Raw genomic sequence first — 113,882 nt, forward strand, 5'->3', positions numbered from 1 at the left:
TCGATCGTCGTCTTGAAGGTCTTGCCCGGCCCGATGTTCTCGAACTTCTTCAGCCCCTGCGCCACGTCGAGCGCCTCGGCCATCTTGGCCCCGAAGCGGTTGCCCTCCAGGAAGATGCCGCCGCGCACCAGCTTGCCAAGCCCCGGGCCATCCATGCCATTCGCGTACTTGTCGAGATCCTGCTTCGCGATCGGAATGGTGAAGGTCCGCGTGATGTTGCGGGCTTCAGGTTCCAGGTTCGACGCGAAGTTGGTGCGGCCATGCTGGACGATGGCGAAGTGCTGCTTGATCTTGGCGTCGGTAAACCCCTCGTTGCGCAGATAACCGATCGCCTCCGCCGGCACGTGCGCTCCACCACCGGCGCTGTAGACCACGACCTCCTTCGGATTGTTGCCGCCGCCCTTGCCGATCGCCGAGATGATGTCCGAGACAAGCTCGCGCGAGGCATGGGAAAGGCCGGAGCGCTGCTGCGCGTTGTAGTTCCACGAACTCGTGACTTCGCCCTGCACCGAGTCGATCACCGCCCAGCCCGGCGCCATCTTCTCCAGCGCAGGCTTGGCGTACTGCTTGAAGAAAAGGTAGTTCCCGGCCGCGATCTTGTTCTTCGCCAGCTCGTCGAAGCGCGGATCGCCATCCATGTTGCTCGGCGTATTCTTGATCGGGTGCACCATGTGGAACTGGCCGCCATCGGTCGTATCGCCGAAGATCAGCCCGGCGATCGAGATGTCGGGGTCCGACTTTGCGGTCTGACGGGCCTTGGCGGCGCCAACGAGCATCGCGAGGTTGTCATCGGGGTCACGGTAACCGTCATGGCTCAGCCAGACACGAACTTTGGTCATCGGGGAGGTCTCCGTCTTGAACGCAGGCACGAGGGCTCAGGGCGTGAGCCTGAGGCCATATCCTCTCTGGGGGTTGGTCTTTATACGATAGGCGGGCGGAGCCCGATCACCTAGCAGGAATCGCCCTGCGAGCCGAATTTAGGCACATCCTATGGTCCCGGTTCCCAAACGGGAACCCCACCCCTAGCGCCAGGCCTGTAGGACCAGCACGGCGTTCAGCCCGCCAAAAGCGAACGCATTGGTCATCACCGCGTCCACCCGCGCCTCCCGGGCAACGTTCGGCACCACGTCGAGATCGCAGTCCGGGTCCGGCAACTCGTAGCCGATCGTCGGCGCGATGACGCCTTCCTCCAGCGCCATCAGGCAGGCGATGAGCTCCACCGCGCCGGTGCCGCCGATCAGATGCCCGTGCATCGACTTGGTGGACGAGATCATCAGCCGGTCGGCATGCGCCCCGAACACCTCGCGCACCGCGGCGCACTCGGTCTTGTCGTTCACCGTGGTGCCGGTTCCATGGGCGTTGATGTAGCCGACAGCCTCGCCCGCGAGGCCCGCGTCGGCAAGCGCGCCGCGCATCGCCCGCACCGCGCCCTCACGGTTCGGCGTCACGATGTCGGACGCGTCCGACGTCATGGCAAATCCGGTGACCTCGGCGATGATGTTCGCCCCGCGCGCCAGAGCGTGCTCCAGCGCCTCGAAGACGAAGACCGCCGCCCCCTCGCCCTGCACCATGCCGTTGCGGTTGAGCGAGAACGGCCGGCAGCCGTCGCGCGACATGACCCGCAGGCCCTCCCACGCCTTGATGCCGCCGAAGCAGAGCATCGCCTCCGCGCCGCCGGTCAGCACCACGTCGGCCATGCCGGAGCGGATCAGCTGGAACGCCTGCCCCATGGCGTGGTTCGACGACGCGCACGCCGTGGCGACGGTATAGGTCGGGCCCTCGATCTTCATGTCCATGGAGATCTGGCTTGCCGCGGCATTGTTCATCAGCCGCGGCACGACCAGCGGGTGAACCCGGTTCTTCGCCTCCTGATAGACCAGCCGGTAGTTCTCGTCCTGGGTCTGCAAGCCGCCGCCCGAGGTGCCGAGCACCACGCCCGCGCGCCCGGGGTCGGCGAACGTCACCCCTGACGCCGCCACCGCCTCGCGCGCCGCGAGCAGCGCGAACTGGGTGAACGGGTCGAAAAGCGTCAGCTCCTGCCGGCTGAAATGCGCCTCCGGGTCATAGCCCCGGATCTGGCCGCCGATCTGGATAGACAGGCGATCCACGTCCTGAAACGCGAGCGGGCCAATGCCGAGGCGCCCCTCGCGCATGGCAGCGCGGGTCTCGGGCGCGCTGCGGCCCAGGGCATTGATCGTGCCCTGTCCGGTGACAACGACACGCCGGCCGCCGCGGGGATGCTGGGGAGATCGTGGCATCAACGCCTTGGCTCAGGTCCGGGCAGCGACGAGGGTCTCCACTGCGCGGACGATGCTCGCCACGGTCGAGATGTCGAAATCGGACTTTTCCGGCTCGTTGGCGTTGAAGGGCACTTCGATGTCGAAGGTTTCCTCAATGCTGAAGATCGTCTCCACGAGGGCGAGCGAGTCAATGCCGAGATCACCGAGGCTCGCCTCCATGGAGACGGCGGTCGGCTCGAGCGCGGCCTGTTCGGCGAGGATGGCGACGACCTTGTCCCGGACCGTCTCCCTCACAGCGTCGGACATGATCCCTCCCTCGGATGAGCTGTTACCCAAAGGTCTAGTCTTTCAGGGGTGGATTGGAAATGCCTTTCTGCACTGCATCAAGTCGTGACATGAAGCGCGGAAGCCGCCGGAGCGCCTTGTAGATCTCGACGTTCTGATCCATCCGCACCGCGGGATACCCCATCATGATCCGGTTCGGCGGCACGTTCGAGGCGACGCCGGAGTTGCCGGTGATGACCGAGTTCTGGCCGATCGTCAGGTGATCGGCCACGGCGGCCTTGCCGCCCAGCACCACCCGGTCGCCGATGATCGTCGAGCCGCCCACCGCCACATGGCCGCAGATCAGACACGTCCGGCCCACCTTCACGTTGTGGCCGAGCTGCACGAGGTTGTCGATCTTGGTGCCGTCGCCGATCGTGGTGTCGGCCACGGTGCCGCGGTCGATGCAGGAGTTCGCGCCCACCTCGACATCGTCGCCGATCCGCACCGAGCCGATCGAGTTGATGCGCACATAGGAGCCCTGTTCCTCGGCCGCGATGACACCGGTCTCGCGCGCCTCCTCGACGATGCCGCGCGTCGGCGTCACGAACGAGAAGCCGTCGGCGCCGAGCACGGCGCCGGGCTGGGCGATGAAGCGGTCGCCGATCGTCACCCGCGCGCCGATCCGGGCGCCCGAGAGGATCAATGCGTCGCGGCCGATCACCGCATCCTCGGAAATCGACACATGGCTGAAGATCCGCGCGCCGGCCCCGAGCTTTACGCGCGGGCCGATCAGCACGAACGGACCGATCCGCGCGTCGTCCGGCACCTCGGCGGTCGGATCGATCACGGCGGAGGGGTGGACGCCCTCGGGCAGTTCCGGCGGCCGGTCGAAGACGCGGTTGACGCCGGCCAGCAGATACCGCGCGCGGGGCGCGAGGATTGCGGCCTTGAGCCCCAGCGCCTGCCAGTCCGCACCGGGCCAGAGGATCGCCGCGCGCGCCCGGCCCTTGCCCAGATCCTCGGCGAAGGCCGGCTGCATGGCCAGCGCCACGTCATCCTCGCCGGCAGTGGCGGGCTCCGCCGCGCCGGTCACGACAATTGCCCCGTCGCCCACCGCCTCGGCACCGAGGGCACGGGCAAGCTCTTCAATAGTGGTCACTGTCGTCTCCCCCGGGATGCCCGCACCCGCCGCGCTCAGCCCTGCGCCGCCGGAAGCGTCACGCCGGCCTTCTGCATCATGGAAAACACCGTCGCGTCCCGGCCGTAGACGTCGGGGCGGAACCGCACCACGCCCGCGTCGTCGAAGAACACCGTGCGATAGACGATGTGCACCGGGATCGTGTGCTCCAGCGCGACACCCTTCTCCTTCGCCGCCGCCCGCCAGCTGTCATAGGCGGCGCGCACATCGGGAACCTGCGACTGCAACAGCGCCTCGGCCAGTTCCACCGGCTTCTGCAGCCGGATGCAGCCGTTCGAGAACGCGCGCACGTCGCGGGCGAAAAGCTCGCGGTGCGGCGTGTCGTGCATGTAGACCGAGAAGTGGTTCGGGAAGAGGAATTTCACCTGCCCGAGCGCGTTGTCGTCCGACGGCCGCTGCTTGATGCGGAAGGGGAAGTTCTCCGGCGTATACTGGGTGAAGTCGACGAGCTTCGGGTTGATGACCGTGCCACCACGGGTCATCAGGTCGATGCCCTGGTTCTTCAGCACCATCGGGTTCTTCTGCAGCTTCGGCAGATAGTCGCGGATCGCGATCGAGTCCGGGATGTGCCAGGTCGGGTTGACCACGACGGTGCGCATCAGCCCGTCGAACTCCGGCGTCTCGGTAACTCCGGTCTTGCCGACGACGACGCGGGAGGACCACGTCTCGCGCCCGTCCTCGTTCAGATGCGCGGTGAAGTCGGGAATGTTCACCCAGAGATAGCGCGCGCCGAGATCCTTCGGCATCCAGCGCATCCGCTCCAGATTGACCGCCACCTGCGCGAGGCGCGTCTCGGCCGGGGCGTTGACCGCATCGAGGGTGAGCGAGCCGACGACGCCGTCATCGTTCAGGCCATAGTCGCGCTGGAACGTCTCCACCGCGGCGACGAGCGCGTCGTCAAAGACCGGGCTCGCCACCTCGCCGGTCGGCTCGACATAGCCGAGCCGCGCCAGCCGCCCGCGAAGCTCAGCGACACGGGGATCGCTTTCGCCCGGGTGCAGCGTCTCGCCGTCCGTGACTTCCGGGCCCCAGCTCTCGGTGCCGGCGAGGGCTTCGAGCCGCGCCTTCTCCGCCTTCAGGCGGCCATAGTCCGGCGACTTCGGCTCCAGCGAGCGCAGGATCCCCGCGACCGGCTCGGCGGCAAGGCGCGCCATCAGCGCCGATGGCTCCGGGCGGACCGGCTTGCGGTCGACATATTCCGGCGACACGGCGTTGGGGCGCACGATGCCGCCCGAGACGTCATGGGCAAACGCGAGGTATGCCCGTGACGCCGCCACCTCCAGCGCCGCGGGCGCGGCGGTGCGCGTCTCGAAGAGCGCCGCGAGCCCGTCCGGATCGTAGCGGTCGACCGGCAGCGCCTGTGCGCCGGCGCCGGCCAGCGCCGCGACCAGCTCCGGTTCGCGACGGGTGCCGGAATCGGTCCAGAACGGCTGGTACAGACGGGCCGCGTAAAAGCCGTCAATCGCCGCCCGGTCGTCGGCGTCAAGCGGCGCAAGCTCGGTCTGGAGCGCCGCCTTGAACGCCGTTGCCTCCGCCGAAAGGCTCGGCCCCTCGGGCAACGCCGCCGTGGCGGGCGCCTCCGGCGGCAGCGTCACCCCCGGCTCCTCGGCCATCGCCGGCAAAGCGAGACCCGCCGCCAGGACGACAGGAAAAAAACGGACGCTCAGGTTCATTCGCATTGCCTGCCTCTGGTTGACGTGCTTCGTGCTGCTCGGGATTATTTTTCTGAAACGTACCGCGCTCGGGGCAGCGCGGCAAGCCGCGCGCCTATTAACAAGGAATTCACCAATTCAAGAGAAAGGGCATCGCGACACATCAATAGGCAAAAAACCGCCGATCTGGCACCTTCGGTCACGGCAAGCTTGGAAGGACAGCCCTGCTGTGTCATCACAACCACAGGGGCGAAAAAACCAAGACCCCAACAGGCAGTAGATCGAGGCAGTGATCCAATGGACAACGAATTTCGGCCGTCGCGCCGGGCGGTGCTGGGTGGAGTGTTTGCGGGCCTCTGCGCCGTGGCCGCGGCACCGGTCTACGCCCGGGCACCGGGCTTCCTTCGCGGCGCGGGCGACATCCGCCGCATCCGCATGTACAGCCAGCGGACGGGCGAATCGATCGACACGATCTATTTCGCCGACGGCAAATATGTGCCGGAATCCGTTACCGAAATCAGCTACTTCATGCGCGACTGGCGTCGGAACCAGGTCATGAACTATGACCCGCGCAACATCGACAATCTCGCCGCGACGCTCGGTCTCATGGAGACCTCGGAGCCCTACCTGATGATCTCCGGCTATCGCACGCCGCAGACCAACCGGATGCTGAAGGGCGCGGCCAGCCACTCCTACCACATGCGGGCCATGGCCGCCGACGTCCGGCTGAAGAGCCGCTCGGTCAGCCAGATCTCCAAGGCCGCGTTCGCCTGCGACGGCGGCGGCGTCGGTGTCTATCACCGCTCGAATTTCGTGCACATGGACTGCGGCCCGATCCGCACCTGGCGCGGCTGACGTAAAAAAGCACGCTGACATCAAGAACAGCGGGACAGTGAGGGGCGGTCTGCGCGAGCAGGCCGCCCTTTCCGCTTTCGCGCCGGGGCCAGGCCCCCCCTTACGTCGCCAGCAGCCACTGTAGCTTCTGCAGGTCGGTCTTGCCCGACGCCATCACCGGGATCGTGTCGAGCACGCGCACCTCGGACGGCACGAGGATTTCCGCGATCCCAGCCGCCCGGAGATGCTCGCGCAGCGCCTCAAGCGTCGCGCCGGGATCGGCGATCGCCAGCACCACCCGTTCGCCCTTTACCGGAGAGGGCAGCGCCACGGCGCCGAGCGGCTCGCCCGGCCAGACTTCCGAGGCCAGCGCCTCGACGAGCGCCAGCGACACCATCTCGCCGCCGATCTTGGCAAAGCGCTTTGCTCGCCCCACGATGGTCACATGCCCCTCCGGCCCGATCCGCACGATGTCGCCCGTGTCGTACCAGCCGTCGGGCGGTGGCTCGAAGTCGCTCCCGCCAAGCAGATACCCCGCCATGACGTTCGGGCCGCGCACGGAAAGCCGGCTGCCGTCGATCCCCGGCACCGGCTCGAGGCGCGCCTCGATACCGGGCAGGAACCGCCCTACGGTGCCCGGCCGCGGATCGTCGAGATCGTTCAGCGCCATCACCGGGCTCGTCTCGGTCGCACCATAGCCTTCGAGGATCGTCGCGCCGAACTGATCGGCCCAGATCGCCCGCGTCGTCGCCTTGACCGGCTCGGCCCCCGCGACCACCGCGCGCAGATGCGCGAAATGCTCCCGCGTCGCCCGACGGCCCCAGCCGGCAAGAAAGGTGTCGGTGCCGAACAGGATCGTCGCGTCGAGCTTCTTCGCCAGTTCCGGGATCACCCGGTAGTGCAGCGGCGAGGGGTGCAGCCCGGTGCGGATGCCGGTGACGGCCATCAGCACGATGCCGGCGGTCAGCCCGAAGCTGTGAAACAGCGGCAGCGCCGACACCGCCCGGTCGTCCGGGCCGATCGGTGCCCGCGCGCCGATCTGCGCCACGTTGGCCAGCAGGTTGCCATGGGTCAGCACGACCCCCTTCGGCTTGCCCTCCGTCCCGGAGGTGAAGAGGACCGCCGCCTCGCTGGCGCGACCGAGGCCGCGCGGCACCCGGCGACTGGCGACGAAACCGGCAACCTTGTCGAAAAGCGTTGGCGCGGCGCGCAGCTCCTCGGTCAGGACGACCGCGAACCCGTCCTCGCGCAACCGCGCCACCAGATCGCCGAAGCCGCCCTTCTCGATGAACGCCTCGCTGGTGATGACGCTGCTGCACCCCGCGCAGCGCAGCGCGGCGATGACCAGACCGGAGCCAACCGTTGGATTGAGAAGCGCCGGCACCGCCCCCGAGCGCCAGAACGCGAGCAGCACCGCGACGGCACCGGGAACGGCGGGAAGCAGCAGCCCGACCCGCTCGCCGGCGGCGAAGCGCGCGCGAAGCCCGCGCTCCAGCACCGCACTCGCGAGGGCGAGTTGGCCATAGGTCAGCGCGGTGCCCTCGATATCCTCGAAGGCCACCCGGCCAGACCCGAAGGCGCGTCGGGCAGCGAGGATCGCCTCGGGAAGCGAGGCAAACCGGTTCAGTGCCTCGAAGCGCGCGAGCTCGTCTGCCCGTGCCAAGCTTGCCCCCAGTGTGCGGGGCCGGCCTCGTGCGTCAGGCGCCGAGCGCCTTGTCGAGTTCGGCCTTGAACTGATCGAACGGCAGGGCGCCGTCGACCTTCGTGCCGTTGATGATGAAGGTCGGCGTCGAGTCGATGCCGTCCGCACCCGCGTTCTTCTGGTACGACGTGACCAGCGCCTCGGCGAAGGCGCGGTCGTTCATGCACTTGTCCATCTCGGCGTCGGAAAGCCCGGCCTGCCGGCCGATCCGGTAGAGCGCCTCGACCATCGAGGCGTCGTCGCGCACGGTGCCGTCGGGATTCATCATCCACGCTGCCTGCGTCGAGAAGATGAGATCGGCGATGCCGAAGTAGCGGTCCTGCGGGGCGCAGCGGGCGATCATCGCCGCCCAGAGCCCGGGCTTGTTGAAGAACACCTCGCGGAAGGTCCAGAAGACCTTGCCGGTGTCGATGTATTCCTTCTGCACCTGCGGGAAGGTCTGAGCCTGGAAGTCGGCGCAGTGCGGGCAGCTGAACATCGCATACTCGACCACCTTCACCGGCGCGTTCGGATCACCGAGCGTCAGTTCGGGCACGACCGGTGCCTCGGCGGTGTCCTGCGCAGCGCTGTCCTGCGCGGCGGCAAAGCGGGGCATGCCGAACGCAAGCAGCGGCGCGAGAGCGACGGCAGCAGCGAGGATCTGGCGGCGGGTGAGGGGCGAGTGCATCAGCGATCCAGTCAGTTCTTCGGGTTCCGTACCCGCAATATCACATTCCGCGCCAGTGTCTCCAATGCGGATTTGAGCTCGCCATCACCAATGCTTGAGAGACTTTCCCCCGCCTCGCCGATGTCGGGCGGCGGTCCGTCCGGCGCCGGGCGAAAGCGCGGCGCCGGCTCCGCGAATCCGATCTGGCCATGGGTGAGCTGGATCCGCCCCACCGTGCCCGGGCCCAGCGCCGCGTTCACCCGGTCGCGCAGCAGCGGGATCAGCATCTGGATCTGCGGCGCGTGTGCCCCTTCGACCGCGAGCGTCAGCAGCCCTCCGGCCGGCCCACGGGCACGGGTAAGCTTCACCGGCGCCGAGATCCCGGCAAACTCCGGCCCGGCAATATCGGGCCAGAGCGCACGCAGCCGGGCTTGCGCGAAACCGCGCTGGCCGGATGCCCGGGACATCTGCGCCTCGATCAGCCCGCCCGCGCGGACGAACCCACGGGCGCGCCGGCCCTTGCCGGTGGCGGTCTTGTCGTTCATGGACACCATGGTTAACCGCTGGCGCGAGGCTTGTCAGGGAGAACGGATGGAGGCCGCAGCAGAGACTTCTCGCCCCGGAATGCCGGGCGAGCTCCTCGACTGGTACGACCGCTTCGCCCGCACCCTGCCGTGGCGCGCGCCGCCCGGCACACCGCCGCCGCCGGCCTATGCGGTCTGGCTCTCCGAGGTGATGCTGCAACAGACCACCGTCGCGGCCGCCGGCAGCTATTTCGTGAAGTTCCTCTCCCGCTGGCCAACGGTACACGACCTCGCGGCGGCCGAGGATGCCGAGGTGATGGCCGCATGGGCTGGCCTCGGCTACTACGCACGTGCCCGCAACCTCCTCGCCTGCGCCCGTGTGGTGTCCCGCGATCTTGACGGCCGTTTCCCCGACAGCGAGGCCGGGCTCATGGCGCTGCCGGGCGTCGGCCCCTACACCGCCGCCGCCATCGCCGCGATCGCATTCGATCGCCGGGCGGTGGTCGTCGACGGCAACGTCGAGCGGGTGATGGCCCGCATCGGGCTGATCGAAGTGCCTCTCCCGGAGGCAAAGCCGCTGATACGCGCCCTCGCCGACCGCCTGACTCCGAATGAGCGCCCGGGCGACTACGCGCAGGCGGTGATGGACCTCGGCGCGACGATCTGCACGCCCCGCGCCCCCGCCTGCGGCATCTGCCCGTGGCGCGACCCCTGCGCCGCGCGGGCGGGGGGCGAGCCCGAGAGCCTGCCGCGCAAGGCAGAGAAGGCGCCGAAGCCGGTGCGCCACGGCATCGCATGGCTCGCGCTCCGCGATGATGGCGCGGTCCTCGCCGAAACCCGTCCCGCGCGCGGCCTCCTCGGCGGCATGCTCGCCCTCCCCTCGGCCGGCTGGGACGGCACGGAAAAGGCCGGCGCGCATGGCGCACCGCCCTTCCCCGCCGACTGGCGCGACCTCGGCATCGAGGCGCGCCACACCTTCACCCACTTCCACCTGATCCTGCGCATCCACGGCGCGCGCGTCCCCGAGGGCAGCGCGGGCGACTTCCGCCCCGCCCCCGCCCTCGACGCCGCCCTCCCCACGGTGATGCGCAAGGCCCTCCGCCTCGGGCTTCCCGCGCTTCAGTCGGCGAGCGCATAGACCCGGAGGCGATGCCCGTCGGGATCGCTCACGACGAAGCTCCGGCCGAAGTCGAAGTCACCGGGCGGCATCAGGATCGGCAGGCCATCCGCCGCCCAACCGGCATGGATCGCATCGACCTCGGCGGCGCTCCCGACCTGGATCGCGGTCTCAGCCGCTCCGGGAGCGCCCCCCGCGGCAGGGAGCACACCGTCGCGAGCCCAGAGGCCGAACTTCACCCCCGACCCGAACACGAAGAGCACGAATGTCGGGGACTCTTCGACCGGGTCACAGCCGAACAGCCGGCCGTAGAACCGCGCGCTCGCCGCCGGGCTCGCCACGTAGAGGATGCTCATTCCGGGCTCGTGTGCCATCGTTCTGTGGTCCTTTCGTTGCTTGCGATGGACCAGACCTAGCGAGTGGCACTGTCAGTTTCTGGCAGCAGTGTTTCCCGGCCGAAGCGTCGCCCTCCACTCGCGCAGCAACGCAGGCCGCCGCCGGGGGTATCGCCCGTCGAGCAGCGTCACCGAGGCGATCCGGTCGGCCCGGAAATGGCGGAAGTCCTCGCGAAGCTCGCACCAGCCGACGACCACCCGCGCCCGGTCGAAATGCGTCAGCGCGATCGGCCAGATCGTCCGGGAGGACCGCGCCTCCGCCAGATCGCGGTAGCCGATCTCGACCTTGCGCTCGAGCCGGATCGCCCGGCGGACCACCGTCATGTCCGCACCGTCCCCGCCCCCCGGCCAGACCAGAAGGCCGCGCGCCTCAAGCTCCTCCCGCCGCGCCGCCGGCAGCACCGCCTCGACCTTCGCAAGAATATCGGCCGCCGCCGCCGCCAGCGGCGGATCGCCCCGCCCCGCCGACGATATCGGCTCCCTGCCCCTGCAACGTGGCGATGTCGCGGTAGAGCGTCCTGAGGCTCACCCCGAGTTCCTCCGCCAACGCCTGCCCCGTCACCGGCGTCCGGTGCCGGCGCAGCGTCTGGATGAGGTCGAGAAGGCGTTCGGCACGCGACATGCCGTCATCCTGACACCCCTGCCACAGGGATGCATCCCTGTCGCAGGGGGTTGCCAATCTGCGGAGTGTGGCATCGACTGTCCTGACCCTTTAGCCCCGGAGAACCACGCCATGAGCGAGGACGAACGGTCGAAATGGACGGCAGACGCGCTGCGCAAGGCCATGGCAGCGCGCGAAGAGGCCGCGACGCAGACCGACAGCCACCTGAGCGAGGCCGAACACGACCGGCTTGCCGCCTTCACCCAGGACTTCCTGACCCACCACATCGGCCCGGAGGAGCTGAAGGAGGTGCGCAAGCGCGTCGAGGCCGCGGCGAAACGCGGCGAGTTCGAGGCGCTGATCTACACCTTCCCCTCGTCGCTCTGCACCGACGACGGCCGGGCGATCAACAGCGCCGAACCCGACTGGCCGACGACGCTGCGCGGCAAGGCGAAGGAGATGTACGAGACATGGGAGCGCCACGCCCGTTCCATGGGCTACCGCCTGAAGGCCGAGATCGTCACATTCCCCGGCGGCATCCCGGGCGACGTCGGCTTCTTCCTGAACTGGTCGCGCCCCGAGAAGTGACGCCCCCCGGGTGAGCGCCCTCAGAGCCCGATCCGCGCCCGCATCTCCGGCTGCCGGAGCGAGATCTCCTGACCGGCGAACTCGGCCGCATCGTCGGTCAGAAGCCACACCAGCGCCTTCGCCGGTTCCCCGACCGGCGCGTGCTGGGCAAAGTCCATCTGGCTGACTGCGTTGATGCCGCTCGCCTTGATCTTGCGCTGCATCTCGGTCGCCACCGTCCCCGGCGACAGCGAGAAGACCCGGATCCCCCGGCCGCGGTTCTCGAGATGCGCGCAGCGCGTCAGCATCGCCGTCCCGGCCTTCGCGGCGCAGTAGTGGCTCCAGCCCTCAAGCGGATTGTGCGCGGCGGCGGAGCCGACGTTGACGATCACTCCGGTCCCCTGCGCCCGCATCTGCGGCAACACCGCGCGCATCCCGTTGAAGACGCCCTTGAAATTGATGTCCGCCGCATGGGACCACGCCTTCGGATCGGCTGTCGCGAGCGGTCCGATCGGCTCGATCACCCCGGCGTTGTTGATGATCGCATCGACCCGGCCGAACGCCTCGTGCGCCCGGCCGATCGCCGCACTCACCTGGGTGAATTCCGAGACGTCACAGGTCATCGCCTCCGCGACGTGCCCCGACTTCCTCAGCCGCGAGGCGAGCGCGGTAATCCCCTCTGCCGAACGGGCGAGAAGCAGGACCGACGCGCCTTCCACCGCCATCGCCTCCGCGGCAGCGGCTCCGATGCCGCGGCTCGCGCCGGTGATGACCACCGCCTTCCCCGAAAGCTTGCCCATTGCCGCCACTCCCCCCAAGGATACAAACGCGCTTTTCCGGCATGAAATGCGCTCACGCGGCGAAAGACAAGCGCGACGTGCAGCGCCCGCGACAAGCCGTTGATTTCAGGCTGCCGTTCGTCACCACGCGCTCGGTTTCACGCCTCAGGTTGTACGACAGCACGAAACCGCCTACGTAGCTCCGCGGAGCATCGGGAGACGCGGCATGGCACACGATCTGGCAGGCCTGACGGAACGGCTGCTCGCTGCGGCGAAAACTGCCGGCGCCGAGACCGCCGACGCCCTCGCCGTGGCGGGCGAAAGCCTCGGGATCGAGGTCAGGAACGGCGCCCTCGAACACGCCGAACGCGCTGAAGGCATCGACATCGGGCTGCGCGTGCTGATCGGAAAGCGACAGGCATGCGTCTCGTCGAGCGACACCCGCGACGCGACCCTCGCCGCCATGGCCGAGCGCGCGGTCGCCATGGCGCGGGAAGCCCCCGAGGATCCGTGGTGCGGGCTCGCCGACCCCGACCAGCTCGCGAAGGGTTGGGACGCCGCGACGCTCGACCTCGAGGATCACTCGCCCCTGCCCTCGCCTGCCGAGCTCGAAGCCACCGCCCGCGAAGCCGAGGCCGCGGCGATGGCCGTACCCGGTGTCAGCCTGATGGAGGCCGCCGGCGCGAGCTGGTCGCGCACGAAGGTGCATCTCGCCGCCAGCAACGGCTTCTCCGGCGGCTACGGGCGCTCGTCGCACGCGGTGCAGGCGGTGGCGATCACCGGTGAAGGCACGGACATGGAGCGTGATTACGCCTTCGAGAGCCGCACCCATCGCGACGACCTGCCAGCGCCCGAGACCGTCGGCCGGCTCGCCGGCGAGCGCACCGCCGCCCGCGCCGGCGCCTCGAAGCCGCCGACCGGCGCCTTTCCGGTGATCTACCACGAGCGCGTCTCGTCCGGGCTGATCGGCCACCTCGTCTCGGCGATCAACGGCACGGCCGTTGCCCGCGGCGCGAGCTGGCTCGAGAACGCCATGGGCGAGGCGGTGCTGCCCGCCGGCCTCGATCTCGTGGAGGATCCGCTTCGCCGCCGGATCGGCGGCTCGCGGCCGTTCGACGGCGAGGGCCTGCCCGTCACCCGCCGCTACCTCGTGGAGAACGGCATCCTGAAAAGCTGGACCCTCGATCTCGCCACCGCGCGCCAGCTCGGCCTGAAGAGCACCGGCAACGCGGTGCGCGGGGCCTCCTCGCCGCCCTCTCCCGCCGCCGGCAATCTCGAACTGACGCAAGGCACGACCGGCTTTGACGCGCTCCTCGCCGAGGCCGGCACCGGGCTGCTCGTCACCTCGATGCTGGGCGCCTCGATCAACCCGACCACCGGCGACTACTCGCGCGGGGCGAGCGGCTTCTGGTTCGAGAACGGTACAATCGTCCGGCCAGTCAACGAATGCACCATCGCCGGCAACCTCCGCGACATGCTGATGACGATCCGCCCGGCCAACGACGCGCGGCCGTGGCTCGGCCGCGTGGTCCCGAGCCTGCTGGTCGAAGGGCTGGTCATCGCCGGTGACTGACGCGAGCCTCCTCACGGAAATCGTGCTCGAGGCCGGGGCGCTCGCCCTCGCCCGGGCCGATGCGCCCGGCGCCGTGCGCGACAAGCCCGGCGGCGGCGGTCCGGTGAGCGAGGCCGACATCGAAGTCGACCGCCTGATGCGCGCCCGACTGCTGGCGGCACGGCCGGACTATGGCTGGCTCTCGGAGGAAACCGAGGACGGCCCGGAGCGTCTGTCGGCGTCGCGGGTCTTCGTCGTCGATCCGATCGACGGCACCCGCGCCTTTCTCGCCGGCAAGCCCACATGGGCGATCTCGGCGGCGATCGTCGAGGCGGGCGAGCCGACGGTGGGGATCGTTCACATGCCGGCACTTTCCAAGACCTACATCGCCGAGCGCGGACGCGGCGCGACCCGCAACGGCCGGCCGATCGCCCCGAGCACCCGGCGCGAGCTCGACGGCGCCGAGATCCTCGCCAACGCCAACCAGTTCGAGCCGGACTTCTGGCCCGGCGGCGTGCCGGCGATCGAGCGGCAGTTCCGCCCGTCGATCGCCTATCGCCTCTGCCTCGTCGCCGAGGGCCGGTTTGACGCGATGCTCACCTTCCGCCCGAGCTGGGAATGGGACATCGCCGCGGGCGCGCTCATCGCCCGTGAAGCGGGCGCGCTCGTCACCGACGAACACGGGGCGCCCCTCGCGTTCAACCGCGCCGACCCCCGCGTCGCCGGCATCGTCACCGCGCCACCGCCACTCCACGCCGCGCTGTTGGCGCGCCATCTGGCGGATGCGGCCCACTAGGCACTCCTGCCCGCGGCTCGCCGCGCCTGCCCGGCGTGGGAAGGTGGCGGGGTTGCCGTGCGGACATGGCCCTCAACCGTCAATCCGGCTTGCCATCCGGCGGGCCGACCCGTGATTGTCCCGCAGCTCCAAAATCCAGAACTGCCTGCACAACTTGCGCGCCCCGGCCTCCTCAGACGTTCAAGAGCAGATGCGCCCGCTCCCAGGGGCTGATCACCCGCAGGAAGGTCTCTACCTCGTCGCGCTTGATCGCCTTGTAGAGGTTGCAGAACTCGACCCCGAGAACGTCGGTGATCTCCGGGTCGCCCTCGAAGAGGTCGATCGCCGCCAGCAGGTCGCGCGGCAACGCCCTCGGCCGGTGGTAGGCCTCGCCCGCCACCGCCTCGCGCGGCCTGAGGCTCGCCTTCATCCCGAGATAGCCGCTGGCCAGCGACGCCGCGAGCGCGAGATAGGGGTTGCAGTCCATCCCCACCACCCGGTTCTCGATCCGCCGCGCGTGCGGCTCGGCGATCGGCACCCGCAGGCCCGTGGTACGGTTGTCCGGCCCCCACTCCAGATTGATCGGCGCCGCCCCGCCCGGCACGAAGCGCCGATAGCTGTTCACGTAAGGCGCCAGCATGCAGACCACCGTCGGCAAGTGCGTCTGCTGCCCGGCGAGGAAGCCATAGAACGCATCCGTCGGCGCCCCCCTCTCGTCCGAGAAGATGTTGCGCCCGGTCGCCGCATCCACCACCGACTGATGGATATGCATCGCCGACCCCGGCTCGTCCTGCATCGGCTTTGCCATGAACGTGGCAAAGCAGTTGTTCCGAAGCGCCGCCTCGCGGATGGTCCGCTTGAAGAAGAACACCTGATCAGCCAGCTTTATCGGATCGCCGTGCAGCAGGTTGATCTCCACCTGCCCGGCACCGCCCTCCTGGATGATCGTGTCGATCTCGAAACCCTGCGCCTCGGCAAAGTCATAGATGTCGTCGATCACCTTGCCGTACTCGTCGACAGCCGACATGGAATAGGCCTGCCGGCTCACCATCTGCCGACCCGTGCGGCCCACCGGCGGCTCTATCGGCTCGTTGGCGTTCAGGTTCGGCTTGATGAGGTAGAATTCCATCTCCGGCGCCACCACCGGCTGCCAGCCCTCCGCCTCATAGAGCGCCATCACCCGCTTCAGCACGTTCCGCGGCGCCACCTCGATCGGCCGCCCGGAGAGATCCTCGACGTTGTGGATCACCTGCAGCGTCACATCATCCGCCCACGGGCTCGCCGTCGCCGCCTCGTAGTCCGGCTTCAGAACCATGTCCGACTCGGTCCACTGGTTCGCGATGTCCATGTCGACGTAGTCGCCGGCGATCGTCTGGTGAAACACCGAGGTCGGCAGGAACATGCGGTCCTCCCGCATGAACTTCGCGAACGGCATCGCCTTGCCGCGCGAGATGCCGGCGATGTCAGCGATGACGCATTCTACCTCCTCGATCCGCCGCCCCGCGAGCCACTCGCGGAAGGTATCGGGCAGGCGATCGACGAATTCGGCGGGCGTGGGGGGCACGGATCAGTTCCTTGGAAGTTTGGCCCGGAGCATCGGTCTGGACCGCGGACCGGGCAAGGAAAAATGACGCGGCGAGAGGGTCCCTTTACAGCCCCGTGCCGCTGGGCCACTCATCCCCCGATGGGATGAGAGGGAACAAATGTCTTTCGGAGAAGAAGACGGCATCGACAAGACGGAACTGATGCCAGGGCGCGTGATGCTCGACCAGTTCTCGTGGGGCAGGATCAGCCCGGATGGGGACATCGACTACTACCGCGTCACCCTCGATTCGGGACGGTACTTCGTTTACGCCGGCGCCAGCGACTTTCTCGGTGGTGGCAGTGCTGTCGGCGTCCGCGGCACGATCTACGATGCACTCGGGACCTCGGTGGGGGTAACGGGCAAATCTCTGACCGTGACCAACACCCAAATCTACACCATCGCGGTCGGCGCGCAGTTCGGTGGCGGGTACGCCCTGAGTGTCAACTTCAGCGACGATGTCGGTGGTGACCGCTACGTCGGCGCACTCACCGCGACGATGGGGACGGAATATGCCCTGAAGCTCGATGCCGCGAGCGACATCGACTCGGTCAGGCTCGGTCTGACCCAGGGCCAGCGCTACTTCTGGGCCGTCACTTCCGAGGCGGTTTCGGACCTGAGGGTCACGCTCGAAACGAGGGCATACAATCCATATGCCACCCTCGACCTCGGGAGTGGCGGCACCGGCATCCTGCAGAGCACGTCCGGGCGCGACTCCACCGTCTGGCTGACCGTCTCCTCGGGCGGCTATCGCCAGACCGGCGCCTACGATCTCCTCGTGTCGACGACGATGACCGACGACCTGCCGGTTCTCGCCGGCGGTCGCGGCGATGATGCGCTTTCGGCGCAGGCGAGTTCGGAGATCTGGGGACTTTCCGGCGCTGACACGCTTCTCGGATCGGCCGGTGCCGACTTTCTGAACGGCGGCGACGGTGCCGACTCGCTCGAAGGCGGCGACGGCGATGATCGTCTTTTCGGCGGGGCGCAGGCCGACACGCTGTCCGGTGGCGCGGGCAACGATACGCTTCAGGGGCAGTTCGGCTCCGACCTGCTCCTTGGCGGCGCCGGAGACGACACTTTCATTCTCGACGACACCCCTGACACCGTGATCGAGGCCGAGACCGAAGGCACCGACTCCGTGTTCGTCCTGGCCGACTACGTTCTTCCCGACCACGTGGAAAACCTGCAACTCGGAGGCAGCGCGGACCTCGCCGGCACCGGCAATGATCTCTCCAACCTCCTGATCGGCAACGAGGGCACGAATGCCCTTTCGGGGAATGGTGGCAACGATACGCTCGACGGCGGCGCGGGGGACGACCGGATGGCCGGCGGCGTGGGCGACGACAGCTATGTGGTCGACTCCGCCGGGGATGTGGTGGAGGAGGCCCCATCCGCCGGGTTCGATACCGTGACGAGCACGATCGACTACGTCCTTTCAGCCAACATCGAGGCCCTGTCGCTTTCGGGAAACGCAACCCGGGCGACCGGCAACGCGCTCGACAACAGCCTCTGGGGCAATGCTGGCGCGAACGTCCTCGATGGCCGCGCTGGCAGCGACCGGATGGACGGCGGCGCGGGTGACGACACCTACTTCGTCGACTCGGCCGGCGACCGGATCATCGAACGGGTTGGCGGCGGCAACGACACGATCCGAAGCAACGTGAGCCACCGCATGGAGGATAACGTCGAGACCCTGATGCTGACCGGCGCCGGAAACCTCCGCGCGGTCGGAACCGACGCCCGGGACGTGATCTTCGGCAACGCGGGCAACAATGCCATCAACGGACTGGCGGGCGCCGATCGCATGCGGGGCGGAGCGGGGAATGACACCTACGTGGTGGACAACACCCGCGACGTGGTGATCGAAACGCCGACCGGCGGCAGCGATGCGATCCGGAGCACGGTCTCCTACCGGCTCGGTGCCAATGTCGAGACGCTGGTGCTGCTCGGGACGGCGATCTCCGCGCGCGGCAACGGCGGGGACAATCTTCTCCGCGGCAACGCGTCCGACAACAGCCTCGAAGGGGGCGGAGGGCGTGACGTTCTCGTCGGCGGCGGCGGTGCCGACTCGTTCGTGTTCCGCGAGGACGCGGCCGGTGTCCGGGACGTGATCCGCGACTTCACGCCGGGGCTCGACAAGATCGTCCTCGGGCCGATCGATGCCGATGTCTGGAGCCCGGGCAACCAGGCTTTCACCTTCATCGGGACTGCCGGCTTCTCCGGTGTCGCGGGAGAGCTCCGCGCCACGCACCGCGGGCTGCTCGGCGACGTGGATGGCGACAGAGTCGCCGACTATGACATCGCCTTCTCGGCGCCGTTGTCGATCACCGAGACCGATCTGGTGCTCTAAAGCCGCCCCACGGGCGCTTGCACGGCGCCCGCCTCTGCGGCGAGGACGCAGAGCCAGTCGTGGGCGAGGTGGGCGGCCGCGAGGGCGGTGATCTCGGCGTGGTCGAAGGGCGGCGAGACCTCGACGAGGTCCATGCCGACGAGGTTGAGCCCCGCGAGCCCACGCACGAGCTCCAGCGCCTGCCACGAGGCGAGGCCGCCGGGCACCGGGGTGCCGGTCCCCGGCGCGAAGGCCGGGTCAAGCCCGTCGATGTCGAACGACAGGTAGAGCGGCGCGTCCCCGGCACGGGCGCGGATGACCTCGATCGCCGCGGCGATACCGTTGCGATGAATCCAGGGCGCCGTCAGGATCTCGAGGCCCATCGGGTCGTCGTGATAGGTGCGGATGCCGACCTGCGTCGAGCGGGACGGATCGACGATCCCCTCGCGGATCGCCCGGCCCATCATCGTGCCGTGGTCGATCCGGCCGGGATCGTCCGGCCAGAGATCGCCGTGAGCGTCGACCTGCACGAGCGCAAGCGGCCCGTGGACCGCCGCGTGTGCCCGCAGCAGCGGCCAGGCGATGAAATGGTCGCCGCCGAGCGACAGGAGCTTCGTGCCGGAGCGTATCACCGCCGTCGCCGCGGCCTCGATCGCCGGCGCCACGCTCTCCGGGTGGTGCGGGTCGAGAAGCGCATCCCCGCGGTCGACGATCGCGAGGGACTCGAGCAGGTCGAACCCCCACGGGAAGGCCCGGAGCTCCGCGAGTTGCACCGACGCCGCCCGGATCGCCCGTGGCCCGAGGCGGCAGCCCGGGCGATAGGTGACCGAGGCGTCGTAGGGAAAGCCCATGACCGCGACGTCGACACCGTCGAGCTCCCGGGAGTAGCGCCGGCGCAGGAACGAGAGCGCACCGCCGTAGGTCATCTCGGTCCAGTGCTCGCGCGCGCCCGTCGCTCGGAAGGCGCCGTCACCGTCCATCGGCTGGTCCGACTGGTCAGGCACGGGTGGGCTTCCTTCGCAACAGGACCGAGGCGACGAAGACCCCGAGGGCGACAATGCCGATGATGATCGTCGCGAGCGCGTTGATGTCCGGGCTGACCCCGAGGCGGACCTTGGAGAAGATCACCATCGGCAGGGTCGAGGCGCCTGGGCCGGTGACAAAGCTCGCGACCACGAGATCGTCGAGCGAGAGCGTGAAGGCGAGGAGCCACCCCGCGACCAGCGCCGGCGCGATCACCGGGATCGTCACGTCGAAGAACACCCGCGCCGGACGGGCGCCGAGGTCCATCGCCGCTTCCTCCAGGCTCTCGTCCATGTCGGACAGGCGGCTCTGCACCACGACGGTGACATAGGCCATGCAGAAGGTGGTGTGGGCGATGATGATCGTCGTCATGCCGCGCCCGGCGGGCCAGCCGATCGCCTGCTCCATGGCGACGAAGAGCAGGAGCAGCGACAGGCCGGTGATGACGTCCGGCATCACGAGCGGTGCCGCCGACATGCCGGTCAGCAGCGAGCGGGTGCGAAACCGGCCGAAGCGCACCAGCACGTAGGCGGCGAGCGTGCCGAGGATCGAGGCGAGCGTCGCCGAGACCACCGCGACCTTGAGGCTGATCCAGGCCGCGCCGAGGATCTGCGCGTTCTGGAAGAGCGCCACGTACCACTGGGTCGAGAAGCCGCTCCAGACGGTGGCGAGCTTGTTCTCGTTGAAGCTGAAGACGATCAGCGAGACGATCGGGGCGTAGAGGAAGATGAAGCCCGCGATGCAGAAGACGAGCAGCAGCGTCGAGGCGCGCATCAGCCGGCCCTCCTGACCACGTCGGGGCGAGCGACGACCTCGGGGGGGCGGGACGCCCCCCGCTCGGCCGCCGCTTGACGCTTCGCCGCCTTTGCGGCTTCGCTCCGGCGGAACGGGCTTCGCCCGTGAGTCAAGTGTTCTCCCCGCCTGTGGGCGGGGCCCCGGGACTGCCCGATAGGGTTTCTGCCCATATGAAAACCCGGGGCGTCGGGACCGTGCGGAGTCGGTGTCACAGTGCTTCCTCCTTCGCCTGGGCGCGGCGGAAGATCATGATCGGGATGACGAGGATCACCAGCATGGCGATGGCGACGGCCGACGCGACCGGCCAGTCGCGGTTCGAGAAGAACTCGTTCCAGAGCACCCGGCCGATCATCAGCGTGTCGGGGCCGCCGAGGAGTTCCGGGACGACGAACTCGCCGATCGCGGGGACGAAGACCAGCATGAACCCCGCAATGACGCCCGGCATCGAGAGCGGCAGGGTCACGTGGAAGAAGGTGGAGAGCGGCCGTGCGCCCAGATCGGCGGAGGCTTCGAGCAGGCTATCGTCGAGCTTCACGAGGTTCGCGTAGAGCGGCAGGATCATGAACGGCAGGTAGGTGTAGACGATGCCGAGATAGACCGCGAAATTCGTCTGCAGCATGACGAGCGGCTGGTCGATGATCCCGGTCCAGAGCAGGAAGTTGTTGATGACGCCGTTCGAGCGCAGGAACCCCTGCCAAGCGTAGACCCTGAGCAGGAACGAGGTCCAGAACGGCAGGATGACGAGCATGAGCAGCACGTTGCGACGCCCCTCCGGGCTCCGCGCGATGTAGTATGCGATCGGGTAGCCGATGACGAGCGCTGCCGCCGCCGAGATGAAGGCGATCTTCAGCGACGAGAGGTAGGCGTTGATGTAGAGCGGGTCGTCGAGAAGGAAGGTGAAGTTGCCGAAGTTAAGCGTGATGATCGCCATGCCTTCGTCCCATTCGACGAGCGGCAGGTAGGGCGGCAGCGCGATCGCCGACTGGCTGAGCGAGAGTTTCGCCACCACGAGAAACGGGACCAGAAAGAAGACCAGGAGCCAGACGACCGGCACGGCGATGACGAGCGCGCGGCCCGAGAAGCCGAGGCGGCGGAGAAGCCGGCCGGTGCGGCCACGGGCAATCCCGGTGGCCGCACTCATTGGGTCAGTACCACGCCGGCGGTGTCGTCCCACGACACCCAGGCGTGTTCGCCCCAGCTGATCGTGTCCTCCTCGTAGCGCGAGAGATTCGCCTTGCTGGCAAGCAGATAGCGTCCGCCCGGCAGCTTCAGGCGGTAGACCGAGAGGTTGCCCATGTAGGCCACGTCCTCGACCCAGACCGGATAGGAATTCGGTGCATCGGAGGCGTGGCGGCTCAGGCGCATCTTCTCCGGGCGCACCGCGTACCAGAGCGGCTGGTCGATGGTGCAGGAAACGCCGTGGCCGACGTAGATCTGGCCGGCACCGCCGGCGCTCGCGGCGCCCGACCCCTCGCCGGTCACCGGCAGGTCCTGCACAGCGAGGCGGATGAAGTCCGGCTCGTCCTCGATCACCCGGCCCTCGAAGAGGTTCACCGTGCCGACGAAGTCGGCGACAAAGCGCGAGTTCGGGTACTCGTAGACCTGCGGCGGCTCGCCCACCTGGATGATGCGGCCGGCGTTCATCACCCCGATGCGGGTGGAGAGCGTCATCGCCTCCTCCTGATCGTGGGTGACGACGATGAAGGTAACGCCGAGCGTCTCCTGGATTTTCACCAGCTCGAACTGGGTCTCCTCGCGGAGCTTCTTGTCGAGGGCGCCGAGCGGTTCGTCGAGGAGCAGGAGCTTCGGCTGCTTCACGAGGCTGCGGGCGAGCGCCACGCGCTGGCGCTGGCCGCCGGAGAGCTGGTGCGGCTTTCTGCCCGCGAGCGTGTGAAGCTGAACCATCTTCAGCATCTCCGCCACGCGGTCGCGCACCACGGACTTGTGGACGCCGTCGCGCAGCAGGCCGTAGGCCACGTTCTTCTCCACCGTCATGTGCGGAAAGAGCGCGTAGGACTGGAACATCATGTTGGTCGGCCGGTCGTAGGGCGGGATCCCGGCCATGTCCTGGCCGTCGATCTCGATCTTGCCGGAGGTCGGCGTCTCGAAACCCGCGAGCATCCGCAGGAGCGTCGACTTCCCGCATCCCGAGCCGCCGAGCAGGCAGAAGAGCTCGCCCTTGAAGATGTCGAGGCTCACCTGATCGACGGCGGTGAAGTCGCCGAACTTCTTGGTGATGCGGTCGATGCGGACGAACGGCCGCTCCGTCCCGGTGGTCCAGGGCCTCGCAGCGGCGGCGAGGGCCGCAGCGCCGGTCACAGTCATGGTATCAGTCATGCGTGCTCCACGGCAGACTCCCCCGATCCGCCCCGAGCTTACGGGCGTGCCCGCGCGCCTGTCCAGCCGCCTCGCACCTCGGTCAGTCCTTCGTGCCCGCGGCCGCACAAAGCGCGAGCGCTGCGCCGCCGATCTCGGCAAGGGGCAGTTGCCGCGCCACCGCCCCGACGTCGAAGGCCGCGCCCGGCATGCCGTAGACGAGGCTCGTGGCCGCGTCCTGTCCGAGGGTGTGCCCGCCGGCGGCACGCAGCTTCAGGAGCCCCGCCGCGCCGTCGCGGCCCATGCCGGTCAGGATGACGCCGACCGCGGCCGGCCCGAGACGGGCGAGCGAGGCGAACATGACATCGCAGGATGGCCGGTGCCCCGAGACCGCCGGTCCCTCGTTCAGGCGGCAGACGAGGTGGACCCGCCCGGTGACCTCGAGGTGCGCATGGCCCGGTGCCAGGTAGACCCGCCCCGGGAGCAGTGGTGCGCCAGCCGTCGCCTCGCGGATCTCCGCGGCGCAGTGACCGTTTAGGCGTCGGGCAAAGCCGCCGATGAAGCCCTCGGGCATGTGCTGGGTCACGACGGTGGGCGGGCAGTTCTCCGGGAACGCCGACAGGATCCGCAGCAAGGCATCGACCCCGCCGGTCGAGGCGCCGATCGCGAGAACCGGGCCGCTGGTCCGCTGCGCCGGACGAGGCGCGGACACAGGCGGACGCGCGACGAGCGAGCCCGCCGGAACAAGGGCTGCGGCACGGACCCGGGCCGCGAGATCGGGAAACGGACGGTCATGCGCGTCGGCAATCATGGGCTTTCGCACGCAGTCGACGGCGCCGATCTGGCGGGCCGCGAGCGACAGGGCCGAACCCTCCGCAACCTCGCTCGATACCATGATCACCGGAGTGGGCCTCAGCCGCATCACCCGTTCGAGGAAGGCGAGGCCGTCCATCTTCGGCATGTTGACATCGAGCAGGATCACGTCGGGCGCCATCGCCCTCACCGCCTCGCGCGCCTCATACGGATCGCCCGCCTCGCCGACGACACGCACACCCGGATCCCGCTCGAGGCAGCTCCGGATGAGCGCGCGCATGGCGCGCGAGTCGTCAACGACGAGGACGCGCACTGGCGGCATGCTGGCGCTTTCCCGCCGGATCAGAGCTCGGTCCAATCCTCATTGGCCGACACGGCGGCCGCGGAGCGGGCGGCAGCCCTCGAGGCCGCCAGGCGAAGCGGCGCGGCGCGACGGGACGCCACGGGCGGGGCGGCGGGCTCGGGCGCCGGGTTCCGCCGGGCCTGGAACTGAGCGACCAGATTCGTAAGAGCCTCGGCTTCGGCGCGCATGCTGTGGCTCGCGGCGGAGGACTCCTCGACCATGGCGGCGTTCTGCTGCGTCACCTGATCGAGCTGTCCGACGGCGGCGTTGATCTCAGAGAGACCGACCGACTGCTCGCGCGAGGAGTTGGCGATCTCGGCGACGAGGCCGGTGATGCCGGTCACCGCATCGACAATCGTCTCGAGCGATCGGCCGGTCTCGCGGACCAGTTCGACGCCACGTCCCACGTGCTGGGAGCTGGTGGAGATCAGCGCCTTGATTTCCTTCGCCGCGTCCGAGGACCGCTGAGCGAGCGCGCGGACTTCCGATGCGACGACGGCGAAGCCCCGACCCGCCTCCCCGGCGCGCGCCGCCTCGACACCGGCGTTGAGCGCGAGGAGGTTGGTCTGGAAGGCGATATCGTCGATCACACCGATGATCTGGGCAATGTGCTCGGCGGACTTCTCGATCTCACCCATGGCACCGATCGCGTCGCGCACCACCCGGCCACTGGTCTCGGCATTGCGGCGGGCCGCATCGACGTCGACGTTCGCGCGCTCGGCATTCTTGGCGGCCGCCTTGACGCTCGCGGTCAGTTCCTCGAGCGAAGCGGCGGTTTCCTCGAGCGCCGACGCCTGGTTCTCGGTGCGCTGTGACAGGTCGTCGGCCGACTTGGTGAACTGGACCGACTCCTTGCCGATGTTCTCCGCCGACGTCACCACCCACGAGAGGGCGTCCTCGAGCTTGCCGATCGCATCATTGTAGTTGGCACGCAGGGCTTCGTACTCGCCCGCGAAGGGCGTATCGATGCGGCCCGTCAGATCGCCATCGGCGAGGGCCGCGAGCGCGCGGCTCAGCTCCGCCACCACCCGGTTCTGCTCGGCCTCCATCGCCGTGCGCCGCTCGATCGCCTCCAGCCGCTCCACCTCCGCCGCGGTGACGTCGGACGCGACCTTCACCACCCGCACGACCTTTCCACCGCGATCCCGGACCGGGGAATAGACGCCCTGGATGTAGACGACCCGCCCGCCCTTCGCGATGCGCTTGAAGGTGCCCCGGAGCGGCACGCCCTCACGCAGCTGCGGCCACATGCGCAGGTATTCCGCCGACTCGGCGAAAACCGGATCGACGAACGTTGCGTGCGCGCGCCCCACCACCTCGGACGCGGCATATCCCATCGTGTCGAGAAAGGTCTGGTTCGCGTGCAGCACCCGGCCCTTGGGATCGAACTCGATCATTCCCTGCAAGCCGCCGCTCAGCGCCTCGGTCAGCGCCGCCTGATCCTCCGAGCGGGCTTCGAGGGTGCGGCGCGCGGTCTCCGGCCCCGTCACGTCGGAACACACCTTGATCACCCGCACGACTGCGCCGGAGGCATCGTGTACCGGGCTGTAGGCGCCCTGCACGTAAACCCGCCGGCCGCCCTTCGCGACGCGCGCGAAGGTACCCGCGACCGCAGCGCCCCGTCCAAGGGAGTCCCACATCCGGCGGTAGTCGGGCGAGGCGGCGAAGTCGTCGTCGACGAACATCGCGTGCTCACGACCGACCACCTCGCCCTCGGCGTAGCCGAGGACATCGAGCAGCGTCTGGTTCACGCTGAGAACCCTGCCTCGCGGCGTGAACTCGATCACGCATTGCGAGCTCTTGATCGCGGTGATGATCGCCGCCCGGTCGGCGACGGCGGCTTCCCGCTCTTTCAGATTGTCGCGCAGCGAAGCCACCGCCGCCGCGATGGCGCCGATCTCGTCCCCGCGCGTCGTTCCGGGGATCCTTGAGTCGAAATCGTGCTTTGCCACCAGGGTGACGGCGTCGCCGAGCCGAAGCAACGGCCCGGTGATCAGACGCGCCATCACCAGCCCGGCGAACGAGAGAAACAGCGCGGCCCCGATGAGCGGCAATCCGACGCTGGCCCCGAAGCCGGCCGCGGCGTCGCCTGGCGTGCCAGCCGCCCGGTGGAAGACCACAAAGCTCGCGGCAAGCGTGGTGATCGTCCCAAGCGCAACGACGATCGTCGGGAATTTGTAGAGGAGGGAGACGTCCCGGATGGACTTCATCATGCAACTTTCGGGTTGTGCGCGAGAGCGCCGGGATGGCACGTGGCTTGGAGCGTTGTCTGGTGACCAGAAGATCGTGATGACTTCTGCATCGATCCTTTCCGAGCTCCTCGTTTGCGACGGCGCTTTCGCTGCCCGTAAGCCGCCGACATCTAGCCGATACGGGAGTGAAGCCCCGGTTAATTTGCCCGGGGTTCGACGTGTTGTTGGCGGTCAGAGCAGGAAGTCGTCCGTGAACGCTGCGGGAGGGCCCGGCGGCTCCCCCTCCCGGCCGGTGAGCCGGACGGCGAGAGTCCGCAGGCGCAGGCCGCGTGCGGCGGCGGCCGCGTCAATCGTCCAGCCGTCGGGCGCAGCCCGGGCAATCTCATCGAGAAAACTCGACAGGTCGTCGAGTATCTGGGTCAGCCGATCGAGGTTCTGGAGACGGAAGAGCGTATCCGGGGACAAGCTCTCCGACGCCGCCGCACCGGCGGTGGCACGGCCGATCAGCCCGGACGTGGCCTCCTGCAGGTCGAGAGCCATGTCCCGCGCCCCGGCGAGCTCGCGCGAGACCGCGTGAAGCGTCGGTTCCGGGCCGCGATCACGACCCCCGCCTGCGGCGCCCTGCCCCATCTCGTTCCTCCCGCTCTCGAATGCCTGTTGGTGAAAAACCTCAGACCTTGCGATAGGCCGTCACGCCATCGCCCCGGAACATCGGCAGGTCCGCCGTATTTATTCGCTCGGAATGGCCAATGAACAGTATGGATCCCGGCAACATGCGATCGGAAATGCGCATCCACACATCTCTTTCCGTCGCCGCGTCGAAGTAAATGACGACATTTCGACAGAAGACCACGTCGAAGCGGTCCATGATCGGCCAGGGCCGGATGAGGTTGAGCTGCCGGAACCTGACAAGCACCCGTGGCGCCGGACCGACGGAGTACCCCGCTTCCTCACCGCGGACCACCTGCCGGAAGTATCTCGCGAGGAGCAGCGGCGGCACCTGCTGCGCCACCCGGCCCGGGTAGATCCCCGAGCGGCCGATCGCCAGCACCCGCCGATCGAGATCGGTGGCAAGGACCTGCACGTCCAGCGTGGCAGCCTCGGGCATCGCCTCGAGCAGGAGCATCGCGAGAGTATACGCCTCCTCGCCGGTCGAGCAGCCCGCTGACCAGAACCGCACGCGCCCGCCTGCCCGCGCCCGCGCCACGAGCCCCGGCAGCACCCGCTGGCAGAGCGCATCGAAGTGGTGCGGCTCGCGGAAGAACCGTGTGACGTTGGTGGTCAGCGCATAGAGCATTTCCTCGCGCTCGCGTCTTGCCGCCGTGCCTTGGCCGGACACGAGATCGACGTAGTCCGCGAATGAGGTGAGGCCGAGCGCGCGGACCCGACGGGCGAGGCGCGCCCGCACGAGGGGAGCCTTCGACGCGGGCAGGCTCAGGCCGCCCTCCGCCTGCACCAGCCGCGCAAGCCGGGCGAAGTCCTCGGGAGTGATGGACGAAACCCGGGAGCTTCCCGCCCCCGCCGCGATGATCACGCGCGCTCACCCTGCTCCGGCGGCAGGACGGCACCGAGGTTCAGGATGCGGATCATCCGCTCGCCCACGGTGGCGATCCCCCTGATGAGCCCCGCGTCGCCTGCGTGCGCCACCGCCGGCACCGGCCGCATCGCCCGGTTCGGCACGGTGAGGATGTCGGAAACCGCATCGACGACCAGTCCGAAGACCCGGTCGCCCAGCATCGCGACAATCACCACGTTCCGCCCCGGCGGCTCGGCCGCGACGATCCCCAGCCGCCGGGCGAGGTCGACGACCGGCAGCACCGCACCCCGGAGGTTGATGAGGCCGAGCACGTGTTCAGGCGTGTGCGGCAGCGCGGTTGGCGGCGTCCAGCGGCGGATCTCTCGCACGTTCATGATGTCGACGCAGAAATCCTGCTCGCCGAGACGGAACGACACCATCTCGCTCGGCGGCAGGTCACTCGCGCGCCGGCTTCCGCGCCGGTCGCTCTGGCCCGTTGCCTCCACTTCCGTCCTCCTCAGCCTGCAAGCGCGAGCGCGCCGGGCGCCGCCCCATCCACCAGCGCGTCCGTGTCGAGCACGAGCGCAACTCTGCCGTTGCCGAGGATCGTCGCCGCGGCGACTCCCGCGGCCGAACCCCAGTGCGAGCCCCAGTCCGGGCCGAGGCCCTTCATCACCACCTGCCGCTGCTCCTCGATCGCATCGACGACGAGCGCCCGCCGCTCGCCGTCGCTCGTCTCGATCACCAGCACGACCCCCCCGGTCTCGGGAGACCGGCGAAAGCCGAGCCGCTCGCCCACGTCGATGACCGGCAGGTATTCGCCCCGGACCTGCACCACGAGGCCACGCCCGGCGATCCGGTGCAGTTGCCCCGGTCCGGGCTTCAGCATTTCGAGAATGGCCGCGAGCGGCACCACCACCGTCTCGCCGCCGGCGCGCACCACCATGCCGTCGAGGATCGCCAGCGTGAGGGGCAGGCTGATCGAGAAGGTCGTGCCCTGCCCCGGCTTCGAGGCGATCGCGATCCGCCCGCCGAGGGCCGCGATCGAGCGCTTGACCACGTCCATGCCGACGCCACGCCCCGAGAGGTCGGACACCTGGCGCGCGGTCGAGAAGCCCGGCACGAACAGCAGCCCGTCAGTCTCCGTGTCGCTGAGGCTCGCGTCAGCCGCGATCAGGCCGCGCTCGACTGCGATCGCGCGCACCCGCGCCCGGTCGATGCCGGCGCCATTGTCTGCGATCTCGATCAGCACCCGCCCGGAGCGATGCTCCGCCGAGAGGCGAACCGTGCCCGTCTCGCACTTGCCCGCCGCCCGCCGCGTCTCGGGCTGTTCGAGCCCATGATCGACGGCATTGCGCAGCATGTGGGTGAGCGGATCGGCGAGCCGTTCGATCACCGTCTTGTCCACCTCGGTCAACTCGCCGGAGGTGACGAGTTCCACCCGCTTGCCCGTCGATGCCGACGCATCGCGCACCACGCGCGCCATGCGCTGGAACAGCGGCTTCACCGGCTGGGCGCGGATCGCAAGCACGCTCTCCTGGATCTCGCGCGTCAGTGCGCGCAGCGCGTCGAGCCCCGCGGCCGCGCCGCCGTCGTCCCCCAGGACCGACTGCGACAGCACCGACTGGCTGATGACGAGCTCGCCCACGAGATTGATCAGGCGGTCGACCCGGGCCAGATCCACCCGAACCGTCGATGTCGGCGCCGCCGAGGTCGCCAGCGCGGGAGCCGGAGCCGAAACGGCCGGCGGCACTTCCGCCGCAGCCTCCGCCATCGCCTCGACCGGAGCCCCGGCCCGCACCGGATCGGAAGCCGGCACCGCAGCCGCGACCGGCTCCGCCACCGACGACGCGATCGGCTCGATCGCAAGCTCGCAATCACCCTCGGCGAACTCGAAGACCTCGCACACCGCCGCCTCGCCACCGGCCGCATCGATCTCGACCGTCCAGGCGAGATAGACGCTCTCGGCGTCGAGATCGTCGAGCCCAGGCACCAGACGCGGGTTGCAGCTCACCTGCATCGGCCCGAGCAGGCCAAGCGCCCGCAGCAGGACCGCCGGCTCGTGGCCACGCTCGTAGAGCGTCGGAAACGGTCGGAAGCGAACGCGCAACCGCACGGATCCCGCCGACGGCGCGGGCGCGGCCCCTGTCTCCACCGCCACGCCCGGCTCGGACAGAGCGGGCCCCGTGTCGGCAGGCTGGACCTTCGCTGCCTCCGGCCCGCCCCCCGGCGCCGCCGCTCCCGTGCGCGCCGCTGCGATCAGGTCGCCGAGGCGATCAGCGGACCGGACAAGCTCCGCAAGGCCGTCAGGCGTCAGCACCGACCGGCCGCAGCGCAGATCGTCGAGACCGGACTCGAAGCCATGGGCAAAGGCGACGAGATCGGCGAGGCCGAACGCCGCCGCGCCGCCCTTGATCGAATGCACCGCACGGAACACCGTGGCGATGGTCTCCGCGTCGGTGGGGCTTGCCCGCAAGGCGGCGAGCCCTTCGTGCAGCGCCTCCATGTGCTCGTCGCACTCGATCAGGAAGAGCGCGCGGATCTCCTCGAGGACGTCCATGGCGTCAGCCCATGACCCGGCGCACCGCCGCCACCAGCGCATCCGCCTCGAACGGCTTCACGATCCAGCCCGTCGCCCCGGCGGCGCGGGCGCGCGCCTTGAGCTCGGGCGCGCTCTCGGTGGTGATCACGAGCACCGGCGTCGCGCGATGCGCGTCCGAGCGCCGCACCGCCGCGATGACCCCGAAGCCGTCGAGGCGTGGCATGTTGATGTCGGTCAGGATGATGTCCGGCGTGATCGTCTCGAGCGCCGCGACCCCGTCCTCGCCATCTTGCGCCACATGCACGTCGTAGCCAGCCGGCACGAGGGATGCGGCGATCAGTTCGCGCATCGTCCGGGAATCGTCGATCGCGAGCACCATTCGGGTCATGTCATGCCTCGGGCGATTGAAGGGCGGCGGGATCGACGGCGAGATGGGCGAGCACCGCCAGCATTTCCGCCGATGGCGCGGCGAGCCCGAGGCGCACACCGTCCTCGCGCCAGCTTCGTGCGGCGGAGAGCAACACCTGCACGCAAGGCGTCGCGATCTGGACGACACCGCTCGCGTCGAGCTCCACGGGGCGCCCTCGCAGCCCGAGCAGGCTCGCCTGCAACGCGGCCGCGTCCTGCGGCAGCAGGCGCGACGGCAACGGATGGCGGAGCGCCTCACTCACGGGACCAGGGCCGGTCAGCTGAGCGCGCCGAGGTGCGCCTCGAGCGCCTCGCGCAACTCGCCGACGACGAAGGGCTTGGCGACGAAACGGTCGATCGCCGCTCCCGCCTGATCGCGATAGGCGTTCGAGGTCGCGAGGAACACCGGCACCCGGCAAAGCTCGGGATGCGCCTTGATCCGCACCGCAAGCTCCGCACCGCTGGTGCCGGGCATGTTGAGATCGGAGATCACCACGTCGAACCGTCGCCCGAGCATCTGCTCGAAGGCCGCGTCGGCGCTCGCGGCCACTGCCACGTCGATGACGCCGATCTCCTTCAGGACGAGGCGCGCCATCGCCCGCATGGAGTGCTGGTCATCGACCACCAGCGCGGCAACGGTTCTGGCTGCGGGCATCTCGGTTCGTCTCCTCGGATCGGCGCCTGCCACCATGGCGAGCGATCCTTAAGAAGAGACGAACCGATCAGTTGGTTTCAAACCGGATCGCAAACCGGCCCGAAGGCATCAGGCGTTGGTGGAGAGCTTCATCAGCACCAGCCCCGACACGATCAGCACCGCGGCAAGCACCCGCATCGGGCTGACGACTTCACCGAGGACGACGATGCCGACGAGGAACGCACCGACGGCACCGATCCCCGTCCAGATCGTGTAGGCGGTACCGAGCGGCAGCGTGCGCATGGCGACCGAGAGCAGGCCGAAGCTGCCGATCATCGTGACGATCGTGATGACGGTCGGCCAAATGCGCGTGAAGCCGTGCGACTGCTTCATCCAGTAAGCCCAGATGATTTCCAGAATCCCGGCGACGATGAGATAGAACCAAGCCATGACGAACTCCTGTCTGGTCGGGTCGTCCCGATATGCAACCCGATTGGGGGAGGCCGTCCTCGCGGGACGAGGATATCAGTCCTGAGGTGGCTTTGGCAAGGCAAGTCCTTGACGTATCCGCAAGATAATCCCCGACGCCGATGGAAAGCCCGTCCTCCGAACCTGGCCGGGTTTTACATCAGTTAACACTTGCAATACTTCTCAAAATCCGATCCACCGTCGCTGAATTGCAAAAAACGGACGGGGGTATTTACGGTATGGCGACGATTTTCGGAACGAACGGCGCGGACGCGTTGCGTGGCACGAGAGGGGCCGACGAGATCCACGGTCTCTGGGGCGACGACACCATCGAGGGCGTCGAAGGCCGCGACTTCCTCTACGGCGGCATGGGCAACGACACTCTCGACGGAGGCGCCGGACAGGACTTCATGGACGGCGAAGGCGGCTACGACATGGTGCTCTACTCGTCGAACACCACGCCGGTCTGGGCGGACCTGCGCACCGGCGTCGTCACCTTCCCCGGCCAGAGCTGGCCCGCCGAGACCCTGCTCAACATCGAGGCAATCGACGGCGGCACGGGCTCCGACCGCTTCATCGGCAGCGGGGCCGGCAACCACTTCTGGGGCAGCACCGGCAACGACACGCTGATCGGCAACTACGGCGCCGACACGCTTCTGGGCGGTGGCGGGGCCGACAGCCTCGAAGGCGGCAACGGCCTCGACAGCCTCGAGGGCGGCTTCGGCGACGACACCATGCGCGGCGATCTCCACAACGACCTCTTCCGCATCCGCGCGATCGGCCGGCAGGGCGACGACGGCGAACTCGCGCTGGTGGATTTCGGCCGGGACCTGATCGACGGCGGAGCCGGGACGGATACGCTGGTGATCGACGGGCCGGCCGTGACGGAGTGGGAGTTGAGCGCGTTGGTGGGCTCGCCGCCGGTGCGGGCAAATCTCGGCGCGGGAACTCTGCGCCTCGGTGACAGCAGCAACCGTTCGACGCTGATCTCGATCGAGAACATCGAGACCGGCACCGGGGACGACTCCATCAACGGCAGCTCCGGCGACAACCTGATCCAGCCCGGAGGTGGCGAGAATGTCGTCTACGCCGGCGCTGGCAATGACACGATCGTGGGAGGCTCCGAGACTTACGCCGGCAGCAGTTCAGACAGGCCGGTCGAGATCCTCAACGGCGGGGGCGGCAACGACGCGATCTACGGCATGGGCTCGACCGTGATCGTGGAGTTCCAGGGCGAGCACACCACCTTTCCCGGAATGGACTTCCTTTCCGGCGGCGCCGGTAACGACACGCTCTACGGCGGCGCTGCCTTCCAGACCATGACGGGCGGCAGCGGTCGGGATGTCTTCGTCCTGAGCCTCGATCCCGCCCGCGACTACGACTCCATCTACCCGAACCACGGCCTCGAGGGGTTCTACCCGACGACCACCATCACCGACTTCGAGCGCGGCCGGGACCTGATCCGCTTCGCTGAGCCTGGCATCGAGTTCGTCGGAGCGGTGGAAGCGCCCGACCTCGGCACCGGCGAACTCGGCTACCATCGCAGCGGCGCCGACACGATCCTCGAGGTTCGCATGTACGAACTGTACGACAGTGCCGATTCCATCCTTACGATCACGCTGTCGGACTACACTGGTCCGGTCTCCGCGAGCGACTTCGACCTCGGGTAGGCGCCTGCCGCCGCCGCAAGCGGGCGGTTCGGAGCGTATGCCGCGCTCCGAACCGAAGCCGCTGCCTTCTTCGGGTCGACACAGGCGGCTGACGCCAATTGCTGCGACCTTCGCTCCAGCGGCACCGCGTCGCGCTCGCCTGTCGATCTTGGTCGCAGTAAGGTAAACTATTGCACAAAGACCTGAGCCGGCCCATTCCATACTGACAGGATTGGGAGGGCTTGGCATGGCGACGATTTTCGGAACGAACGGCGCGGACGCGCTGCTTGGCACGGCGCGGGCCGACGAGATCCACGGTCTCTGGGGCGACGACACCATCGAGGGGGTAGACGGCCGTGACTTCCTCTACGGCGGCATGGGCAACGACACCCTCGACGGCGGCGCCGGGCCGGACTTCATCGACGGCGAAGGCGGCTACGACATGGTGCTCTACTCGTCGAACACCACGCCGGTCTGGGCGGATCTGCGCACCGGCGTCGTCACCTTCCCCGGCCAGAGCTGGCCCGCCGAGACCCTGCTCAACATCGAGGCGATCGACGGTGGCACCGGCTCCGACCGCTTCATCGGCAGCGGGGCCGGCAACCACTTCTGGGGCAGCACCGGCAACGACACGCTCGTCGGCAACTACGGCGCCGACACGCTTCTGGGCGGCGGCGGTGCGGACAGCCTCGAAGGCGGCAACGGCCTCGACAGCCTCGAAGGCGGCTTCGGCGACGACACCATGCGGGGCGATCTCCACAACGACCTCTTCCGCATCGGCGCGATCGGCCGGCAGGGAGACGACGGCGAACTCGCGCTGGTGGATTTCGGCCGTGACCTGATCGACGGCGGAGCCGGGACGGACACGCTGGTGATCGACGGGCCGCCCGTCGATGTGGACGAGTTCCTTGTTTACGTCAGGGAAGCGCCGGCCGTGCGTGCAAACCTCGGGACAGGGACGCTGCGGCTCGGCGACAGCCCGAACCGCTCGACCCTGATCTCCATCGAGAACATCGAAACCGGCTCGGGTGCGGACTCCATCAACGGCAGTTCCGGCGACAACCTCATCTCGGCCGGGGATGGCGCGAACGTCGTCTACGCAGGAGCCGGAAATGACACCATCATCGGCGGCGACTCAAGATTCTACTATGACGGCAACACGGGTGACCCCAGTCCCGTCGAGTTGCTGAACGGTGGCGACGGGGATGATGTGATCTACGGCATGGGGTCAACTGTCAATTCCGCAAGCGGCGACACGGGCGCCGAGTACCCGGGCACCGACATCCTCGCGGGCGGGAACGGCAATGACACGATCTACGGCGGCGCGGCGATCCAGTTCATGTCCGGCGGAACCGGCAATGATCTCTTCGTCCTGTCGGACGAGCTCTCTTACACCCACCTTACCCCGTCGATGGAGATCACGACGATCACCGACTTCGAGCGCGGAAAGGACAAGATCGGCTTCGACTTCGTCGACTTCACCGGCACGGTCACCTTTCGCGGCGCGATGGCTCCCGAAGACATGGAAGTGGGTGACCTCGCCTACTTCCGCGACGGCGCCGAAACGATCGTTCGGCTTCAGACTTATGAGGACGGCGAAATGAATGGCTTCGATAGCGTGGTCATCGTCCTGACCGGCTACATCGGACAGCTCTCCGCGAGCGACTTCGACCTCGGGTAGGCGCCTGCCGCCGCCGCAAGCGGGCGGTTCGGAGTGTACGCCGCGCTCCGAACCGAAGCCGCTGCCTTCGGGTCGACACAGGCGGCTGACGCCATTGCTGCGACCTTCGCTCCAGCGGCACCGCGTCGCGCTCGCCTGTCGATCTTGGTCGCAGTTAAGATAAACGATTGCACAAAGACCTGAGCCGGCCCATTCAATACTGACAGGTTGGGAGGGGCTTGGCATGGCGACGATTTTCGGAACGAACGGCGCGGACGCGCTGCTTGGCACGGCGCGGGCCGACGCGATCCACGGTCTCTGGGGCGACGACACCATCGAGGGTGTCGACGGCCGCGACTTCCTCTACGGCGGCATGGGCAACGACACCCTCGACGGCGGCGCCGGGCCGGACTTCATCGACGGCGAAGGCGGCTACGACATGGTGCTCTACTCGTCGAACACCACGCCGGTCTGGGCGGACCTGCGCACCGGCGTCGTCACCTTCCCCGGCCAGAACTGGCCCGCCGAGACCCTGCTCAACATCGAGGCGATCGACGGTGGCTCGGGCTCGGACCGCTTCATCGGCAACGGTGCCGGCAACCACTTCTGGGGCAGCACCGGCAACGACACGCTCGTCGGCAACTACGGCGCCGACACGCTTCTGGGCGGCGGCGGGGCGGACAGCCTCGAAGGCGGCAACGGCCTCGACAGCCTCGAAGGCGGCTTCGGCGACGACACCATGCGCGGTGACCTGCACAACGACCTCTTCCGCATCGGCGCGATCGTCAGGCAGGTCGATGACTACACCCTGGCATTCGTCGATTTCGGGCGCGACATCATCGACGGCGGCGCTGGGGTCGACACTCTCGTAGTCGATGGGCCAACCTTTCTGGTGGAGGAACCCTACTCCGGCTACGTCCATGATACGGCTGCGCCTGCGGTCCGCGCCAACCTCGGGACTGGCACTCTACGGATCGGCGACAGCGACAACCGCTCGACGCTGATCTCCATCGAGAACGTCGAGACCGGAAGCGGCCATGACTCGATCAACGGCAGCACGGCGGACAACTTCATTCGCGCCGGCGATGGCGCAAACGTCGTCTACGCGGGCGCGGGGGATGATACCATCGTCGGCGGATCCGAGATCTACTCGGCCTCGGGGCGCCTCTACGCCGAGATCCTGGATGGTGGAGATGGCAATGATGCCATCTACGGCATGGGATCGCACCAGATTTCCTTCGGGGAGATCTACTTTCCCAGTCAGGACATCTTCGTGGGCGGCGCCGGCAACGATACTCTCTACGGCGCTGGCGCCATCCAGTCCATGACTGGCGGGACTGGCGACGACGTGTTCGTGCTGACCGACGACGTGGCCTACTCCGGCTATGAAGACGCCGCCATCCCCGAGTTTGCGACCACGACCATTACCGATTTCGAGCGTCGCGATACGATCCAGTTCGAAACTGAAATCGCCTTGCGCTTCGTGGGCGCCGTAGACATGGCCGACCTGGAAATAGGCGATGTTGCCTACTACCGGAGCGGTGGCGATACGATCGTGGAAGTCAAATTCGGTGACGAGAATAGCAGCGCATCCATTCTCGAAATCATCCTCGCCAACTACACCGGCCCCCTCTCCGCCAACGACTTCGACCTCGGCTGAGCCCGGCAGCGCGCAGGCCCTGCCTGCGCGCCCCCTTTGCCTCACACCCGCAGGTCTTCCAGACGCGGCTCCCGGTCGAGGATCTCCGGACCGATGGTGCGAATGTCGCGGCGGCCGCAGAGCGCCATGGTGATGTCGAGCTCGCGCTTCAGGATCTCGAGCGCGCGCGTCACGCCGTCGCGGCCGCCCGCGCCGAGGCCGTAGAGGAACGGCCGGCCGATGTAGACGCCCTTGGCACCGAGCGCGATCGCCTTCAGCACGTCCTGTCCCGAGCGGATGCCGCCGTCCATGTGGACCTCGATCTCGTCGCCCACCGCCTGCTTGACCAGCGGCAGTGCCGCGATCGACGAGCGCGCGCCGTCAAGCTGCCGGCCGCCGTGGTTCGAGACGATGATCGCGTCCGCCCCCGAGCCCACCGCCATCTTCGCGTCCTCGGGGTCGAGAATGCCCTTCAGGATCAGCTTGCCGCCCCAGAGCTCCCTGATCCACTTCACGTCCTCCCACGACAGCCGCGGGTCGAACTGCTCCGCCGTCCATGAGGAGAGCGACGAAAGATCGCCGACGTTCTGCGCGTGGCCGACGATGTTGCCGAAGGTCCGCCGCTTGGTGCGCGCCATGTCGAGGCACCAGAACGGCCGGGTCGCCATCTGCCAGACGTGCTTGGGCGTGAACTTCGGCGGCGCCGAGAGGCCGTTCCGCAGGTCCTTGTGGCGCTGCCCGAGGATCTGCAGGTCGAGCGTCAGCACCAGCGCCGAGCAGCCTGCGGCCCTGGCCCGGCCGATCAGGCTCTCGATGAACGCCCGGTCGCGCATGACGTAGAGCTGGAACCAGAACGGCTTGGTGGTGTTGGCCGCGATGTCCTCGATCGAGCAGATCGACATGGTGGAGAGCGTGAACGGTATCCCGAACGCCTCCGCCGCCTGCGCGCCGAGGATCTCGCCGTCCGCGTGCTGCATCCCGGTCAGGCCGGTCGGCGCGATCGCCACCGGCATCGAGACCGGCTCGCCGATCATCTCGCTCGCAAGCGTGCGGTCGGTCATGTCCACGAGCACCCGCTGGCGCAGCAGGATCTTCGCGAAGTCCTCCTCGTTGGCGCGGTATGTGCCCTCGGTCCAGGCGCCGGAATCCGCATAGTCGAAGAACATCTTCGGCACGCGGCGGCGCGCCCTCGCCTTCAGGTCGGCGATCGTCAAGGCGTTTTGCAGCATATCCCCCTCGGTGTCCTCTCTAGTGCCAGTGGGCGCGCTTCGACGTCTGGCCAATGCCAGGGTTCAGCGCGTTCGTCGGATCGAGCGACCTGTAGAATTCCGCAAGCGCGGGCTTCGCCTCATAGAGGTGGCCAACGTTGTGCTCGGCCGGATACTCCGCCCCCCGCGCGTCGAGAAGCCGCCACATGGCATGTTCGAGCGCAAGACAATCCGTGCCCTTCTTCGCCACGTAGTCCTGATGGAACACGTGGCAGAAGAAGTGCCCATAGTAGAGCTTGCGCTCGATCTGCCCCTCGATCTCCGGGGGCAGCCGCTCGAACCAGTCCTCGTCATTGCGTCTGAGCGCGATGTCGAGCGCGACGATGTCCTCCACGGTCTCGGGATGGACCTCGCGGTACCGAACCGCCGCCCCGGCAACGGCGAAGCGGTGCAGGAAGGCCGCACTCCCCTCCTCGGGCGTGCACTCGAAGAAGTCTCCCGACGCGCTCGGGAAGATCGAGGCGAGGTAGGTGCGCGCCTCCTCGATCCCGTCGGCGCCCATGCGGATCAGCAGGTGATGCTCATACCGGTCCCGCCAGTCGTTCATCCGCTTCGGCAGATGCGCCGGGAAGAACCGGCTCGCGGTCTGGGCAATCCGGTCGCTGAGCCCCGGGCGGAAGCCCACCCGCTCCGCCATGGCGTCGAAGCGCGCCTTGGTGGCGAAGATCTGCGGCATCCGGTCGGTGCCGAGCCGGCGGATGGTCAGGAACGTGTCCTTGCCGTAGACGGCGGCCACGTCATAGGCGTCGCGGTGGATGTATTCGCCCGCGATCGGCAGGCTGCGGAACTGGCCCAGCATGTGCCGGCGGATCGCCGTCAGCTCGGCGGTGTCGTTGGTGCCAACGTAGAACACCCGGCTCGTCTTCTCGGCCTCGAAGGTATCGAGCCGGACCGCGAAGACCGCGAGCTTGCCGGCGCAGCCGGACGCCTCCTTCAGGCGTCGCGGATCGGCGTTGAAGCGCGCCGGCGTCGTGGCATCGACGTCGCGCACGTGCTGGCCATAGTCCGGGTCGGACGCCGCCAGGCCGGTGTCCCATGCGATGTCGCCCTCGCCGAAGCCCCCCGCCTCGACCTTCGCGAGGATCTCCTCCGGGTCATTGCCGAGCGCGATGCCGAGATGGTTCACGAGGCCGACCGAGCCGTCTTCGCCCACCTGCGCATAGAGCGCCATCTCGGTGAAGGCCGGGCCACGGCGCACCAACGCGCCGCCGGAATTGTTGCAGATGCCGCCCAGCACCGACGCGCCGATGCACGACGAGCCGATCACCGAATGCGGCTCCCGTCCCAGGGGGCGCAGCGCCTTCTCCAGCAGGTCCAGGGTGGCGCCGGGCAGGCAGAGCACCTGCCGCCCGCCTCCGAGCAGATGGATCCGCCGGAGGCGCCGGAGGCTCACCACCACCACCTCGCGGTCGTACTCGCCCCAGGGCGTCGAGCCGCCGGTCAGCCCGGTGTTCGCCGCCTGAAAGATCACCACCCGCCCCGAGGCGACCGCGGCACGCAACACCCGCCATTGCTCGACGAGGCTGCCGGGGCGGACCACGGCGACCACCTTGCCCTCGCCGTAGCGGAAGCCCTTGCGATAGGGCCGGGTGTCGCGGTCGCTGGTCAGGACATGCGCCTTGCCCACGATCGCCGCGAGTTCGTCGAGAAACTGCGTCATCAGGAGGAACTCCCCGGCCGATCGTCATCCCTGACGCTGACGTAAGCTGGATTTGGCGCGTGACAAATCCAGCCGCGCACGCCTCTCCCGGGGAGGGGCGCGAGCACCCGCCGGGGGCGCGCATGGCTGGATGGCGCTGACCGGGGAAATGTCGATCCCCGCGGGCCTGAAGCCCCGCTTCGCTCGAAACGCCGTCGCATTGCTTCCCCCTCGCACACCCGGGGGGCGGCGCGCCGCCCCCCGGCCCTCGCTTGCCGTTGCTTACGGCGTCGTGGTGATGACCTCGGTCGGCACCATCGCGGTGAACGGATCGACGTAGGCCTGTGCCATGACCAGAATGCCGACGAGACAGGCAAGCGCGATCGAGTGGAAGAAGACATAGCGAAGGATCGCCTTCTCCTGCCCGTACCACTTGGTCGCGGTCGAGGCGACGACGATCGACTGCGCGTCGATCATCTTGCCCATCACACCGCCCGAGGAGTTCGCCGCCGCCATCAGGATCGGGCTGAGCCCGAGCTGTTGCGCGGTGATCTTCTGCAACCCGCCGAAGAGCACGTTCGACGCGGTATCCGACCCGGTCAGCGCCACGCCCATCCACCCGAGCATCGTCCCGAAGAACGGGTAGATCCACCCGGTCTGAGCAAAGGCGAGACCAAGTGTCGCGTCGGTGCCCGAATAGCGGGTGACGTAGCCGAGTGCGAGCATCGCGGCGATGGTGAGCAGCGAGAAGCGCACCACATACGCGGTCTGGAAGTACTCGCGCACCAGCTTCACCGGATTGAACCCGAGCACCAGCCCCGAGACGATCGACGCGCAGAGGATCGCCGTGCCGGTCATCGACATGATGTTGAAGGAATAGATCGCAGCCTCCGCGTGCACCTCGGCGACGACGGGCGGCACCTTCTGCACCAGCTGGTCGAGGCCCGGAACCGGCAGCTTCCAGATGAAGATCTGGTCAAGCAGGGCCTTGAACTGCGGCGTGCCCCACGCGAACACGAAGACCGACAGGATGATCCACGGCAGCCAGGCCCGGAACACCGTGCCGTTCGAGTGGGTGTGCTTCGGCTCGACCGGCGGCGCCTCGGAGTCGTCGAGACCGGTCTTGGTCCAGATCCGCTTGGGACGCCAGATCTTGAGGAAGCCCGCGAGCGACGCCATCGAGACGAGCGCCGCGATCACATCGACGAGCCAGGGCCCGTGGAAGTTCGAGACGAGATACTGCGGGATGGCGAAGGTGACGCCCGCGACGAGCAGCGCCGGCCAGATCTCCATCATGCCCTTGCGTCCGGCGAACGCCCAGACCAGCCAGAACGGCACGATGACCGAAAAGAACGGCAGCTGCCGCCCGATCATGCCCGAAAGCTGCAGGAGATCGAGCCCCGTCACCGCCGAAAGCGCGATCACCGGCGAGCCGAGCGCGCCATAGGCGACCGGCGCGGTATTCGCGATCAGCGACAGACCCGCGGCCGCAAGCGGCGCGAAGCCGAGACCGATCAGCATCGCCGCGGTCACCGCGACCGGCGTGCCGAAGCCCGCCGCGCCCTCGAAGAACGCGCCGAAGCAGAAGGCGATGAAGAGCAGCTGCAACCGCCGGTCCGGGGTCAGCCCCGCGATCGAGTCGCGCAGGATGTCGAACTGCCCGGTCTGCTCGGTGAGCCGGTAGAGAAAGATCACGTTGAGGATGATCCAGCCGATCGGCAGCAGACCGAACGCCGCGCCATAGGCGGCCGACGCGCCCGCCATCTTCACTGGCATGCCGAAGCCCACGACGGCGACGAGGAGCGCCACCGCAAGGCCGAGCAGCGCCGCCGTGTGCGCCTTCATGCCGACGATGCCGATGCCCCCGAGCAGCGCGATGATCGGCAGGGCCGCGAGAAGCGTCGACAACCACATGTTGCCGAGCGGATCGTAAACTTGAGACCAGGTCATGTTGCGTCTGTCCCTCCACTATCGAGAACGACTCCCGGTGCCTTCTCCGGGCCCCCCAGGAGCGAATGCTACCTCTGTTTCAAGGAACATCGCGCACGATATTCACCTGACCGCGCCATCGGCGCGACCCGGCTGACGCGAGCTTCCCTGCTGGAATTCTCCGGTCAACCGCCAGAGCCGGAGTGATCGCGATGGTAATACATTCTTACCATAGTCGCGCAACAGGAAATTCACCTTCCCATGCCGTCCCGATCTGCTAGCTTTCCCCCGGCCACCGGGGGGAGGAACAGCAGTGACCGAGATCAAGGGCGCCAGCGCGGCGGAGCAGGTGGCGCGGCACGTGGAGGATCTCATCCGCGAGGGCTCGCTCCGCCCCGGCGCACAACTGCTCGCCGAACGCGAACTGGCGGCGCGCCTGAAGGTCTCCCGCCCCACCCTGCGCCAGGGGATCAAGCTGCTGGAAGCGAAAGGCCTCCTCGCCAGCGAGACCGGCGGCGCCACCGTCGTCGCCCCCCTCGGCACCTCGATCACCGACCCGCTCGTGGCGCTCCTGACCGAGCAGCCGCTTGAGACCATCGACGACTATCTCGAATTCCGCGCCACCATGGAGCGCATGGCCGCGACCCTCGCCGCCGTCCGCGCGAACGACATCGACCGCGCCGCCCTCACCGCCTGCATGGAGCGCATGGACCGCGCCCACGGCCCCGCCGACGCGGGAGCCGAAGCCGCCGCCGACGTCGACCTCCACGTCACGATCTACGAGTCGAGCCACAACCTCGTGCTGCTGCAGATCATGCGGGCGCTCGCCGGCATGCTGAGGACCGGGGTGTTCTACAACCGCGACAAGCTCTACTCCCGGACGGAGGTGCGCGACGTGCTGCGCGACCAGCACCGCGCGATCTTCGAGGCGATCATTGCCCGCGACCCGGCCCGGGCCGGCGACGCCTCGGAGGCGCACATGCTCTACATCCGCGACGCCCTCCGCGCGATTCACGCCTCCGAGGCAAGACTGGAAATTTCCCTCCGCCGCATCGACGGCGGCAACCTCACCAGCCCGCGGCGCTAGCCCTGCACGGGTTGCCGCGCGAGCGGCACCCACTGTCGGGTTGATCCGGGCGAGCACTCTGGGCAGAAATAACGACCTCACCAGTATTTCAGGATAATCCCAGGAACATTCCGCAAGCGTTAGGTACCGACGGATACATCCGCGCAAGTTCTTCAAGCCTGAAACAATCTACGATCAACTCACCTGTTCTCTCGATTTATTCGCTGATTTTCGGACATTTTCGATGGAAGCTTCCGACTCCACGATGGTACGCTTGACGGGAGGGAGGATGTCATCATGGACCAATCCAGCATCGGGGAAGCCCACGGCCCTGACGCCGAGCCGGCAACGGCCGACTCCGGACGGCGCAGCTTCCTGAGAACCAGCGGGCTCACGGCGCTCGGCGCCATGCTCGGCATGGCGATCCCGTTCGAGCGCCACCTGCCCGCGGGCCTCCTGCCGGTCGCCTTCGCGCAGGACGCCGGGACCGATTTCATGAAGGACAAGGACGGGCTCACCGTCCTCGGCGACCGCCCGCTGAACGCGGAGACCCCCGCCCACCTGCTCGACGACGACATCACGCCCTACAAGCACCTCTTCGTGCGGATGAACGGCCTCGTGCCGCAGACCGCCCTCGACGCCAATGCCGAAGGCTGGACGCTGACCATCGACGGCGAAGTCGACACCCCCCTGAAGCTCACCATCGACGAGCTGAAATCCCGCTTCGAGAATGTGTCGAGCCGCCTCGTCATCGAGTGCGGCGGCAACGGACGCGCCTTCTTCCAGCCGGGCACCTCCGGCAACCAGTGGACCATGGGCGCCGTCGGCTGCCCGGAATGGACCGGCGTCCGCCTCGCCGACGTCCTGAAAGAGGCCGGCGTCAAGCAGACCGCCGTCTATACCGGCCACTACGGCAACGACGTGCATCTCTCCGGTGACACGGAAAAGGTCGTCATCTCGCGCGGCGTGCCCATCGAGAAGGCGCTCGAGGAAGATGCGATCATCGCATGGGCGCTGAACGGCGAGCCGCTGCCGGCGCTGCACGGCTTCCCGCTGCGCCTGATCGTGCCGGGCTATCCGGCGTCGGTGTCGCAGAAGTACCTCAACCGCATCTGGGTCCGGGACAAAGTGCATGACGGCGCGAAGATGACCGGCGACTCCTACCGCCTGCCGGCCTACCCGGTCGCGCCCGGCACCGAGGTTCCCGAGGAGGACATGGTCATCCTCACCGAGATGCCGGTGAAGTCCGTCGTCACCTTCCCCGAGACCGGCGCCAGCGTGAAAGCCAACACCGCCACCGAAGTGCGCGGGCAGGCATGGTGCGGCAAGGGCGATGTCGCGGCGGTCCACATCTCGACCGATTTCGGCCAGACGTGGCAGGAGGCAAGGCTCGACCCCGCCCCCAACCGCTTCGCCTGGCAGCGCTGGCGCGCCGACGTGACCCTGCCCCAGCACGGCTACTACGAGGTCTGGGCGCGTGCGACCGACGGCGACGGCATCAGCCAGCCGCCGCTCTCGCCCGGCTGGAACCCGCGCGGCTACGCCAACAACATACAGCACCGCATCGCGCTGATCGCCGAAGCCTGAGCTTCACGGCCACCCCCGCGACCGGTCGCGGGGGCGCATGATCCCGAACGCGAGGAAGGTCAGAACATGTCCCGTCTCTTTTCACGCGCCATCCTCGGCGCCGCCCTGCTCGCCCTCTGCTCGGGAATGGCTGTTGCCAGGGACGACCCCATGCGCATGCTGAGCGGGCGCCCCGCCGGCAGCAACGTCATGGACCCGATGACAAGCCTCGTCGCCCCGGCGAAGACCGAGGGCGAGGCCGCCGGCAACGTCGAACTCGGCGGCCTGCCCGATGGTCCGGGCGCGGAAGAAACCTACTACCAGTGCGTCGCCTGCCACTCGACCGAGATCATCAAGCAACAGCGCCTCACCGACGCGCGCTGGGACGAGCTCTGGAACTGGATGCGCGACACGCAAGGCATGGTCGAACCCGACGCCGACTCCCGGGCCACGATCCTCGCCTACCTGAAGCAGAACTTCTCCTCCGAGCGACAGGCCAGCCAGTGACGCTGACGGCCGTCGAAAAGGCTGCTCCAACCGTGACGAGACCAAGACCATCAGCCTAGCAAACTCCCGATTGCGGGCCGAATACCCGAACAGTAGAAGTAACCAACGAGCAGAGCCTCGCCGGCCGCGCTGTTGACCACGAAGGCGGTGCAATTATCACACCTTCGTGAATAGGCGGAAATCAGCGCACACTCCCTTGCGCATCTTCAGCTTGCCGCTACAACATAAAGCGCCCCGGGACTGAGGGCCCGGCTGACCAGTGTTAAGGCCCGCAAGCGCCACCCGCGCCCAAGGCTGCAGGGTCGGCGTGATTCCGGTCATGTCGCATCCTTCCATGCACAACGTGGTAACAGCATACCACGCCAGGTACTCTCGTACCGGAGGGCGCTCGACGCGCCTTCTTGGGAGTGAGGTCAAATGGCCCGGGCATTAGACGAACGGAGTCAATATGCCCGGGTTTTACTTACCATCCGAGAATGAGTTCGATCCATCCACCGACGATTTTGTCGCACCTTTCATCTGCAAGGAACGGAGATACCGTCACTTTGACCTGCCGCTTCGCGATATAGAGCGAAATATTTCGATTGATTTCTCGCGTGAAGTTAGACCGCACCGATTTCTTCCACTACTCGGTTTCACTGAAGAGAAGAGGCGGATTAAGAAGATAGGCAGGAAAGCCGCTTTGCAGAGCATCAAGAAGCGCGCAATCCGATACGCAAGCCACAATGACGCAGCCTATCTACAGGCATATTCAGCATACTTGAGTACATACTACGAGCATGCCCTCAAAAATGACGGTTTGTCTGAATGCATTCTTGCCTACCGCAAGGATGGAGGCACAAACATTCACCATGCAAAGGCACTATTTGATGAGATCCGGTCGCGAAGAGATTGCTTCGTGGTTGCGCTGGATATTTCGGGATTCTTTGATTCATTGGAGCACAGTCGCCTTCGCGACGAGATTGCACGATTACTGGATGTCGGGCGTCTCACGGGGCATGATGCAACTGTATGGAAGAACGTGACCCGCTACTCGTGGGTCGAGACGACGGATCTCGATTTGATACTCGGTAGGAGGAGAAATCGCGGAGGACGAATATGTTCTCCTTCCGATTTCGCTGATCACGTACGAGGCCGGAAGAGCGGACTTATACGGACACACGACCTGCCTTATGGAATCCCTCAAGGGACTCCCATTTCAGGGCTCTACGCTAACATTTTTCTGAGGTCCTTTGACCAGAAACTGAAGTCCCTCTGCGACCGACACTACGGCTCTTATCGGCGGTACTCGGACGACATAGCTATCATTCTACCGCTTGATGCAACGGTCCGATACGAGGTTGCTGAAGTAGTCGAAAAGATGCTGGCTGATGTCGGCCTCGCCTTGTCCATTGATAAATCCGAGTCCGCTGAATTTAGAGACGGTCGACTGGCATCAGAAAAGCCGATCCAATACCTCGGGTTTACCTTTGATGGAAAAGAAACCCTCATCAGACAATCCTCATTGGATGCATACAGAGGAAAAATGAGACGTGGGATACATGCGAAGCTGATTGCCGCAAGCCGAAAACGAATCCCGTCGCCTGAGGTGTTCAAGCGCCAAAGTCTCAGTCGATACACTCATCTTGGCAAGAGGCGAAACTTCCTGAGGTACGCCTATCGTGCCGCCGACATCATAGGCAGTGACGGCATCCGACAACAAGTAAAACGACACCCCACTTGGTTCAAGCGCGCGTGGGAGAGAGGAGTGGTAAGGGTATACGGCGACGTCGTCATATCCCCTTCAGTCGGGCAAAGCTGAGCTTCTTCGCCTCAACCCGCCGGCACCAGCCGTTCCAGCACTGCCGGCAGTTCGTCGAAATGCCCGATGATCGCTTCCGGCCCGAGGGTTTCCACCTCGCCCGGGCCGAAGCCGACCAGCACGCACGGGATCCCCGCCGCGCGGGCGGCTTCGCGGTCGGTCACCGTGTCGCCGACCAGCACCGCGAGTTCCCGCACCCCGCCCGACTGGCTGACCGCTTCCAGCAGGTGGCGCGGATCGGGCTTCTTCCACGCCAGCGTGTCGGCGCCGAGCAGCACCGGAAAGCGATCGAGCACGCCCAGCGCGCCAAGCAGCGCGCGCGCCAGTCCCTCGGGCTTGTTGGTGCAGATCGCGAGCCGCCAGCCCGCCGCCTCGATCGCATCGAGCGCCGCCTCCGCGCCGTCATAAAGCCGCGTCTCCACCGCGATCGCCTGCGCATAGGCGTCGAGCAGCACCGGATAGAGCCGTTCCACCTCGTCCTCATGCCCCGGCCCGAGGCCGGCGCGGAGCATGGCGCGGCCGCCTGCGAACGCGGTTGCCCGGTGCCGCTCGGGATCGAGCAGTGGCGCCCCGAGCGCGGCATTCGCCGCCGCGATCAGGTCCGCCCCGGTATCGGCAAGCGTCCCGTCCAGATCGAAAACTGCCACGCGCATCGCCGTTCTCCCCAGCCCGTCCCGCACGCTCATGGCCGACCGGGGCTGCCTTGGCAACGCGCCAGCGAGCCCCATGGGACGACTCCGGGCGCAACCGCATCCGCCCGCGCGGCGTGCGAAAGACGGGAAAGCCGCCGGCCCCGAGCTGCAATCCTTGCGGACCGGTTAACGATATCTTGAATGTCGAGCCATATCAGACCCTTGACCAGCCCAGGCAACTTGCGCACCCCGACGCGCCGCAAGACATTGAAACCAAATCTGATCCCCCGCGGCCTTCCGCCCGGAATCCGCCCCTGATAGAACCGGCCCCGACCGAGTTCCAACCCCCGGGAGACCCCATGCCCGTCGCCGTCATCGTTCTTGCTGCCGGTCAGGGCACGCGGATGAATTCCGAGCTGCCGAAGGTGCTGCACCCGCTCGCCTCCGCGCCGCTCCTCGCCCATGCGCTGGCCGCCGCGCGTGGTCTCGACCCCGAGCGCACCATCCTCGTCACCGGACATGGCGGCGAGGCCGTGGCCGCCGCCGCCCGCCATATCGACCCCGATATCCGCATCGTCCGGCAGGAAGAACAGCTCGGCACCGCCCACGCCGTCCGCCAGGCCGAGCCGGAACTCGCGGGCTTCGACGGCGACGTGATCGTCCTCTACGCCGACACGCCGCTCGTGCGGCCCGAGACCCTGCAGGCCATGCTCGACGCCCGCGCAACCGGTGCGGCGGTCGTCGTCCTCGGCTTCGAGGCCGCCGACCCCGGCGGCTACGGCCGCCTCGTCACCCGCGACGGCGCGCTCGAAGCCATAGTCGAGGCGAAGGAGGCGACACCGGACGAGCTCGCCATCCGCTTCTGCAACTCCGGCCTGATGGCCGCCGACGCCGCCACCCTTGTCTCGCTCCTCGCCGAGGTCGGCAACGACAACGCGAAGGGCGAGTTCTACCTCACCGACATCGTGGCACTGGCCCGCGCCCGCGGCCTCGCCGCCGCCGCGATCGCCTGCCCCGAGGCCGAGACCCTCGGAGTCAACTCCCGCGCCGACCTCGCCGCCGCCGAAGCCGCCTTCCAGTCCCGCGCCCGGGCCGAGGCGCTGGAGAACGGCACCACCCTCACCGACCCCTCGACCGTCTGGTTCGCCCTCGACACCCACGTGGGCCGCGACGTGACGATCGGCCAGAACGTCGTCTTCGGCCCGGAAGTCACCGTCGAGTCCGGCGTCACCATCCACGCCTTCTGCCACCTCGAAGGCTGCCACGTGAGCCATGGCGCGAAGATCGGCCCGTTCGCCCGGCTGCGCCCGGGCGCCGAGATCGCCGAGGACGTCCACATCGGCAACTTCGTCGAGATCAAGAACGCCATCGTCGAGGAAGGCGCCAAGGCGAACCACCTCACCTACATCGGCGACGCCCGCATCGGCGCGGGCGCCAACATCGGCGCCGGCACCATCACCTGCAACTACGACGGCGTCTTCAAGCACCAGACCGACATCGGCGCCCGCGCCTTCATCGGCTCGAACTCGGCCCTCGTCGCCCCGGTCAGGATCGGCGCCGGCGCCCTCGTCGCCGCAGGCTCCGTCATCACCCAGGACGTGCCGGCCGACGCCCTTGCCGTCGCGCGCGGCAAGCAGGAGACCAGGCCCGGCCTTGCAAAGCGGCTGATGGAGAACCTCCGCGCCCTCAAGAAGAAGGCGACCAACTGATGTGCGGCATCGTCGCGATCCTCGGCCAGCACGAGGTCGCCCCGCTCATCCTCGAGTCCCTGAAGCGGCTCGAATACCGCGGCTACGACAGTGCCGGCATCGCCACCGTCGATGACGGCCGCCTCGGCCGGCGCCGGGCCGTCGGCAAGCTCATCGCGCTCTCCGATCTGCTCGTCCACGACCCGATCCGCGGCCACGCCGGCATTGGCCACACCCGCTGGGCGACCCACGGCGGCCCGTCCGAGCGCAACGCCCACCCGCACATGGCCGGCGGCGTCGCGGTGGTCCACAACGGCATCATCGAGAACTTCCGGGCACTGCGCACCGAGTTCGAGGCCGACGGCATCGTCTTCGAGACCGAGACCGACACCGAGGCCGTGGCCCAGCTCTGCGCCCGCGAGCTCGCCCGTGGCCTGCCGCCCGTCGAGGCCGCCCGCGCGACGCTGCGCCGCCTCGAAGGCGCGTTCGCGCTCTGCTTCCTCTTCGAGGGTGAGGACAACCTCCTCGTCGCCGCCCGCCGCGGCTCGCCGCTCGCGGTCGGCTACGGCGACGGCGAGACCTTCGTCGGCTCCGACGCGCTGGCGCTGGCGCCGCTCACCAACCGCATCGCCTACCTCGAGGAAGGCGACCACGCGGTCCTGACCCGCGAGCAGATCGAGATCTTCGACGCGGACGGCGCCCCCGTCACCCGGACGCTGCACACGGTCGCGCTCGAGAACTTCCAGGCGGAGAAGGGCCTCTACAAGCACTTCATGGCCAAGGAGATCCACGAGCAGCCGGGCGTTCTCGCCGACGCGCTTGCCCGCTATCTCACGCCCGACCGCGCCGCCGTGCGCCTGCCCGTCCCGGTCGACTTCACCAGCGCCTCGCGCATCGTCCTCGTCGCCTGCGGCACGGCGCACTATGCCTGCCACGTGGCGAAGTACTGGTTCGAGCGGTTCGCGCGCCTGCCGGTGGAGATCGAGGTGGCGTCGGAATTCCGCTACCGCGAGCCGCCGCTCGATGCCGGCACCCTCGGGATCTTCGTGAGCCAGTCCGGCGAGACCGCCGACACCCTCGCGGCGCTGCGCTACGTGAAGGCGACGGGCGGCCGGACGGTCGCGGTGGTCAACGTCGAGACATCGACGATCGCCCGCGAGAGCGAGGTCGCCCTGCCGATCCTCGCCGGGCCGGAGATCGGCGTCGCCTCCACCAAGGCCTTCACCTGCCAGCTCGCCGTCCTCGCCGCCCTCGCGATCACCGCCGGGCGCCAGCGCGGAACCCTCGATGCCGCCGAGGAAACGCGCCTCTCGACGGCGCTCGCGACGGCACCGGGCCTGCTCTCCCGCGCGCTCGCGCTGGAGCCCGAGATCGCCGAGATCGCGCGCGATCTCTCGCGCGCCTCGGACGTGCTCTTCCTCGGGCGGGGCAGCATGTATCCGCTGGCCCTCGAAGGCGCGCTGAAGCTGAAGGAGATCAGCTATATCCATGCGGAGGGCTACGCGGCGGGCGAGCTGAAGCATGGGCCGATCGCGCTCGTCGACGATGCGGTGCCGGTGATCGTCCTCGCCCCGACCGACCCGCTCTTCGACAAGACGGTGTCGAACATGCAGGAGGTGATGGCGCGCGACGGCAAGGTACTGCTGCTCTCGGACGCCGCCGGGATCTCTTGGGCTGGCGAGGGCACGTGGCGGACCCTCGCGCTGCCGACGCTCGATCCGTTCGTGGCGCCGATCGTCTATGCGGCGCCCGCCCAGCTCATCGCCTATCACACGGCGATCCTGAAGGGCACGGACGTGGATCAGCCGCGCAACCTCGCGAAGTCCGTCACCGTCGAATAGCGCGCTCAGCCCCTCAGCACTCGGGGAGATTGACGGCGAGGCCGCCGGTCGAGGTCTCCTTGTACTTCACGCTCATGTCGTGGCCGGTCTGGCGCATGGTCTCGATGCAGACGTCGAGCGGGACGACGTGGATGCCGTCGCCGCGCAGCGCGAGGCTCGCGGCGGCCACCGCCTTGATGGCGCCGAGGCCGTTCCGCTCGATGCAGGGCACCTGCACGAGGCCCTTCACCGGATCGCAGGTCATGCCGAGGTGGTGCTCGAGCGCGATCTCGGCGGCGTTCTCCACCTGCTGGGGCGTGCCGCCGAGGGCGGCGCAGAGGCCGGCGGCGGCCATGGCCGAGGCCGAGCCCACCTCGCCCTGACAGCCGACCTCGGCGCCAGAGATCGAGGCGTTGGTCTTGATGATGCCCCCGACGGCGGCGGCCGTGAGGATGAAGTCGCGGATGCCCTTGTGGGTCGCGCCGACACAGTGGTCGCGGTAGTAGCGGATCACCGCCGGTACGACGCCGGCCGCGCCGTTGGTGGGCGCGGTGACGACCTGGCCACCGGCGGCGTTCTCCTCGTTCACCGCCATGGCGTAGACCGAGAGCCAGTCGTTCACCGTGTGCGGCTGGGCGAGGTTGTTGCCGCGCTCGGCCTGAAGGGCTTCGTGGATCGCCTTGGCGCGGCGGCGCACCTTGAGGCCGCCGGGCAGGATGCCGTCGGTGACGAGGCCGCGGTCGATGCAGGCGTCCATCACCGACCAGAGCCGGTCAAGGCCCGCGTCGAGGGTCGTATGGCCGCCCGCGGTCTCGTTCGCGCGCTTCATCGCGGCGATCGAGAGGCCGGAGGTTTCGCTCATGGCGAGCATCTCGACGGCGTTGGCGAAGGGCCAGGGCCGGGAGACCTTGGCGTCGTCGCCCTTGATGTCGGCGGTCCTGAGCTCGCGCTCGGTCAGCACGAAGCCACCGCCGATCGAGTAATAGGTCTCGGTCAGGTGCAGGTTGCCGGCCGCGTCGAAGGCGCGCAGCACCATGCCGTTGGCATGGCCGGGCAGCGGCGGGCCGTAGTCGAAGACGACGCCCTTCTCCGGGTCGAAGGCGAGCGGGCCGATGCCGGGGACGTCGATCGTGCCGGTCTCGGTGAGGGCCGCGAGGCGGCGCTCGGCCTCCTCAGGGTCGAGGGTGTCGGGAACGAAGCCGAGAAGCCCGAGGATCACCGCCCGGTCGGTGGCATGGCCCTTGCCGGTGAAGGCGAGGCTGCCGTGGAGCGTGGCCTCGATCCGGGTGGCGGCGCCGGAGCCCGGGACATGGTCGGCCCCGTCACGCAGCGCGTCGAGAAAACGCGCGGCGGCGAGCATCGGGCCCATGGTGTGCGACGACGACGGGCCGACGCCGACCTTGAAGATGTCGAAGACGCTGAGGAACATGGCCGCCTCCGTGAGTTTGGGCGCATGCCCGCGCAGGTTGCGCAGGCATGTCATCTCATTGATACGCAACACCTTTCAGCACGGATTGACCGTGACGAAAGGAAGATGACCGGCTCAGCCGGTGTAGACCGGGTGTGCGTCGGTGAGGCGGCGCACCTCGGCCAGAACCTCGGCCTCGACCGCAGCATCGCCTTCCGCGCCGCTGGCGGCAAGGGCGTCGACGACGCGGAGCACCAGCTCGCCGACGCGGGCGAATTCCGCCTCGCCGAAGCCGCGGGTGGTGCCGGCGGAGGTGCCGAGGCGAACGCCCGACGTCACGAACGGCTTTTCCGGGTCGAACGGGATCGCGTTCTTGTTGCAGGTGAGCCCGGCGCGCTCCAGCGCCCGCTCGGCATCGCGGCCCGTCACGCCCTTCGGGCGCAGGTCAACGAGGACCATGTGGGAGTCCGTGCCGCCCGAGACGATGTCGAGACCGCCCTTCTGCAGGGTCGCCGCGAGGACGCGGGCATTGGCGATGACGCTCGCCGCGTAGTCCTTGAACTCGGGCCGCAGCGCCTCGCCGAAGGCGACGGCCTTGGCGGCGATGACGTGCATCAGCGGCCCGCCCTGATTGCCCGGGAACACGGCCGAGTTCAGCTTCTTCGCCAGCGCCTCGTCGTTCGTCAGGATGATGCCGCCGCGCGGACCGCGGAGCGTCTTGTGGGTGGTCGAGGTGGTGACGTGGGCGTGCGGCACCGGGTTCGGGTAGAGCCCGGCGGCGATCAGGCCGGCGTAGTGCGCCATGTCGACCATCAGGTAAGCCCCGACCTCGTCGGCGATCTTGCGGAAGCCCTCGAAGTCGATCTCGCGCGGGTAGGCGGAGGCGCCGGCGACGATGAGCTTCGGCTTCGTCTCGAGCGCCTTGGCGCGGACGGCTTCCATGTCGATGAGCTGGTTGTCCTCGCGGACCTCATAGCTCACCACGTCGAACCACTTGCCCGACATGGTGACGGGCGAGCCGTGGGTCAGGTGGCCGCCGTGGGCGAGGTTCAGGCCCATGATGCGGTCGCCGGGCTGGAGGAGCGCGAGGAACACCGCCTGGTTCGCCTGCGCGCCGGAGTGCGGCTGCACGTTGGCGAAGGCCGCGCCGAAGAGCTCCTTCACCCGGTCGATGGCGATGGTCTCGACCTCGTCGACGAACTCGCACCCGCCGTAGTAGCGCTTGCCGGGATAACCCTCGGCGTACTTGTTGGTCAGAACCGACCCCTGGGCGATCAGCACGTCGCGCGAGACGATGTTCTCCGAGGCGATCAGCTCGATCTGGTGCTGCTGCCGGCCGAGCTCGCGGCCGATGGCGGCGGCGATGGCATCGTCGGTGAGGCGGGAGGAGCTGGTGGTGTCAAGCATGGCGATTTCCCTTCAGAGACCTGCGGCGAGCTCGCGGGTGGCGAGATCGAGGATGGCCCGGACGTGGGGGGCGAACGAGCGCCAGATGGTGAGGTGGAAGCGGTCTTCGGCCTCACGGGTCACGACGACCTGAGCGGAGTCAAAGACCGTGCGCGCGCCGGAGCCTGTCGGCATCCGCGCCAGATCGCGCGGGCAGCCGGAGGCGAGGAGCGTCAGGACCGCCGGGCCTTCCAGCTCCAGCGTGATCTCGCGATCGGAGACCTCGACGGCGCTGTGCGGCACGCTGATCGCGCCAAGCGCGGCGAAGAGGGCATCACGGCCCGCTTCCGGCGCCTCGATCAGCCATTCGTCGGGGCCGAGGCAGAGGACGGTGCGGCCGCCCTCGGCGCTGCGCTCGCCGACCTTGACCGGCAGCGCGAGGCCGGGCGCGGTCGAGATGTCCGCGAGGCGCAGCGCGATCCGGACGGTGGGCGCCAGCTCGGTGATCGTCACGCCGGCGGCGAGTGGGGACATGGCATTCATGGCTCTCTCCTGCTCAGGCGCTGAGGCGCGTGTTCTCGGGATCGTAGAAGACGGTGTTCTTGACGACCTTCGCCGTCAGGATGTGGTGCGGCATCGGGATGTAGAGCGTCTCGCCCTCCCGGGCATGGCCGTCGGTGATCACCGCCATGGCGATGGAGCGGCCGACCGCGTCACTCCAGTAGGACGAGGTGACGTGGCCGAGCATCTTCATCGGCTTCGGCTGGTTCGGATCGGCGACGATCTGCGCGCCCTCCTGCAGCACGACGGTCGGATCGTCGGTCAGGAGGCCGACGAGCTGCTTGCGGCCCGGCGCCACCATGTCCGGGCGGCTGAGCGAGCGCTTGCCGACGAAGTCGGGCTTCTTCTTGCCGATCGCCCAGGTGAGGCCGGCGTCCGCTGGCGTCAGCGTGCCGTCGGTATCCTGGCCGACCACGATGTAGCCCTTCTCGGCGCGCAGCACGTGCATCGTCTCGGTGCCGTAGGCGCAGACGTCGTACTGCTGGCCCGCTTCCCACAGCTTTTCCCAGAGGGCGAGGCCATGGCGCGCGGGGACGTTCACCTCGAAGCCGAGCTCGCCGGTGAAGGAGACGCGGAACAGGCGCGCGGGGAAGCCCGCGACGGTGCATTCCGCGGCCGCCATGTGCGGGAAGGCCTCGGCCGTGATGTCGAGACCCTCGACGAAGGGCTCGAGGAGCTTGCGGGCGTTCGGGCCCTGCAGCGCGACCGTCGCCCACTGCTCGGTGGTCGAGGTGAGCCAGACCTGAAGGTCGGGCCACTCGGTCTGAAGGTAGTCCTCCATCATGTTGAGGACGCGCGCCGCGCCGCCGGTGGTGGTGGTGACGTGGAAGAGGTCCGGCCCGAGGCGGCCGATGACGCCGTCGTCCCGGATGAAGCCGTCTTCGCCAAGGAGAAGGCCATAGCGGCTGCGGCCGACCCCGAGCTTCGCCCATGGGTTCGTGTACATCCGTTCCATGAAGGTGACGGCGTCGGGGCCCGCGACCTCGATCTTGCCGAGGGTCGAGGCGTCGAACATGCCGACGCTGGCGCGGGTCGCCTGGCACTCGCGCCGGACGGCGGCGTGCATGTCCTCGCCCGGCTTCGGGAAGTACCACGCCCGGCGCCAGAGCGCGACCGGCTCGAAGGCGGCGCCATGCGCCTCGGCCCACGGGTCGATCGGGGTCTTGCGGGTCAGCTCGAAGGTCGCGTCCTTGTGGTAGCCCGCGAAGGTGCCGAACGTCGTCGGCGTGTAGGGCGGGCGGAACGTGGTGAGGCCGACCTGCGGCGGCGCCTTTCCGAGCGCGTCGGAGGCGATCATCAGGCCGTTGATGTTCGACATCTTGCCCTGATCGGTTGCCATGCCGTTGGTGGTGTAGCGCTTCACGTGCTCGATCGAGCGCATCCCCTCGCGGACGGCGAGACGGATGTCCTTGGCGGTGACGTCGTTCTGGAAGTCGATGAACGCCTTCGCCTTGCCCGGGTCGCGGTCGGTCGGCAGCTCCTTCACGGTGATGCCGGTTCCGGGGCGGTCGGCCTCGACGGTGTGGGCGTGCTCGGTGGCGTCGCGCCCGGCGTCAAGCGCCGCCTGCGTGCCGGCGGCGGCGCCGTCGGCGAGGACGCTCGCGATGCCCCAGAGGCCGCGGCCGGCGCCGGCGATGTGCACGGCCTCGGTCCGGTGGCCGGGCAGGAACGCCTTCAGCTCGTCGTCCCACGCAAGGCTGCCCTTGGTGTGGGAGAAGAGATGCAGGCAGGGCGTCCAGCCGCCGCACATCAGCACGGTGTCGCAGGCGATGTCGCGCGGCGTCGTCGCCTTGCCGTTCTCCACGCGGTTCACCCGGATCGAGCTGACGCGCAGCCGTCCGGAGGTGCCGGTGACGGTGCGGCCGATCAGGGTCTCGATGCCGTGCTCACGGGCACGGTCGGTGAGCGCGCCCGCGACGTCCGTGCGGACATCGACGATGGCGACGGGCTTCGCGCCCGCCTCGGCAAGATCGAAGGCGGTGTACCATGCGGAGTCGTGCGACGTGACGATCACCGGGCGATCGCCGACCTTCACGCCGTAGCGGTTCAGGTAGGTCTGCGCGGCGCCGGCGAGCATGACGCCCGGACGGTCGTTGCCGTCGAAGACCAGCGGCTTCTCGAGCGCGCCCTGGGTGAGCACGACCTGGTTGGCGCGCACCTTCCACATCCGCTCGCGCGGGGCGCCTGCGGGGACGGTGTCGAGGTGGTCGGTCAGGCGCTGGGCGAGGCCGATCATGTTCTGGTGATAGTAGCCGATCGCCGTCGTCCGGGTGAGGATCGTGACGTTCGGCAGGGCGGCGAGCTCCGCCAGCGTCGCGGCGAGCCAGTCCCACGCGGGCTTGCCGTCAATGACGACGTCGGGCTCGGAGAGGAGCGAGCCACCGGGCTCTGCGGTCTCGTCGACGAGCATCACGGCCGCGCCCGAGCGGCCGGCGGCAAGCGCCGCGGCGAGACCGGCGGGGCCGGCGCCGATGATGAGCACGTCGGTGTGGGCAAAGCGGCTGGCGTAGCTGTCGGCGTCACTCTCGGTCGGCGAGACGCCGAGGCCGGCGGCGCCGCGGATGACCGGCTCGTAGACGCGGTCCCAGAAGGCGCGCGGCCACATGAAGGTCTTGTAGTAGAAGCCCGCGGAGAACAGCGAGCCGAGGTGGTCATTGACCGCGCCCACGTCGAAGCCGAGCCCCGGCCAGCGGTTCTGGCTGGTGGCCTCCAGCCCGTCGCGGAGCTCCTGGATGGTGGCGCGGGTGTTCGGCTCGAACTGGCCGGCGCCACGGCGGGTGCCCATGAGCGCGTTCGGCTCGTCGGAACCCGCGGAGACCACGCCGCGCGGGCGGTGGTACTTGAACGAGCGGCCCATCAGGTGGATGCCGTTCGCGAGCAGCGCCGAGGCGAGGGTGTCACCGGCGAGACCCTGAAGGGCCTTGCCGTCGAAGGTGAAGCGGACGGGCTTGCCGTGATCGACGCGGCCGCGGTTCGGAAGGCGGTTGCTGGTCATTGCGCTACTCCCGTGAGCTTTGCGACGTCCGGACGGGGCTCGCCAGCCTTGTAGGTGAGAAGGAAGCGGTCGGAGACGGTCTCGCGGGCCGCGTTGAAGAAGCGGGCGCAGCCGTTGATGTGGCGCCAGCGCTCGAAATGCACGCCGCGGGGGTTGGTGCGGATGAAGAGGAAGTCGCGCCACTCCTCGTCGGTGAGCTTCGACGGATCGGCGGGCCGGGCGATGTGGGCCTCGCCCGCGTAGGCGAATTCGAGCTCGGGAAGGTCCTGCTCGCAGTAGGGGCAATGGATCAGCAGCATGGCACGGACCTCCGAAGCGGGAACGGGGTGGATCGGGCGGCGGCGGGGGAGCGCCGGCCTCGGGGGGCTGAAGCCCCCGCTCGGCCGCCGCTGGTCGGGCGGCCGCCGTTGCGGCCTTCCTTCAGCGGCAGCGGGCTGGCGCCCGCGGGTCGAGGTTTCTCCCCGCCTGTTGGCGGGGCCCCTCGCCACTGCCCGATAGGGTTTCTGCCCATATGAAAACCGGGGCGGATTGCGGCGGCGGGCATCAGTGGGCGACCGCGGCGGCGGCGGCCTCGTCGATGAGGCGGCCGGTGGTGAAGCGCTCGAGCGTGAAGGGCGCGTTGATCGGGTGCGGCTCGTCGCGGGCCACCGTGTGGGCCAGCGTGTGGGCAGCGCCCGGCGTCGCCTTGAAGCCGCCGGTGCCCCAGCCGCAGTTGACGTAGAGCCCCGGGACCGGGGTCTTGCCGAGGATCGCCGAGCGGTCCGGCGTCACGTCGACGATGCCGCCCCATTTCCGCAGCATCCGCATGCGGCGGAAGATCGGGAAGATCTCGCAGATCGCGGCGAGCGTGTGCTCGATGAGCGGCAGGCCGCCGCGCTGGGAGTAGCTCACGTACTGGTCGGTGCCGGAGCCGATGACGAGCTCGCCCTTGTCGGACTGGCTGATGTAGGCGTGCACCGAGTTCGACATGACGACGCAGGGGAAGATCGGCTTGATCGGCTCGGAGACCAGCGCCTGAAGCGGGTAGGACTCGAGCGGCAGGCGGACGCCGGCCGTCTCCATCACCACCGAGGTGTGACCGGCGGCGGAAACGGCGACCTTCTTCGCGGCGATGAAGCCCTTCGCCGTCTCCACGCCGGTGACGCGGCCGTCGGGGCCACGGCGGATGGCGCTGACCGGGCAGTTCTGGATGATGTCGACGCCGCGGGCGGCTGCGGCTCGGGCATAGCCCCATGCCACGGCGTCATGGCGCGCGGTGCCGGCGCGGCGCTGCAGGGCGGCGCCAAGCACGGGGTAGCGCGCGGACGGCGAGATATCGAGCGGCGGGCAGAAGGCCTTCGCCTCCTTCGCCGTCAGCCACGAGTTGTCGACGCCGTTCAGGCGGTTCGAGTGCACGTGGCGCTGGGAGGACTGCACGTCGTGGACATTGTGCGCCAGCATCATCACGCCGCGCTTGGAGTACATGACGTTGTAGTTCAGGTCCTGGCTCAGGTTCTCCCAGAGGTCGAGGGCGTGGTCATAGAGCCGGGCGCTCTCGTCGTAGAGGTAGTTCGAGCGGATGATGGTGGTGTTGCGGCCCGTATTGCCGCCGCCGAGCCAGCCCTTCTCGATCACCGCGACGTTGGTGATGCCATGCTCCTTGGCGAGGTAGTAGGCGGCGCCGAGGCCGTGGCCCCCTGCCCCGACGATGATGACGTCGTAGGACGCCTTTGGCTCGGCATCCGGCCACTGGGGGGTCCAGTTCTTCTGGCCGCTCAGGGCGCCCTTGATGACCTGGGCGAGGGAAAAATGCGTCATTGCCGGTGCTCCCAAGATGTCCGGGTCTCTATAGCGGATCCCGGGGGCGCGGACCTGTACCCTTGCGTCAGATCTCGTGTATGCTGGCGGCGGAGGTGCGATTGGCTCAGCTCACTGTCGGCTTCATTCTCGCCCGGCGCTTCACGCTCTGCGCGCTCGGCAACTTTGTCGATGTCCTGAGGCTCGCCGCCGACGAGGGCGACCGGTCGCGGCCGATCCTCTGCGCATGGAAGGTGCTGTCACCGACCATGGAGCCGATCGCCTCGAGCTCGGGGATCGCTGTCCAGCCGGAGGAGCGGCTCGGCGATCCTTCGCGCTTCGACTATCTCGTGGTGGTGGGCGGGCTCGTCGACGAGATCGAGAACCTCCACCCCGACACGGTGCGTTTTCTCGAACGCGCGGCGGCGGCGGGGATCCCGCTCGTGGGCGTCTGCACCGGCACGTTCGCGCTGCACCGCGCCGGGCTGATGCAGGGCTATCGCGCCTGTGTGAGCTGGTTTCACCACGAGGACTTCCTCGAGCGCTTCGACGGGCTGAAGCCGGTCAGCGACCAGATTTTCGTGGTCGATCGCGACCGGCTCACCTGTTCGGGCGGGGTGTCCTCGGCGCATCTCGCGGCGTTCATCGTCGAGCGCCACCTCGGGCGGGCGCGGGCGGCGAAGAGCCTGCACATCATGATCATCGACGAGGCGGCCGCCGAGGAGCCGCAGCCGGGGATGCCGCTGGCGCTCGTCACCGACGACCCGCTGGTGCGCCGGGCGCTGCTCGTCATGCAGCAGTCGATCGACGCGCCGCTCTCCATCGGCCGTGTGGTGGGACAGATCGGCGTCAGCCGGCGCAAGGTGGAGCGGCACTTCCGCGAGGCGCTGGGGATGACGCCGCTGGAAGCGGACCGGCTGATCCGCGTCGAGCAGGCGCGGCATCTCCTGCTCACCACCCGGCGCTCGGCGACGCAGATCGCCGCGGAGACCGGGTTCTGCGACCTGCCGCACATGATCCGGGTGTTTCGCGCCGCCACGGGCACGACGCCCGATGCCTTCCGCAAGGCGCGCGGTCAGGGGGCGGCGCCCTCCGATGCGGGCACCCTGCGCGCTTCTGACGGCGTGCGGTCATAGCGGAGGCGGAACGACCGGCTGAGGTGCGAAGAATCGCAGAAGCCGCATTCGACGGCGATCTCCGAGACCGACTTCTCCGTTGCCTCGAGCAGGTGGCGGGCGAAGGCAAGGCGTATGTCGAGGAAGGCCGCCTGCGGCGAGGTGCCGAGGGCCGCGCGGAAGTGGCGTTCGAGCTGGCGCTTGTTGTTGCCCATGAGGCGCGCGATCTCGGCCACGGGCACCGGCATGTCGATGCGCTGCTGCATGAGAAGAAGCGCACGCTTGACCATCGGATCTGCGGTCCGGAGTTCCAGCGGGATGCCGGGCTGCGGCCGGTCGGCGCGCGGTGCGTCGTCGATGATCATGATGTGCAGGCTCTTGCTCGCCTGTGCGCGGCCGATGTGCTTCTCGACGAGATGGGCCGCGAGATGCGCCGAGCTGGCGCCGCCGGCGCAGGTCAGCCGGTCGCCGTCGACCACGAAGACCTGATCGGAGATCGGCTCGAGGCCATCGAACTGTTCGAGGAAATCGGCGTGACAGAACCAGCTGACACAGGCGCGATAGCCCTGCATCAGCCCGGCGCGGTGCAGGATGAAGGCGCCGGTGCACAGGCCGACGAGCGGGACTCCGGCCTCCGCGGCGCGGCGGAGGAAGGCGGTGTAGGCCGGGCCGATCTTCGGCGTTTCCTCGAGCAGGCCGCCGACGACGACGATGTAGTCGAAGCGCACCGGATCACCGAGCCGCTCGCCCGGCTGGACCGGAACCCCGGAGCTCGAGGGCACCGGGTCCATGCTGTCGGAGAGCACCGACCAGTCGCACATGATCGGCCGCGACCGGTCGCCCTCGTCGGCGGCGAGCCGGAGGACATCGACGAAGTTCGCGAAGGCGCAGAGCGTGAAGCGCGGCGCGAGAATGAAGCCGACCGAGAGATGACGGCCGGGCCGGTGCGGCCGCGCCGCCGAGGATCGCTTCGCTCCGCTCTCCGTCACGTCACCGAACCTCATGCTGCACCTCATGCCGCCGGTCGCGATCGTCTCGTCTGCCCATGTATCGCCCGCCATGTCGTAAAGGTAATCCGCAAGTGACGCAAATCTCCTGTCGCAGGCCGGGGATCGGGCGCATCATGCCCCCCTGCCGCATCACCGCCGCCACCTCGCCCGCGAAGATCGAGCCCGCGAAGATCGAGAAGGAGAAGAGACATGTCAGCGTTTCCCGAACGGGCGAAGGTCGTCATCGTCGGGCTCGGCGGGATCGTCGGCGCCTCTGTCGCGCATCACCTGATCGAACGCGGCTGGGATGATATCGTCGGCATCGACAAGTCCGGCATCCCGACCGACATCGGCTCGACGGCGCATGCATCGGACTTCTGCTACGCCACGAGCCACGACGCGCTGTCGTGCTGGACGACGCTCTACTCGGTCGATTTCTTCGAGAAGATGGGCCACTACGCGCGCGTCGGCGGCATCGAGGTTGCGCGGGTCGGCGACGACGAGCGGATGAACGAGCTTCGGCGCAAGGTGGACTCGGGCCGCGCCTTCGGGACGCGGGCGCGGCTGATGGAACCGGCCGAGATCAAGGAGAAGTTCCCGCTCATCGAGGAAGACCTGGTGCAGGGCGGCCTCTGGGACCCGGACGCGGGCCTCGTCATTCCCCGCTCGCAGACCGTCGCGGGCAAACTCGTCGATCGGGCGGAGGCGGCGGGCAAGCTGAAGCCGTTCGCCAACACGTCGGCGAAGTCGCTCATCATCGAGGACGGGCGGATCCGGGGCGTCGTCACGACGCGCGGCACGATCATGGCGGACTACGTCGTGGTCTGCGCCGGGCTCTGGGGGCGGCTCATCGCCGAGATGGCGGGCGAGGACCTGCCGGTGATGCCCGTCGATCACCCGCTGACCTTCTTCGGGCCGTATGACCAGTTCGCGGGCACCGGCAAGGAAATCGGCTATCCGCTGATGCGCGATCAGGGCAACTCGGCCTACATGCGCGACACCGGCGATCCGAAGACCGCCGAGGGCGGGCAGATCGAGTGGGGTTACTACGAGGAGACGACGCCGCGGCTGGTGCATCCGCGCGACCTGCTCGAGAAGGAACAGGCGCGCCTCTCGCCGTCGCAGCGCGACCTCGACATGGAGCAGGTCATCGAGCCGCTGGAGCGGGCGATGGAGCTGACGCCGATCCTGGGTGAACTCGGCTACAACGAGGGGCATTCGTTCAACGGCCTTCTGCAGACCACGACCGACGGCGGGCCGTCCATGGGCGAGAGCCAGAAGGTGCGCGGCCTCTGGTACGCGGTCGGCATCTGGGTGAAGGACGGGCCCGGCATGGGCAAGCTCATCGCCGACTGGATGACCGACGGACGGACGGCGATCGACCATGCGCGGATCGACTATGCCCGCTTCAATCCGTTCGCGCTGACCGAGGCGTTCATCGAGGAGCGCTGCACCGAGACGGCGCGCAAGATCTACAACCCGCCGGTGCATCCGCGCGAGCCCTTCGCCGGCGGCCGGGGCATCCGGCGTTCGCCGTTCTGGGAGCGCGAGAAGGAGCTTGGCGGCCACTTCATGGAGCTCGGCGGCTGGGAGCGGGCGCATGGCTATGCGGCGAACGAGCCCCTGCTGGAGACCTACGGCGACAAGGTGCCGGTGCGGGCAGACGAGTGGGACAACCGGCATTTCTGGCGGGTGTCGAACGCCGAGCAGCTCGCCATGAGCGAGGACTGCGGGCTGATCAACCTGTCGCACTTCCACATGACCGACATTTCCGGCCCGGACCACGTGGCGCTGATGGAATGGCTCTGCACGGCAAAGGTCGGCGGCGACGCGAACATCGGCAAGGGCATCTACACGCATTTTCTCGACGACGAGGGCATGGTGCGTGCGGATTTCACCATCTTCCGCATGGCGGATCGCATCCGCATGGTGAACGGCGCCGACGCGGGCCCGCGCGATTTCCACTACATGCGGCGCGTGGCCGAGGACAAGGGCTTCGACGTGACGATCACCGACGTCGCGGAGGCGTTCGTGACCATCGGCATCTGGGGGCCGAACGCGCGGGAGAACCTCTCGAAGGTCGTCGAAGACCCGGAGGCGCTGTCGAAGGAGAACTTCCCCTTCGCCGCCATCCGGCCGCTCAGGATCGCCGGGAAGGACGTGATGGCGTTCCGCATCTCCTATGTGGGCGAACAGGGCTGGGAGCTGCACATGGCCTATGGCGACGGCCTCGCGGTCTGGGACGCGCTGCGCGCGACCGGCGTGATGGCCGTGGGCGTCGAGACCTATGCCAACAGCCGGCGGCTGGAGAAGAGCCTGCGGTTGCAGAATTCCGACCTGCTGACCGAATACAACCTGCTCGAGGCCGATCTTGCACGGCCGAAGGTCAAGGAGGCCGACTTCCGCGGCAAGGCGAAGCATCTCGAGTACCGGGCGCGCGAGCATCAGCCGGCGATGCTCTGCACGCTGGTGATGACCGACAACGTCGATGCGAAGGGCGTCGCGCGCTATCCGGTCGGGACGCTGCCGGTGATCGATCCCGAGACCGGCGAGACGCTGGTCGACGCGCTCGGGCGGCGGTCGTTCACCACGTCGATCGCCTTCGGGCCGAGCGTGGGCAGGAACATTGCGCTTGCCTATCTGCCCTGGGAGTTCTGTCAGGAGGGGCGCAAGCTCGCGGTGCAATACTTCGGTGAGACCTATCCGGTCGAGGTCGCCGGCGTCGGCTACAAGCCGCTCTATGACCCGGAGAACACGAAGCCGCGGAGCTGACCGTCTCCCGCGACTAAATTGACTGCATACAATACGGCACACATGTAGGCAATCATCTCGCTTGCAAACTACCCGCAGTTGCATATAGGAAGGGCACGCTCGTCGTGCCCCTCCCAAGCCGGACCCAAGCCATGAGTGCGCACCCGATGGCCTCGCGAGGCCTGCTGCTGACTGCATCCGTCGGATGCGCGCTGACCGTGATCGACGCGAACCTCATCGGTATCGTGCTGCCGTCGATCGCCCGGGATTTCGGCGCGAGCTTCAGCGAAATCGCCTGGATGGTCAGCGCCTTCATGCTGAGCTTCAGCGCGCTGCTGCTGCCGGCGGGATCGGTCGCCGACCGCTATGGCCGGCGTAGGGTGTTTCTCGCGGGGATCGCCGCGTTCGGCTGCAGCGCGTTGCTCTGCGGCATCGCACCATCGGCACCCCTCCTCACCGCCGCGCGCGCGGTGCAGGGCGCGGCGGCGGCGTTCCTGCTCTCGCCCGCGCTGGCGATCCTCGGCAACGTCTATCACTCCGGGCCGGAACGCGATCGCGCCTGGGCGATCTGGGGCGCGATCATGGGGCTGACCATGCTCGCCTCGCCGCTCCTTGGCGGGGTCCTCGTCGGCTGGTTGGGCTGGCGCGCCGCATTCTTCGTCATGCTGCCGATCTGCGCCACGCTCGCGGCCGCGACGCTCGCGTATGTGGGCGAGTCGCGGAATCCGTCGGCGCGGCGGCTCGACTTCGCCGGCATCCTGCTCTTCGCCACGATGATGTTCGGCCTGACCTTCGGGCTGATCGGCGGGCAGAAGTATGGCTGGACCCACGGCGCCGTGCTGGCCGGCTTCGGGGTCGGCGTTGCGGCGCTGCTCGGCTTCATCGCGGCCGAGCGGGCGCAGGCGCAGCCGATGCTGGAACTGCGGCTCTTCCGCGACCGGCGCCTTGTGGGCGGGGTCTGGGCGATGTTCGCCTATGCGGCCTGCGTGCAGGTGATGGCCTCACTCCTGCCGCTGCTGCTGCAGAACGGCGCGGGCCTTGCACCGCTCATGGCGGGCGTGGCGATGCTGCCGTTCGGCATCACGATGTTCGCCTTTCCGCACGTCGGGCGGTTGCTGGCCGGGCGCCTTGCGACGCCGCAGATCCTGCTCATCGGCCTCGTCGCCGCAGGGCTTGGCGATGCGCTGGTCGGCTGGGGTGCCCACGCCGGAGCCCTCGGCCTCGTGTTCGCGGGAATGGCGGTGATCGGCGCCGGCGGCGGTCTGCTGAACGGCGAGACGCAGAAGGCGATCGTCGGGGCCATGCCGCGCGAGCTTTCCGGCATGAGCGCGGGCGTCAGCACCACCGCGCGCTTCTCCGGCGTACTGCTCGGCTTCGCGGGCCTGAGCGGGATTGCGGCCTTTTCGACGCAGCGCCTGCTTGCCGGCCAGCCGGACGGCTTTGCCAGCGCCGTCGTCGCGGGCGATCTCGACCGGGCGGGCGCCGGGTTGCCCGGGACCGCGCCCGAGGCGGCGCTGGCGCTGGCGCAGACCGCCTACATGGGCGGCTTCACCACGGCACTGCTCGGAGCGGCGGTACTGGCGGCAGTCTCCGCGGCGGCGGTGTGGCGGCTCACCCGAGCCAGGTCTGACCGGCCAGCGTATTCGACATGAAAAGCAGGCCGTCGCGCAGACGCTCGCGCGAGATGGCGCCGCCGAGGCAGACGCGGAGGTATTCACCCGGCGGTCCGGCAACGGTGAAGGCGTCGGACGGCATGAGGCCGATGTCGCGCCCGGCCATGCGGCCCATCAGTTCGGCACGGCCCGCCCCTTCCGGCAGGCGAAGCCAGAGGTTGAAGGCGACCGGGTCGCTCTCGAAGGTCAGGCCGGTGAGGACTTCGGCCGCGAGCGCCTGACGCGCAGCCGCCTCGGCCCGGATGAAGCCGCGGATGCGGTCGGCGGTGCCGTCCTCGATCCAGCGGGTGGCGAGCGCCGCGGTGATCGCCGACGGCATGACCGCCAGCGTCCGGATCGACTGGCCGAGCTGATAGGCGCCGCGACTGTCCGGCGCGACGGTGTAGGCGAGGCGCAGGCCCGCACCGATGCATTTCGCGAGACCGCCGATGTGCCACGCGAGCGAGGGCGCCAGCGCCGCGATCGGGACCGGCGGGCTCGGCGGCACGAAGCCGTAGGCGTCGTCCTCGACCAGCGGCAGACCGTGGCGGAGCAGCACCTCGGCGATCTCCGCGCGCCGTTCGGTCGGGATGGTGTGGGTGGTGGGGTTGCGCAGCGTCGGGTTGAGGTAGAGCGCCTTCGGGGCACGGTCGCGGATCGCCGCATCGAGGGCATCGGGCAGGATGCCGGCGGCATCCTCCGGCAGGCCGACGAGCCCGAGGCGGAGCTTTGCCGCGATGGAGCGCAGGCCGGGATAGGTCACCGCCTCGCAGAGCAGCACGTCGCCCGGGGCCGCCAGCGCCGAGAGAATGGCGCACATGGTCACATGGGCGCCGGGGGTGACGGCGATGCGGTCGGGGTCGGGCGCCAGCCCGCGCGCCGCAAGCCAGACGAGCGCGGCGGCCCGGTCCCGCTCGGCACCGGTCGGGGACTGGTAGCGCAGGAGTGGCACGAGATCGGCGGCGGTCGCGGCCAACCCGTCGCGCATGGCCGCGAGAAGCTCGGGGTCGTCGGGCTCGGGCGGCAGGTTCATCGCGAGATCCTGCTCGCGAGCGCGGCTCGGGTCAGCGGCGGGTACCGGCGCGGGCGCGGCTTCCGCCCGCACGAACGTGCCGCGACCAACGTGGCTCTCGACGAGACCGCGGGAGCGGGCTTCGATGTAGGCGCGCGAGATGGTGGTGAAATCGAGCCCGAGCCGCTCGGCGAGGCGGCGCTGCGGCGGCAGGCGGCCGCCGGGCGCGAGCAGTCCGGCGCGGATGTCGCGCGCGATCGCGTCGGCAATCTCGATGTAGCGGGGCTGGCCGTTCTGGGCGAGCTCCGGCGACCAGTTCAGCAATCCTGCCTCCACGGCTCGTCCTGCAGATTGTATGCAGGGGGGGCTGCAATCAATGCAAGCTCAATCGCCTCACGATGCATTGACTGCATATTGCATGGATTGATATTTGCAGCATTGAATGGCATATGGAACGGACAACCGAGAGAGGTGCCATGACCGACGCAAACGAACGCCCGACCGGGGAGGCCGTTCGCAACGGACTCCGCTGCCGCTGCCCCGCCTGTGGCGAAGGCAAGCTCTTCAGCTCATACCTCAAGGTCGCGCAGGACTGCCCCGCTTGCGGCGAGCCGCTGCATCACCACCGCGCCGACGACGGGCCGGCCTACGTCACGCTGCTGGTGGTCTGCCACATCGCGGGCTTCTCGCTCCTGCCGCTGCTCGGCTCCGGGCTCGCGCCATGGGCCGTTGCGCTGGTACTCTGCGGCCTCGCGGTGCCGCTCTGCCTCGCAATGCTGCCGCCGATCAAGGGCTTCTTCGTGGCGGTGCAGTGGTCGAAGCGGATGCACGGCTTCGGCGCCGTCGCACGCGCCTGACCGCACTCCCGCTCCCCCTGCCCTCCTGTTTCGGCCGCGCCCGATGACCCGCCGGCGGTGCTGATGCACCGGCGGGCCAGAGCGTACCTCAGGCCTTCGCCGGGTCCGAGACGTCGCTCACGTTCACACCCTCGAGCGCCTCGAGGATCGCAAAGCCGTTCGGATGCAGGTGCAGGATGTCGCCGCGATGCTCCGCGCCCTGCGCGAGCGCGAGCGCGCCGCCACCGGTCAGGCGCACGTCGCGCGCCTCCGGCGACAGATTGAAGATGCAGAGCACGTTGCCGCCGCGGGTAAACGCGAGGATCGGCTCGGAGACGTCAAAGAATGCCGTTGCGCCGCTCACCAGCTCGGGAGTGTCACGGCGGAGTCGGAGCATCTTGCGGTAGAATTCGAGCACCGAATCCGCCACCCCCGCCTGTCCGGCGACTGCCTGCGCGGCCTGCGCTTCCTTCACCGGCAGCCACGGGCGCCCGGTGGAGAAGCCCGCGCTCGGCGCGTTGGCGTCCCAGACCATCGGCGTCCGGCAGCCGTCGCGGCCGACCGGCTCGGGCCAGAAGTTGATGCCCTGCGGATCGGTGAGTTCGAAGAGTTCCAGCTCGGTCTCGGTCTGGCCAAGCTCCTCGCCCTGATAGAGGCAGATCGAGCCCTGGAACGAGAGCAGCATGGCGCCCGTGAGCTTTGCGAGTTCCTCCCGGCCGATGCCGTGGCGCGCCCAGCGACTGGCGTGGCGGTGCACGTCATGGTTCGAGAACGCCCATGTCGGCCAGCCCCGCGGCGCTCCCTCGAAGAAATCCTCGATCTGCTTGCGAAAGTGCGCGGCGGTGAAAGGAGCGCCGAGCATCTCGAAGGAATAGGCCATCTGGAGGCTGTTGCCGCTCGTGTACTCTCCCATCATGCGGATGGCGTGGTGACTCTCGCCCACCTCGCCGACCATCATGCGCCCGTCGTACTCGTCGAGAAGCGACCGCATCCGCTCGAGGAACGCGAGGTTCTCCGGCTGGTTCTTCGAGAAGATGTGGTACTGCATGTCATAGGGATTGGCCGCCGGCTCGGTCTTCACGCGGTAGTCGGCGGGATCGTCCCTGAGCAGCTTGTCGTGGAAGTAGAAGTTGACCGTATCGAGGCGGAAGCCATCGACACCGCGCTCCAGCCAGAAGCGCATCGTGCCGAGGAGCCAGTCCTGCACGTCGCGATTGTGGAAGTTGAAGTCCGGCTGCTCGGGCAGGAAGTTGTGGAAGTAGTACTGCCGCCGCCGCGTGTCCCACTGCCACGCCCCGCCGCCGAAGATCGACACCCAGTTGTTGGGCGGCGAGCCGTCGAGCTTCGGGTCGGCCCAGACGTACCAGTCGGCCTTCGGGTTGTCGCGGCTTGACCGGCTCTCCCGGAAGAACGGGTGCTGGTCGGAGGAATGCGAAAGCACCTGGTCGACAATGACCTTGAGGCCAAGCTCATGGGCGCGCGCGATCATCGCGTCGAAGTCGGCGAGCGTGCCGAAGGTCGGGTCGATGTCGGTGTAGTCCGACACGTCATACCCCATGTCCGCCATGGGCGAGGTGAAGATCGGGCTGAGCCAGATCGCGTCGACGCCGAGCCCGGCCACATAGTCGAGCCGCTCGGTGATGCCCTTCAGATCGCCGATCCCGTCGCCGGTCGTGTCCTGAAACGACCGAGGATAGATCTGATAGATCACCGCGCCACGCCACCAGTCCGCCATCTTCGCCCCCTGCTTCATCCGGCCGGCGCGACGTTAGTCAAACCGCTCCGAGGTGCAAGGGAGGCCCGGCCTTAAGCCCGCGTTAGCCTTCGCTGCCTCAAATCGGCCGGTAAACCCATTGCGTCATTCGAGGCAAGCATGAGCATTCTCAACGCGACCCAATCCATCGCGCCCCCCGCCGTGTCGGGGAGCCTGCGCCGGCAGTGCCTCTTCGCGGTCACGATCCTGCTTGTCGAGGACAGCCGCGCCGCCTCGGAGGCGATCCGGCTCTACGCGGCGGAGAGCGGCGCACGGGTACGGCGTGCCGACAGTCTTGGCGCCGCGAGCCGGCATCTCAGCGTCTACCGGCCGAACGTGGTCATCGTCGATCTCGGCCTGCCCGACGGTGACGGGATCGACCTGATCCGGCAACTTGCCTCAGCCTCGACGCCGCTCACCTCGATCGTGGCGATGAGCGGCCAGGACCGCACGACATGGCATGCGGAGGCGATGGCGGCCGGTGCGGCGGGCTGCCTCGAGAAGCCGATCGCGAGCCTGCGGACCTTTCAGGAGGCGGTGCTGGCGGTCCTGCCCGACGCCGAGAGCCGCCGACGCCCGGACGAGCGCGAGTTGCTGCTCTCGGGTCGTGCCACGGTGCGCGCCGCGCTCGATGAGGATCTTCGCCGGGCACAGGGGCTGCTCGCCGATGCATTGCCCGCCGGGGACGCCGATACGGTCGCCTACTGCGCGCAGTTCCTCCAGTCGGTCGGCGAGATGCTGGGCGATCTCGACCTGGCGGTCGTGGCACGCGGCGCTGGCACCGTCTCGGGCGCCGGCGAGCTTGCCCGGATCGTCGAGGCGCGACTCGAGCGCCGACCGGGCCAGTTCGTGGCGTGACGGTTCGTGACGTGACCGTTCGTGGTGTGCCCGTTCGTAGTGTCGCGGGGATGACGAACCTCCCGCCGCGCGCCGGTTTCGGTTTGTGCCGCGTCTCACGCCATCGTCATTCCGCCCGGCAATTGCGGCCTCTGGCGTGCCGGCAGGCTGGATCTGGCAGTGGAGGGCGGTTATGTGGCTGCCATGTCCGCGCGCCACATCAATCCGATCCTGAAGCTCGTCCTCGAGGTCGGCCCGATCGCCGTCTTCTTCCTCGCCTACCGCTTTGCGCCGATCCCCGACGGACTCGGCACCAGCGAACGGCAGCTCGAGCAGATTCTCTTCTCCACCAAGGTTTTCGTCCCGACAATTCTCGTCTCGCTGCTGGCGAGCTGGCTTCTCTCGGGGCGGCTGCCGAAGATGGCGGTCATCACCGCCGTCGTCGTCACGGTGTTCGGCGGGCTCACGCTCTTCTTGCGCGACGATACCTTCGTGAAGATGAAGCCGACGATCCTTTACGGGCTCTTCGCCGGCATCCTCGCCTTCGGCCTGCTCCGCGGCCAGAGCTACCTTCGCTACCTCATGGACGAGCTCATTCCCATGCGGGAAGAGGGCTGGATGAAGTTCACCGTGCGCTTCGTGGTGTTCTACCTAGCACTCGCCGTGTTGAACGAGATCGTCTGGCGGCAGTTCGGCACCGACCGGTGGGTCGACTTCCGCACCTTCGTCCTGCCGGTGGCGAATTTCCTCTTCATCATGGCGCAGGTGCCGCTGTTCCAGCGCTATGCGCTCGCTGATGGATCTCGGGACCACAGCGAATAATTTCTCAATCAGACGAGCTCTGGTCCACACGGGCGATTGCTGGTCGGAACGCACTGGGCTATCTTGCACAGTGAAATGAGGGCAGTCATGGCGCGTCGATCCCCTGAAGACATGGCGGAAGTGGTCGGCGGCCAAGCAACGCTGGAGCTTGGCCCCCTCGCGGATGCGCTCGGCTTCCACATTCGCATGGCGCAAACCGCCTCGTTCCGAGGCTTCCAGAGATCCGCGGGGATGAACTGGCTGAAGCCCGGGTGGTTCACCGTTTTATCACTCATCAATGACAACCCGGATATCACCGCGGTCGAGCTTGGCCGGGCCACGGGTCGGGACAAGTCGACGATGACGCCACTTCTGCGCGCGCTCGAAGGCCAGGGCCTGATCGCCCGGCTTGGCGTGCCCGAGGACCGGCGCCGCCATGCGCTGCGGCTGACCGGAGCGGGCACCGCGGCGCTGGCCCAGCTTGCCGTCCATGCCCGCCAGCATGAGGATTCGCTCGAGTCCCTCGCCGGCGCCGACAAGGCGGTGGTGATCCGCTTCCTGCAACGGGTGATGGCGACATACGATTGACCGATCCCGCCCTGTTCAGGTGGCGGGACAGGCAAGGCCCGGAAGCTCGACAAGGCGCGGCTTGGCATAGGCCACCTGCCGGATCACCCGGGGGCTGAGCAGGCCGATGCCAAAGAGCGGCTTGAAGTCGAAGTAGACCTCCGCCCCGATGATCGTCTGACCGCGACGGATGTCGAGGCCCGCCGGGAGCCTCGCTGCATTGGCGGGCCGGCCGATCTCGCTCGAAGCGGCATAGCCTCCCGCACTGGCGCACTGCCACGCGACGGTCGGCACATTGTCCGCGGTCGCCGACTGGACGCTCGTGATGATCGTCCTGCCCTCGCTGCGGAAGGCGAAGGGCTTCACCACCTGGTCGACGGCGAGAAAGACGTTGCCGATCGAGTTGGTCTCCCGGGGGTCGATGCGTGCGGTCAGGTCCGCGAGCGTGAAGGCTGCGCTCTGGAGCTTCTGGGTCAGGAGGATCAGCCGGCTCACGTCGATCGTGCCGACGATGAAGAGCACGAGAAGCGGCAGCATCAGCGCGAATTCGAGCGCCGAGACCCCGCGCTGGTCGCGCCGCAGGCGGGAAACGAACGAGCGGGCGCCCGTCTTGCCGCCGTTCAATTGCCACCCGCCGGCTTGAAGGGCTCGTTGCGCACGGCGACGCTGGACTGGTTCATGACGCTCTCCCCCATGAACTTGCGCAACATCGGCGTGACGATCCCCCAGGCGTAACTCAGACGATAGACCACGATCGCGCTCTCGCCGCCGAGCCCGGCCTTGCCCATGTCCGCGTCCCATTTGCCGTTGCCGTTCACGTCGGTGAACTTCTCGCCGGCGTCGTGGCGCTCGTTGTGGTTCTTGTCGATGAAGGGTTCCGGTTTGCCGATGTGGTCGAAGTCGTCGTAGACGAGGGTCTCGAGCGTGATCTTGTCAGGGTCGAGCAACCCGTAGGTGCGTTCCTCGACGATCCGCAGCAACTGATCCTTGCGGCCGACGCCATCACCTACAGTGATGCCGTAGCGCGAAGATTCAAGAACCGCCGATTCGATCGTCGAGCGGATGAAGAGCGCAATCCCCGTCTCGATCGAGCCGAGTGCGAAAAGCAGGAGCAACGGCAGGATCAGGGCGAACTCCACCGCAGTCGCGCCAGCCTCGCTGCGCCGGAGGGTGGCAGGCCGCGTCATTTCACGATCCTGAGGTTGGCAAGCTGGCCGCCGATCGACCGGAAGGCCCGGTTGAGATCTCCGGCCTTCGGCGCGTAGAAGTACTTCCCCGGATCGGATGCGCACCGCTCGAAGGAGACCTGGGTCTCTGGGCTCGGCGTCTCGCTGAAGACCACCGAGTAGATCTCGATGCCATTCGCCTTCATCGCGTTGCAGGTGGTTTCGAGCCGGGCGTTCAGGACCGGGATGCCGTCCCAGTAGTTCGGTTTGGCGAGGCCGACCGGCCCGGGCGCGTTGACGCGGCCGTAGGCGGTGTAGTCGGACGGCGTTCTCGGGTCGCCGGGGCTGCCGGGGATTTCGGTGCTGGGCGGCAGATCGTAGAAGTAGTTGTCGCCGTCCGTCATGAGCACGACGACCTTCTCGATGTCCTTCTCGATGGCGCCGTCATAGTCGAGCGGCAGCCCTGGGTCGCCCCAGAGCCCGCGCCAGCGCGGAGAGATCGTGCGCCAGCCCCAGGTGAGCCCGAGATTGCTGGCCGTGCCGCCCCGCCGCCACGCCTGCATGTCATTGATCCCGGCCATGATCTGGGTCTTGGAGGCGGTGAGCGGGGTGATCTCCGTCGGGCAGGCGAGGTTCGGGCCCTTCGCGAGGGCATTTCCGCTGACGCTCGCGATGTTGGACGACACGATCGGCGGCCAGTTGTTGTCGGTAGACGTCTTTGGGTAGAGGTAGGAGGAAAGCTTCTCGATGGGCGGCGGCGTGTCATCCGTATCGTAGGGGAGCGGCTGCGCCATCACGCACCCCCTCCAGCCCTCGCTGCCGAAAGCGCCCGGGTTGCTGAAGACCTGATCGTTCGGCTTGAACAACGACAGGCGGTTCTTGCCGACCGACACCGTGGCCACGTAGGGGACAAGGCTCACCCAGACGTTTTCGACCGTCTCGGCCTGACCGAAGACGATGTCGATGAGATCGCGCGAGGCCTGCCGCGTGGCGTCGAGCTTGGTGCCAAGCTCCGGCCTCGCGGCCTCCACGAGATCGTACATCGACCCGGTGTTGTCGAGCACGAGCGCGAGTTCCACGCCCCTGGTCTGACGCTCGACCACGGTCGAGGCCGTTACCTGCATCTGGTTCTGCCCGAAGATCTTCATGAAGTACGTGGGCCGCTCGGCGCGGGCGGACACCGTCACGAAGTGCGCGGTCGGGTCGAGTTCGAAACTGAAATCGGTGATGACCGCGCCGCCGCCGGCGCCGAAATTCGCATCGAAGTAGTCACGCGCCACCGCCTCGGCATCGGGGTCGAGCGCATCGCGTCCGGCAGCGAGGGCGGCTGCGTCCAGGGATTTCGAAAGGCGGGCGCGCAGCAGATAGCCGACGGCGGAATCAACCGCGAGGCCGACGCCACCCACGAGCGGCACCAGGGCGATCGCAAGAAACACCGCCGCGACGCCGCGCCTGTCGGCGACGAGACGCCGGAGGCTGGCGAAAGCACGGGAGATCCACGAGGTGACGGGCATTCGACGGCTCCGGTTCCGTATCCGGCGCCAATGTCGCTCCCCGTTGGTCAATCATTGGTTACGGGCGTGCCTCATTCCGGCGCAATTCTCCGGAAAAGTGGCATTAACCACGGGCTTCGGTCGCGTTGGGTCATGCGCACCTTCCGACGTAAGGTGGCGACCAAGGGATCATCGCGCGAGGAAGGAAAGTGGAAAACCGGCGGGTACATCAGCGCGCTCGCGTCCTCAGGCGGGCGAAGATCGTCTTTCATCGGGGGTACAACGCCGTCGATTGCGTGGTGCTCGACCTCTCGCCCGGCGGCGCCCGGCTGAAGATCGGCGCGCTTCTCGGCCTGCCGGACCAGTTCGAGCTGCGCATCGAGAACGGTCCGGTCTATGCGGCCACCGTCCGCTATCGCCTGCCGGAGGTCACAGGCGTCCGATTCATGACAACCTGACCTCAGGCAAGGAGCGGCGCGGCCGTCGTGAAGATACCGCCCGCGGCAATGGCCAGCGCGTAGGGCAGCCCGTCGGACGGGGCGCGGGGCCCGAGGAACCGCCAGGTCAGATAGACCACCGCCAGCACCCCGCCCGCGAGCACCGTTGCAAGGAGATATCCCCCGAGCCCCGCCGCGCCGATCCAGAGCGCCCCGGCCGCGAGCAACTTCGCATCACCGCCGCCGACGATGCGGGCCGCAAAGGCCAGCGCGCCCATCCCGAAGACACCGGCCGCCGCGACCACATCGAGGCTCGCGGGGCCGAAGCCTCCCCCTGTCGCGAGCCCGAGGCCGATGCGGGCAAGCCCGACGATCGCGAGCGCCACGACGACCGGGTTCGGAATCGTCCGTCGGGCGGCATCGGACACCGCCGCCGCGAGGAACAGCACGATCGCCGCACCTGAGAGAATGCTCGCCATGGCGGCCTCCAATGCTGGCCGGGTTGGCCCGACGCGACGCTCGCAGGCAGGCGCTAATCGATTGTTAACGCCGGGCGGGTTTCAGTGCCGCCGGGCGAGGGGGAGAGGAGACGACGCGCGATGCGGCACCGCTTCAAACCCTGTCCGGGGATCCTCGCGGGCCTCGCGGCCGCCTCGATCCTCTCCGCCTGCTCCAGCGGGTTCGGTGGCTTCGGGGTCGGAGGAGGCGGAGGTGCCTCGCCAACGCGCCTTGCCGAGCGCTCCGCCGACGCCGGCGACTTCCAGACCGCCGCCACGCTCTACCAGCAGGCGTTCGACCGCGACCCGAATTCCGTCGAGGCGCTCGTCGGCCTCGGTCGCGCCTACGCGGGGCTTGGCCAGTTCTCCCGCGCAGGGCAGGCACTCACCGAGGCAAACCGTCGCCGGCCCCGCGACCCTGACGTGCTTCTCGAGCTCGCCCGCACCGAGCTCGGCGCCGGTCGTCCGCAAGCAGCACTCGCAAACCTCGACGTCGCACTGGCGCGCCGGCCGAACGATATCCGGCTGCTCACCGGCCGGGGGATCGCCCTGGACCGGCTGAACCGCCACAGTGAGGCGCAGGCGACCTATCGCACCGGCCTGCAGCACGACCCGACAGACTTCGCGCTGCTTTCGAACCTCGGCCTTTCGCTCGGGCTGTCCGGGCAACCGACGGCGGGCATCACCATCCTGAAGGAGCTCGTCCGCGACCCGGCCGCGACCTCGAACACCCGCGGCAACCTCGCCCTCCTTCTCGGCCTCGCCGGGCGCGAGAAGGAAGCGCGGTCGGTGCTCGCCACGGACCTTTCTGCCTCGGATGTGAGCAACAACCTCGCCTACTACCGCGAACTGCGCACCATGCTCGCGAATGGCCGTCCGATCGGCAGTTTCGAATCGGCTGCGGCCGGCTCGCGGCCGGCTGGCAAGGCCGTACCGGCCTCGGCGCCGAAGCCCGCGAAGACGGTGATCCCGGAGACCCCGACCGCACCCGCGGTGACGACCGAAATCACGAGCGCGGCAGGCACCGTGACCGCATCCGGCGGCTTCAGCCCCGCCGCGGGCGGCGTCACAGATCCGCCATCCCCCGTCGGCATTGCCGCCGGGGGCCCGCAGTAGGCCGCGGTGCCATCCCCGCCCCGTGGCGGGACGGCCCCCACCGACCTCTCGCGGCCGGCACCCCGGCCGCCGGACCACCGCCGACTCGCGACTACCTCTCTCCGCGCGGCCCTCCCCAAACGCCTTTGCCGCAGCCGCCCGCTCCCACTGGGCCATCGAGAACATCCCGGGTGCTCGACGTCACCTTCGACGAGGACGCCGCGCGAAACCGCGTCGACAACGGCCCCGAGAGCCTCGCAATCTTCCGATGCCTCACCCTCAACCTGCTGCGCGCCGCAAGGCCGAAGCTCGGCGCCTCCGGGAAACGAAAGCGATCAGGATGGTCCGACGACTTCGCAAGACCCATCATCGGCCAAATGCGATAGCTTTGGACGAACCGTCGTCACCTCTTGCCAATCCCGCCGATCGCCTATACCTCCATTCCCCGTGCCGCCTTAGCTCAGTTGGTTAGAGCACCAGATTGTGGATCTGGGGGTCCCCCGTTCAAGCCGGGGAGGCGGTACCATCAACCTCTCTGTGGAAGCGCCCGTTCGCGCTCATGTTTCCGTCGGTCGCAACAGCGACGCCGGCCGCCGCCACCGCGACGAGAACCTCACCAGGCCCCGGCTCCGCAACCGGCCGGACCCGACGCTCCGGCACATCCGGCCCCCTGCCCGTGCGAACTCGACGACCGCGGCAGTGCGCTGTCCCGTTGCGGCGGCAAGGCCCATCGTGATTTCCTTCCCGTGGGGTTCGTCTTGTTGCGCCCCGTCTGCCCGGCTCGGGGCCGATCGGGGAGGCCGGACGGCCAGGGCGTCCGCCCAGGCGGACTCGACACGCGCCCCGCCGGGAGTAGGCTCGTCCCGACCCACAGACCTGAGGCCGCTCAGTGAGGCTTTTCGAATTCGACGCGGAGATCGACGGAGCGCCAGAGGCGCCGCCGCTCCTGATGGTTCACGGGCTGCTCACAAGCCGGCGCCAGTGGCTCCCCAATGTCGAGCGCCTGTCCCGACACTTCCGGCTGATCCGTGTGGACCTTCCCGCCCATGGCGACGCGGCGCCCGGTGCCGACCCGGCCGCGCTCTCGCCCGCCCGGCTGGTGGACGGGCTCGACCGGCTGCGGGCGCGGCTCGGGATCGGGCGCTGGATGCTCTGCGGCCAGAGCGCCGGCGCGGCCCTCACCCTGCGCTACGCGCTGGACTATCCCTCCCGGGTGGCGGCGCAGATTTTCACCAATGCCAATGCAGTGATCCACCCCAGCCCCGACGAGGCGTACCTCGCGACCCACACGGCTCGCGTCGCTCGACTGCGGAACCCGGCCCGCAACGGGCTCGATCGAGAGGCGATCCACCCGAGGCACGCCAGACGCTTCCCCGCACCGATCCGCGAGACGCTGGTGGCAGAGGTGGCGCGCATGGACCCGGCCGCCTTCGCTGACTTTCTCGACGCGCTGATGCCGAGGGTCAGCCTGCGCTACCAGTTGCCCCGGCTCACGGTGCCGACGCTGCTGATCAACGGCCGCCACGAGCACCGGTTTCAGCCGCTGCGGAACTGGATCGAGACGAACGTTCCGATGATCGGGATCGTCGATCTCGATGGCGGACACTCGATCAATATCGAGAACGCCGAGGGCTTCGACGCGGCCGCGCTGCACTTTCTGGAGCCCTATGCCGAAGCCTTGGCGCAAGTGGCCGAAAGCCAGGCGGTGTCGCTCCGACAGAACGGCGACCAGTGGCTCCTTCCGGACCAGCCGTGAATTGCAGTCGGGCAACTCGGATATGCCGGCCACGAAAGCCCATGTCGAGCATGCCGGCGCGAAGCTGCATCACCGTGTCGCGGGCGGAGCCCTCCGGGATTTCGACCTCGGAGCCGGGATGGCTTTCCCGATACGGCTCAACTCGGCGAGGAAGCTGCGCGGGATCAGATGTCTGGCGACGGCGAGAGTCCGGATCAGCGATGCGAGGGGAGGCGCGACCAGAGCGCGGTCGGCGCTCCCCACGATCCGTGAAAGGGAAGAGCAGGTTCGGTTTCCACCACTGTCCGATTTCGTGGACAAATACCTCAAAAGCCCTTTTGGGGTGTGGAATCCACCCGCAAGGAAACGAGAATACGCGACATCAGCTTTCTCGCTCGACATGTGCTTTGAATGCAGCGATTTGCATTTTCCAGAGTTGTTCGGTTGCTCCAACCATACTTTCAGACTTGCCATTGGCAGCTATTCAATACCGGCCTTCAATTTTCAAGCCACTCGCCTGCTCGGCTTGCTGTCGGGATACGTGGCGCACTGTTTGCTCGAAGGTCCAGACATGACCCTCGGGATCACGAACCCGATAGGTTCGATCACCGTAGAATTGCTCGGCAGGCTCCTGCAAAATCTCTGCGCCCAACCGCCTCACTCGTTCATAATGGTCATCAATTCCATCAGCGAGTTGAACGTGAATGTTCTGCGTGTTCTTTCCGCCAACCGACGCGGGCGACGCAATATAGTCAGCCCATTCCGAGCCGATCATGACATAGCCATCGCCGAACTGCATTTGCGCGTAAGCGAGGTTGCCATCGTTGTCCGTGATGACGATGGCGCGCTCGAAACCGAAGGCCTTCTCCAACCATTCAAGTGCTGCCCAAGGGTCACGGTAATAAACACCAGAGCCGAAGCTCGGGCGACGCGACGAACCTGTCATGGCAATATCCTTCTCTTCATAGTGAAATATTCACTACTCAGAGAAGGATATGTCAAACCGCCAGATGGCTGCTCTGCCGCCCTCGCCGACGCGCCTCAATGCGCCGCCGGCCTGCCCCTCAGGCGGTTCAGGACCGGCAGGACGACGGCGTTCTTCAACCCGAAGACCACAAGCCCGAAACCCACACCGACGATCATGCCGGCGACGGTCTTGGCCGCCCAGCCGGCAATGCCTCCGGCGAGGTGATCCGCCGCTTCGCTCACGTCATGCACCGTCTCTTCCGGCGCGTGCCAGCCGAGCGCGGCGAGCCCGTGGATGATGACTTCGCCACCCACCCAGAGCATGGCGAAGGTTCCGACGGTCGCGAGCAGTTGCAAAAAGCCCGGCATCACCCACACGAGGCCGCGGCCAATCGCGCGCAGCGCCGCGCCCGCCGCCCCGCCACGGCGGTTCTGCGCCAGTGCAAGCCCGACATCGTCGGCCTTCACGATGATCGCCACTGCCCCATAGACCGCGCCGGTCAGGAAGAGACCGATGACCGCGAGCACCGCCGCCTTGTTGAAGAGCGGTGCGGCCACCGGCAGCGTCGCGAGCGAGATCGCCATGATCTCGGCCGAGAGGATCAGGTCGGTGCGGATCGCGCCCTTCACGGTCGCGTCCTCGCTCGCCTGGACGGCAGCTGCCGCCTCGCCTTCGCCGCCCGAGCCGGCGTGCTTCTCGCCTGGCGCGGCGGCCGGTCCATGCGGCTCCACGAACCCTAACATCTCGAGAAGCTTCAAGGCTCCCTCGTAGCCAAGAAAGCCGCCGCCGAGCATCAGGAGTGGCGTGATTGCCTGAGGCAGGAAGACCGAGAGAACGAGGGCCACCGGCAAGAGGACAAGCAGCTTGTTGCGGATGGAACCCATGGCGATGCGCATCACCACCGGCAGCTCCCGCTGCGCGGCAATGCCGACGACATAGCGCGGGGTCACCGCCGCATCGTCGATTACCACACCGGCAGACTTGGCGCTGGCCTTGGCAACCTGCGTCGGCAGGTCGTCGAGCGAAACCGCCGCCTGCCGCGCGATCAACGCCACATCATCCAGCAGCGCGAGAAGTCCCTGACTCACGTGAGCACCCTTTCATCGACCGGCAACAGGCCGTCCGACAAGATTGGCTCCCGCGCCGGCCGTCAAACCGCTTTTCGTGCCAACGCAGAGAACCGCCGACTTGTGCCGTCGCTTCCCTCTTTCGGGACGCGTCGGGGAGTTCAGCGGGCGGTGTAGCCGCCATCGACCGGCAGGACGGTGCCGGTGATGAACGAGGCCCGATCGCCCAGAAGATAACAGACCGCATCCGCGATCTCGTCCGGGCCTGCCATCCGGTTCATGGGGTGGCGCTCGATGATCGAGGTGCGTTCGGCCGCGCCGCGGTCGTCCAGAAGCGGCGTGTCCACATAGCCCGGCGCCACCGCGTTCACCCGGATGCCCTGAGTGGCGTAGTCGAGTGCCGCAACCCTGGTCAGGCCGATGACACCGTGTTTCGCCGCGGAATAGGCGGCGATCCCGGGCACGCCCACGAGGCCGGTCAGCGACGACGTGTTGACGATGGACCCGCCGCCGTTGCGCAGGAGGACCGGGATTTCGGCCTGCAGGCAGTTGAAGACGCCCCCGAGGTTCACCGCCAGATGCCGGTTCCAGTCGTCGGCAGGGATGTCGGCGAGCGGAATGCGCGCGGTGACGATGCCGGCATTGTTCGCGCAGAGCGTCAGGGGCCCGAGCGCTTCCTCGGCCGCCGCGACCGCCGCGCTGACCGATGCCGCGTCGGCGACATCGACTTCGATGGCCTCGGCGCTTCCGCCGGCATCGGCCAGTTCATCCGCGAGGCGCTTCGCCGCGACAGCGTCGCGGTCGCAGATCGCCACGCGAGCCCCAGCCTCCACCAGACCACGGCAGATCGCCGCTCCGATCCCGGAGGCGCCGCCCGTGACCAGCGCAACGCGTCCGGCCAGCCCGTCCGTCCTGCCCAATTCGATGTCCCCTCCCGTCCGCACCCGTCAGGCCGCCGCCCTCCGGCGGCGCAAGAGTCCTAGAATGAGCGGCGACGACCAGATCAGCAGCGTCGCCACCCCGAGGCCCGCCGCAATCGGTCTCTCGAAGAACGCGAGCAGGTTGCCATCGTTGCGGATCATCGTTGTGATGAAGTTGTCCTCGACCATCCCGCCGAGCACGATCCCGAGGATACAAGGTGCAAGCGGGATACCGTTCTCCTCCATGAAGAAGCCCAACACCCCGAACGCCAGCATGACGCCGACGTTGAAGACCGCGTTGTTGCTGGCAAAGGCGCCGACGACGCAGAATGCGAGGATGAGCGGCATCAGCACCCGGCGTGGCATCTTCAGGATCGGGCGGCTCATCATGATCGCGGCGTAGCCGAGCGGCACCATCAGGATGTTCGCGAGGATGAAGATGATGAAGACGGCGTAGATGTTCTCCGGCTGGAAGATGAACAGCGTCGGCCCGGGGTTCAGCCCGTGCAGGAAGAGGACACCGATGACGATCGCGGTGATGGTGTCGCCGGGAATGCCGAAGACGAGCGCCGGAACCCATGCCGAACCAAGCGCGGAGTTGTTGGCCGAGCCCGCCGCGACGATGCCTTCAAGGTTGCCGGTGCCGTACTTCTCCGGGTGCTTCGACAGGCGCCGGCTGACCGCGTAGGCGATCCACGCCGCCAGATCGGCGCCCGCGCCCGGCAGCGCCCCGACCGCGACGCCGACGACGTTGCCCTGCACTTGCTGCGGCCAGTACTTGCGGAACATCGGCCCCCAGCCGCGCAGCGGGTTGCCGAGGCGCACCTGCGGCAGCGTCTGGCTCGCCATGCCCTGCGTGGCATTGCGCAGGACTTCCGAGATCGCGAAGAGCCCGATCATCGCCGCGATGAAATCGACACCGCCCAGCAGCTCGGTGCTGCCGAAGGTGAAGCGCGGCACCGCGGCCGGGTTGTCGAGCCCCACCGTCGCGACGAGAAGGCCGATGAGCAGGCTGAGGATGCCCTTCACCGGACGGCCCGAGCCGATGAAGGCCGCGCAGGTCAGGCCCAGCGTCGCCATCCAGAAGTATTCCGGCGCCGAGAACTTCAGCGCGATTTCCGCGAGATAGGGCGCGGTCAGGATCAGCACCGCGGTCCCGACGAGCCCGCCGAACGCCGAGAAGAGCAGGTTCGCCGCCATCGCGGTTTCCGCCTCGCCCTTCAGCGTCATGCGGTAGGCCTCTTCCGTGTACGCGGCCGAGGCCGGCGTGCCCGGAATGCGCAAGAGCGTCGAGGGGATGTCGCCGGCGAAGATCGCCATGGCGGAGGCGGTCACCATGGCGCCGACCGCGGGGATCGGATCCATGAAGAAGGTGAGCGGCACGAGCAGCGCCATGGCCATCGTCGCGGTCAGTCCGGGGATCGCGCCCACGAAGAGCCCGAAGGCGGAGGCGAGAAGCAGGGTCACGAGGACATCGACGCGGAAGACGAGGCCAGCGGCGAGAGCGATTGCGTCCATCGTCACCACCACCGGATGGGGGCGAGAAGCCCGGCAGGGAGTGGCACCAGCAGGAGCCTTCCGAAGATGTAGTTCATGATCAATGGCGTAGCGATCGCGATCGCGAGAGAGGTCTTCCAGCTCACGCCGAACCGGCGGAGCAGCGCGAAGAGGACCCCCGCGGTTGTCAGGATGAAGCCCAGCGGCCGCCAGGCGAGGATCCAGACGATGATCGCCGTGATGACCGAGAGAAAGTCGATCACCCGGCGCGGCTCTCCGAGCCACGCCTGCCACTCGACGATCGGCGCCCGCTCTCGCAGCCCGGAGCCGATCAGCACGGCGCCGCAGCCGGCGAGGCCCGTGGCGATGAGCAGGGGAAAGGTACTCGCTCCGTAGTCCTGGCCGGGGACGGCGGGAAAGCCCCATGCAATGGCGGCGACGACGGCCGCGACGAGGAGAAGGATGCAGCCGAGGAGCGCATCGTTGAGACGCATGAGACGCCTTCCTGGTCTGGAGGAGGGAAGCGGACGGTCAGGGGCGGCCGCCCGCAGCTGGGGTCCGGTAGTTACTTGGCGAGGCCGACCTCTTTCATGACCGCGCCGAGGCTCTCGTTGCTCTCAGCCATGAAGGTTCCGAACGCTTCGCCAGACGCCCACTGCCGGCCGAAGCCCTGCTTGGACATGAAGTCGGCGTATTCGCTGCTGTTGTAGACCTTTTCCAGCGCCGGGATGAGCCTGGCCGCCACCTCGTCGGGCACGCCCTTCGGCGCGACGATGCCGCGCCATGCGCCGATGTCCCAGCTCACACCCGCGACGTCCTGCGTGGTCGGCACGTCGGGGAACGCCTCGTTCGGCTTGCTCGACATGACCGCGAGCGACCGGACGCGGCCGGCGTCGATGAGCGCGCGCGCCTCGGGGATCGAGCAGGGAACAAGGTCGACGCCGCCCGCCATGAGATCCTGCAGGCCGGGTGCGGCGCCCTCGCTCGGCACCCAGCGGACCGCGCCGGGCTCGAGACCGAGCTTCGAGAGGAACCCCGCGATCGCGAGATGCCAGATCCCGCCCTGCCCGGTGCCGGAGGCGGTGAGGGTCCCCGGGTTCGCCTTGATCGCCTCGATGAGCGCCGGCAGGTCGGCCCAGTCCGCGTCCTCGCGGACATTCACCGATGCGGGATCGAAGTTCATGAGCGCGAGGGGCGTATAGTCCGCCGAGGTGAGCTCGGTCAGGCCCTGCCAGTGCATCATGCCGATCTCGACCGTGGCGAGGCCGATGGTGTAACCGTCGGGGTCCGCCTCGGCGATCGCCGAGTGACCGACGACGCCGGAGCCCCCGGTGCGGTTGACCACGTTGATCGGCTGGCCAAGCTCCTGCTCCAGCAGCGAGCCGACGATGCGGGCCGTCGAATCGGTCCCGCCGCCCGCGCCCCACGGCACGATCAGCGTGATGGGGCGGTCAGGATAACCCTGCGCCGTGGCGGCGCCCGCCAGTGTCGTCACCGCGCCAAGCGCGATGCCGGCGGCAAGCAGCGCGCGCCGGTGTATGTGAGTTCCGAGCATGAGATCCTCCCTTGAGCCTTGGTTCACCGGACGGTCTGGCGCCGCCTGCCCCAAAACGTGACTCGTGCGGACTGTTCAAGTCAACGAATAATTCCCGCATCGACTTGTCTCCGCCGACGACAACCACAAGTAAATCGCACGAAGATTGGCGCCGAAGACCTGATGATCTACGGGCGTTTCGGGGCCGCTCCGGGCGGCGAAATCCGGCTTTCATGACGGCCCCGGAGGGAGGGCCATAAACCGGCATCCTTCTCGATCCGGGAAGCCCGCGGCGATCTCGCCGGTGCCCTCCCTCTATCGGGGTCGGCGCAGCCCGTCGGGGATGTCGTCGCCGCCGATCACCTCCCGGACCATCGCATCGAGACGATGGGGGATGAAGCGATCGGCGGCGAGGCGATTTTCGGTCGCCGGGAACGACTGCCTCCAGGCTGGGCTCACGTGATGAGATACCCCCCGTCGATGACGAGGACGGCGCCGTTGACGAAGCTCGCGAGCGGCGAGGCGAGGAAGACGACGCCGTTCGCGACCTCGGCCGGCTCGCCCCAGCGCCCCATGGGCGTCCGCGCGAGAATCGGCCCGTTCCGCGCCGGATCGCCGCGCAGGTCGGCGGTGAGCGGTGTGGCGATCCACCCCGGCGCGACGGCGTTCACCCGGATGCCGTCGCCGGCACAGGCGATGGCCAGCGACTTCGTGAGTTGGGCGATACCGCCCTTCGACGCGGAGTAGCCCGGCACCAGCCCGCCGCCGAAGAACGCGAGCATCGATGCGGTGTTGACGATCGAGCCGCCGGTCTCCTTCAGGCGCGGCCGCGCCGCGGCGCAGGCCCGCATGGAGCCGTTGAGGTTGATGTCGACGACATCGGCGAAGACCGCCGGCTCAAGCTCGCTGCCCCGGCGGATGACACCGGCGCAGTTCACCAGCACGTCGAGCCGCGCGGGCCCGTCCACCACCGCACTGACAGCGGCGCCGTCGCGAACGTCGAGGCGCTCGAAGCGAATACTCCCCCCCTCCACTCGCGCCGCGGCGACCTCCGCGTCGGTCGCCCCGGTGGCGAGGACATCGGCGCCGAGGCGGGCGAAGGCGCCGGCGACGGCCCGGCCGATGCCGGACGTGCCGCCGGTGACGAGCACCTGCCGCCCGGAGAAGAGATCGGGCCGCAGGGCGGAGAGGGCGTCAGCGAATGAACTGGTCGACATAGTCGGCTCCGAGACCCACCCTGTCATAGTGCGCGCGACAGAGGTCGATCTTGGTGAAGACGTCCTCGAACCCGAGCGGATCGCCCCAGGGATCGACGTAGTACATGATGCCGTTCACCTGAAAGTAGGTGATCATCTCCTCCACGTCGTCGGGCACCACCAGGGTGTGGGTCTCGCCCGGCGGCTCGAAGACGTAGCTGCCCTCGGTCGCCACCCAGTCGTGTTCGAGATAGTGCCAGCGCCCCTTGAGCACATAGCCGTGCACCGCCTGCGGGTGCCTGTGGCGCGAGAGCACGCCCGACTTCCGCACCTTGAGCAGGTTCATCCAGTAGCCCTGCGAGCGGTTGAGGCAGAGCGGGCGGAACCAGACGTTTTCGCCCTGCGGCACCCAGATGCGGTCATCACTCGGGATGGCGTCCGGGACCACCAGATCGGGCAGAGTCTCCCTGGGCATCGGATGCTGGTAGGGCATCCGCGGGTTCGGGTCGGCTCGCATGGGGGGCATGGCTACGATCCTTTGGTCACTGAACGGGCTGCAGGGAGGGCCGGGACCCGGACTCGGCATGCCCGGCCCCGGCGCGGGGCGCCCGGCCGAGCATGAACTCCGCCGCCTTCTCGGCGACGACGAGCACGGTGGAATTGGTGTTGCCGCTGATGATCGCCGGCATCACCGAGGCATCGACCACCCGAAGCGCGTCGATCCCCCGGAGGCGCAGGTCGGTGGTAACGACCGCCTCCGGGTCGCCCTCGACCCCCATGCGGGCGGTGCCGCAGGGGTGGTACACCGTCTTCACGAAGCGTCGGGCATGGGCGGCGAGATCCGCGTCGGACTGCACGGCCGGTCCGGGCAGGACCTCGCGGTCGATCATGCCGGCGAGCGGCGCCTGCGCGAGGATCTCGCGGGCACGCCGGATCCCGCCGATCGAGAGGCGCAGGTCCTCCGGGTCGGCGAGATAGTTCGGATCGACCAGCGGCTGGTCGCCCGGGTTCGCCGAGGCAAGCCGGATCGAGCCCTTCGACAACGGTCGCTCCACGCAGGAGTTGAGCGTGATCCCCGGGCCGGTGGTGATGTCGGTCACGTCCTTGTCGAGATAGACGCTCGGCACGCAGAACTGCTGGATCGAGGGGTTAGCGCCGAGGTCGTCGGGATCGAAGAAGGCCCCCGCCTCGACACCGTTCGAGACCACCGGCCCGCTGCGGTTCACCAGAAACTCAAGGCCATTGCGCATCTGGCGATAGCCGCGATCGTGGCCAAAGTAGCCGTAGGGGCCGTTGCAGAGTGCCACCACCGGTGTCTCGGTATGGTCCTGCAGGTTCGCCCCCACGCCCGGCTGGTCGACGATCGCGTCGATGCCGTGCTCCTTCAGATGCGCCGCCGGGCCGATGCCCGACAGCATCAGGATTTTCGGCGTGGCGATGGCGCCCGCCGCCATCACGACCTCGGTTGCCGCGCGCGCCTCGCGGATCTCGTTGCCCTCGCGGTAGCGCACTCCCACCGCCCTGCCCCTCTCGATGATGACCGAGAGCACCAGCGCGCCGGTCTTCAGCGTGATGCGCCCGGTTGCCATCGCCGGCCGCAGGAAGGCGTCCGACGCCGAGCAGCGCCGGCCGTTTCGCGCGGTGATCTGCCACGTGCCGACGCCGCGCTGGCTCTCGCCGTTGAAGTCGGGGTTGTAGGGCAGCCCGATCCCCTGCGCCGCGAGCAGGAATGCGCGGGTGAGCTGGCAGGTATAGGCCTCGTCGGAGACCTTCCACGGGCCACCGATCCCGTGGAAACGGTCGTTCAGACGCTCATTGTCCTCCATGCCCGTGAAATAGGGCAGCAGCGCGTCATAGCCCCAGCCGGCGTCACCCGTCGCCTCGACCCACCTGTCGTAGTCGCCGCGCTGGCCGCGGATATAGACCATGGCGTTGACCGACGAGCCGCCGCCCAGCACCCGCCCCTGTGGCACGATCGGGGTGCGGCCGCCGAGGTGCGCCTGCGGGACCGACTTGTAGAACCACATGTAGCGCTCGACGCCGAGCAGCTTCACGTAGCCGGCGGGCATGCGGATCAGCGGATTCTGATCGTCGGGGCCGGCCTCGAGCAGCAACACGCGCGCGCCGGCCTCCGCGAGGCGGGCGGTCACGAGGCAGCCCGAGGAGCCACCACCGCAGACGATGTAGTCGTAGCCTTCGGCAGTCATGCAGCGATCTCCTCGTCTGCGGCAATGTTCGCCCCGGGAAGGCGCCGGGTGCCGATGGGGACCCTCGGCTCGCGTCCCGCCGGACGGACGGGGGGGCAGACGGGCGGGCGGCTGGGCGACTGGGCGACGATCGCGCGGCATGTGCCTCCCGCGTCGGCGACCCTCTGGTCCCGCGCCTCGCTGGGGGCGCGTCTCGCGGTCGGCGGCGGCGTCACTGCCCCGCCTTCCGGGCCACGGTGACCCCGGTCCGCGCACCGTCGAGGCCGAGAAACGCGGCCGTGTCCGGGTCGAGGGGGATGCCGCCGCGCGCGCGCTCGGCCTCGACCCGCCACTCCCGGTCGCCGGGCGCCATCACCGTCTCGCCCGCCCGCGCCGGTGCGGCGCGCAGGGCGGCGAGGTAGGTTTGCATTCCCGCCTCGAACACCGCCTGCCCGCCGAAGCGGTCCGGATCGATCGCGAGAACGAAATGCCCCATGCCGCGCGGCGTCTTCATGTCGTCACCACCGACCATGCGGATCATTTCATGATCGGCGACGGCGCCTTGCAGGATTGCGGAAAAGATCGTCGCGACCCCGGCGAGCGCCGCGCCCTTGAAGCCGAAGTCCGAGCCGCCGACCGGCAGCAGCATGCCGACCGCCTGTGGATCGGACGTCGGCACACCGCCTTCGTCCGCCGCCACGTCTTCGGGCAGCGTCAGGCCGAGCGAGCGGAACAGGGAGACGCGATTGAACGGAATCGACGAGGTCGCCATGTCGAGAAGCCACGGCCGCGCCCCGCCACTCGGCGCGGCAAATGCGAGCGGGTTCGTGCCGTGGAACGCCGTCGCCCCGCCATGGGGTGCGACAATGCTGTCGGCGTTGGTGGTGACGAACCCCACCATTCCCGCCCGGGCCGCCTCGATCGCGTAAGCACCGGCCGCGCCGAAATGCGACGAGCGCACGACCCCGACGGCGCCGACGCCCGCCTCGCGCGCGAGCGCCACCGCCACATCCATCGCGCGATAGGCCGCATGGTGGCCGAGGCCGTCGCCGCCATCGACGACAGCGGCTGCGGCGGCGCGGCGCTCCACGCAGAGCTGCGGATCGCCCGCCAGCCGCCCGCTGCGCAGAACGGTGCAATAGTGTTCGACGAGCCGCGCCCCGTGGCTGTCCACGCCGATCCTGGAGGCATGCATCAGCGCCCGCACCGCCGATGCCGCGGACCCGGCCGACGCTCCCGCGTCGAGCAGCGCGCCGTTCAGGCGATCGGCGAGAACCTGCGCAGGGACCCTGATCGAGTCCTTCATTCGGCCTCCCCCCAAGCTTTGCAGTTGAGGTTGGCGTATCATATCTGATATCTCAGTCAATGAATTTCCCGGCGTGCTGCCGGGGCAACGGAGGTGGAACGAGAATGACGGCCCTCGAGCGCGGCCCTTCCCTGACCGAACAGGCCGCTGAAGCCCTGCGCGCGCGGATCATTCGGGGCAGCCTCGAACTTGGGGAGCCGCTCTCGGAGATCACTCTCGCAGCCGAGCTTGGCGTCAGCAAGACGCCGGTGCGCGAGGCGCTCATGCAGCTGAAGCGCGACGGCCTCGTGGAGATCCGCCCGCAGCGGGGAACCTTCGTCTTCACCATGACCGCCGATCAGGTCCGCCAGCTCTCCGAACTCCGCGCGATCCTCGAAGCCGCCGCCTTCCGGCTCGCCATGGCGCGCCGTCGCGACGCACTCGTCGCCGCCTGGGCCGACATCGTCGCACGGATGCAGGCGGCCCTCGCGGAGGGAGATGCCGAAAGTTACCGCTCGCTCGACGGCGAGTTTCACCGCGTCCTCTTCGAGCTTGCCGAGAACCCCTACCTGCTGGAAGCCTTCGCCGGCATCTCCTTCCGGGTGCAGGCGCTGCGCAACCGGCTCTCACGCGACGGGGAGCTGAACCGCGCCTCCTACGCCGATCACGTGGAATTCCTCGAGCTTGCCCGCGCGGGTGATCTCGATGCGATCCTCACACTCGCAGCGCGGCACATCGACGGGACGCGCGACCACTACGTCGCGGACCTCGAAGGCGCGGCCGACCCGACCGAACCATCCTCGCGGCGGGCGCGCAGGCGCCTCGACGGGAACTGACCTTCCAGCCCCCAGGGAGCGATCGACATGGCCCGCGCCTTCGCCGGACCCGGAAAGTACATTCAGCGCAAGGGCGAGATCCGCGCGCTCGCGCAGCACGTGACGCCGCTCGGCAGCCGCGCCCTCGTCCTCGTCGACCCCGCCGTCGCCGACAGTCTGCAACCCGCGCTCGCCGCCGGGCTCGAAGGCGTCACCGTCCGCTTCGAGCGTTTCGGCGGCGAATGCACCCACGCCGAGATCGACCGGATCACCGCCGCCACGGCAACGCCCGGCAGCGCAGCGGAGGTGATTGTCGCGGTGGGCGGCGGCAAGACCATCGACACCGCCAAGGCGGCGGCGATCCGCACCGGCGCGCGCATGGTGATCGTGCCGACGATCGCCTCCACCGACGCCCCCTGCAGCGCGGTCGCCGTGGTCTATGACGCGCACGGCGTCTTCGCGGAAACGCTGCGCCTCTCCCGCAATCCCGACACCGTGGTGATGGACCCGGACGTCATCGCCGCCGCCCCGCCGCGCTTCTTCGCCGCCGGCATCGGCGATGCGCTCTCGACCTTCTTCGAGGCGCGCTCGAACGCGGAATCGCGCACCGACAACTACGTCGCGGGCGGATTTCCCCGGACGCTCGCCGGGCTGGCGATCGCCGAGACCTGTCAGGCGGTGCTGCGGCGCGACGGGATCAAGGCGATGATCGCCGTCCGCGCCGGGCTCTGCACCACGGCGGTCGAGAACATCATCGAGGCGAACACCCTGCTCTCCGGCCTCGGCTTCGAGAACTGCGGCTGCTCGGCGGCGCACGGCATCCACGACGCCCTCACCCGGCTCGACGAGACCCACGGGCTGCTGCACGGCGAGAAGGTCGCCTTCGGCACCCTCTGCCTGCTCATGCTGGAAAACCGCGATCCGGCGGAGATCGAGGAGACCATCCGCTTCTGCCGCGCCATCGGCCTGCCGACCCGCCTCGCGGATCTCGGCATCACCGAGGACGTGCCCGCGAAGATCGAACGCGTGGCGGCGGCCGCCCTCAAGAACCCCGGCGCCATCATCTACGCGACGCCTGTCACCTTGAGCGTGCCCCTGCTGCGCGACTCGATCCTCGCGCTCGACGCCTTTTCCGCAACGATCCGCTGACCTCCGAAGGACATCCCGATGGACGACGTCATCGCCACCTTCCGCCCCGGTCTCTTCGACGGCCAGACCGTTCTCGTCACCGGCGGCTCCAGCGGCATCGGCCTCGCGATCGCGCAGGGCTTCGCCCGCCTCGGGGGGAGCGTCATCGCCGTCGGAAGCTCCGCCACGAAGCTCGCGGCAAACCGCGCCGACCCGCCATGCGCCGGCATCCGCTTCGAGCAGGTCGACGTCCGCGATCCGGCGGCGATCACCGCCTTTGCGCGCGGGCTCGCCACGCTCGACGTGCTGGTGAACGCCGCCGGCATCGCGCGGCCGGAAGCCGAGTTCGAGGACGACACCTGGAACGAGGTGCTCGACGTCAACCTGACGAGCCAGATGCGCTTCGCCATGGCGACCCGGCCCCTCCTTGCCGCCTCGCAAGGCTCGATCATCAACGTCGCCTCGATGCTGAGCTATGTCACCGACGCCCTCGTCCCGGCCTATGGTGCCAGCAAGACCGGCGTTCTCGGTCTCACCCGCCACCTCGCCCACGCCTTCGGCCCCGAAGGCATCCGGGTGAACGCGATCGCGCCCGGCTACCACAAGACCGACATGACCCGCGGGCTCTGGACCGACCCTGAGCCCGCGGAGAAGATCGCCGCGCGCTCGGCCCTGAAGCGCTGGGGGACCGTCGACGATCTGGTGGGGACGGCGCTCTTTCTCGCCTCTCCGGCCGCCGGGTTCATCACCGGCGTCGACCTGCCGGTGGACGGCGGTTTCGTGGTGGGCGGCTTCTGATCCACGCGGCGCGCGGACGGGGGTCGGCGATTTTCTTTGCCTCACCCCGCCGTGCTCGCGCTATCACTGTCGCGGGAACAAGCGTCCGGGGAGGCCAGCCCATGCACATGCCGTCGCATCGCGCCAACGAAACGGATGCCGACCCGCAGGAAACCCGCGAGTGGACCGATGCCCTCGCCTCGGTCCTCAGCACCGAGGGACCGGCACGGGCGCGCTACCTCCTGCGCCGGCTCGAAGACGTGGCGCGCGAGAGCGGCGCCTATGTCGGCAGCCAGCCCTATTCGGCCTATCGCAACACCATCCCCGTGGAGGCGCAGGGCCGCTACCCCGGGGATCTCGCCATCGAGGAGCGCCTCACCTCGATCATGCGCTGGAACGCGCTCGCCATGGTGGTGCGCGCCAACAAGGCCTACGGCGAGCTTGGCGGCCACGTGGCGAGCTATGCCTCCTGCGCCGAGATTTTCGAGGTCGGCTTCAACCACTTCTTCCGCGGCGCGGACTCACCCGAGGCCCCCGGCGGCGATCTCGTCTACTTCCAGCCGCATTCCGCCCCCGGCGTCTACGCCCGCGCCTTCCTCGAGGGGCGATTGAGCGAGACGCAACTCGCGAGCTACCGGCAGGAGGTCGGCGGCAACGGCCTCTGCTCCTACCCCCACCCGTGGCTCATGCCCGACTTCTGGCAGTTCCCGACCGGTTCCATGGGCATCGGCCCGCTGAACGCGGTCTATCAGGCCCGCCACATGCGCTACCTCGCTGCGCGCGGCCTCGCCGACACCGCCGGCCGCCGGGTCTGGGGCGTCTTCGGTGACGGCGAGATGGACGAGCCCGAGTCGATCGCCGGCCTCACCCTCGCGGCGCGCGAGCGGCTCGACAATCTGACCTTCATCGTCAACTGCAACCTCCAGCGCCTCGACGGCCCGGTCAGGGGCAACGGCCAGATCATCCAGGAGCTGGAGAGCCTGTTCCTCGGCGCGGGCTGGAACGTCATCAAGGTGCTCTGGGGCTCGGAGTGGGACGGGCTCTTCGCCCGCGACACCCGCCACGCCCTGCTCCGCCGCTTCGCCGAGACCGTCGATGGCGAGTATCAGGACCTCGGCTCCAAGGACGGCGACTACAACCGCGAGAAGTTCTTCGACCGCGACCCGGAGACCAAGGCGCTCTCCGCCTCGATGACCGACGCGGAAATCAACGCGCTCCGGCGCGGCGGGCATGACTTCCGCAAGCTCTACGCGGCCTTCGCCGCCGCGCGCGACCACGAGGGCCAGCCGACGGTGATCCTCGCCAAGACCAAGAAGGGCTACGGCATGGGGGGTGCCGGCGAGAGCCGGATGACCGCGCACCAGGCGAAGAAGCTCGACATCGACGCGCTGCGCGCCTTCCGCGACCGCTTCAGCCTGCCGCTGACCGAGGCGAACCTGGAAAACCTCGACTTCCTGAAGCCTTCCGGCGACTCCCCCGAAATGGCCTACCTCTGCGAGCGCCGCGCGGCCCTCGGCGGCGCCCTGCCCCGACGCGCCCGCAAGCCCCGCACCCCGACGCCCCCCGTCCCCTCGCGCGAGGCCTTTGCGAGCTTCGCGCTCACCGCCGGCGGCAAGGAGATGTCGACGACGCTGGCCGCGGTGCGGATGCTCGGCGGGATGCTGAAGGACAGGGCCTTCGGGCCACGCATCGTGCCGATCGTCGCCGACGAGGCGCGCACCTTCGGCATGGCGAACCTCTTCCGGCAGATCGGCATCTACTCTCCCGACGGCCAGCTCTACCAGCCCGAGGACGCGGGCTCGATGCTGTTCTACAAGGAGGCGTCGAACGGCCAGCTGCTCGAGGAAGGCATCACCGAGGCCGGCGCCCTCTCGTCGTGGAACGCGGCCGCGACCGCCTACAGCGTGCACGGCGTCGCGACACTGCCGATCTACATCTACTACTCGATGTTCGGCTTCCAGCGGGTCGGCGACCTGATCTGGGCCGCCGCCGACAGCCGGGCGCGCGGCATCCTCTTCGGCGCCACCGCCGGGCGGACCACCCTCTCGGGAGAGGGCCTGCAGCATCAGGACGGATCGAGCCAGCTCGTCGCCGCGACGGTGCCGAACTGCCGGGCATGGGATCCGGCGTTCGCCTGCGAGCTCGCGGTGATCCTCGACGACGCCATGCGGCGGATGCTCGCGGAGGAACGCGACGAATTCCACTACATCACGGTGACGAACGAAGCCTACGCCCAACCCGACCTGCCGGCGGGCGCGGACGGCGACATCCTCCGCGGCCTCTGGCGCTGCGCGAGCGTCGGTGACCCGGACGCGGAGACCCGCGTGCGCCTCGTCGGGTCCGGCGCGATCCTGCCGCAGGTCCGCGCGGCGGCGGAGATCCTCGCGAGCCGCTTCGGCGTCGCCTCCGACGTCTACAGCGCCACGAGCTGGTCCGGGCTCGCCCGCGACGCGCAGTCGGCCGAGCGCCGGCAGCGCCTGACCGGCGCGGCCGAGCCGTCGCACCTCGGACGCCTGCTCGCCGGGCAGATGCCGATCGTCGCGGCCTCGGACTACGTGCGCGCGGTCCCGGCGATGCTGGCGCCATACGTCACCGCGCCCTTCGTCGCCCTCGGCACCGACGGCTTCGGCCGCAGCGACACCCGCGCGGCGCTTCGGGCGTTCTTCGAGGTCGATGCCGCCTCCGTCGCGCTCGCGGCCCTCGACGCGCTGGCACGCGCCGGCCACTTCGCCCCGGACCGCCTCGCCGCCGCCCGGGATGAACTCGCGCCCCGCCCCGACGCGCCGGATCCGTGGACGGTGTGACTCAGCCCTCGACCACGTACTCGACGAAGATCGTCTGCTGGAGCGGGAAGAAGTTGTCGTCCGAGATCATCGTCAGCCGGGTCCGCCCGGCTGCGTCCTGCCAGGCGGCGATCCCTTCCATGTTGTCGAGCTGGCCGAACGAGGTCTCCAGCAGCGTCGTCCCGTTCACGAAGCCGTCCGGCGTCACATCGAAGCGCCGGAGCCGGGTCGCGAAACCGCCAAGCCACTTGAAGTCGCGCTCCAGCAGGTAGAAGCGCCCGTCAGGACCGAAATCCGCATCCACCGGCAAGAAGGGCGGAACGCGCGGGATCGTCCAGGACTTGTCCCAGCGCCCGCCGATCAGCCGGTAGACCGGAAACGGCCGCTCCAGCGCGCCCGACCGCTCGGGGATCGCGTAGAGGATCCCTTGCCTGTCCATCGCCAGCGTCTCGATGCCGGAATTCGACTGGAGCCTGCGAAAATCCCGGTGGCTCCGCACGTCGCTGGCCGGCCCCTGCAGGTCGTCGTAACGCCGGACCCGGTGGAAGCCCTCGAACGAGACGTAGGTGCGGCCCCGCGCGTCGACCGCCATGCCCTCGGCATCGACGTCGCCGCCCTCGAGACGCGTCCCGTCGACCCCGCGCAGACGCCCGCGCCGCTCCATCACCGCATCCTCGATCTCGCCGCCCTGGCGCTCGAAGCGTCCCTCGACGAAGCCGCCACGGTCGGAGATCGTCGTGAAACGCTCACCGTCCTCGCTGACCCAGAGCGCGGAGAAGCCGCCGAAATGCGTCCAGCCGTTGCGCCAGACCGTCCGGCTCATCTCGACCACATGCGGCCCGTCGACCGGAACCGCCGCCTCCGATGCCGGCGGCAGGGCCGGGAGCAGCCCCGGCCCCGCGAGGACCGCGAGCGCCACAAGGATGTACAGACCCCGCCTCATCGCGCGCGCAAGACCTGCGTGCACTGCGGCGGCAGATCGGTGAGCGTGAGCGGCGGCTTCGGCTGGGTCTTCGGCGCGTTCGGGTCGGGCGGCTCCAGCGCCTCGGTCACCCACCAGATCGCGTCCTTGCAGCCATCGCCCGCCGGAACCGCGGCCTGCGGCACGCAGCCGGCCGCGCCGCGCGGACAGTTCAGCCGCACATGGAAATGGTCGTCGTGCCCCCACCAGGGCCGGATCTTGCCAAGCCACGCCCGATCGCGACGGCTAGCCTCGGCGCACATGGCGAGCTTCACCGGCGCGGTGACGAAGATCCGGTTCACCCGCGGATCCCGCGCCGCCGCTTCGAGGATCGCCGCGTTCTGCGGCGTCCACTCGGCGTTGACGTTGCGTTCGTCCCGCGCCTTGACGTTGTTCGCCGACAGCCGCTCGCGCTCGCGGGCGGTGAGATCGAGCCGGGTCGGGCGGAGATACCAGATGTCGGCGTCAAGGCCGGTCTGGTGACTGGCGTGGCCCTTGACCGGCCCGCCGCGCGGCTGGGCGATGTCGCCCACATAGAGACCGGCCCACCCGGGCTGACGCGCCGCGAACCGGCTCAGGTCCTTGATGAAGTCGATCATCACCGGATGGCCCCATTGGTGGTTCCGGCTGAGCCGCATCGCCTGCCACGTCGGGCCGCTTTCCGCCAACGGCACTCCGCCGGCGAGGCAGCCCTGCCCCGGCGCACCGATGGAATAGGTGGGCAGCGCCGAGGGCAGATCGGGTTGGGCGAAAAGCTCCCGCGCCGTCTCGACCGCGCCCGCGGGCATCGTCAGCAGCGCGAGCGCCAGACAGGCCGCCATCAGGCGTGAGATCATGCGGAGGCGTCCATCGGCTGCTCGTCCTCGGGTTTGACCCAGTATAGCAGGCCGAGACCGAGCAGGAAGAGCACGATGACCGGGGTTACGCCCAGACGCTGCGAGTCTGACAGGGTCGTGACCGCGGCGATCGCCGCCGGCCCGACGAAGGCGGTCGCGCGTCCCGAGAGCGCGAAGAGCCCGAAGGCCTGCGCCGGCGCCATCCGGCCATGGGCGAGGTGGACGAGGAGCGTGCGCGACGCCGCCTGCACCGAGCCGCCGGCCGCGCCAAGGAGGCCGCCCGCCACCATGAACGTGATGTCCGGCAGCCGCGAGTCCGGCGCGACGGCGAACCCGAGCACCGAACTGCGGGTGGTGAGCAGCGCACAGGCACAGACCGCGATCAGCACGCAGATCGAGCCGATGATCACCGGCCGCGGCCCGAAGATCTCGTCCGCGCGGCCGGCGAGATAGGTGCCGATCGAGCCGACCAGTGCCGCGATGATGCCGAAGACCCCGAGCTGGAACGCGCCCCAGCCGAGCACGCCCGCCGCGTAGATGCCCCCGAAGGCGAAGAGCGCCGCCAGCGCGTCGCGGTAGACCATCGAGGCGATGAGGAACGCGAAGAGACTCCGGTGCTGCCGCGCCGAGCGCACCGTCTGCCAGAGATCGCCCAGCCCGCGCCGCACCGCGCCCTTCTCCCGCCGGCGCGGCACGTCCGGCGTGAAGAGAAAGAGCGGCAGCACGAAGACCACGTACCAGAGCGCCGACAGCGGCCCGACCGCGCGCTCCGGCTCGCCCAGCGCGGGATCGAGCCCGAAGATCGGCGCGATGCCGAGCAGCGTCACGTCCTTTCCCGGCGCCGGCGCGAGAAGGAGCAGGACCAGAACCAGCGACACGAGACCGCCGAAGTAGCCGAGCGCCCAGCCCGAGCCCGAGATCCGGCCGATCCGCTCACGCGGGGCAAGATCGGGCAGCATGGCGTTGGTGAAGACGACGCCGAGCTCCGACCCGATGAAGCCGAGGCCGAAGGCCACGAGCACGATCGTCGGGTCGGCCATGGCGGGAGCGGCGAGCCAGAGGCCGAACGAGCCGATGACGTAGGGCACCGATGCTGCCAGCACCCAGCCCTTGCGCGCGCCCGTCCGGTCGGCGACCGCGCCGAGCACCGGGGCGAGCAGCGCCGCGATGGCGCCCGCGACCGCCGACGCCCAGCCCCAGAGCGCCTGCCCCGCGACCGGATCGCCGATCGCCTGCGACACGAACCACGGCCCGAAGACGAAGGTGGTGACGAGGGTCGCAAACGGCTGGTTCGCCCAGTCATAGAGCATCCAGCCGAAGATGCCCCGGCGGTTCTCGACAGGTCCGGCCATCACGCGAACTCCGGCGGCCACGGCCGCTCTGCGTCTGCCGCCGCCCATGCCGCGACCCAGGGCGGCGGCGCTGGCAGCGCGTCTCCCCGCCCGATCGCCGCGATGACCCGGTCGGTCGGCACGATTCCCTGCGGCGATGTCACCGCGCTGCGGACCAGCACCGACGACAGCGCATCGCCGCTGTCGGCGTCGAACATCGCCTGATGGATGTAGAGAAAGCGCGCGTCCCGCCCGACGAAGGCCGAGCGCATCTCGATCCGCTGGAACGCCCGCACCCGCCGGCGATAGCGCACCGACGAGCCCGCGACGGTGATCCCCCAGCGGTTTTCCCGAAGGGCGCCATAAAGGCCCATGCGGATCGCGAGCGGTATCCGGCCGAGGTCGTAGAGCGTCAGGGTTCGGCCGTTGTTGAGCTCGATCCAGGGATCGAGATCCCACGGCCAGCACCGGTGGTGCGAGACGTGCGTCCCTCCCAGCGGCAGGCGTCCCGCGGAGCGCGCGCGCGTCGTCTCCAGAGCGAAGCGGAAGAACGGATACAAGGATCACCTCGCCCGGGTTGAACCGACCCGCAGGTGTTGCCCGGATCGGCGGCCCGTTGCAAGACGGCCAGCCGTTTGCAGGCGGTCCAGCCGTTGCTTTGCGCCCGGTGACGGACGATAACGGCCCCAGCGCGGCCAGCACGGCCGCTCAGCTGACGTTGAGAATCATGGCCTTCCAGGAATCCGAATACCACCCCTACGATTTCGCGAACCGCCGGCACATCGGGCCGTCGCCCGCCGAGATCGCGGCGATGCTCGCGACGGCCGGCGCGTCGAGCCTCGATGCGCTGATCGACGAGACGGTGCCGGCCGGCATCCGGCAGGCCACGCCGCTGGACTGGGGGCCGGCGCTCAGCGAACAGGCGGCACTCCACCGCCTGCGCCTCACCGCGCGCAAGAACCGTGTGCTGACGAGCATGATCGGCCAAGGCTATCACGGCACCGTAACGCCGCCGGTCATCCAGCGGAATATCCTCGAAAATCCCGCGTGGTACACCGCGTATACCCCGTACCAGCCCGAGATCAGCCAGGGCCGGCTCGAGGCGCTCCTCAACTTCCAGACCATGATCTGCGACCTGACCGGGCTCGACGTGGCGAACGCCTCGCTGCTTGACGAGGCGACGGCGGCGGCCGAGGCGATGGCGCTCTGCCAGCGCTCGGCCAGCAACAAGGCCACGGCGTTCTTCGTCGACCACCACTGCCACCCGCAGACCATCGCGGTGATCCGCACCCGCGCCGAGCCGCTCGGCTGGGAGGTGATCGTCGGCGATCCCGTCACCGATCTCGACCCGACCACGGTCTTCGGCGCGATCTTCCAGTATCCGGGCACCTACGGCCATTGCCCGGACTTCTCCGCGCAGATCGCCGCCCTTCATGACGCCGGCGCGATCGCGAGCGTCGCGGCCGACCCGCTCGCCCTCACCCTGCTCGTGCCCCCGGGCGAGATGGGCGCCGACATCGCCATCGGCTCGACCCAGCGCTTCGGCGTGCCACTGGGCTTCGGCGGACCCCACGCCGCCTACATGGCGGTGCGCGATCCGCTGAAGCGCTCCATGCCCGGACGCATCGTCGGCGTGTCGATCGACGCCCGCGGCAACCGCGCCTACCGCCTGTCGCTCCAGACGCGCGAGCAGCACATCCGCCGCGAGAAGGCGACATCGAACATCTGCACCGCGCAGGCGCTGCTCGCGGTCATGGCGTCGATGTACGCCGTCTTCCACGGGCCGGAGGGCCTCCGCGCCATCGCGCAGCGCATCCACCGCAAGACCGTGCGCCTCGCCAAGGGCCTCGAGAGCCTCGGCTTCAAGGTCGAGCCGGAGGCGTTCTTCGACACGATCACCGTCGAGGTCGGCGGGCTGCAGGGCGTCATCCTCAAGGCCGCGGTCGCCGAGGGCGTGAACCTGCGCAAGATCGGCACCGACCGCATCGGCATCACCCTCGACGAGCGCACCCGGCGCGAGCACACGCAAGCGGTCTGGCGCGCCTTCGGCGGCGACATGCTCGACCGCGAGCTCGACCACGACATCCGCCTGCCGGACGGGCTGATCCGCACCAGCGCCTATCTCACCCACCCGATCTTCCACATGAACCGGGCCGAGGCGGAGATGACGCGCTACATGCGCCGCCTCGCCGACCGTGACCTAGCGCTCGACCGGGCGATGATCCCGCTCGGCTCCTGCACGATGAAGCTCAATGCCACCGCCGAGATGATGGCGCTGTCCTGGCCCGAGTTCGCCGACATCCACCCCTTCGTGCCATCCGACCAGACCGAGGGATACCAGGAAGTCATCGGCGATCTCTGCGCAAAGCTCTGCGCCATCACCGGCTATGACGCGGTCTCCATGCAGCCGAATTCCGGCGCGCAGGGCGAATACGCCGGGCTTCTCACCATCCGCGCCTATCACGCGAGCCGCGGCGACGAAGCGCGCAACATCTGCCTGATCCCCACGTCCGCCCACGGCACCAACCCGGCAAGCGCGCAGATGGCCGGCATGAAGGTGGTGGTCGTTCGCGCCGCCGAGAACGGCGACATCGACCTCGACGACTTCCGCGCCAAGGCCGAGGCGGCGGGCGAGCGGCTCTCGTGCTGCATGGTGACCTACCCCTCGACCCACGGCGTCTTCGAGGAGACGATCCGCGAGGTCTGCGAGATCACCCACGCCCATGGCGGGCAGGTCTACATGGACGGCGCCAACATGAACGCCCTCGTCGGCCTCGTGCGGCCGGGCGAGATCGGCTCTGACGTGAGCCACATGAACCTGCACAAGACCTTCTGCATCCCCCACGGCGGCGGCGGCCCCGGCATGGGACCGATCGGCGTGAAGGCCCATCTCGCGCCCTTCCTGCCCGGCCGCCCGGACGGCGCGGGGCGGGTCAGCGCCGCGGACTTCGGCTCGCCATCGCTGCTCGTCATCTCCTGGGCATACTGCCTGATGATGGGCGGCGCCGGCCTCACGCAGGCGACGAAGATCGCGATCCTGAACGCGAACTACATCGCCGCCCGCCTCGCGGAAGCCTATCCGATCCTCTTCGCCCGCAACGGCCGGGTGGCGCACGAGTGCATCGTCGACACCCGCGTCTTCAAGGACGCAGGCGTCACCGTCGATGACGTGGCGAAGCGTTTGATCGACTGCGGCTTCCACGCGCCGACCATGAGCTGGCCGGTCGCGGGCACGCTGATGATCGAGCCGACCGAGAGCGAACCCAAGGCCGAACTCGACCGCTTCGCCACCGCGATGCTCGCCATCGCCAAGGAGGCGGAAGCGATCCGGGCCGGCCGGATGGATCGGGAAAACAACCCCTTGCGGAACGCCCCTCACACGGTGGAGGATCTGGTCGGAGACTGGGACCGCCCCTACTCGCGCGAAGCCGCCTGCTACCCGCCGGGGGCCTTCCGCGTCGACAAGTACTGGGCGCCGGTCAACCGGGTCGACAACGTCTGGGGCGACCGCAACCTCGTCTGCTCCTGCCCGCCGGTCGAGAGCTACCAGGACGCGGCGGAATAGGGCGAGGTCGGAAGAGCCGAGGCAAGGTGCTCGGACTCAACCCGGGAACAGAGGCGTCCCCGCGCCTCTGACCCATCCGCGCGCTTGCCCGCTGCCATCGGGCACACGCGGCGCTCAGGCGGTGGTTCTCTCCCCATGCTCGCCAGCAGTCGAGTCGCGCGTGGGTCCGGTTCCGTTGCGTGTGCCCATCGCCGGGAGTCGGCCGGCGTTCCGTGGACTTTCGTTCACGATCCTGCACGCACCGTCCACTTCTTCAATCTTTCCTGTTCGCTCAGTCACCGTCTACGGTTTGCCAACGGTGGTGAATTCAGGAGCGAGCACAATGGCCAGCCCACGACCCCTGGTCGCGGATAGAACCTATCTGAGGCATTTCTGGCATCCGGTCTGCACGGTTGCCGAACTTGACAGAGCCGGGCCATCCGGCACCGGACCGCTTGGCGTCACTCTCCTCGACCAGCCGCTCGTCATCGCAAGGCTCGACGGCAAGTTCGTCGCGATGGACGATCGCTGCGCCCACAGGTTCGCCAAGTTGTCGGCCGGAAAGGTCATTGATGGCAAGGTGCTGCAATGTCCCTATCACGGTTGGCAATACAATGACGCCGGTCGCTGCGTGCGGATGCCTGCCTGCCCGAAGGAAGCCATTCCGGCGAAGGCGCTGACCAGAGCCTATGCCTGCGCGGAACGCTACGGCATCGTCTGGGTGAGGCTCGATTCCTCCTGGGACTGCACCGAGATCCCCTATTGCGGCGCCTGGGACGACCCCGAGCTCAAGCGTGTGATCGTCGCCGATCCCTACGACTGGGGCAGCTCCGCCGAACGCCGCTGGGAGAACTTCACCGACTTCTCCCACTTCGCCTATGTCCATCCCGGCACGCTCTATGACCCGGCCTACGCCGAGCCCGCCATCGTGCCCACCGACCGGGTCGGCGGCGAGCTGCGCTTCTACATGGAGCCGGGCAAGGAAATGCTGGGCTCGTTGCCGCCTGACAGCCCGCTCGGCTCATTCAACTACCGCACATCCATGCCGTTCGCGATCAACCTCAGCATCCGTCTCTACCGCGACGACAGCCAATTCCTGCTGTGGACCGCGTCGAGCCCGGTCAGCGAGAACACCTGCCGCAACTTCATGATCATCGCTCACGCGGACCCGGACCTCGACGACGAGGTCCCGCTGAACTTCCAGAAAGTCGTCCTGATGGAAGACCAGCCGATCATCGAGACCCAGCCGGGACCGCTGTCGCTCGAGGAAATCTCGCTGCCCACCGACAAGATCTCGAACCAGTATCGCAAGTGGCATCGCGAGCTCTCCGCGGCCGCCGTGAACGGAGCCGACGCGTTCCGCGCCGCGCTGCTGACCGACATTCTCGAAAGCGCGTGACGAGCCTCATGGATGCCCGCAACGACAAGGCGGTCTGGAACTGCTGGTATCCGATCGGCTCGCCGATCGACCTGCGCCGGCAGCGACGGACCCGCACCACGCTGCTCGACCGCGACGTTTCGCTGACGATCCATCAGACCTGGATCGCGGCGGAAAGCGGCGGCCGGCAGCTGCCGACGCTTGAACGGCTCGGCTATGTCTGGACGACGCTGGGCGAGCCGGCCGGACTGCCGCCTTCGTTGATCGAGTACTATGAAGTCGACCGCCTCGCCATGAACGTATGGTCGACGCCGCTGAAATGCTCGGGCCTGCGCGTCATCGACAACGTCATCGACAACGCGCACTACGCCTTCCTGCATCCGGGCATCCTGGGAGATCGGGAGCACCCCGACCTGCCGCCCTACGAGGCGGCGACGGAGGAAAACGGTGAACTCTGGTCCCGGAGCCACCGCGCCTACCTGCCGATCACCGGTGAGATCGCGGAATACACCTACCGCCTCCCCAATCCGTATTCGGTCGTCCTCGGCATCCACCGCCCGACCGAAGCCGGCGAGACCCCGCGCTACGACTACCTCGGTGTCTTCTGCCAGCCGACTTCGGAGGAGAGCTTCATCGCTCACAAGATGCTGGCGTGGATCAGGGAAGACTGGATGGACGAGAAGCGACTCCGCTCGGACCAGCAATGGATCTCGGCACAGGACAAGTACGCGCTCGAGCGCCACACCGACAAGAAGCTGCCGCTCGACGAGGCCACGGAAGCCTCGACCGCTCTCGATCGGGCTTCGCTCGACTATCGCGCGTGGCTGCGGCGCAAGGATGTGCGGTACGGCGCGTCGCGGAGGGCGGCATGACGGCGACGGTTGCCATCGGAACGCAGCCCGTTGCGCTGGAGCGTGACGTCCGCGCCGCGAGCCTCGTGCGCAGCGCCCTCGGCGACATGCCTCTGGTGCTCTGGCGTTGCGACCAGGGCGAGATCCACGTCTGGGAGGACAACTGTCCCCACCGCAGCGTGCGGCTCAGCGCCGGCCGCAATCTCGGGGACTGTCTCGAGGACATCTATCACGGATGGCGCTTCGGCCGGGACGGTGCCCTGATCTCGATCCACGCCGCGAAGGGCAAGGAACTGCCGCGCATCAGCGCGCGCGTTCTCCCGGTCGCGACGGGCTCCGGCCTGGTCTGGGCCGGTGCCGGAAACCAAGCCGTCCCGCCGACGGACTTCGCGATCACCGCGGGCGAAGTCGTGATGCGTCCGCTGCCCTTCTCGGTGGGTGCCGCGAGCGTCGCCGCCGCCTGCGCCGGACTGGAAGGGCTGCGCATCCTCGTCAGCCCCACCGGGCGGACCAGCGCCACCGCCTACGGTTTCGTGCGCCGCCGGCAGGCGGAAAGCGACGCCGACGCGGCCCGGCGCGCCAATGCAACCCTGTCCGCCGCGCGGCGCAAACTGGAGGCGGCCGCGTGATAACGCTCTTCGACTACGCCCTCTCTGGCAACTGCTTCAAGGTGAGGCTGCTGCTCAACTGGCTTGGTCTCGCCCATGAGGTGAAGCCGGTCGACTTCTATCCGGGGTTCGAGCATCGGTCCGACGCCTTTCTGACGATCAACCCGCTTGGGCAACTCCCGGTGATCGAGGATGACGGCGAGATCATCCGCGACGCGCAGGCGATCCTCGTCCATCTGGCCGCGCGATACGATCCGCGCGGACACTGGTATCCCCTCGATGAGCCGCACCGCCTCGGGCCGATCCAGACCTGGCTCGCCTTTGCCGACGCGCTCACGGCGACGATCTCGGCCGCCCGGCAGCACGACGCGATGTTCTTTGACCTCGACATCGCGAGCGCCCGGGCCGGCGGCCATCGTCTGCTGCGCATTCTCGACGAACATCTCTGGTTCGCCGAGCTGGAGGGCCACGACTGGATTTGCCCCGGCGACCGTCCCACCGTCGCCGACATCGCCTGCTTCCCCTACGTGGCCCTCTCCGAAGAGGGCGGCATCTCGCAGGCCGACTATCCGGCGGTCCTGCGGTGGGTCGATCGCTTCACGCGGCTGAAAGGCTTTCAACCAATGGCCGGCATGTTGCCGCTGCCGCTCGCAGGAGCCGCGACATGACGCGCGAAGTCGTCGTTGCAGACCTTTGGGACGAAACGCCGGATGTGCGCTGCTTCGAGCTGCGTCCGGTCGAACCCCTGCCGCTGCCGCCGGCCGAACCCGGCGCGCACATCGACGTCCATGTGGGGCCGTCGCTCGTTCGCCAGTACTCGCTGTGGAACGGACCGGCGGAAGCCGGCGCCTACTTCATCGGCGTGAAACGCGAACCGCGCTCCCGCGGCGGCTCCGTGGCGATGCACGGCCTCACCATCGGCAGTCGGCTGACCATCAGTCCACCGCGCAACAACTTCCGCCTCGCGGCGAACGACGCTCCGGCGCTGCTCCTCGCCGGTGGGATCGGCATCACGCCGCTGCTCGCCATGGCAAGGCACCTCGATGCCAACAAGATGCCGTTCCAGCTGCATCTCTTCAGCCGCAGCCGCGAGCTCGCGCCATTCGTCTCGACGCTGGCGGGCCTTGCCCACGCGCGCGTCCATTGCGGTGTGCTCCCGCCCACGCTCGACGGCCTGCTCACCGGCCTTCTGGCGGCCCATAGCCGGCAGACCCACGTCTACATCTGCGGACCCGCTCCGTTCATGGAACTCGCCGCCCGACTCGCTGCCGGGCAGGACTTGCCGCCGGACAATGTCCACCTGGAATACTTCGCAGCGGAGCAGCCGGCGCTTGACGCCTCAGCATTGAGTTTCGATGTCGAGGCCCGACAATCCGGGATCACCGTCACTGTCGCGCCGCATCAGACGATCGCCCAGGCCCTGATCGATGCCGGGGTCGATCTTCTCACATCATGCGAACAGGGCGTGTGCGGAACCTGTGCCACCGCGGTTCTGGAAGGCGAGCCCGATCACCGCGACCAGTATCTCAATCGCATGGAACATGCTTCCGGCAAGATCATGACGCCGTGCGTATCGCGCTGCAAGGGCGCCCGCCTGGTGCTCGATATCTGACCCGATCGGGCGCGCGGGCTCTCATGCCTCCTGTGCGAGCCTGGGCCTGATCAGCGAGTAGCCCGGATCACGGATGAAGTCGTCGAAGCGCTGGCAGAGCGTGTCGACGAACTTCATGATCCGCGGATTGCGGTGCCGCTGCGCCGGGTAGATCGCATAGGCATGCGTCGTCTCTGACCGCCACTCGGGAAGAACCGGAACCAGCGCGCCGAGCTCCAGTTCGTGCTGGACAAAGAAGTCCGGAAGATAGCCCAGCGCGGACCCCTGAACGACGAACGTCTTGCCCATCCAGTACTCATTGACATTGAACTTCGCGTGAGGCCGTGCCTCGACCGCACGGGACGCCTGGCGCAGCGTCCACTTCTCCGGCGTGCCGTTTCTCGAATAGATGACCCCGCTCAGGCCATCCACGTCCTCGATCCTGGCGGGGACGCCGTGCCGGCGCAGGAAGACCGGGCTGGCGTAGAGACCGTAGGACACGCTTCCCAGCTTGCGTCTGAGCAGGCTTGAATCGGATGGCTCACCGATGAAGATCAGGCAGTCATAGTCGATCTGACCGGTGAGTATCTGGTCTGTGGAGTAAAGCTGCAGATCAAAGTCGATCTCCGGGTTCTCGGCAGAAAAGTGGAGCGCCGCCGCACCAAGCATCAGCGTCCCGAACTCGGCGCTGGAAGCAACCCGGATGCGGCCCCGAATGGTGGAGTGGGCGCGCTGCGCGGCGCTGACCGCGGTCTCGCAACTGTCGAAGATCGCGCCGCAGTTCTCCAGGAACTCCTTGCCCGCATCCGTCAGCTCGAGGCCCCGCGCCTTGCGGACGAACAGCTCGACCTTCAGCGCGTCCTCGAGCCGCCGCAGATAGAGGCTGAGCGTGGCCTTGGGCACATTGTAGATGGCCGCGGCATTGGAAATGCTGCCGGCCCGCGCGATCTGCTGGAACGCGTTGATGTCGCCAAGCTCGTATGGGTAGCTCATCGAAACCCGACCCTGTCCGTTCAGAATTCTGGACGGACGATCCAATTTAGCTGCCTGTTCAAGAATCTTAGCCCCGCATAGAGTTCCTGACAACAAAGGATCCGAGAACGGACCTGGGGGGACAAGAACATAGCACGGTCGCTGGACAGGCGAAGCCTGGCGCGCGTTTCGACGTGGGCCCGGGCGCGCAGTTTGCCATACGTTTCCGCCGTAGCCGGCCGGCCGCCTTGTCATGGGGCCGCGAAGCGCCGCGGTCACATTCCGATCGTTCCCCCTTGCGTTCGTCGGGTCCACGAGGCCGCACGAGGCCGCACGCATGACCAGACAGCGGAAGCTCACGGGCGGCGTCCGCTGAGGCCCTTTCGGCAATACCAGACATCCGCCCCACCCCCCCCATGAGACACCAGATGACCATGACAACAGCCTCCCCGACGCCGGTTCGCGCGCATCCAGTCGACGAAATTCTGCCGGTATCCCAGCTCGCCACCTACGGCCTCCAGCATGTTCTGGCCTTCTATGCCGGGGCGATCCTCACGCCGATCATTCTCGCAGGAGCCCTCGGCCTCACGAACGAGCAGTTGATCCATCTCATCAACGCTGACTTGTTCACATGCGGCATCGCCACGCTGCTGCAGTCGGTAGGCATCGGCCGGATCGGCGTGCGGCTGCCGCTCCTGCAAGGCGTTACCATCACCGCGGTCGGGCCGATGGTCGCCATCGGCCTCGACGCGGGCGGCGGTGTCGACGGCCTGCTCGCAATCTACGGCTCGGTGATCGTCGCTGGCGTGTTCACCTTTGTCATGGCCTCCTACGTCAAGCCGCTGATGCGCTTCTTCCCGCCCGTCGTGGTCGGCTCGGTCATCCTGATCATAGGCATCGGCCTGCTGCCGGTTGCTGCCAACTACATCGTCATGGGCAGTGGCCTCAACGCCATGCAGAACCCCGTCCTGCTGAAGAACGTGATGTACGGACTGAGCGTGCTCGCGCTCATCGTCGCCATCCAGCGCTTCTTCTCGGGCTTCATGCAGACGATTGCCGTGCTGGTCGGGCTCGTGGTCGGCACCGTGGTCGCCTGGGCGCTCGGTGACGCGCATTTCGGCGAGGTCTCGACCGCGCCATGGGTCGGCTACACCACGCCCTTCTACTTCGGATGGCCGACCTTCGGTCTGACCGCCATTCTGTCGATGCTGGTGGTGATGGTCATCACCATGATCGAGACCGCCGGTGACGTCTATGCCACCGGCGAAATCGTCAAGAAACGCATCCGCAACGAGGATATCGCCCGCGCCATTCGTGCTGACGGTCTGGCGACGTTCATCGGCGGCATCCTCAACGCCTTCCCCTACACCTGCTTCGCCCAGAACGTCGGACTGGTCCGGCTGACCCAGATCCGGAGCCGATGGGTCGTGGCGGCGGCGGGCGTCATCATGATCCTGCTCGGCTCGTTGCCGAAAGTGGCGGCGATCGTGGCCGGCATTCCGGCTCCCGTCCTCGGCGGGGCTGCTCTCGCCATGTTCGGTGCCGTCGCCGCCGTCGGCGTGCAGACGCTCGGAAAGGTCGATTTCAACAACCAGAACAATGTCGTCGTCGTCTCGATCAGCGTCGGCCTTGCAATGCTGGTGACCGCGCAGCCCTTCATCGGCGACGCTTTCCCGGAATGGGCGCGCATCGTCCTCGGCAGCGGCATCATCCTCGGCGCCTTGTCGGCAATCCTGCTCAACATGCTCTTCAACTCGTTCGGCTCCGGCACCGCGGCGGTGGCGGGCCGGCCCGGCGATCACCTTGTCACCATCGCCGACGTCAACCGGATGAACGAGGCCGAGTTCTGCATGACCTTCGGCGGGCTCGTGGAGAATACCCCATGGGTCATCGAGCGTGCCTTCCGGATGCGGCCCTTTGCCGACACTCTGGAGCTGCGCTCGGCCTTCCAGAACGCGCTCCTCGCCGGAACCTCCGAAGAACATCACCAGTTGCTCAACTCCTTCGCCGATCTCGGCACGGACGCCGATGCCGAGACCGCCTATCTCTTCGACCATGCGAACGCCGGTATCGACGAGCTCGACGCCGACGAGCATGACGCAGTGCGCCACCTGGCGAAGGCCTATCGCGACCACTTCGGCTTCCCGCTGATCGTTTCGGCCGGGGACGTCGAGCGCTACGAACGGGTCGTGTCGAGCGGGCGTGCGCGGCTGTCGAACACACCCGCGGTCGAACGCTCCACCGCGCTGGTGGAGATCGCGCGCATCGCCAACCATCGCTTCGACCGGCTGGTCGCCAACGCCAACCCGCACGCAAGTGCGTTTGTGCCGACCTTCATGCCCCAGCCTGCCTGAGCGAAACGGGCTCCTGGGCGGCGGCGGGCGCCGCCCAGGACGGAGCGTCAGGGGCGCCGACGCGGTGGCCGCGCTGCAGCGAGGCCGATATCGCGGAGCAGGCGGTCATCGAGCCGGGCAAAGGCGCGGGCGTCGCGATGGCGGGCATCGACGGCCACCAGCCATCGCACGAGCGCGGCAAGCCCCGTGCGGCGGGGGAGCCGGGGGCCGGTGGTCAGGGTTCGCGACAGGATCATGGGATGCCTCCGTCTCTCGGGATGGAGGCGAGCCTATGCCCCGCGCCGGAGCGATGTTTCGGGCCCGGCCGAAGCGCGGGGATCGAAACCGAATGCGCCGCGCACCCCCTGCTCTCCGGCCGGCGTGACGGTCACCGCCCGGCTCCCGGCCGTGCGGCGCAGCCAGCCCAGCGCCAGCAACCCGTCGAGCAACGCCGAGCCGACCACGCCCGCGAGATGGAACCGCCGCTCGCTCCAGTCGAGGCACGGGCGGCAGAAGGCTCGCCGGCCACGCCCGGGCGCCGGCACATCGATGCCGATCCTCAACAGAAGCTGCTGGCCGCTTCCGGTCAACTCGCCGCCGTCGTCGCCGAGCACGAGCGCGCCCGTCGCCACCATCCGCTCGGTGATCCCGACCGCCACCCGGCCGGCGAGGTGGTCATAGCAGGTCCGGGCATGCCGCAGGGCCGCATCCCGTGGCCCGACCCGCACCGGCGGCGCCTGCGTCTCGCCGGCGATCGAGATCAGCGTCTCCACCATGCGCGCGACCAGCGGCGAGGCGAGGCGGTGGTAGCGGTGCCGCCCCTGCGCCTCGACGACGAGCAGCCCCGCCTCGACCAGCCGCGCCAGATGGCCGCTCGCGGTCTGCGGCGTCACGCCCGCCACGGAGGCGAGCTCGCCCGCCGTGAGCGCCCGACCGTCCATGAGCGCGAGCAGCATCGCGGCGCGCGTCGGGTCGCCGGCGAGTGCTGCGGTCGCTGCAAATGCGGCTGTGCTTGCCATCGACTGGCCTCCTCTCGGGGCGGAGACTAGCACGGCGGAGACCGGGATGCTTCGGCGCAGACCGAAGGATCACGACACTCCCTGCCCGCTCCGGGCAGCTGCCTCAGCCAACCTCACGAAATCCGACGACAATCCGGCGCCGGGCGTGCTACGCTTCAGGCGTTGCCGCGCCCTGGACGCGCGACTGCAAGGGGAGACACGCCATGATGCACGCCACCCGACGCAGCTTCCTGAAACTCGGCGCCGCGGCCGGCTTCGCTTCGGCGGTGCCGTTCGGGCTCCGCGCCGAGGAGGTGCCACGCTACGCGCCCACGGCCTCCGGCTGGCGGCGCTTCGAGCTGTCGACCACGCTGACGCCGCCAGCCGGCCAGGGGGCAACGAAGGTCTGGCTGCCGCTGCCCGACCTCGGGACCGACTGGCAGCGCACCATCGACACCCGCTGGACCGGCAACGCCACGAGTGCGGCCATCGTCACCGACCCGGCCACCGGCACGCGCCTCTTCGCGGCCGGGTTCGACGCGGGCGAGGCCGCTCCGAGCCTTACGCTCATCAGCACCGTCGAGACCCGGAACCGCACGATCGACTGGTCCGCCCGCACCCCGGCCACCGAGGATCCGGCCGTTCTCAGCGCCGCCCTCGCGCCCAGTGGCCTGAAGCCGCTCGACGGCGTCGTGCGCGACACCGCCCGCCAGATCACCGGGGGCGCCACCACGGACGTCGACAAGGTGCGCGCGCTCTACGACTGGATCGTCGCCAACTGCCACCGCGAGCCCACCGTCGCGGGCTGCGGCACCGGTGACATCGCCGCCGTGCTGACCGCCGCCGGCCATGGCGGCAAGTGCGCCGACCTGAACGGCCTCTTCGTCGGCCTCGCCCGTGCCTCCGGCGTGCCGGCGCGCGACATCTACGGTGTTCGCGTCGCGCCCTCGGCCTTCGGCTACAAACAGCTCGGCGGCAACCCGGAGAAGCTCTCCGGCGCCCAGCATTGCCGCGCGGAGGTCTGGCTCGAGGATCACGGCTGGGTCGCGATGGATCCGGCGGACGTCCTGAAGGTCATGCGCCAGGAGCGCCCGGACTGGATCCGGGACCGCGCCGACCCGCTGATCGCCCCGGTCGACGCCGCCCTCTTCGGCAACTGGGAAGGCAACTGGGTCGGCTTCAACACCGCGAACGACCTGACCCTGCCCGGCGACGACGCAGGCCGGCCGCTGCCGTTCCTGATGTATCCGCAAGGTGTGAATGCCGCCGGCCGCCTCGATGAACTCGCCGCCGACGCCTTCGCCTACGCGATCACCGCCCGCGAGGCGTGACCGCTTTCCTTCCGGCCGGCGCCACGTTAAGCCGGCCGGAAGCAGCCAGCCCGACCGGGCGCGCCAACCTCCCGCCGCAAATCCATGGAGACCCCATGCAGCATCAGGTTCTGCGCGTTCGACATGAGCTCAAGCGCCGCACTCTCACCGTCCAGTCCGTCGCTCCGGTCACGCCGGGGATGATCCGCATCGTCCTCGCCGACCCGTCGCTCGCCGACTTCGTGAGCGCGGGCTTCGACGACCACGTGAAGCTGTTCTTTCCGAACGGTGCCGATGATGGCGGCGGCGGTGAGCCGGCGATGCGCGACTATACCCCCCGCGCCTTCGATCCCGAGGCCTGCACCCTTACCCTCGACTTCGTGCTGCACGACGGCGGCCCGGCGACCGGCTGGGCCGTGGCAGCGCGCCCCGGCGACGAGCTCAGGATTGGCGGCCCGCGCGGCTCGGTCGTCGTCTCCGACAGCTTCGACTGGTGGATCCTCGTCGGCGACGAGACCGCGCTGCCGGCCATCGGTCGCCGCCTTGAAGAGGCACCGAGGGGCGCCCGGATCACCACGATCGTCGCCGTCACCGGGCCGGAGGAAGAACAGGAGATCGCCACCCGCGCAGATCACCGGGCGATCTGGGTGCACCGGCCGGCGACGGATGCGACCGACCCCGCGCCGCTCCTCGCGGCGCTCGCCGGCCTCGACTGGCCCGAGGGCGAGGGCTTCGTCTGGATTGCCGCCGAGGCCGGCATCGCCCGCGCCCTGCGCAGCCACCTGCTCGATGTGCGCCAACACCCCCGGCAGTGGCACCGGGCGAGCGGCTACTGGCTCGAAGGCAGTGCCGACGCCCACGTCTCTCTCGACGACTGAGCCGTCCTCGATGCGGGCGCGTCCGGCGCGCCCGCGCCCTCGGTCAGGCGTCGAGTGCCTTCCGCTCCAGCCGGCGGGCGTGCAGGATCGGCTCGGTGTAGCCGTTCGGCTGCTCCCAAAGCCCGAGCGCGTCCTCGATGCGCCCGAAGAGTTCGCTCGCGAAGGCGACCTCCTCGGGCCCGTGCATCCTGGGCTTCACGATGTAGACCGAGCCCAGCGGCGAGTTCGCCCTCGGCCCCTGCGGTCCGACGTCGTGGAGCGCGATCGCGGCGGCGATCATCCCGTCCATGATCCCTTCCGGGATCTCGCGGCCCTCGGAGTCGAGGATCGCCGGGTTCGCCATCAGATGGCCGGCGTTGCGCACGATCATCAGCACCCGGCGGCGCAGGTCGAGATCCGAGCCGTCGGGGCGCGTGGTACGTCGTATCCGCCGCCAGCCTGCGCGTGACGCTTTGGTTCGGCCCCCAAAAGACCGCAACCGTCCCGCAAGGTCAACCAAACGGTCTACCATGATCGACCGAAGCTCCTTAGACCGGCGTAGGCTCAGCTCTGAACGCCGGCCACGTACCAGTCGAGGGCGAGCAGGGTCGGATCATCGAGCGCCGAGCCGAGAGGCACCTTTTCCGTCCCGTTCTGATCGACGATCGGCCCGGAGAAGATCTTGACCGAGCCGTCCGCCTGACCGTCACGCATGGCCTCGGCGGCTTTCACCACCTCGGGCGGGATCCGCTCGTTCCACGGCGCCATCCGCACCATGTCTTCCTTCAGGCCGGCCCAGACCGATCCGGTCTTCCAGGTGCCGTCGATCACCGCCTGAATGCGCTCGATGTAGTAGCCGCCCCAGTGGTTTTCGATCGCGGTCAGATGCGCCTTGGGCGCGAAGGACGACATGTCCCACGCCTGCCCGAACGCCATCAGGCCGCGCTGCTCGGCCGCCTGCAACGGCGCGGGCGAGTCGGTGTGCTGCGACAGGATGTCGGCGCCCTGATCGAAGAGCGCCTTCGCCGCGTCGGCTTCCTTCGCCGGATCGTACCAGCTCGACACCCACACGACCTTGGTCTGGAACGCCGGATTCACCTTCTGCGCCGCCAGCGTGAAGGCGTTGATCCCCATCACCACTTCCGGGATCGGGAACGACGCGACATAGCCGCCGATGCCGGTCTTCGACATGTGCCCGGCGATGGTGCCGCAGACCGCCCGGCCCTCGTAGAAGCGGGCGTTGTAGGTCGCGATGTTCGCCGCCGTCTGATAGCCGGTGCAGTGCTCGAACATCACGTCCGGATAGCGCTTGGCCACCTTCACGGTCGGGTTCATGAAGCCGAACGACGTGGCGAAGATCAGCTTGTTGCCGTCATCGGCGAGATTCTTCAGCACCCGCTCCGCGTCCGGCCCCTCGGCGACGTTCTCGACATAGGTCGTCACGACGTTCTCGCCGAAGTGCGCCTGCGCCTCCTTGCGCCCTTGCTCGTGCGCGAAGGTGAAGCCGAAGTCCCCGACAGGTCCGACGTAGATGAAGGCGACCTTCAGCGGCTCGGCCGCGAAGGCCCGCCCGGCGAAGGGAAGCGTCGCGGCAGCCGCGCCGCCGGCCTTGAGAAGACCCCTCCGGGTGATGAGCGTCATGACTCTGGTAGTCTCCCTGTTGTTGTTCACGTGCTCGGCCGGAAGGGCTGGCCAAGACACGCCGGAGCCGCCGAGCCGACCGACCTGCGCGACGAGATGAGCGCGAGCACGAGGATCGTCGCAAGGTAGGGCAGAGCTGCGAGGAACTCCGGTGGCACAATGTTGAGGCCCGCCGCCTTGGCGTGCAACTCGAAAGTCATCACTGCACCAAAGAGATAGGCCCCCGCCAGCAGTCTCCACGGGCGCCAGGCTGAAAAGACGACGAGCGCGAGGGCGATCCAGCCGCGCCCCGCGGTCAGTTCGTCCGCCCACATGGGCGTCTGAACCATCGAATAGTAGCAACCGGCCAGCCCCGCCATGGCGCCGCCGAAGGCAACTGCAGCATATCGCACAGTTGTCACTGAGTAGCCGATCGAATGCGCCGAGTGGTCGTTCTCACCCACCGCGCGGAGAATCAGTCCTCCCCGGGAGCGGGTGAGAAACCACGCGACCGCCGCGGTCATGACGAGCGAGACATAGACGAGGATCGAGTGCCCGAAGACCAGCCGGAGCAGCGGATCCTCCGCGAGTGCCGCGGGGAACACCGGCCCCAGCGGCGCGATCGTCAGGCCGACGAAGCTCTCGCCGATCATCGACGACAGGCCGATGCCGAAGATCGTCAGCGCGAGCCCGGTCGCCACCTGGTTCGACGCGAGCGAGATCGTCAGCACCCCGAAGATCATCGAGGCACCCACCGCCGCCGCCATCGCGGCCAGGAGGCCGAGCAGATGCATCCCCGTCGACGAGGTGACCGCGAAGCCCGTCACCGCGCCCACCAGCATCATCCCCTCGATCCCGAGGTTCAGCACACCGCTCTTCTCCGCCACCAGCTCGCCCAGCGCCGCGAGCAGCAGCGGCGTGGCCGCGCCGATCACCGTCATCAGGATAGAGACCGCCATCGCCTCGGTCATTCCGTCACCCTCCGCCGGAGCCGGAGCCGC

Annotated in this window: 104 protein-coding genes and 1 tRNA gene (2 of these 105 running past the window's edge); 40 read left to right on the forward strand and 65 right to left on the reverse strand. The window is 68.4% G+C overall.

What is annotated here, in order from left to right:
- The 5 genes from HNP73_RS00590 to HNP73_RS00610 form a co-directional block, all read right to left on the reverse strand.
- Window positions 1-839, reverse strand: partial view of a hypothetical protein gene (locus HNP73_RS00590; protein WP_184146064.1) — the 5' portion only. The gene continues 814 nt to the left of window position 1, outside the view; only the first 839 of its 1,653 coding nucleotides appear in the window; it begins with the start codon at window positions 837-839; its stop codon lies beyond the left edge, outside the window.
- Between the two features lie 183 nt (window positions 840-1,022).
- Window positions 1,023-2,258, reverse strand: a complete 1,236-nt coding sequence (locus HNP73_RS00595) for a beta-ketoacyl-[acyl-carrier-protein] synthase family protein (RefSeq protein WP_184146067.1) — start codon at window positions 2,256-2,258, stop codon at window positions 1,023-1,025.
- A 12-nt stretch (window positions 2,259-2,270) separates the two neighbouring features.
- The gene (locus tag HNP73_RS00600; protein ID WP_184146070.1) at window positions 2,271-2,546 is read right to left on the reverse strand and encodes an acyl carrier protein; all 276 of its coding nucleotides are present in this window, start codon (window positions 2,544-2,546) and stop codon (window positions 2,271-2,273) included.
- Between the two features lie 34 nt (window positions 2,547-2,580).
- The gene (lpxD, locus tag HNP73_RS00605; RefSeq protein WP_184146073.1) at window positions 2,581-3,666 is read right to left on the reverse strand and encodes a UDP-3-O-(3-hydroxymyristoyl)glucosamine N-acyltransferase; all 1,086 of its coding nucleotides are present in this window, start codon (window positions 3,664-3,666) and stop codon (window positions 2,581-2,583) included.
- A 35-nt stretch (window positions 3,667-3,701) separates the two neighbouring features.
- A complete protein-coding gene (locus HNP73_RS00610; protein ID WP_221288091.1) occupies window positions 3,702-5,300 on the reverse strand; it encodes a L,D-transpeptidase family protein in 1,599 nt (532 codons plus the stop codon).
- Between the two features lie 354 nt (window positions 5,301-5,654).
- On the opposite strand from HNP73_RS00610, the gene mepK reads away from it, so the two are divergent.
- Window positions 5,655-6,212 carry a peptidoglycan L,D-endopeptidase MepK gene (mepK, locus tag HNP73_RS00615; RefSeq protein ID WP_184146079.1) on the forward strand — a complete coding sequence of 186 codons (558 nt, stop codon included), beginning with the start codon at window positions 5,655-5,657 and terminating at the stop codon, window positions 6,210-6,212.
- Between the two features lie 100 nt (window positions 6,213-6,312).
- On the opposite strand, the gene HNP73_RS00620 is transcribed toward mepK, so the two are convergent.
- The 3 genes from HNP73_RS00620 to HNP73_RS00630 are packed head-to-tail and all read right to left on the reverse strand — an operon-like array spanning window position 6,313 to window position 9,084.
- Window positions 6,313-7,854, reverse strand: a complete 1,542-nt coding sequence (locus HNP73_RS00620; protein ID WP_184146082.1) for an AMP-binding protein — start codon at window positions 7,852-7,854, stop codon at window positions 6,313-6,315.
- Window positions 7,855-7,888: 34 nt separating this feature from the next.
- On the reverse strand, window positions 7,889-8,560 hold the full coding sequence (locus HNP73_RS00625; protein ID WP_184146084.1) for a DsbA family protein: 672 nt from the start codon (window positions 8,558-8,560) through the stop codon (window positions 7,889-7,891).
- An 11-nt stretch (window positions 8,561-8,571) separates the two neighbouring features.
- Entirely contained in the window at window positions 8,572-9,084 is a 513-nt protein-coding gene (locus HNP73_RS00630; protein ID WP_184146087.1) for a DUF721 domain-containing protein, read from the reverse strand.
- 46 nt (window positions 9,085-9,130) lie between these two features.
- Here HNP73_RS00630 and HNP73_RS00635 point away from each other — a divergent pair, with 46 nt between their 5' ends.
- The gene (locus HNP73_RS00635) at window positions 9,131-10,201 is read left to right on the forward strand and encodes an A/G-specific adenine glycosylase (RefSeq protein WP_184146089.1); all 1,071 of its coding nucleotides are present in this window, start codon (window positions 9,131-9,133) and stop codon (window positions 10,199-10,201) included.
- On the opposite strand, the gene HNP73_RS00640 is transcribed toward HNP73_RS00635, so the two are convergent.
- Genes HNP73_RS00640 through HNP73_RS22815 form a run of 3 tightly spaced genes read right to left on the reverse strand, consistent with a single transcriptional unit; the run spans window position 10,183 to window position 11,197 of the window.
- The gene (locus tag HNP73_RS00640; RefSeq protein WP_184146092.1) at window positions 10,183-10,554 is read right to left on the reverse strand and encodes a VOC family protein; all 372 of its coding nucleotides are present in this window, start codon (window positions 10,552-10,554) and stop codon (window positions 10,183-10,185) included. The two genes, HNP73_RS00635 and HNP73_RS00640, sit on opposite strands and share 19 nt — an antisense overlap.
- 54 nt (window positions 10,555-10,608) lie before the next feature.
- Window positions 10,609-10,977, reverse strand: coding sequence for a helix-turn-helix transcriptional regulator (locus HNP73_RS22810; protein ID WP_221288093.1), 369 nt, complete (start codon window positions 10,975-10,977; stop codon window positions 10,609-10,611).
- A complete protein-coding gene (locus tag HNP73_RS22815; RefSeq protein WP_221288095.1) occupies window positions 10,946-11,197 on the reverse strand; it encodes a helix-turn-helix transcriptional regulator in 252 nt (83 codons plus the stop codon). Before HNP73_RS22815 ends, HNP73_RS22810 begins: the two co-directional genes overlap by 32 nt.
- A gap of 111 nt (window positions 11,198-11,308) precedes the next feature.
- On the opposite strand from HNP73_RS22815, the gene HNP73_RS00650 reads away from it, so the two are divergent.
- Window positions 11,309-11,764 carry a histidine kinase gene (locus HNP73_RS00650; RefSeq protein ID WP_184146095.1) on the forward strand — a complete coding sequence of 152 codons (456 nt, stop codon included), beginning with the start codon at window positions 11,309-11,311 and terminating at the stop codon, window positions 11,762-11,764.
- Between the two features lie 20 nt (window positions 11,765-11,784).
- Here HNP73_RS00650 and HNP73_RS00655 read toward each other — a convergent pair whose 3' ends face one another.
- Window positions 11,785-12,543: an SDR family oxidoreductase gene (locus HNP73_RS00655; protein ID WP_184146098.1), complete on the reverse strand. Its 759-nt coding sequence runs from the start codon at window positions 12,541-12,543 to the stop codon at window positions 11,785-11,787.
- A gap of 205 nt (window positions 12,544-12,748) precedes the next feature.
- Here HNP73_RS00655 and HNP73_RS00660 point away from each other — a divergent pair, with 205 nt between their 5' ends.
- The gene (locus HNP73_RS00660; RefSeq protein WP_184146100.1) at window positions 12,749-14,095 is read left to right on the forward strand and encodes a TldD/PmbA family protein; all 1,347 of its coding nucleotides are present in this window, start codon (window positions 12,749-12,751) and stop codon (window positions 14,093-14,095) included.
- Window positions 14,088-14,870, forward strand: coding sequence for an inositol monophosphatase family protein (locus tag HNP73_RS00665; RefSeq protein ID WP_184146103.1), 783 nt, complete (start codon window positions 14,088-14,090; stop codon window positions 14,868-14,870). The genes HNP73_RS00660 and HNP73_RS00665 overlap by 8 nt, the downstream gene beginning before the upstream one ends.
- A 172-nt stretch (window positions 14,871-15,042) precedes the next feature.
- Here the strand turns inward: HNP73_RS00665 and HNP73_RS00670 are convergent, their stop codons facing one another.
- On the reverse strand, window positions 15,043-16,413 hold the full coding sequence (locus tag HNP73_RS00670) for a type I glutamate--ammonia ligase (RefSeq protein WP_184146106.1): 1,371 nt from the start codon (window positions 16,411-16,413) through the stop codon (window positions 15,043-15,045).
- Between the two features lie 139 nt (window positions 16,414-16,552).
- Between HNP73_RS00670 and HNP73_RS00675 the strand changes: the two genes are divergently transcribed.
- Window positions 16,553-18,781, forward strand: a complete 2,229-nt coding sequence (locus HNP73_RS00675; RefSeq protein ID WP_184146108.1) for a calcium-binding protein — start codon at window positions 16,553-16,555, stop codon at window positions 18,779-18,781.
- On the opposite strand, the gene speB is transcribed toward HNP73_RS00675, so the two are convergent.
- The 14 genes from speB to HNP73_RS00745 form a co-directional block, all read right to left on the reverse strand.
- On the reverse strand, window positions 18,778-19,740 hold the full coding sequence (gene speB / locus HNP73_RS00680) for an agmatinase (RefSeq protein WP_184147968.1): 963 nt from the start codon (window positions 19,738-19,740) through the stop codon (window positions 18,778-18,780). The two genes, HNP73_RS00675 and speB, sit on opposite strands and share 4 nt — an antisense overlap.
- Window positions 19,741-19,756: 16 nt before the next feature.
- A complete protein-coding gene (locus HNP73_RS00685) occupies window positions 19,757-20,560 on the reverse strand; it encodes an ABC transporter permease subunit (protein ID WP_425486621.1) in 804 nt (267 codons plus the stop codon).
- A gap of 226 nt (window positions 20,561-20,786) precedes the next feature.
- The gene (locus HNP73_RS00690) at window positions 20,787-21,719 is read right to left on the reverse strand and encodes an ABC transporter permease subunit (RefSeq protein WP_184146110.1); all 933 of its coding nucleotides are present in this window, start codon (window positions 21,717-21,719) and stop codon (window positions 20,787-20,789) included.
- On the reverse strand, window positions 21,716-22,915 hold the full coding sequence (locus HNP73_RS00695) for an ABC transporter ATP-binding protein (RefSeq protein ID WP_246399448.1): 1,200 nt from the start codon (window positions 22,913-22,915) through the stop codon (window positions 21,716-21,718). Before HNP73_RS00695 ends, HNP73_RS00690 begins: the two co-directional genes overlap by 4 nt.
- A gap of 82 nt (window positions 22,916-22,997) precedes the next feature.
- The gene (locus tag HNP73_RS00700; RefSeq protein WP_184146111.1) at window positions 22,998-24,029 is read right to left on the reverse strand and encodes a protein-glutamate methylesterase/protein-glutamine glutaminase; all 1,032 of its coding nucleotides are present in this window, start codon (window positions 24,027-24,029) and stop codon (window positions 22,998-23,000) included.
- Between the two features lie 20 nt (window positions 24,030-24,049).
- Window positions 24,050-26,263, reverse strand: coding sequence for a methyl-accepting chemotaxis protein (locus HNP73_RS00705; protein WP_184146113.1), 2,214 nt, complete (start codon window positions 26,261-26,263; stop codon window positions 24,050-24,052).
- A gap of 210 nt (window positions 26,264-26,473) precedes the next feature.
- The gene (locus tag HNP73_RS00710; protein ID WP_184146115.1) at window positions 26,474-26,872 is read right to left on the reverse strand and encodes a hypothetical protein; all 399 of its coding nucleotides are present in this window, start codon (window positions 26,870-26,872) and stop codon (window positions 26,474-26,476) included.
- A gap of 40 nt (window positions 26,873-26,912) precedes the next feature.
- A complete protein-coding gene (locus HNP73_RS00715) occupies window positions 26,913-27,776 on the reverse strand; it encodes a CheR family methyltransferase (RefSeq protein ID WP_184146117.1) in 864 nt (287 codons plus the stop codon).
- On the reverse strand, window positions 27,773-28,264 hold the full coding sequence (locus HNP73_RS00720; protein ID WP_343063168.1) for a chemotaxis protein CheW: 492 nt from the start codon (window positions 28,262-28,264) through the stop codon (window positions 27,773-27,775). The genes HNP73_RS00715 and HNP73_RS00720 overlap by 4 nt, the downstream gene beginning before the upstream one ends.
- An 11-nt stretch (window positions 28,265-28,275) precedes the next feature.
- A complete protein-coding gene (locus HNP73_RS00725) occupies window positions 28,276-30,318 on the reverse strand; it encodes a chemotaxis protein CheA (RefSeq protein ID WP_184146119.1) in 2,043 nt (680 codons plus the stop codon).
- A gap of 4 nt (window positions 30,319-30,322) precedes the next feature.
- A complete protein-coding gene (locus HNP73_RS00730) occupies window positions 30,323-30,688 on the reverse strand; it encodes a response regulator (protein ID WP_184146121.1) in 366 nt (121 codons plus the stop codon).
- A 1-nt stretch (window position 30,689) separates the two neighbouring features.
- The gene (locus HNP73_RS00735) at window positions 30,690-30,971 is read right to left on the reverse strand and encodes an STAS domain-containing protein (protein ID WP_184146124.1); all 282 of its coding nucleotides are present in this window, start codon (window positions 30,969-30,971) and stop codon (window positions 30,690-30,692) included.
- A gap of 14 nt (window positions 30,972-30,985) precedes the next feature.
- Window positions 30,986-31,363: a response regulator gene (locus HNP73_RS00740; protein WP_184146127.1), complete on the reverse strand. Its 378-nt coding sequence runs from the start codon at window positions 31,361-31,363 to the stop codon at window positions 30,986-30,988.
- A gap of 108 nt (window positions 31,364-31,471) precedes the next feature.
- On the reverse strand, window positions 31,472-31,792 hold the full coding sequence (locus tag HNP73_RS00745; RefSeq protein WP_184146129.1) for a DMT family transporter: 321 nt from the start codon (window positions 31,790-31,792) through the stop codon (window positions 31,472-31,474).
- Window positions 31,793-32,049: 257 nt separating this feature from the next.
- Between HNP73_RS00745 and HNP73_RS00750 the strand changes: the two genes are divergently transcribed.
- The 3 genes from HNP73_RS00750 (at window position 32,050) to HNP73_RS00760 (ending at window position 36,779) form a co-directional block, all read left to right on the forward strand.
- The gene (locus HNP73_RS00750) at window positions 32,050-33,480 is read left to right on the forward strand and encodes a calcium-binding protein (RefSeq protein ID WP_184146132.1); all 1,431 of its coding nucleotides are present in this window, start codon (window positions 32,050-32,052) and stop codon (window positions 33,478-33,480) included.
- A 226-nt stretch (window positions 33,481-33,706) separates the two neighbouring features.
- On the forward strand, window positions 33,707-35,140 hold the full coding sequence (locus HNP73_RS00755) for a calcium-binding protein (RefSeq protein ID WP_184146135.1): 1,434 nt from the start codon (window positions 33,707-33,709) through the stop codon (window positions 35,138-35,140).
- A gap of 223 nt (window positions 35,141-35,363) precedes the next feature.
- Complete coding sequence (locus tag HNP73_RS00760; protein ID WP_184146138.1) at window positions 35,364-36,779, forward strand: calcium-binding protein; 1,416 nt, start codon at window positions 35,364-35,366, stop codon at window positions 36,777-36,779.
- Window positions 36,780-36,820: 41 nt separating this feature from the next.
- Here HNP73_RS00760 and HNP73_RS00765 read toward each other — a convergent pair whose 3' ends face one another.
- From HNP73_RS00765 to HNP73_RS00775, 3 genes are all read right to left on the reverse strand, one after another.
- Window positions 36,821-37,987, reverse strand: coding sequence for an alpha-hydroxy acid oxidase (locus HNP73_RS00765; protein ID WP_184146141.1), 1,167 nt, complete (start codon window positions 37,985-37,987; stop codon window positions 36,821-36,823).
- A gap of 19 nt (window positions 37,988-38,006) precedes the next feature.
- Window positions 38,007-39,686: a D-lactate dehydrogenase gene (gene dld, locus HNP73_RS00770; protein WP_184146144.1), complete on the reverse strand. Its 1,680-nt coding sequence runs from the start codon at window positions 39,684-39,686 to the stop codon at window positions 38,007-38,009.
- Window positions 39,687-39,947: 261 nt separating this feature from the next.
- The gene (locus HNP73_RS00775; protein WP_184146147.1) at window positions 39,948-41,615 is read right to left on the reverse strand and encodes an L-lactate permease; all 1,668 of its coding nucleotides are present in this window, start codon (window positions 41,613-41,615) and stop codon (window positions 39,948-39,950) included.
- A gap of 292 nt (window positions 41,616-41,907) precedes the next feature.
- Here HNP73_RS00775 and HNP73_RS00780 point away from each other — a divergent pair, with 292 nt between their 5' ends.
- The 4 genes from HNP73_RS00780 (at window position 41,908) to drt2 (ending at window position 46,534) form a co-directional block, all read left to right on the forward strand.
- Window positions 41,908-42,681, forward strand: a complete 774-nt coding sequence (locus HNP73_RS00780) for an FCD domain-containing protein (protein WP_184146150.1) — start codon at window positions 41,908-41,910, stop codon at window positions 42,679-42,681.
- Window positions 42,682-42,957: 276 nt separating this feature from the next.
- Window positions 42,958-44,247 carry a sulfite oxidase gene (locus HNP73_RS00785; RefSeq protein WP_184146152.1) on the forward strand — a complete coding sequence of 430 codons (1,290 nt, stop codon included), beginning with the start codon at window positions 42,958-42,960 and terminating at the stop codon, window positions 44,245-44,247.
- Between the two features lie 66 nt (window positions 44,248-44,313).
- Window positions 44,314-44,733, forward strand: coding sequence for a cytochrome C-552 (locus HNP73_RS00790; RefSeq protein ID WP_184146155.1), 420 nt, complete (start codon window positions 44,314-44,316; stop codon window positions 44,731-44,733).
- Window positions 44,734-45,181: 448 nt separating this feature from the next.
- Complete coding sequence (drt2, locus tag HNP73_RS00795) at window positions 45,182-46,534, forward strand: antiviral reverse transcriptase Drt2 (protein WP_184146157.1); 1,353 nt, start codon at window positions 45,182-45,184, stop codon at window positions 46,532-46,534.
- 11 nt (window positions 46,535-46,545) lie between these two features.
- On the opposite strand, the gene HNP73_RS00800 is transcribed toward drt2, so the two are convergent.
- Window positions 46,546-47,187 (reverse strand): HAD-IA family hydrolase, encoded by a 642-nt coding sequence (locus HNP73_RS00800; RefSeq protein ID WP_184146160.1) that lies wholly within the window; start codon window positions 47,185-47,187, stop codon window positions 46,546-46,548.
- Between the two features lie 338 nt (window positions 47,188-47,525).
- Here HNP73_RS00800 and glmU point away from each other — a divergent pair, with 338 nt between their 5' ends.
- Window positions 47,526-48,875 carry a bifunctional UDP-N-acetylglucosamine diphosphorylase/glucosamine-1-phosphate N-acetyltransferase GlmU gene (gene glmU, locus HNP73_RS00805; protein ID WP_184146162.1) on the forward strand — a complete coding sequence of 450 codons (1,350 nt, stop codon included), beginning with the start codon at window positions 47,526-47,528 and terminating at the stop codon, window positions 48,873-48,875.
- A complete protein-coding gene (gene glmS / locus HNP73_RS00810; RefSeq protein WP_184146164.1) occupies window positions 48,875-50,695 on the forward strand; it encodes a glutamine--fructose-6-phosphate transaminase (isomerizing) in 1,821 nt (606 codons plus the stop codon). The genes glmU and glmS overlap by 1 nt, the downstream gene beginning before the upstream one ends.
- A 13-nt stretch (window positions 50,696-50,708) precedes the next feature.
- Here the strand turns inward: glmS and HNP73_RS00815 are convergent, their stop codons facing one another.
- The 6 genes from HNP73_RS00815 to HNP73_RS00840 form a co-directional block, all read right to left on the reverse strand.
- A complete protein-coding gene (locus HNP73_RS00815; RefSeq protein ID WP_184146167.1) occupies window positions 50,709-52,103 on the reverse strand; it encodes an L-serine ammonia-lyase in 1,395 nt (464 codons plus the stop codon).
- A gap of 114 nt (window positions 52,104-52,217) precedes the next feature.
- Window positions 52,218-53,489, reverse strand: coding sequence for a serine hydroxymethyltransferase (gene glyA / locus HNP73_RS00820; RefSeq protein ID WP_184146170.1), 1,272 nt, complete (start codon window positions 53,487-53,489; stop codon window positions 52,218-52,220).
- 12 nt (window positions 53,490-53,501) lie between these two features.
- On the reverse strand, window positions 53,502-54,011 hold the full coding sequence (locus tag HNP73_RS00825; protein ID WP_184146172.1) for a sarcosine oxidase subunit gamma: 510 nt from the start codon (window positions 54,009-54,011) through the stop codon (window positions 53,502-53,504).
- A gap of 13 nt (window positions 54,012-54,024) precedes the next feature.
- On the reverse strand, window positions 54,025-57,024 hold the full coding sequence (locus HNP73_RS00830) for a sarcosine oxidase subunit alpha (protein WP_184146175.1): 3,000 nt from the start codon (window positions 57,022-57,024) through the stop codon (window positions 54,025-54,027).
- Window positions 57,021-57,323 carry a sarcosine oxidase subunit delta gene (locus HNP73_RS00835; protein ID WP_184146177.1) on the reverse strand — a complete coding sequence of 101 codons (303 nt, stop codon included), beginning with the start codon at window positions 57,321-57,323 and terminating at the stop codon, window positions 57,021-57,023. The genes HNP73_RS00830 and HNP73_RS00835 overlap by 4 nt, the downstream gene beginning before the upstream one ends.
- Window positions 57,324-57,567: 244 nt before the next feature.
- Window positions 57,568-58,821 carry a sarcosine oxidase subunit beta family protein gene (locus tag HNP73_RS00840; RefSeq protein ID WP_184146180.1) on the reverse strand — a complete coding sequence of 418 codons (1,254 nt, stop codon included), beginning with the start codon at window positions 58,819-58,821 and terminating at the stop codon, window positions 57,568-57,570.
- Between the two features lie 101 nt (window positions 58,822-58,922).
- On the opposite strand from HNP73_RS00840, the gene HNP73_RS00845 reads away from it, so the two are divergent.
- The gene (locus tag HNP73_RS00845) at window positions 58,923-59,936 is read left to right on the forward strand and encodes a GlxA family transcriptional regulator (RefSeq protein WP_425486610.1); all 1,014 of its coding nucleotides are present in this window, start codon (window positions 58,923-58,925) and stop codon (window positions 59,934-59,936) included.
- Here the strand turns inward: HNP73_RS00845 and HNP73_RS00850 are convergent.
- Window positions 59,876-60,919 (reverse strand): GlxA family transcriptional regulator, encoded by a 1,044-nt coding sequence (locus HNP73_RS00850; protein WP_184146182.1) that lies wholly within the window; start codon window positions 60,917-60,919, stop codon window positions 59,876-59,878. The genes HNP73_RS00845 and HNP73_RS00850 overlap by 61 nt on opposite strands.
- Before the next feature lie 195 nt (window positions 60,920-61,114).
- On the opposite strand from HNP73_RS00850, the gene HNP73_RS00855 reads away from it, so the two are divergent.
- On the forward strand, window positions 61,115-63,676 hold the full coding sequence (locus tag HNP73_RS00855) for a GcvT family protein (RefSeq protein ID WP_184146185.1): 2,562 nt from the start codon (window positions 61,115-61,117) through the stop codon (window positions 63,674-63,676).
- Between the two features lie 131 nt (window positions 63,677-63,807).
- Window positions 63,808-65,307, forward strand: coding sequence for an MFS transporter (locus HNP73_RS00860; RefSeq protein ID WP_184146187.1), 1,500 nt, complete (start codon window positions 63,808-63,810; stop codon window positions 65,305-65,307).
- Here HNP73_RS00860 and HNP73_RS00865 read toward each other — a convergent pair.
- Window positions 65,267-66,655 carry an aminotransferase-like domain-containing protein gene (locus HNP73_RS00865; RefSeq protein ID WP_343063170.1) on the reverse strand — a complete coding sequence of 463 codons (1,389 nt, stop codon included), beginning with the start codon at window positions 66,653-66,655 and terminating at the stop codon, window positions 65,267-65,269. The genes HNP73_RS00860 and HNP73_RS00865 overlap by 41 nt on opposite strands.
- A 140-nt stretch (window positions 66,656-66,795) precedes the next feature.
- Between HNP73_RS00865 and HNP73_RS00870 the strand changes: the two genes are divergently transcribed.
- Window positions 66,796-67,176 carry a DUF983 domain-containing protein gene (locus tag HNP73_RS00870; RefSeq protein ID WP_184146193.1) on the forward strand — a complete coding sequence of 127 codons (381 nt, stop codon included), beginning with the start codon at window positions 66,796-66,798 and terminating at the stop codon, window positions 67,174-67,176.
- An 88-nt stretch (window positions 67,177-67,264) separates the two neighbouring features.
- On the opposite strand, the gene HNP73_RS00875 is transcribed toward HNP73_RS00870, so the two are convergent.
- Window positions 67,265-68,890 (reverse strand): alpha-glucosidase, encoded by a 1,626-nt coding sequence (locus HNP73_RS00875; protein ID WP_184146196.1) that lies wholly within the window; start codon window positions 68,888-68,890, stop codon window positions 67,265-67,267.
- A 138-nt stretch (window positions 68,891-69,028) separates the two neighbouring features.
- Between HNP73_RS00875 and HNP73_RS00880 the strand changes: the two genes are divergently transcribed.
- The 3 genes from HNP73_RS00880 to HNP73_RS00890 all read left to right on the forward strand — a co-directional run bounded on the left by HNP73_RS00880 (window position 69,029) and on the right by HNP73_RS00890 (window position 71,134).
- Window positions 69,029-69,766: a response regulator gene (locus HNP73_RS00880; RefSeq protein ID WP_184146199.1), complete on the forward strand. Its 738-nt coding sequence runs from the start codon at window positions 69,029-69,031 to the stop codon at window positions 69,764-69,766.
- A gap of 183 nt (window positions 69,767-69,949) precedes the next feature.
- On the forward strand, window positions 69,950-70,567 hold the full coding sequence (locus tag HNP73_RS00885) for a septation protein A (protein ID WP_184147972.1): 618 nt from the start codon (window positions 69,950-69,952) through the stop codon (window positions 70,565-70,567).
- A gap of 87 nt (window positions 70,568-70,654) precedes the next feature.
- Complete coding sequence (locus HNP73_RS00890) at window positions 70,655-71,134, forward strand: MarR family winged helix-turn-helix transcriptional regulator (protein ID WP_184146201.1); 480 nt, start codon at window positions 70,655-70,657, stop codon at window positions 71,132-71,134.
- Between the two features lie 15 nt (window positions 71,135-71,149).
- Here HNP73_RS00890 and HNP73_RS00895 read toward each other — a convergent pair whose 3' ends face one another.
- The 3 genes from HNP73_RS00895 to HNP73_RS00905 are packed head-to-tail and all read right to left on the reverse strand — an operon-like array spanning window position 71,150 to window position 73,793.
- Window positions 71,150-71,737, reverse strand: a complete 588-nt coding sequence (locus HNP73_RS00895; protein ID WP_184146204.1) for a TadE/TadG family type IV pilus assembly protein — start codon at window positions 71,735-71,737, stop codon at window positions 71,150-71,152.
- Window positions 71,734-72,300, reverse strand: a complete 567-nt coding sequence (locus tag HNP73_RS00900; RefSeq protein WP_184146207.1) for a TadE/TadG family type IV pilus assembly protein — start codon at window positions 72,298-72,300, stop codon at window positions 71,734-71,736. Before HNP73_RS00900 ends, HNP73_RS00895 begins: the two co-directional genes overlap by 4 nt.
- Complete coding sequence (locus HNP73_RS00905; protein ID WP_184146210.1) at window positions 72,297-73,793, reverse strand: pilus assembly protein TadG-related protein; 1,497 nt, start codon at window positions 73,791-73,793, stop codon at window positions 72,297-72,299. Before HNP73_RS00905 ends, HNP73_RS00900 begins: the two co-directional genes overlap by 4 nt.
- 188 nt (window positions 73,794-73,981) lie before the next feature.
- Here HNP73_RS00905 and HNP73_RS00910 point away from each other — a divergent pair, with 188 nt between their 5' ends.
- Window positions 73,982-74,230, forward strand: coding sequence for a PilZ domain-containing protein (locus HNP73_RS00910; RefSeq protein ID WP_184146213.1), 249 nt, complete (start codon window positions 73,982-73,984; stop codon window positions 74,228-74,230).
- A 2-nt stretch (window positions 74,231-74,232) separates the two neighbouring features.
- On the opposite strand, the gene HNP73_RS00915 is transcribed toward HNP73_RS00910, so the two are convergent.
- Window positions 74,233-74,688: an A24 family peptidase gene (locus tag HNP73_RS00915; protein WP_184146216.1), complete on the reverse strand. Its 456-nt coding sequence runs from the start codon at window positions 74,686-74,688 to the stop codon at window positions 74,233-74,235.
- A 120-nt stretch (window positions 74,689-74,808) separates the two neighbouring features.
- On the opposite strand from HNP73_RS00915, the gene HNP73_RS00920 reads away from it, so the two are divergent.
- The 4 genes from HNP73_RS00920 to HNP73_RS00935 all read left to right on the forward strand — a co-directional run bounded on the left by HNP73_RS00920 (window position 74,809) and on the right by HNP73_RS00935 (window position 77,557).
- Entirely contained in the window at window positions 74,809-75,822 is a 1,014-nt protein-coding gene (locus HNP73_RS00920) for a tetratricopeptide repeat protein (RefSeq protein ID WP_184146219.1), read from the forward strand.
- Window positions 75,823-75,992: 170 nt separating this feature from the next.
- On the forward strand, window positions 75,993-76,187 hold the full coding sequence (locus HNP73_RS00925) for a hypothetical protein (RefSeq protein ID WP_184146222.1): 195 nt from the start codon (window positions 75,993-75,995) through the stop codon (window positions 76,185-76,187).
- Between the two features lie 63 nt (window positions 76,188-76,250).
- Window positions 76,251-76,327 (forward strand) — tRNA-His (locus tag HNP73_RS00930).
- Window positions 76,328-76,690: 363 nt separating this feature from the next.
- The gene (locus HNP73_RS00935) at window positions 76,691-77,557 is read left to right on the forward strand and encodes an alpha/beta fold hydrolase (protein WP_184146225.1); all 867 of its coding nucleotides are present in this window, start codon (window positions 76,691-76,693) and stop codon (window positions 77,555-77,557) included.
- A gap of 463 nt (window positions 77,558-78,020) precedes the next feature.
- On the opposite strand, the gene HNP73_RS00940 is transcribed toward HNP73_RS00935, so the two are convergent.
- The 10 genes from HNP73_RS00940 to HNP73_RS00985 all read right to left on the reverse strand — a co-directional run bounded on the left by HNP73_RS00940 (window position 78,021) and on the right by HNP73_RS00985 (window position 88,209).
- Window positions 78,021-78,482, reverse strand: coding sequence for a VOC family protein (locus tag HNP73_RS00940; protein WP_184146228.1), 462 nt, complete (start codon window positions 78,480-78,482; stop codon window positions 78,021-78,023).
- 95 nt (window positions 78,483-78,577) lie between these two features.
- On the reverse strand, window positions 78,578-79,591 hold the full coding sequence (locus HNP73_RS00945) for a DUF808 family protein (RefSeq protein WP_184146230.1): 1,014 nt from the start codon (window positions 79,589-79,591) through the stop codon (window positions 78,578-78,580).
- Between the two features lie 140 nt (window positions 79,592-79,731).
- Complete coding sequence (locus HNP73_RS00950) at window positions 79,732-80,490, reverse strand: SDR family NAD(P)-dependent oxidoreductase (RefSeq protein ID WP_184146232.1); 759 nt, start codon at window positions 80,488-80,490, stop codon at window positions 79,732-79,734.
- A 27-nt stretch (window positions 80,491-80,517) separates the two neighbouring features.
- Window positions 80,518-82,008, reverse strand: coding sequence for a tripartite tricarboxylate transporter permease (locus HNP73_RS00955; protein WP_184146234.1), 1,491 nt, complete (start codon window positions 82,006-82,008; stop codon window positions 80,518-80,520).
- Window positions 82,009-82,010: 2 nt separating this feature from the next.
- Window positions 82,011-82,481: a tripartite tricarboxylate transporter TctB family protein gene (locus HNP73_RS00960; RefSeq protein WP_184146236.1), complete on the reverse strand. Its 471-nt coding sequence runs from the start codon at window positions 82,479-82,481 to the stop codon at window positions 82,011-82,013.
- A 71-nt stretch (window positions 82,482-82,552) separates the two neighbouring features.
- The gene (locus HNP73_RS00965; RefSeq protein ID WP_184146238.1) at window positions 82,553-83,542 is read right to left on the reverse strand and encodes a Bug family tripartite tricarboxylate transporter substrate binding protein; all 990 of its coding nucleotides are present in this window, start codon (window positions 83,540-83,542) and stop codon (window positions 82,553-82,555) included.
- A gap of 434 nt (window positions 83,543-83,976) precedes the next feature.
- Window positions 83,977-84,738: an SDR family NAD(P)-dependent oxidoreductase gene (locus HNP73_RS00970; protein WP_184146240.1), complete on the reverse strand. Its 762-nt coding sequence runs from the start codon at window positions 84,736-84,738 to the stop codon at window positions 83,977-83,979.
- Entirely contained in the window at window positions 84,716-85,243 is a 528-nt protein-coding gene (locus HNP73_RS00975; protein ID WP_184146242.1) for a 2,4'-dihydroxyacetophenone dioxygenase family protein, read from the reverse strand. The genes HNP73_RS00970 and HNP73_RS00975 overlap by 23 nt, the downstream gene beginning before the upstream one ends.
- A gap of 16 nt (window positions 85,244-85,259) precedes the next feature.
- Window positions 85,260-86,924: a GMC family oxidoreductase gene (locus HNP73_RS00980; protein WP_184146244.1), complete on the reverse strand. Its 1,665-nt coding sequence runs from the start codon at window positions 86,922-86,924 to the stop codon at window positions 85,260-85,262.
- Window positions 86,925-87,135: 211 nt separating this feature from the next.
- Window positions 87,136-88,209 (reverse strand): Ldh family oxidoreductase, encoded by a 1,074-nt coding sequence (locus HNP73_RS00985; protein ID WP_184146246.1) that lies wholly within the window; start codon window positions 88,207-88,209, stop codon window positions 87,136-87,138.
- A 104-nt stretch (window positions 88,210-88,313) separates the two neighbouring features.
- Here HNP73_RS00985 and HNP73_RS00990 point away from each other — a divergent pair, with 104 nt between their 5' ends.
- The 4 genes from HNP73_RS00990 (at window position 88,314) to mdeB (ending at window position 93,712) form a co-directional block, all read left to right on the forward strand.
- A complete protein-coding gene (locus HNP73_RS00990; protein WP_184146248.1) occupies window positions 88,314-89,024 on the forward strand; it encodes a GntR family transcriptional regulator in 711 nt (236 codons plus the stop codon).
- Window positions 89,025-89,051: 27 nt separating this feature from the next.
- The gene (locus HNP73_RS00995; protein ID WP_184146250.1) at window positions 89,052-90,152 is read left to right on the forward strand and encodes a glycerol dehydrogenase; all 1,101 of its coding nucleotides are present in this window, start codon (window positions 89,052-89,054) and stop codon (window positions 90,150-90,152) included.
- Between the two features lie 18 nt (window positions 90,153-90,170).
- Window positions 90,171-90,929: an SDR family NAD(P)-dependent oxidoreductase gene (locus tag HNP73_RS01000; protein WP_184146252.1), complete on the forward strand. Its 759-nt coding sequence runs from the start codon at window positions 90,171-90,173 to the stop codon at window positions 90,927-90,929.
- 101 nt (window positions 90,930-91,030) lie between these two features.
- On the forward strand, window positions 91,031-93,712 hold the full coding sequence (gene mdeB, locus HNP73_RS01005) for an alpha-ketoglutarate dehydrogenase (RefSeq protein WP_184146254.1): 2,682 nt from the start codon (window positions 91,031-91,033) through the stop codon (window positions 93,710-93,712).
- 1 nt (window position 93,713) lies between these two features.
- On the opposite strand, the gene HNP73_RS01010 is transcribed toward mdeB, so the two are convergent.
- The 4 genes from HNP73_RS01010 to HNP73_RS01025 are packed head-to-tail and all read right to left on the reverse strand — an operon-like array spanning window position 93,714 to window position 97,379.
- On the reverse strand, window positions 93,714-94,634 hold the full coding sequence (locus tag HNP73_RS01010; protein WP_184146256.1) for an esterase-like activity of phytase family protein: 921 nt from the start codon (window positions 94,632-94,634) through the stop codon (window positions 93,714-93,716).
- Complete coding sequence (gene mepA, locus HNP73_RS01015) at window positions 94,631-95,488, reverse strand: penicillin-insensitive murein endopeptidase (protein WP_184146258.1); 858 nt, start codon at window positions 95,486-95,488, stop codon at window positions 94,631-94,633. Before mepA ends, HNP73_RS01010 begins: the two co-directional genes overlap by 4 nt.
- Window positions 95,485-96,840: an MFS transporter gene (locus HNP73_RS01020; RefSeq protein WP_184146260.1), complete on the reverse strand. Its 1,356-nt coding sequence runs from the start codon at window positions 96,838-96,840 to the stop codon at window positions 95,485-95,487. Before HNP73_RS01020 ends, mepA begins: the two co-directional genes overlap by 4 nt.
- Entirely contained in the window at window positions 96,840-97,379 is a 540-nt protein-coding gene (locus tag HNP73_RS01025) for a thioesterase family protein (protein WP_184146262.1), read from the reverse strand. Before HNP73_RS01025 ends, HNP73_RS01020 begins: the two co-directional genes overlap by 1 nt.
- A 167-nt stretch (window positions 97,380-97,546) precedes the next feature.
- Between HNP73_RS01025 and gcvP the strand changes: the two genes are divergently transcribed.
- The 6 genes from gcvP (at window position 97,547) to HNP73_RS01055 (ending at window position 104,812) form a co-directional block, all read left to right on the forward strand.
- The gene (gene gcvP, locus HNP73_RS01030; protein WP_184146264.1) at window positions 97,547-100,384 is read left to right on the forward strand and encodes an aminomethyl-transferring glycine dehydrogenase; all 2,838 of its coding nucleotides are present in this window, start codon (window positions 97,547-97,549) and stop codon (window positions 100,382-100,384) included.
- A gap of 322 nt (window positions 100,385-100,706) precedes the next feature.
- Window positions 100,707-101,762 (forward strand): aromatic ring-hydroxylating oxygenase subunit alpha, encoded by a 1,056-nt coding sequence (locus HNP73_RS01035; protein WP_184146266.1) that lies wholly within the window; start codon window positions 100,707-100,709, stop codon window positions 101,760-101,762.
- Window positions 101,759-102,613 (forward strand): hypothetical protein, encoded by an 855-nt coding sequence (locus HNP73_RS01040; protein ID WP_221288097.1) that lies wholly within the window; start codon window positions 101,759-101,761, stop codon window positions 102,611-102,613. Before HNP73_RS01035 ends, HNP73_RS01040 begins: the two co-directional genes overlap by 4 nt.
- On the forward strand, window positions 102,610-103,221 hold the full coding sequence (locus HNP73_RS23015; RefSeq protein WP_184146268.1) for a Rieske 2Fe-2S domain-containing protein: 612 nt from the start codon (window positions 102,610-102,612) through the stop codon (window positions 103,219-103,221). The genes HNP73_RS01040 and HNP73_RS23015 overlap by 4 nt, the downstream gene beginning before the upstream one ends.
- The gene (locus HNP73_RS23860) at window positions 103,218-103,868 is read left to right on the forward strand and encodes a glutathione S-transferase N-terminal domain-containing protein (RefSeq protein WP_184146270.1); all 651 of its coding nucleotides are present in this window, start codon (window positions 103,218-103,220) and stop codon (window positions 103,866-103,868) included. Before HNP73_RS23015 ends, HNP73_RS23860 begins: the two co-directional genes overlap by 4 nt.
- Window positions 103,865-104,812 carry a PDR/VanB family oxidoreductase gene (locus tag HNP73_RS01055; RefSeq protein WP_184146272.1) on the forward strand — a complete coding sequence of 316 codons (948 nt, stop codon included), beginning with the start codon at window positions 103,865-103,867 and terminating at the stop codon, window positions 104,810-104,812. Before HNP73_RS23860 ends, HNP73_RS01055 begins: the two co-directional genes overlap by 4 nt.
- Window positions 104,813-104,833: 21 nt before the next feature.
- On the opposite strand, the gene HNP73_RS01060 is transcribed toward HNP73_RS01055, so the two are convergent.
- The gene (locus tag HNP73_RS01060; RefSeq protein WP_221288101.1) at window positions 104,834-105,829 is read right to left on the reverse strand and encodes a LysR family transcriptional regulator; all 996 of its coding nucleotides are present in this window, start codon (window positions 105,827-105,829) and stop codon (window positions 104,834-104,836) included.
- Between the two features lie 362 nt (window positions 105,830-106,191).
- Between HNP73_RS01060 and HNP73_RS01065 the strand changes: the two genes are divergently transcribed.
- Window positions 106,192-108,117 carry a solute carrier family 23 protein gene (locus HNP73_RS01065; RefSeq protein ID WP_221288103.1) on the forward strand — a complete coding sequence of 642 codons (1,926 nt, stop codon included), beginning with the start codon at window positions 106,192-106,194 and terminating at the stop codon, window positions 108,115-108,117.
- Window positions 108,118-108,164: 47 nt separating this feature from the next.
- Here the strand turns inward: HNP73_RS01065 and HNP73_RS01070 are convergent, their stop codons facing one another.
- Window positions 108,165-108,353 carry a hypothetical protein gene (locus tag HNP73_RS01070; protein ID WP_184146274.1) on the reverse strand — a complete coding sequence of 63 codons (189 nt, stop codon included), beginning with the start codon at window positions 108,351-108,353 and terminating at the stop codon, window positions 108,165-108,167.
- A gap of 33 nt (window positions 108,354-108,386) precedes the next feature.
- A complete protein-coding gene (locus HNP73_RS01075; RefSeq protein WP_184146276.1) occupies window positions 108,387-109,115 on the reverse strand; it encodes an ArsR/SmtB family transcription factor in 729 nt (242 codons plus the stop codon).
- Between the two features lie 203 nt (window positions 109,116-109,318).
- Between HNP73_RS01075 and HNP73_RS01080 the strand changes: the two genes are divergently transcribed.
- Both HNP73_RS01080 and HNP73_RS01085 read left to right on the forward strand, forming a co-directional pair.
- Complete coding sequence (locus HNP73_RS01080) at window positions 109,319-110,425, forward strand: transglutaminase-like domain-containing protein (protein ID WP_221288105.1); 1,107 nt, start codon at window positions 109,319-109,321, stop codon at window positions 110,423-110,425.
- 95 nt (window positions 110,426-110,520) lie between these two features.
- Window positions 110,521-111,282: a siderophore-interacting protein gene (locus HNP73_RS01085; RefSeq protein ID WP_184146278.1), complete on the forward strand. Its 762-nt coding sequence runs from the start codon at window positions 110,521-110,523 to the stop codon at window positions 111,280-111,282.
- Between the two features lie 43 nt (window positions 111,283-111,325).
- On the opposite strand, the gene HNP73_RS01090 is transcribed toward HNP73_RS01085, so the two are convergent.
- The 4 genes from HNP73_RS01090 to HNP73_RS01105 all read right to left on the reverse strand — a co-directional run.
- A complete protein-coding gene (locus HNP73_RS01090; RefSeq protein WP_221288107.1) occupies window positions 111,326-111,652 on the reverse strand; it encodes a hypothetical protein in 327 nt (108 codons plus the stop codon).
- Window positions 111,653-111,825: 173 nt separating this feature from the next.
- On the reverse strand, window positions 111,826-112,902 hold the full coding sequence (locus HNP73_RS01095; protein WP_184146282.1) for a BMP family ABC transporter substrate-binding protein: 1,077 nt from the start codon (window positions 112,900-112,902) through the stop codon (window positions 111,826-111,828).
- Between the two features lie 26 nt (window positions 112,903-112,928).
- Window positions 112,929-113,852, reverse strand: a complete 924-nt coding sequence (locus HNP73_RS01100; protein WP_184146284.1) for an ABC transporter permease — start codon at window positions 113,850-113,852, stop codon at window positions 112,929-112,931.
- Window positions 113,849-113,882: the 3' end of an ABC transporter permease gene (locus HNP73_RS01105; RefSeq protein ID WP_343063171.1), read on the reverse strand. The gene runs 1,028 nt beyond the window's last position; the window shows 34 of its 1,062 coding nt (coding positions 1,029-1,062); its start codon lies beyond the right edge, outside the window; the stop codon is at window positions 113,849-113,851. Before HNP73_RS01105 ends, HNP73_RS01100 begins: the two co-directional genes overlap by 4 nt.

Origin of the sequence: Amaricoccus macauensis, assembly GCF_014201905.1 — a bacterium.
Classification (GTDB): Bacteria; Pseudomonadota; Alphaproteobacteria; order Rhodobacterales; family Rhodobacteraceae; genus Amaricoccus; species Amaricoccus macauensis.

Bases quoted from the DNA above. Each gene is read 5' to 3' on its own strand.
- HNP73_RS00595 (WP_184146067.1), bottom strand. From the start codon at position 2,258: ATGCCACGATCTCCCCAGCATCCCCGCGGCGGCCGGCGTGTCGTTGTC.
- HNP73_RS00600 (WP_184146070.1), bottom strand. From the start codon at position 2,546: ATGTCCGACGCTGTGAGGGAGACGGTCCGGGACAAGGTCGTCGCCATC.
- mepK (WP_184146079.1), top strand. From the start codon at position 5,655: ATGGACAACGAATTTCGGCCGTCGCGCCGGGCGGTGCTGGGTGGAGTG.
- HNP73_RS00625 (WP_184146084.1), bottom strand. From the start codon at position 8,560: ATGCACTCGCCCCTCACCCGCCGCCAGATCCTCGCTGCTGCCGTCGCT.
- HNP73_RS00630 (WP_184146087.1), bottom strand. From the start codon at position 9,084: ATGAACGACAAGACCGCCACCGGCAAGGGCCGGCGCGCCCGTGGGTTC.
- HNP73_RS00635 (WP_184146089.1), top strand. From the start codon at position 9,131: ATGGAGGCCGCAGCAGAGACTTCTCGCCCCGGAATGCCGGGCGAGCTC.
- HNP73_RS00640 (WP_184146092.1), bottom strand. From the start codon at position 10,554: ATGGCACACGAGCCCGGAATGAGCATCCTCTACGTGGCGAGCCCGGCG.
- HNP73_RS22815 (WP_221288095.1), bottom strand. From the start codon at position 11,197: ATGTCGCGTGCCGAACGCCTTCTCGACCTCATCCAGACGCTGCGCCGG.
- HNP73_RS00650 (WP_184146095.1), top strand. From the start codon at position 11,309: ATGAGCGAGGACGAACGGTCGAAATGGACGGCAGACGCGCTGCGCAAG.
- HNP73_RS00655 (WP_184146098.1), bottom strand. From the start codon at position 12,543: ATGGGCAAGCTTTCGGGGAAGGCGGTGGTCATCACCGGCGCGAGCCGC.
- HNP73_RS00660 (WP_184146100.1), top strand. From the start codon at position 12,749: ATGGCACACGATCTGGCAGGCCTGACGGAACGGCTGCTCGCTGCGGCG.
- HNP73_RS00675 (WP_184146108.1), top strand. From the start codon at position 16,553: ATGTCTTTCGGAGAAGAAGACGGCATCGACAAGACGGAACTGATGCCA.
- speB (WP_184147968.1), bottom strand. From the start codon at position 19,740: ATGGACGGTGACGGCGCCTTCCGAGCGACGGGCGCGCGCGAGCACTGG.
- HNP73_RS00690 (WP_184146110.1), bottom strand. From the start codon at position 21,719: ATGAGTGCGGCCACCGGGATTGCCCGTGGCCGCACCGGCCGGCTTCTC.
- HNP73_RS00695 (WP_246399448.1), bottom strand. From the start codon at position 22,915: ATGACTGATACCATGACTGTGACCGGCGCTGCGGCCCTCGCCGCCGCT.
- HNP73_RS00700 (WP_184146111.1), bottom strand. From the start codon at position 24,029: ATGCCGCCAGTGCGCGTCCTCGTCGTTGACGACTCGCGCGCCATGCGC.
- HNP73_RS00705 (WP_184146113.1), bottom strand. From the start codon at position 26,263: ATGATGAAGTCCATCCGGGACGTCTCCCTCCTCTACAAATTCCCGACG.
- HNP73_RS00710 (WP_184146115.1), bottom strand. From the start codon at position 26,872: ATGGGGCAGGGCGCCGCAGGCGGGGGTCGTGATCGCGGCCCGGAACCG.
- HNP73_RS00725 (WP_184146119.1), bottom strand. From the start codon at position 30,318: ATGGACGTCCTCGAGGAGATCCGCGCGCTCTTCCTGATCGAGTGCGAC.
- HNP73_RS00730 (WP_184146121.1), bottom strand. From the start codon at position 30,688: ATGACCCGAATGGTGCTCGCGATCGACGATTCCCGGACGATGCGCGAA.
- HNP73_RS00740 (WP_184146127.1), bottom strand. From the start codon at position 31,363: ATGCCCGCAGCCAGAACCGTTGCCGCGCTGGTGGTCGATGACCAGCAC.
- HNP73_RS00745 (WP_184146129.1), bottom strand. From the start codon at position 31,792: ATGGCTTGGTTCTATCTCATCGTCGCCGGGATTCTGGAAATCATCTGG.
- HNP73_RS00750 (WP_184146132.1), top strand. From the start codon at position 32,050: ATGGCGACGATTTTCGGAACGAACGGCGCGGACGCGTTGCGTGGCACG.
- HNP73_RS00755 (WP_184146135.1), top strand. From the start codon at position 33,707: ATGGCGACGATTTTCGGAACGAACGGCGCGGACGCGCTGCTTGGCACG.
- HNP73_RS00760 (WP_184146138.1), top strand. From the start codon at position 35,364: ATGGCGACGATTTTCGGAACGAACGGCGCGGACGCGCTGCTTGGCACG.
- HNP73_RS00765 (WP_184146141.1), bottom strand. From the start codon at position 37,987: ATGCTGCAAAACGCCTTGACGATCGCCGACCTGAAGGCGAGGGCGCGC.
- dld (WP_184146144.1), bottom strand. From the start codon at position 39,686: ATGACGCAGTTTCTCGACGAACTCGCGGCGATCGTGGGCAAGGCGCAT.
- HNP73_RS00775 (WP_184146147.1), bottom strand. From the start codon at position 41,615: ATGACCTGGTCTCAAGTTTACGATCCGCTCGGCAACATGTGGTTGTCG.
- HNP73_RS00785 (WP_184146152.1), top strand. From the start codon at position 42,958: ATGGACCAATCCAGCATCGGGGAAGCCCACGGCCCTGACGCCGAGCCG.
- HNP73_RS00790 (WP_184146155.1), top strand. From the start codon at position 44,314: ATGTCCCGTCTCTTTTCACGCGCCATCCTCGGCGCCGCCCTGCTCGCC.
- drt2 (WP_184146157.1), top strand. From the start codon at position 45,182: ATGCCCGGGTTTTACTTACCATCCGAGAATGAGTTCGATCCATCCACC.
- HNP73_RS00800 (WP_184146160.1), bottom strand. From the start codon at position 47,187: ATGCGCGTGGCAGTTTTCGATCTGGACGGGACGCTTGCCGATACCGGG.
- glmU (WP_184146162.1), top strand. From the start codon at position 47,526: ATGCCCGTCGCCGTCATCGTTCTTGCTGCCGGTCAGGGCACGCGGATG.
- glmS (WP_184146164.1), top strand. From the start codon at position 48,875: ATGTGCGGCATCGTCGCGATCCTCGGCCAGCACGAGGTCGCCCCGCTC.
- HNP73_RS00815 (WP_184146167.1), bottom strand. From the start codon at position 52,103: ATGTTCCTCAGCGTCTTCGACATCTTCAAGGTCGGCGTCGGCCCGTCG.
- glyA (WP_184146170.1), bottom strand. From the start codon at position 53,489: ATGCTTGACACCACCAGCTCCTCCCGCCTCACCGACGATGCCATCGCC.
- HNP73_RS00825 (WP_184146172.1), bottom strand. From the start codon at position 54,011: ATGAATGCCATGTCCCCACTCGCCGCCGGCGTGACGATCACCGAGCTG.
- HNP73_RS00830 (WP_184146175.1), bottom strand. From the start codon at position 57,024: ATGACCAGCAACCGCCTTCCGAACCGCGGCCGCGTCGATCACGGCAAG.
- HNP73_RS00835 (WP_184146177.1), bottom strand. From the start codon at position 57,323: ATGCTGCTGATCCATTGCCCCTACTGCGAGCAGGACCTTCCCGAGCTC.
- HNP73_RS00840 (WP_184146180.1), bottom strand. From the start codon at position 58,821: ATGACGCATTTTTCCCTCGCCCAGGTCATCAAGGGCGCCCTGAGCGGC.
- HNP73_RS00850 (WP_184146182.1), bottom strand. From the start codon at position 60,919: ATGAGGTTCGGTGACGTGACGGAGAGCGGAGCGAAGCGATCCTCGGCG.
- HNP73_RS00855 (WP_184146185.1), top strand. From the start codon at position 61,115: ATGTCAGCGTTTCCCGAACGGGCGAAGGTCGTCATCGTCGGGCTCGGC.
- HNP73_RS00860 (WP_184146187.1), top strand. From the start codon at position 63,808: ATGAGTGCGCACCCGATGGCCTCGCGAGGCCTGCTGCTGACTGCATCC.
- HNP73_RS00870 (WP_184146193.1), top strand. From the start codon at position 66,796: ATGACCGACGCAAACGAACGCCCGACCGGGGAGGCCGTTCGCAACGGA.
- HNP73_RS00875 (WP_184146196.1), bottom strand. From the start codon at position 68,890: ATGGCGGACTGGTGGCGTGGCGCGGTGATCTATCAGATCTATCCTCGG.
- HNP73_RS00880 (WP_184146199.1), top strand. From the start codon at position 69,029: ATGAGCATTCTCAACGCGACCCAATCCATCGCGCCCCCCGCCGTGTCG.
- HNP73_RS00885 (WP_184147972.1), top strand. From the start codon at position 69,950: ATGTCCGCGCGCCACATCAATCCGATCCTGAAGCTCGTCCTCGAGGTC.
- HNP73_RS00890 (WP_184146201.1), top strand. From the start codon at position 70,655: ATGGCGCGTCGATCCCCTGAAGACATGGCGGAAGTGGTCGGCGGCCAA.
- HNP73_RS00900 (WP_184146207.1), bottom strand. From the start codon at position 72,300: ATGACGCGGCCTGCCACCCTCCGGCGCAGCGAGGCTGGCGCGACTGCG.
- HNP73_RS00905 (WP_184146210.1), bottom strand. From the start codon at position 73,793: ATGCCCGTCACCTCGTGGATCTCCCGTGCTTTCGCCAGCCTCCGGCGT.
- HNP73_RS00915 (WP_184146216.1), bottom strand. From the start codon at position 74,688: ATGGCGAGCATTCTCTCAGGTGCGGCGATCGTGCTGTTCCTCGCGGCG.
- HNP73_RS00920 (WP_184146219.1), top strand. From the start codon at position 74,809: ATGCGGCACCGCTTCAAACCCTGTCCGGGGATCCTCGCGGGCCTCGCG.
- HNP73_RS00940 (WP_184146228.1), bottom strand. From the start codon at position 78,482: ATGACAGGTTCGTCGCGTCGCCCGAGCTTCGGCTCTGGTGTTTATTAC.
- HNP73_RS00955 (WP_184146234.1), bottom strand. From the start codon at position 82,008: ATGGACGCAATCGCTCTCGCCGCTGGCCTCGTCTTCCGCGTCGATGTC.
- HNP73_RS00960 (WP_184146236.1), bottom strand. From the start codon at position 82,481: ATGCGTCTCAACGATGCGCTCCTCGGCTGCATCCTTCTCCTCGTCGCG.
- HNP73_RS00965 (WP_184146238.1), bottom strand. From the start codon at position 83,542: ATGCTCGGAACTCACATACACCGGCGCGCGCTGCTTGCCGCCGGCATC.
- HNP73_RS00970 (WP_184146240.1), bottom strand. From the start codon at position 84,738: ATGTCGACCAGTTCATTCGCTGACGCCCTCTCCGCCCTGCGGCCCGAT.
- HNP73_RS00975 (WP_184146242.1), bottom strand. From the start codon at position 85,243: ATGCCCCCCATGCGAGCCGACCCGAACCCGCGGATGCCCTACCAGCAT.
- HNP73_RS00980 (WP_184146244.1), bottom strand. From the start codon at position 86,924: ATGACTGCCGAAGGCTACGACTACATCGTCTGCGGTGGTGGCTCCTCG.
- HNP73_RS00985 (WP_184146246.1), bottom strand. From the start codon at position 88,209: ATGAAGGACTCGATCAGGGTCCCTGCGCAGGTTCTCGCCGATCGCCTG.
- HNP73_RS00990 (WP_184146248.1), top strand. From the start codon at position 88,314: ATGACGGCCCTCGAGCGCGGCCCTTCCCTGACCGAACAGGCCGCTGAA.
- HNP73_RS00995 (WP_184146250.1), top strand. From the start codon at position 89,052: ATGGCCCGCGCCTTCGCCGGACCCGGAAAGTACATTCAGCGCAAGGGC.
- HNP73_RS01000 (WP_184146252.1), top strand. From the start codon at position 90,171: ATGGACGACGTCATCGCCACCTTCCGCCCCGGTCTCTTCGACGGCCAG.
- mdeB (WP_184146254.1), top strand. From the start codon at position 91,031: ATGCACATGCCGTCGCATCGCGCCAACGAAACGGATGCCGACCCGCAG.
- HNP73_RS01010 (WP_184146256.1), bottom strand. From the start codon at position 94,634: ATGAGGCGGGGTCTGTACATCCTTGTGGCGCTCGCGGTCCTCGCGGGG.
- mepA (WP_184146258.1), bottom strand. From the start codon at position 95,488: ATGATCTCACGCCTGATGGCGGCCTGTCTGGCGCTCGCGCTGCTGACG.
- HNP73_RS01020 (WP_184146260.1), bottom strand. From the start codon at position 96,840: ATGGCCGGACCTGTCGAGAACCGCCGGGGCATCTTCGGCTGGATGCTC.
- gcvP (WP_184146264.1), top strand. From the start codon at position 97,547: ATGGCCTTCCAGGAATCCGAATACCACCCCTACGATTTCGCGAACCGC.
- HNP73_RS01035 (WP_184146266.1), top strand. From the start codon at position 100,707: ATGGCCAGCCCACGACCCCTGGTCGCGGATAGAACCTATCTGAGGCAT.
- HNP73_RS23015 (WP_184146268.1), top strand. From the start codon at position 102,610: ATGACGGCGACGGTTGCCATCGGAACGCAGCCCGTTGCGCTGGAGCGT.
- HNP73_RS01055 (WP_184146272.1), top strand. From the start codon at position 103,865: ATGACGCGCGAAGTCGTCGTTGCAGACCTTTGGGACGAAACGCCGGAT.
- HNP73_RS01065 (WP_221288103.1), top strand. From the start codon at position 106,192: ATGACCATGACAACAGCCTCCCCGACGCCGGTTCGCGCGCATCCAGTC.
- HNP73_RS01070 (WP_184146274.1), bottom strand. From the start codon at position 108,353: ATGATCCTGTCGCGAACCCTGACCACCGGCCCCCGGCTCCCCCGCCGC.
- HNP73_RS01075 (WP_184146276.1), bottom strand. From the start codon at position 109,115: ATGGCAAGCACAGCCGCATTTGCAGCGACCGCAGCACTCGCCGGCGAC.
- HNP73_RS01080 (WP_221288105.1), top strand. From the start codon at position 109,319: ATGATGCACGCCACCCGACGCAGCTTCCTGAAACTCGGCGCCGCGGCC.
- HNP73_RS01085 (WP_184146278.1), top strand. From the start codon at position 110,521: ATGCAGCATCAGGTTCTGCGCGTTCGACATGAGCTCAAGCGCCGCACT.
- HNP73_RS01090 (WP_221288107.1), bottom strand. From the start codon at position 111,652: ATGATCGTGCGCAACGCCGGCCATCTGATGGCGAACCCGGCGATCCTC.
- HNP73_RS01095 (WP_184146282.1), bottom strand. From the start codon at position 112,902: ATGACGCTCATCACCCGGAGGGGTCTTCTCAAGGCCGGCGGCGCGGCT.
- HNP73_RS01100 (WP_184146284.1), bottom strand. From the start codon at position 113,852: ATGACCGAGGCGATGGCGGTCTCTATCCTGATGACGGTGATCGGCGCG.